Here is a 115,343-nt window from a genome sequence, read left to right on the forward strand (position 1 = left end):
GTATATTTCTCCAAACTTATTTTATCTTGTTGCAATAATACACGCCAAAATCCGCACTGATTTTCAATGATATTATGATCTAGCGCACCAGTTCGCTTATCCATATTCATTTTTTTAGCCGTCAATACTTTATTGTCTAGTGAATCATCATATTTGAAACTCTTAGGAATAATATGATCAATATCATACGAATGGAGCTCTGACAAGTTTATTTCCTTGCCAGTATACATATCCCTGCCGTTCTGTAAAAAATAAAGGTAAAGAGCATCATTTGCCAATGCTTTTTTATTTTTTTCGTATGTCTTCAACACTCTATATAAATCTTCTAGAGCAGCATCTTTTTTTAACATTTTCTCCAATTTCGAATATCTTGTATCTGCAATTTTTCCCTTTTCACCATCTTCCCTTGGCATTTCAATGACAATATTTTTAGGTAGATATCCCATTATCTCGACTAATTCATCAACTAATCTAATTGTCAAACGGATGCCACGTCTTATGCTCGGACTAACATATAAATCATCTAAGAATTCATCTAGTGATAGGTCTTCCAAATGTGTATTCTGTTCACGATCAATTTGCCCTTTAAATGCCAAACGTGAATCATTAACAAGTTGCATTAGATTACGATTGGGATTATTTCGACCGTAATAAGCTTCCTTATCATCTTCAATCAAATAATCCAAAATAGTCTTACAATTTTTATCACGAATACCGTTAATCAATTTAGCTGAAACATTACCAAAGCCTTTATAATGCTTAGTACTTAACACCTTAGCCAATTTCTCAGCAGAAAGTGAGAACTTATTTATCAAATCTTTGTTTTGACACAATAGTTCTTTTAATCGTACCAAGCGAATATCCTTATCTTCAAAAATTGTCAAAATGCTTATTATATCTTCACACAACGGTTTTCCTTCTTCGTCAGCAATTAATTGCTCCATGCCATTAATCTTTTTAAGATCATGATATGTTGAATATTTTGCATTAAATTTAGCTTTTATACCTATAATTTCAGTTTCTTTCACTTTCTCTTTTAATTTACATACATTATTTAGGCATTTACATAAATCTGTTTTCGTTACTTCTCTTTTGGTTTTAAACAGCTTTTCAAATATGTTTAACTTCTCTTCTGATGAAAAATTGTTTTTTTTACCTGTTGAATCTATATATGCAACTTTGGTCAGTTCGTTAAAAATACAATATTCTTGATACAATAAACTAGCTTTGGGTAGTACACGCTCATTGGGTAAGTAAACGTCCTTACCAATCAACCGTTCCATAAATTTTTCAGCTGTTTTATGTTTATCAACTACTCCGTCAAAATTGGTTGGCGTAATTTTTTGTACTTGACCTTCTTTTCGTACAAGCCATGCAAATCTACTGTACTTTTTATTAACAAGCGGTCCTACATAATAAGGTATACGGAAACTTAACAATTGCAGCAATTCATCTTTATGCTCATTAAGAAAAGGATAAAATTTAGCCTGTTTGTCCAAAATTGCTTCCATTTCTTGTCTCTGAATTTGATTAGGAATACTTGCATTATCAGTTGACCTTAAATTCTTAAGGAAGCAAGATTTATTCACTCTTTCTTCTATGGATGTTATCATTTTCAAAATATCGTTTATTTGCTTATCTTCAGCCTCTGTATTTTTATCCTCTAGAATCTTTTTCATGTCCTTTAGTTGCTTCTTCAAAGCTTGCTCATGCGTTATTTTTTTATTTATCCCATTCAACTTGCCTTCTTTTTTATCTACTTTCTTTCTAAAAGAATCAATATCATCCGCTGTAAGTATTATCATTTCTAAATCTTTACAACCATTAGAGCGCTTAAACTTATTGAACTCTTTAATCAATTTTTTATATGCTTTAAGATCTTTTTCGTGTTGATTGTACAAACTAACCATATTACTGGATAATTTTGCTGGACTATCTATATTAAGATCAACTAATCTATTAAACATGATATAGTCATATGCTTTACGACACGCAAGTAGCAAATTAGCAATATTTTCATTGCCAGACTGAATAACATCAATAACATCCACGTAATCATCACTCTTAAAGGAAATAAATAATTCAGAATCTAACTCCGAAGCAAATTTATTAGCTTTAACAGTATGTCCGCAAATTATCTTACAACAATTGCTGAACAAATCATTTTTCTTTTTATTTTGCTCTTTAAATATGACATGTTCATCGGCAAAGTTCTCTAGTCCTTGCTCAATTTCAGAAATATCTTCATTTTTTATAATGCTATTAAGACTTTGTTTGTCTACTTCTTCAAATTCCAAATCAACATCTTCAGCGTTAATAGTCATACATAATTCAACGACCTCTTCATAAATACCTGCAAAATCATTTTTTAGGTCATCAATATTGCCTTCAAATAAAAAGTTTCCTCTACTCTTTAATATGTGTGCTAATGCTAAATAAACTAAACGAATATCCTGTTTCTTTGATGATTCAATCAAATCTTTACGCAAATGATAAATAGTCGGATATCTACGATAATAATCTTTTTCTTCCTTCTCAGTATCGAATATCTGATATTTACCGTACTTCTTGTCCTTAGGGTTTAAAAAGCTCTCATTCAGCTTATCAAAGAAATTTGGTGCTTTATCATTAATTATTTCAGAAAAAATTTGCTTTAACCTATCTAGTCTATATTTTCTCCGTCTAAGTCTTCGTCTAAGTCCACGTTTACTTCTAGCATCGGCTGCTGATGTAGTCTTATCTGAGTTACCACTATACAATAAGCTACCCCAAAGATCACGTTTAACAGATTTCTTATCTGTATTTCCCTTAATTGTCATATTACGCTTTAATAATTTTAAATTATCATCAATTATCGCCCAGCCAACTGAATTCGTGCCGATATCTAAACCAATCGTGTAATCTTTTTTTGCCATACTCACAACTCCTAACTAGTAATAGTTATGATTATATGTTACACTATTGGTAACCTAAAGCAAATCAAAATACTTTAGTCCTATTCAAAACTATATACCGAATTAAAATAAGGTATATCCGTAAACAACTGGTTCATCCAGTGGGCGCTGGTTCGGCGCCATTTTTATTTTCTAATTTAATTAAATAAAACCAATTCAAACTATGTTTCTCTGCCTAAATACTTGAGGACTTACATTAAATGTTTGCTTAAAAACGCGCGAAAAATAAAGCGCATTTGCATAACCAACTTCCTTCGCAATATCTTTAATTAGCCAGTCAGTTCCCAATAACAACTCCCTAGCTTTTTCCATACGCAAATTAGTTATATATTCCATAGGATTTACATTTGTGTATTGTTTAAATAACTGACTGAAATAAGATCTACTCAAATTTGATGCCCCCTATCTGGCACAAAACTCATAATATATTCAGAAGCATGTTGTAAATGTTCCTTTACACGGCTATAAATCAAAGTATTATCACGGCTACGCATCGCACTTACAATCGCCTGATGCTCACGCACAGCTAATTCACGGCGCTCAGAATTTTGTTCAAAAGACATTGTTCTAAAATGTTGCAAGTATTCCTGAATCCCATCCTGTAGCAATCTAAGCCTCGGCATAGCGCAGAATTGATTAATTCTGGCATTAAATTTGCTTGATAATTTGTAAAGCTGATGATAATCATTCGGATTATTTTGAATAGCGGCCAAAGCATCAGAATTAATCTTATCCAATTCAGCAAAATCAGCTTCTGTCATTTTGGCTGCCGCCTCACAAGCAGCTAATGATTCCAAAGCAATTCTGATTTTGAAAATTTCTTGAATATCTTCTTTCGTCACAACCTTGATGAAATAGCCCCAATTTTTGCTATAGTCAAGCAAGCCTTCATCATAAATAGCTTGCAAGGCACGGTGAACTGGCGTGCGCGACACAAACAAGTCATCAGCAATCTTCTTTTCATTCAGCCGCATACCAATCGGCCAAGCACCGCTAATAATCTTGCTTCTGATTTGGACATATATACTATCTGACAACAAATCATTTTTTGTGTTGCTTTACGGTACATCGTGCCTTAACTCTTGAGGCCAACTCTTTAGCATCAAAAGGCTTTGTGACGTAATCATCTGCCCCTAATTCAATCCGCTTATTTTATTAAGACGTGTATCTAAAGCCGTCAAGATTATGACAGGCAAAGTTGGATTGATTGTTTTCAATTGCTCTAATACATCATATCCGCTCTTGTCAGGTAGCATAAGATCAAGCAGCACGATATCTACTGGATTGTTATTAAATTGCACTAACGCTTCTTCAGCAGTTTCTGCCCCGATCGTATCATATCCCTCATTTCGTAAGGCACGAAAAATAAGATGCAAAATATCACTTTCATCATCTACAACCAAAACTAGATTTTTTACCTCGTGTTGCTTTCTTTAAGATCAGAATATACATACTTATGTATAGCTATAACTCTTCGGTTAAGTATAATCTAAAAAAACATCTTCAGTAAGTATGATAACTAAGTTTTATCTCATAATCAAAAATTCGACATCGACGTACATCGCAAAAGATGTCAACAAAATTTCTAATCCGTATACGTCCATGGCCTATACACGCTAACTCTAATACACAAAGAACTCGTAATCGCAAAAAAGCCTCGCTCACGCTAGCAAGGCTTGGCATAAACGAGACCCAGAAAACAAGTTACCTAAATAGAAACAAATCACAAACATACCCATGAATTTACATCTGCTAAATTTGTATCCTTAAAAATTTTAATTGCTGTTTTTTTAATATGGAGCTTCACATTATCTCCTACTGGTAAATGACACAATAATAATTTTTTGGCATTTGTTTTTTTAGCCAAGGTGGCGGCATCCCCAGCTGTCGAATGTCCGCCATCAATAAGTTTTTCACGCTCGAGATCTGTCCCACCTGCTTCATGAATCAATACATCCGCATCCATAAAACTCTGAGGAGCATATGCAAATGGTCTTGTATCAGAAGTATATACTAGTTTCTTACCAGCATATCTAAAGACATAGGAACGCGAGTATTCAGTATGATTGCTCTTTACTGCTTCAACAAATATGTCTCCTATTTTTAATTCATCATCATTATTAATGGCAATTGGAAATATGTCTTTTTTACCTCTAATACCAAAAATATCAATCAAATTATTTACAATTTCATTCATGCCTATATGGCAATAAATATTCAACTGTCGCTTTCTCTTCATTAACCACATTTGATGTAATAAAGAAGGAAGAGCATAAAGATGATCAATATGTTCGTGCGTAAACAATACAGCATCCACATCAAAATCTACAGCTTCAGCTATATTTACAGATGTATCTATAAGCAAATGTGTTCCATCAGAACCGATTAGCAATGAGGTATTGCCGCTTTTTACTTCTTGAAGCGAATTATTAACACCTAGAAATTTATACTTCAGCATTTTTTAGCCTTTCTATTTTTTATGGCAGTTGAAACTATTACAAAAATAACAAGTGCTATAAAAAGCATACATATCGGTGAAGTATAAAATCTTTCAAATGTACCGCCGCCTAATTTAATACCTTTTCTAAATTGTTCTTCAAACATCTTTCCTAAAATCAAGCCTAAAACTATTGGTGCAATTGGATAGTCATTAATTTTCAAATAATAGCCAAAAATACCCATAACCAATGATGTTCCTAGGAAATAAACTCCTTTAGATACTGATGAACCAGCTAATGCATATGGTCCCACAAAAGAAAGAATCAATACAATTGGCATCAATACGCTCTGAGAAATCAATAATACCTTTGGATATATTCTTATTCCTGCAAATTGAAAAACGCCCATAAAAATATTAGATATTAACAAAGTAACAAAAATGGAATAAACAAGCGGCATATTTTGTGAAAACAAAGAGAAACCAGGGGTAACACCGTTTATTAACAAAGCACCAATAAGGACAGCTGTGGCAGAATCGCCTGGTATACCCAAGCTAAGAGCTGGTATTAGCGCACCACCTGTAACGGCGTTATTGGCAACTTCAGGTGCGAACACTCCCTCAAGACATCCTGTACCAGGCATATCTAATTTACCTTTGCTTTTTGCACAAATTCCCTGTGCAGCATTTCTACTCATAAATACAGCTATTGACGCACCTGTCCCAGGTACGGCACCAATCAATGTACCTATGCCCAATGAAGATAAAATTATTTTCCACATCGAAGTTATTTTCTTAAATGGAGGTATGACTTTACCTATGTCTGTACATACTTCTTTTTTCTCATTTTTAACTATATTTTTAATTTCAAAAAACACCTGGCTAACACCGTATAACCCAATCAATACAGAAGTCATATCCAAGCCACTAGCAAGAGGTGTTTTACTCAAAAGCGTAGTAAAAGGAATTCTTAAGGCTCCTGACATAGGATCAGGTCCTAAGAAAGCAAGCACAAACCCAACAGCACCCATAAGCAAACCTTTTAACAAACTCTTGCCTGAAACAGCTGCAATAATTATGATACCAACAAGTGACAAAGTACATTTTTCTGCAGGTCCAAAAGCAAGTGTCATTTTGGCAACTAATGGACTAAAGAAAATCAAGAAAATTTCGGAACCCAATCCACCTATAACCGAAGCAATAATTACTCCACCCAAAGCCTGTCCCGCAAGACCTTTTTTGGTCATTAGTAAACCATCCTCAACAGTAGCGATGGCATTAGGATTGCCAGGAATTCCTAACAATACAGCTGGTATTGAAGCGCCGCATACAGCGCCACAATAAACTGCCAATAACAATCCAATTCCTGTGGCTGTATCCAGCTGGTAAGAAATTGGAATGACCAATGCGATACCCATTGTTGCCGTCAACCCGGGAAGTGCGCCAAGAATAATCCCTAAAACAGATCCAAATGCACACCATAAAAATGTCGACAAATGTAAAACTAAGTTTAGTCCCTCTACAAATTCATTCATCGTTTAACTCCTAAAAGTTCAAAATCCCAACTGCTAAATTTACGTTAAAGAACTGTTTAAATACAACATAAATAACTAAAACACAAGTAAACGTAATCAATAATGATTTAGATACAACATAATAGCCACGATTATTAATCATTTTGCATATAGTAGCTTTTACAATTAAAGTAAATGCAAAAACAAATAGCAACGAAATAACAGCTTGTATCGAGCCATTAGCAAAAATGATAGGGATACAACCGACTCGTGTCAGTCTAAAAATCAGCCTAGTCAAACTTCTCATCAACACATAGACTACCGATGTACTTAATGTCGTTGCAACAATTCCGTATAAAAATTGCCTATAATTCGTTTGCTCTAATGTTGTATATAAATGTTCAAGAATATAAAGTAGCATGGCTGTACAAATAATAAAACCAATATACCTTAGGCTAAACACATATAGTACAGTTGATATAATCGTTATAGAAAAATACTTTCTAGTTAACGCATCATTCTGTATAGATGAAATGCGTTCCCGCCAAGCAACCCAGCCAAAGCCAAGACACATAAACATAGCCATAATCAGCGGCAAAATTTTCCCACCAGGATCTCCGCCTACAGCATCAGCAGCTAAAACCGTATCCTTACTGGTAATAACATATAGCAAATATGCAACAGACAGTAAGCAAGCAACTAAAGGAAAACTTAACTTTAATTTCACAATACACCTCTTAATATACACACATGATTAGCTCTCTATTTAGCGTACACACCTTTCGCTAATCCTGTTGATTTAATAATTGGCTTCAGTGATTCAACTAATTTATCATTAAACAACTTAAACTCATTTAATTTACTAAACTCATCAAGTAAACCTTGCTCAGACATGAACTTTTGAAATTTTTCAGTCTTATATGCTTTTTCGATAATATCTGCCAAATACTGTTTAACATTATCATTTACTCCTTGTGGTACACAAATACCTCTAAAGCAGCCACTCGGAATATCCAACTTTTCATAACCAGCCTCTGCCAAATTAGGTACATCTGATAATTCTTTAATTACAGAATGACCTTTGCCAAAAAATACTAATGGTCTCAATCCCTCAAGATTAGCTATAACCTCAGATTGTGAAAAAATACCAGCATCACAATGTCCACCCAATACAGCAGGTATAAGTTCCGCTCCGCCATTAAATGCTACAACATTAAATGGTGTATCTAACACATTATTAAGTCCATAAGCTACAATACCTGTCGTTGCTGTAGCGCCAGCATTTCCCAAAGTTAGTTGTCCTTTTTTCTCTTGAGCTGCTTTAATCAAATCCGCTAAGCTTCCATAATTTGATTGCTTATTCACAGCTAATACAAATGGTTCAACATTCAAGCCAGCAATATAATCTAACTTATTAAATCCTTCTGTATATCCTGTCATTGTTCCACACGCAACATATGTACCATACATAAGTAAAGTATATCCGTCAGCTTCCGAATCAATGACCTGATTGGTACCAGTTCCTGTTGAACCACCAGTCACATTTTCAACAATTATATTGCTTTTGCCAGATACTTCTTTCATAGCTTCTACTAAAGCTCTAGCCTGTGTATCAGTTCCGCCACCTGCAGACTGAGGAACTATCAATGTTATTGTTTTTTCCGGATCTGGAAACTCACTACTACTTGAACTTTTACTACATGCAGTTAAACTGCACAGTAAGCTAGCAGTTAAAATTAAAGATATAACTTTTTTCATAATTATTCTCCCTATAAGCAATAAATATAAATATTTTTACAAACTAATATCGTCCGATTTTGTCAGACTAAAGAACAATAAAATGGAAACAATCATTGTCACGGTCAAAATTGTTGAAAGAGCAGCCGCTGTACCATAACCACCTCTACTAATTTCTTGAAAAATAGTTACAGTCATGGTCTGTGTTTTACCCGTATACAACATCAAAGTTGACGACAATTCATTCAAAATAGTAATCCACGATAAGATCGCACCAGAAACTATGCCTGGAATCATTACCTGCATCGTAATATTAAAGAATGTGGACATAGGCCCATAGCCCAAACTTGCAGATGCCTCGTCAATATTAGGATTAATTTGTCTTAGTATAGCTGCACTTGATCGCACGGTATAAGGCATTCTTCTAATTATGTAAGAGATGATGATTATCGTTGCAGTTCCTGATAATACGATCGATCCCTTGTTATAACTCATAAGCAAAAGTAAACCAAAAATTGTACCCGGTATAACGTATGGAAACATGATAAACGTATCAAGTATCTTAGACAAAATTCCTGGTTTTCTTACAGTAAGATAAGCAAATAATGTTCCTAAAATTACTACAACAATGATAGCGATTATACCAAACTTGAATGTATTGGTAATAGAGAACAAGGATTTGGTAAAAACTGTTATATAACTATTCAAGCTATAACCTTCAGCCCACATAACACCCTTTGTGTTTCTAAACGAAATAAAAATAATATAGATCTGCGGTAAAATAGCAATAAACGCAACAGTATAAACATAAAGGTGAGCCAAAATATTTGCTATACCTTTCAATTGTTTTGGTTGAGGAGGATTAAGTGTACTCATAGTATAATTTTTTCGATTAGAGATATATTGCTGAATACCAAAAACAATCGCTGCTATGAAAATCATTACCATGGCTACAGCAGATGCGAAAAATGCATTAGCTCCTGTCTCACTAACATACTCTTGATAAACAATAACAGGTAACGTCATATATCCTTCACCGATTAAGCGTGGTGTACCATAGTCAGCAAAAGCACGTAAAAACACAATCGTTGCACCCGCTAAAATTGTTGGCATAACTAAAGGTAAATTAACTTTAAATACCTTATGTAAGCCATGGTAACCCAAACTCTCGGCAGCTTCTCCAAGTGAAGCATCAATTTTCTTTAAAGCTCCTTTTGTATACATATAGATATAAGGGAATAACTTCGTCACAAATACTAGTAAAATACCACCAAATCCATATATATTAGGCATACCAATGCCAAAGTTTCTTTCCAAGAATTGAGTAACTTCACCAGAACGGCCAAACATCAATATCCAGGAATAAGCGCCTAAGAAAGGAGGTGATAACATAGATATAATGACGATTATATTGACCAATTTATTCGCCTTAATTTTGAACATCGTAGTTATATAGGCTAATGGAACACCAACCAAAATAACTATTATCATAGCCGCTGTCACAACTTTAACACTATTTAATAAAGCTCCGACATAATACGGCTTCGTAATAAACCTAACAAAGTTATCTAGTGAAATAGAACCAGTTTCAGCTGAAGTTAACGCATAAATCATCATTCTAATGATAGGTATAACCAAAAACATTCCGAAGAAGATCAACGAAAACAATCCAACCAAGGTCCAGAAATCAATCCTAAGCTTGTTTTTCATTTGCTCCTCCTAAAATTAAAGTGGTTAGTGTCGATTGATCAAATAAATTAATCTTCGTTCGCTTCAAATCTAAATATATTTCCTCGCCCACATCATAAACATGCTCTAAGGAACTTATATCAATCGTCATCTCTATGTCATGAGAAATTCCTACATCTAAAACATACTGCATATACTTGCCTAAGAAGCGCTTAACAACAATTTTAGCATGCATACATTGATCTGAATTATTACGGATAATGAATTCTTCTGGACGTACATACACCAAAACTTTTTTGCCAACTTTGCATTGTACAACATTAGAAATCTCTGTCACTAAACCTGTTTCTAATTTAACAGTTGCAACATTATTATCGTAAGCAATAACCTCAGCATCAAAACTATTACTCTGACCAATAAAATTAGCAACAAAAGTGTTATATGGTCGTGTATATATCGTTGTTGGACTAGCAACTTGTTGAATCACACCTTTTTTCATTACAGCGATACGATCAGATACAGATAAAGCTTCCTCTTGATCATGTGTAACATAAACTGTAGTTATACCTATCTTCTTTTGTATATCAGAAATAGCCTCACGCATCTCTACTCTTAACTTAGCATCAAGATTTGATAATGGCTCATCCATAAGCAATACTTGTGGATTAACCACAATAGCTCTTGCTAATGCAACTCGTTGTTGCTGACCTCCAGACAATTTATTTGGGTAACGATCTTGATACTGTTCAATTTGCACGACCTTCATGATTTTTTGAACACGGCTTTTGATTTCTTCCTTACTTAAGTTCTTATTCTTTAAACCATACTCAATATTCTGATATACTGTCATATTTGGGAAGATAGCATAATTTTGAAAAACCATGCCAAAGTTACGCTTATAAACAGGCAAATCATTAATAACTTTATCATCAAACGAAATTGTTCCATCTTCTACTGTATTAAAGCCCGCTATCATTCTTAGCAAAGTCGTTTTGCCACAACCTGATGGTCCAAGTAAGGTAAACAATTCACCTGCTTTGATAGATAAAGACAAATTTGGTATTACCACATTGTCTTCATATTTTTTCATAACATCCTTAATCTGAATTGCAACAGCCATCTATTCATCTACCCTTTCTCTTAAACTAACAGCTTATTCCTATAAGGAATAAGCTGTTGAGTTATGCTAATCATTTAGCATCTACAACAATTGCTTGGAACTTAGCCTTAACTTCCTTTGATTTAACATTAGGATAAGCAACTGCTTTTAGCTCCTCTGTTTTTAGCCTTCCCTTAGTTGTCAATTCGACATCTTTTCTCACTGGACGTGTATTTACAACTTTTTCAGTAATTGATTGGCATTCTTTAGAAACAACAAAATCAATAAATTTCTTAGCATTTTCTGAATTTTTACCATTTTTAATCAAAGCAATATTACTTGTACGTAATGTAACACCTTCTTTAGGATAAACAGCATACACATCCGCTCCTTGATTCATGTAAGAAATAGTCTTATCCTCATTACAAATACCTACAGGATACTCCCCTTCTACAACAGACTTATATGCACCTGAAGATCCAGAAGAAAACTTATGATCCAAGTTAGCTACAAACTTGCTAACATAATCATATCCACTGTTCACATCATCACCTGTTTTCATTGCGGCTAACATATTAACAACAGCTTCTAAAGCAGACCCTGAATCAGCCGGATTAGCAAAAGCTATTTTTCCTTTTAACTTTTCGTCAAGTAATGAAGCCCAACCATCTACTTCAACACCTAAATCTTTTATCAACTTCTTATTAACAATAATTGAATTGACTGTAATATATGTAGGTGTGTATAAATTACCTTCTGGTATAAACTCGCTATGAATATTCTCAAGTTCGCTACTCTTATAGGGTTCTAAGCACTCTTTAATACTATTGTATATAGTGGCACCACCACCCATCATAACATCACCGTATGGAGCATCTTTTTCAGCCTTTATACGGCTTGCCATTTCACCAGTACCAGCACTAACAATTTCAACTTTTATATTAGGATATTTTTTATTAAACTCTCCAACAACACACTCATATTCTGCTGCACTTGTTGATGTGTACAAAACTAAACTATCCTTCGAACCATTAGCAGCTTCGGAACCTTTAGTTTGGCCTTTCTCATTCCCCTTATTAGTTGCAGTATTACATGCAACTAATGAAAAACTCATAAAAACAGCTAAGCCAGATGAAATGACTCGCTTTAAGTTCTTTTTCATAAAACCCTCCCTTTTATTTATTAACTAGACTTTCTGACTAATTAACAAAATTGCAAATTAATAGCTACTAAATCGTTGGCCATGGTAAAACATCAGGTAATGCATTTTCAAAATCAACTAATATATTCTGATAATAGCTATCTAGATATTTACCATTTAAGAAAACATTCAACGTTTCGTTATAAAAGCATTTCCACGAATCAACTTCTTTTCCTGGACAAATCGGATAAAAATTAGCTTTACTTGCCATTGCGGCAACTTTATCTCCCCATGCATCACCAATCATCAAAATATTTTCAGGATTATACACTTTGCTCAACTGGCTAATACACTCTTTCTTTGTACCTGCATCCTGCCCACATAACAAAGTAACATATTGCAACAAATTATGTTCTGTCCACTCTCTTTCCAATGCATCAGTTGCTGTAGCAGAAACAATCACAATATCTGCTTTTTGGCTTGCTTTAGCTAAAGACTCCCTCGCAAAAGGAAAAGGCGGGATATTGTAAACCATTTCTTTTATTCTTTGGTTACAATTAATTGACCACTCATAAGCTCTTTGCATAACCGGATCGCTCTTACCTAATTCTGCTAAAACACTGTTATTAACAGTCTTACCACTAGAAACCAAAGCCTCGAAGGAAGCAATATCTGGATACTGAAAGTCATATCCAATCAAATCAGCTCTATGCTTTAGCCAACAAAATGTTTTACATAATTCTATAAAGCGAGACTGTCCACGATATATAGAATATAAATTGCCGAATTCCCATACTTCACGTACGTACTTACTAATAGCCTGTAATCCCCATGTTTGGATTGTCGCCGGACAAAAGCATTCTTTATGCTTTATCTCCATCGTATCAAACATACAGCCATCGGAATCAACACAAATTAAAAAATTATGTTTTGCTTGGTAATCATCAAATGTCTTATACATATATTCGCCTCTAGTTAAGAATCAAATCCATTAACCTATCAATCTAAAATAAACTTTTCAATAGCCAAAGCTACTCCATTATCTTGATTACTTGCTGTAACATAATCAGATATTTTCTTAACCTCATCACTTGCATTTCCAACAGCTACACCTAGTTTAGATTTTCTGAGTAAATCACTATCTAACTCACTATCGCCAATGCTCATAACATCTGCAAAACTGATTCCCAATCTCTCGAATAGGACTTCAAGGGCCTGCGCTCTGTCCAATCTTGATGGAAAGCATTGAATATCTGGTGCTTTACTGCCAAAAATTCTTGCAAACCCTAAACCTTCTATTTGTTTTTTCAATGACATAAATCTATCTGGTTTAATATCGTAAAAATTCAGTTTCTCGATTCCATAACCATTTTTAGAAAAATATTCTGCTAAATTAGCTTGTGCAATTGGACGTTTAGCGCCGACGTACCATACATGATGCGGAGGTACCTTAAAATCATAAACATGACTTGCAACATCTGCCTCTAAAAATATTTTCCCTTCGGCCGCAATTTCGCAATAAATGCCTTCACCTTCAAATAGTTTCATAATTGTTGAAGACTCATCTGGTGTAAAAGTAAACTGATAAATAATTTCATCATTAAGTCGGTCAATTACGCGCGCACCATTAGATGTTACCCAATACCTAATATCCTTTATTTCATCAATTTGCGGAGGAAACATGTCAGCATTTCTTCCTGTAGATGGAATAATAATAATCCCACTATCTACGCAACGTTTTATTGCTTCGATATTTTTAAGTGAAATAAAAACCTGATCGTTTTGAAGTAAAGTTCCATCAAAATCAAGTAAAATAGCTTTAATCCCGTAACGATTCATTATAGACAGCTCCTCCGTAGCCAGCATTCGCATATGTTATTTATTTATAGATAAAGTGTTATGCTTTATGCACGTATCTTAGCAATTATTTTGGAACGTGTCAATAAATTGTTTATTATTTCTCACTTAATCGTCGATTAGCAGATTTTTCTTGTCATTATGCACAAAATTAATTCAATATAGATATTCTAAGTTCAATGTAAAATTCAATAAAGAAAAATAGCAATCTTACCAAATGATAAGATTGCTATGAAATTGACTATTCTAAATGCTTAATCTAAATTAAGCCAAGCCCTCGCGATATTTCATTGGACGTTCGTAAAAGTGACAACGCATAACGATGATACGCTTGCTCTGGCAAACGACTAGACAGAGAGGAAATGCTTATAGCCGCGCAAATATGTCGTTTGGCATCGTATATTGGTACCCCGATACAAGTTATTCCCGCTTCATTTTCTTCTATATCAAAAGCATATCCTCTTTTACGGCTAAGATCTATTTCAGTTAAAAAATCATCAAGTGTTAAAATTGTATTCTTTGTCCTCGCAACAATATTCATTGTGCTCCACAACGCTTTAATCTCCTTATCGCTGGTATTAAACAATATCGCCTTGCCAACGGCAGTACAATAAAGAGGTGCTGTACTACCGATTTTAGAGCCCATTAAAGCCGTATTTGAGTCAGAATTTTTCTTATCAACATATACTATCTCATTGCCATTCCTAATTACTAAATGTACAACTTCACCTATCTTTTCGGCTAGTTGTGCTAAAAAAGGATGTGCAACATCTTCTAATCTTGTATTCGCAAAATACTTCGCTCCTAACGCGTAAAGCTTAACTCCAAGATGATATCTTCCATCTTCTAACTGCTCTACATAATTATTCTCAACTAAAGAACTCGTAAGACGATATACTGTGCTTTTATGCAAATTAGTAATTTTACCAATTTCAGAAATTCCAATGCCCTTCTCATGCACTGCTATAGTCTCTAAAATAGATAATGCACGATCAAGGGACTGCACGTTACTCATTTAGACTCACCTTTTCGTCAAACATAATAATTATCACCACATACTATAGTCCTACATTTAAAATAAAATTTCAATTAACTAATTAACTTTTAATCTTTCGTCTTTAGTCTTATATAGAGCTTCGCGTAATCCATCCAAATATACAAGCCCCAAAGCTCTGTCATACAAGCCATACCCTGCACGACCCTTTTCTCCCCAAATCATCCTGCCATGATCTGGTCTAATATATCCGTCAAAATTATTATCCACCAACACCTTCATAATAGAATATATATCTAACGAACCAGCATCTGTACTATGTGCAGATTCGTAAAATTTATGCTCACCCTCAAATTTTATGTTTCTAACATGAAGTGCACTTATTCTGTTTCTCTTAACAAAATATTCCACTATTTCAGGCACATTATTTTTAGGATCTGATCCAATGGATCCCGTACATAAGCATAAAGTATTACTTGGCGAATCTACCATATTTACTATTCTTGATAATTGCTCAAAATTATGAGTTATACGAGGTATTCCAAAAATAGGCCAAGCTGGATCATCCGGATGGACTGCTAGACGAATTCCAACTTCTTCACATGTTGGAATAACTGCCTCAAGAAAATATTTGTAATTAGCAAACAGTTGTTCTTCTGTTACATTGCGATATTGCTCAATAACATCGTTAAGTTTAGAAAGTCTATCTGGCTCCCACCCAGGCAAAGTCAAGTCACCAGCCCCTGATAAAATTTTCTGAGCAAAGTCACTTGGGCTCACACCTATCAAATCCTTCTCGTCATAAGATAATGTATTTGAACCATCCGGTAATTCATAAGCTAAATCAGTTTTAACCCAATCAAACACAGGCATAAAATTGTAAATAACAACTTTAACCCCGCATTCTGCAACATTACGTATAGATTGTTTGAAATTTTCTATATATTTATCTCTTGTCGGAAGACCTAATTTAATGTCTTCATGAACATTAATTGACTCAATAACCTCATATTCAAGTCCAACGTTATGAACTTTATCAACCATTTTCTTAAAAAAGTCTTTATCCCACACCTCACCAGCGGCAAATTCATCATGCATTCCCATTATACCTGAGCACCCAGGTATCTGTTTTATAAATGGCAAAGTAATTGGATCATTATTTCCATACCATCTTATTGTAAATTTCATAAAATCTCCTTTCAATTAATAAAACGTAAACATCTATTTTGTATACTTTTCCAATGTGCGACGTACAGAACCTTTTCCCTGACACATCTCACTAAAATAGCGCAAAACATTTTCAGCTAAACCTATTGAATTAAGATTCACACCAAAATATTTCTCATTTGAAAGTAAATCGATTATTTTATCATCAACAATGGCTCGTTCATAACTTTGCTCCGATAGACTTTCTTGCAATTCTTCAATGCAAGGATCAGGACTTGGCGTAAATTCACATCCATTATCATCGACAGCTAAAAGATACCTTAACCAACCAGCTAATACAATAGGTATATATCGTAATTTAGTCACGTCTTTTCCCAGCGCGATATAAGTATTGATAGTTTTCCCGAATCTAATACTTATCTTCATAGAGGTATCTGTCGCTATACGTTGCGGACTATCTGGTAAATAAGGATTAGCAAATCGCTTATTAATTACTTCATCAACAAATTTTACAGGATCAATTACAATAGGATCTTCTACTACCGGTAACGCTTCATCATATGCAAGCCTTTTTATTAGCTTTACCAACACAGGATCGTTCATTTCCTGCCATATTTTATCATAGCCCAATAAAGAGCCATAGACAGCTAATGTAGTGTGTAACGGATTTAGGCAAGCTGTAACTTTCATAGTTTCAATCTTCTCTACGGTTGCCCTATCAACTAAAAACACTCCTGCCTTGCTGAAATCTGGTCGTCCGTTTGCAAACTTATCTTCTATTGCTAAATATTCAGCCTCTTCAGAATTTACGAATTTTGAGCAAATAGCTCCATTACATAATTTAAAAGGTCCAACATCTTCAAAACCAATCGTTTGTAAATAATTAGCAACATTAGGATCTGGCCCTGGCGTAATTTTATCAATCATTGTCCATGGATACGTAACCCATTTATCATCATTAAGATAATCTAAGAATTCTCTTTCTAATTTTCCTCTAGCTACGTACTCTTCGGCGATACGCAAAATAGCTTTTTTTAGAATTGATCCATTTTTTGAAAGATTATCTAAGCTAAGCAAAGTAACAGGTAACTTAGCCAAATAGCGTTCGTATAAAAATCCCACACTTGCAACCATAACATGACTAGAGATACAAGGATCATTATCGAGCGCAGATTTTACAACATCCGATAATTCTCCCTTTGAATTGTAAATGTCATACCCCTTTTCAGTAATTGTATAGCTTATTATTTGCAAACTAGGCTTCCTGAAAATTTCCTTTACTCGTTCTGGGCGCAAAGTCATTTTAACTACTTCAGCAATATTCGCTATAATCTCACTACTGAAATTACCATCGTTTGCTAATGTAACTGACACAGCTAAATTGTCATTAGGTTCATATACTGTATCTAACATCTCATAATCACGGCCCTGTATGACATTAACGCCACGATCAAAAGCTGAACAATTCACCAAATCCTGCGCAATACGTGCAATATATCCTCGAAATATATTACCAGCACCAAACGCTACCCATTTAGGATCTTTTATTGTCTCAGCACGTAATTTTCTAACATCAAACTTTGGAGAACGATCAACAATATTCAAAATTTGTTCTAAAAGATCTAACTTTAGTTGCATTCATTTTCCTCCCCGCAAAAATAAGCTTTTGCATTGTTATAACAGACATTTTTTATCATTTTAGCTAGTAATTGCTCATCATTAGGTATTTCCTTAGTTTCTACCAAAATGCCTAGCCAATTACATAAAACTCGCCTGAAGTACTCATGACGAGTATATGACATAAAGCTCCTAGAATCTGTTACCATTCCTACGAAACGTCCTAATAAGCCTAAGTTCGCCATTGATTTAATCTGCTGTACAATGCCATCTTTTTGGTCATAGAACCACCATGCTGCCCCTGTTATAACACGAACTGGAACACCCTCTTTAGGGAAATTACCCATAAGGCTTGCCATCACGTCATTATTGTTAGAATTAAGATTATACACAATAGTTTTAGGCAAACAATCTTGACTATTTAGCTCATCCATAAACCTATTCAAGTTAACAGCACAGGCAAAATCCCCCATTGAATCAAAGCCACTGTCTGGTCCAAGTCGTTTATACATAACACTATTATTATTTCGCAAGGCACCGACATGCATTTGCATTGTCCAATTATATTTTGTATATAACTTAGCTAATTCACAATTTATAAAGCTCTTAAAACAGATTAATTCCTCCCTGCTAAGCTGCTCACCGCGTATACACTTAGCAAAAATATTCTGCGCTTTTTCACTATCACATGGCGAATAAGTAAACTCCTCAAATCCGTGATCTGCTAAATTTGATCCATGTTTTGAAAAATAAATAATCCTCTGTTCAAGCGCACTCATATAAGTGTTAATATTATCTATCTTTAAACCTGTAACTCCTTCAAGCTTAGAAAGCCAATTCAAATAATTTTTTGCTTCAGGCTTAAAAGACAGGTCCGCACGAAAGCAAGGAAAAACCTTTACCCCAAAGCTTTTATCATCTTTCAAAAGATTGTGATATCTCAAATCAGAAGTAGGATCATCTGTTGTGCCAATATGTGTAACATTAGCTTTTCTTATAAAATCTCGTGAGCCAAAATTTTCTAGTGCTTTATTAGCTACTTCCCATACCATTGGAGCTGTTTCAGATGTTAGAAGGCAGTCTATGTTAAAATATCTTTTTAGTTCCAAATGAGCCCATTGATAAAGTGGATTGGCAACCGCATATTGCAACGTATCTACAAAGGCTAAAAATTTTTCGTAATCAGAAGCATCTCCTGTAATATAGCGTTCCTCTACTCCATTTATCCTCATAGCACGCCATTTATAATGGTCGCCTCCAAGCCAAATTTCAGTTAGATTAGCGTACTTATGATTTTCATATATCTCTTTCGGATCCAAATGGCAATGGAAATCAAATATTGGCATATTCTTTGCATAACTCTCATAAAGTTTCTGACCAAACTTGTTAGGTATTAAAAAATCATCTGATATATAACTCATAATCAGCTCCCGAACTAAATTTATAACAAACAAAGTTTTGATGTTATCACATCTTCAGTCAAAAAGCTGAATTTATGACTCAACAACAAACTACAAGTATGTATCAGCAATCTGCTTTTAAATTAAATGTAAAAGCAATAACATCGAGCATCGCACACTACGTTTCACATTCCAAAACCAAGTTTCATATTTGCTGATTATACTCAAACAAACGATATTATTCAAGTATAATTTGGTTATTTTTCATTAAAAGAATCTGTTTTCTACTTAATCTGGACGCATTTGTTTCATCATATAAAACCTTGTTTCATTTCCATTGCGTAAACTCATCACCAAGTATATACTTGCATTATTCTATTTTGCATAAAGTATAGGAGTGTATTATGTCTGTTCTTCAACAGTTAAATAATGTCGGTATAGTTCCAGTAGTTGTATTAGATTCTGCAGAGTCTGCTCTTCCCCTTGCTAGAGCACTACTAGCTGGCGGAATTAACGTAATGGAAATTACATGTCGCTCAAATGCAGCTTATGATTCAATTAAATCAGTCTCTAATAATTGTCCCGAAATGATTGTTGGTGCTGGAACGATTATAAATTCAGAACAATGTATGTCAGTAATTGCAGCTGGTGCTAAGTTCATCGTTTCTCCAGGACTTAATAAAGATATCGTAAAGTGCGCACAAGAATTATCTGTTGACGTAATTCCTGGTGCCGTTACGCCTACTGAAATTATGCAAGCTTTAAATCTCGGTTTAAAAACAGTTAAATTTTTTCCAGCAGAAACTTTTGGTGGCGTAACAGCAATCAAATCACTAGCAGCACCATTTGCTAATGTCAGTTTCATGCCCACAGGCGGAATAAACGAATCTAATTTACAAAATTACCTTTCTTGTAAGAATATAATAGCAGTTGGCGGCTCATGGATATGTGACAAAAAACTATTAGCAAAAACAGATTTCTCAACCATTACAAGCTTGGCTCAAAAAGCCGTAAATGTATGTAGTAAATTTAGATCTATTTAACCTAAAATAGGCAATAATATCCCAAAGATTTTATTGCCTATTAAACGATTTTAGATACAAATCTTGCAAATCCAACTGAGTTAATTTAAGTGCCTCTTCAGGAGTTTCCTGTAGTTTTTTCACTCGCATTAAATGGCTACCTAAAATTGTTTCAAAATCAGCCTCACTAATCATTTGTGGTTTCTTACAGGCGATTGTTGGTCTTATTCCCAACTTAAAATTATTACGCATATAAATAAGCCATGGATAGCAATCCAGTATTTCTCGCTGTTCATAAACAATTTTACAAGCTGAACTAGATCCTAACTCAACAAGCTCGCTTGCTATGCTTGGAGAACAAGCCCAATCTATAAATTTGTAAGCTGCTGCTTTGTTAGAAGAAAACCTGTTTATAGCTAACGAACCACCTCCCAAAAGCGGTTTAGCACCTGGAATAGTTGCAGCAGCTATTTCTAAATTGATTTTACTCTGAGCCTTTCTAATAAAGTTTGATGCATGATTACTAAAAACAATAGTTGTAGCTGTTTGCCCTTGCATGAAATTCTCTGTTATTTCCGACCAGTTTTGCACAGATTCATTTCCACTATAAGCATCAAAAGCTATAAAATCTTTAAGGCACTTCAAAACATCAGTATTTTGCAAATTCAAAAGGCCTCTAGCATCGTAATTTAAATTACAATCAGACAATAAACGTGGCAAAAAATAAGTTGTAATCGATGACTCCTGTTTAGGCGACAACGTTGTACCAAATTTAACTGGCGAATGTGCTCTTTCCTTATGCGAAAAAAATCTACATATTTCTGTAAATTCAGAAAAATTTTTAGGTATTTGTAAAGGATGACCAGTAGTTTCTAAAAATGCTCTTTGTTCACGCATATCAGCAAATAAATCGCTTTGAAAAAAAAGCATTTGAACAGCAATATCAAAAGGTAGCCCATAAATGCTGCCGCTTACATTATAGTAAGCTTCTGGTAAATCAATATAATCTGCAAACCTTTTGCTACAACAAGCTTCTATCTCTGTCAAGCAGGCAAAATATTTTGGTGCTAAATAAGAAAATTCAGATGGATCTACTCTACATATATCCCATGCATTTTTCTCAATTATATATTTGCGAATATCCTTTGCACTTAAAAGATTAATCTCAACATCAATATTATATTTCTGTTTAAATTTTGGCAAAAGATGTCCAAGAGCTCTTACGCCTGGTGTACTGTGCGCAATAAGTTGTAATTTCGTACTCTCGTGTTGCACAATTGTTGCCGACTGCATGTAGTTATAATAACTACTTTCCAAATAATTAACATTGGATGATAGCAACGAGCCTCCAGTAATTTTACTAGCAGCAACATATCCTAGCTTGCAATAATTGAGGCAAGCACAATTGTAATATGGATTTTGGCATGGTCTTAAACTGCTTATAGTATATATTTCAGGAATATTTTTTGTAGCTACATATATATCCCTTATTTTATCGGCCAAAAATTCACTACTTGTTATTATCGCTTTGTAGTTGATTGGACTATTAAATATTTCATAGCAAGCTGACGATAAATTACCTTGTTTATTTTCATAAATATTAGATTCTGAAATATTTAATTCTTCTTTCAACGCCTGACAGTATATTTTTTGCTCAGGTATATCACTGCTTTCAGTAATAACAGCAATTTCAGGATCTGAAAATCTCTTCAATTTTATATACTTTGCAAAGTTCCGTGCTATATCAGCGAAATCAAAGCTTAATGAACAACTATTGGGCAAATTACTACTTCTCTCCAAAAAAATAGTAGAAATATTATTTTTTTCCAGATCACCATATAAACTTAAATCAGGATTCAATGAAGTCACGGCTAAAAGCCACTCAGCACGTAACGAAATTATCTTTTTCAACGCAGCTCTCTCAATATATAGCATCTCGTTAGTTAAAAATAATCTCACTTTATAATTATTTTCTTCGGCAAATGCATTTATTCCAGAATACAGATCTGCATACTTTGCCTCTGAAATATTAGGCAAAATTACTGCAAGTATTTTAGTTTTTCCTTCTCTCAAAGAACTTGCTTTCTCATTAATAACATAACCCATTTGCGAAGCTATTTCTTCTACTAATTTAATTTTCGCATAACTGACGTTCCCACGTTTATTAAGAACATTAGAAACAGTACCATGAGAAACACCTGCAGCTTCAGCTATATCTTTGATTGTCGCCATTAGTTTAATCCTTAAAATTCATTGAACCACTGTGTATGATATCATGCATTGTTTATATCTGCAATATTTCGCCATACATCGCAAAAGATGTCCACAAAATTTCTAGTCCGTATACGTCCATGGCCTATACACGCTAACTCTAATATACAAAGAACTCGTAATCGCTAAAAAGCCTCGCTCACGCTAGCAAGGCTTAGCATAAACGAGACCCAGAAAACAAGTTAACTTATTAAATTTAATGTGTCATATAGTACTCATAAGCGGCTTCATCTGTGTAACCCTCATGTACTATCAATCCTATTGCTTTAGCCATTGTACGTGGTTTCTCGCTTTGGAAAATATTACGTCCCATATCAAGGCCATGTGCACCCTCAGATATAGCCTTATAAGCTAATATCAAAGCTTCCTTCTCAGGCAATTTTTTACCTCCAGCTACTACAATCGGCACAGGGCAAGCTGCTACAACTTCATCAAAATTGTCACAATAATATGTCTTAATAATATTTGCGCCTAATTCAGCTAGCATACGTGTTGCTAATTTAAAGAAACGTGATGTTCTTTCCATCTGCTTACCAACCGCTACAACGCCCATAACAGGAATTGAGTAACGTTGGCCCAAATTTACGCACTTAGATAAATTATCTAGGCTACTTAATTGACCATCAGCTCCAATAAAAGTTTGAACAGCTAGGCAATCAGCATTCATTCGTATAGCATCTTCAATATCTACTGCTACCACTTCATGTGAAAGGTCATCGTTTAAGATTGAAGAGCCAGAAGTAACACGTAAGGCAATTGAATTAGTGAAAGCTGGCGAAACACAAGAACGTAAAGCCCCACGTGTGCCCATGAAAACATCAACTGCATCTTGTAACTCTGGAATTAATAAATCTAAGCGTTCCAAGCCTGATGTTGAGCCCATGAAATAGCCATGATCAAAAGCAAACATCACTGTATTTTTGCTCTTAGGATTGAAAATACGAGCAAGATGCTTTTGCATACCCCAATCTAACGCATTTGCACCCTTCACAAAGAAAGGTTTGTTATTAGCAAAAGCCTGATCAAGATGATAATTTTTTGCAACTTTTAGTCCTTCTGTATCTGCCATTTTTCCTCCTTGTTAAAAAGCCCACCCACGTAAGATGGGCCTATTTTTTTACTTAACTAATCAGATAGCACAACAATTAGAAATTGTACTTATCTACATTCTCCTTATTAAACACAGCACGTTCAGGCAAAAGAACGACACCATTATTCTTATCAGCTGTCTTGTCATCTGGTACTAAACAATTGTTTGGCATAACCTCGACTTCGCCGATGCCTGGAACATTAATCTTGTCACCTACTTTTACTTCGTTGCCAGCTGACAAATAAGCAGCCATGTAACAACCTAAAGCACCTTGAATTTCACAATCCCAAAGTCCCCATTGCTCAATGACATCAGCCTTGCAATAGTCACGAATTGAATTTGGAGAAGCAAAGCCTGTGATAGTAATATCTTTTTTAGTCTTCTTAGCATTTTGTGCAGCTTTACATTGACCTGGCAAAGCAGTTGAATCGTTACAGATAATTAGGTCGACATCAGGATGAGCTTCCAAGATAGATGCACCAATACTTACGGCCTTTTCAGCATCTTGCTCAGAATAATAGTTGTCTGGAGCAATATTTTCCCAATTTGGGAAATTCTTCTTAATATAAGCTTCGCCAGCTACCTGCCATGAGTTTTGGTCAGAAACTGTTGCTTGTGAATAATGCCAACAATACTTAATTTTATCTTTCTTAGGATCCTTACCACGCTTTTGCAAAGAATCAGCACCCATATCAGCTAACATCTTGCCAAGCAATTCAGGCGTACCTTGTGAAACCATCAACGTACGAGCAGAGGACGAAACATCTGAGTCCCATGTAACTACTGTTAAACCTTTTGATGTAGCCTCTTTCAGAGCAGCATCCAAACCAGTCGAGTCAACAGATGATACGCAAATAGCATCCGCACCTGTTGCAATCGCATTGTTAATGACCTGAACCTGGTCAGCAACACTTGCATTTGAACTTCCTTGATAATCAACAGTAAATCCCCATTCTTTTGAGAATCGTTGAGCACCATTGTTAGCTGATTCAAAGAATGCATTACCCGTCAATTTAGGTACGAATACAACCGTCTTCCCCTTAATATCTTTGACGTCTTTTTGACCACCTGCAGCCTTCTCTGCATTCTCCGTCTTCTCTGCCTTTGTCTCAGCAGCTTCTGAATTCTTTTTTTCCGACTGCTTAGGTTGATTTTGTTGCTTCGAACATCCAACGAATGACAAAGCCAAGACCAAACTTAACCCAACTGACAACAGCTTTTTCATATAAAACCTCCTCTAATTATTAGCTTTCCTAGCTAAATAATTTCCCAACTTAAATTTAGTTCTGTTACTAAAAACAGAACGTCCAACAATGATTACCAATAGAAGTAAACCTAGTGGTATATCCAAATATTGGCTATTAACCTTAAAACATAGCGGTAATCCAAACCGCATCAAGCCGATAATCACAGACGCTAAAGCTGTACCTATTACGCTACCTTTACCACCACTACTTAAAGTTCCGCCTAACACAACAGAAGTAATAATTGGCAGAGTAAATGTAGCACCAATATCACTCTTACTTGTACCGATATAAGAAGTTAAAATAATGCCAGCAATTGCCGCACTAACAGCTGATAAAACGTATGTCAGCAAAATAATCCGATTTGTATTTATACCTGATAACCTAGCGGCATTCTCATTAACACCAACCAAAAACACCTTTCGGCCAAATTTTGTTTTTTCCAAAAGCACATATAAAATTGCCGTCAAGAAAGCAAATATTATCAATTGACTAGGGATTACACCAAACAGCCTAAACTTACTCAACATTAGAAACGACTCTGGGAAGCCACTAATGCCTTTGTAGCTAGCCGTCTTAGATAAATTGGAAATAGAAAGTGCTACGCCTGAATAAAGGAAGCTACCTCCTAAAGTTATAATCATTGCCTGAACTTTGACATATCCGATAAAAAAGCCAGAAATAGCGCCACAGATAGCTGAAAATGCAACGGCAAACAAGCAAGCAACCCAAATGTTAAAGCCAAAATCTTGCCAGAATACGCCAATCGTAATTGAAGCCAAGCCAACTAATGATCCAACTTGAATATCAATGCCACCCGTAATCATAACCAGTGTTACGAATAAAGAAATAATGCAAATTGAAATAATATCATTGACACTGCTCAACAGTATACGAGGCATCAAAAACTTTGGATTAGCCATACCGAATATCACAAATTCAGCTGCTATAATCACTAGTAAAAATAATTCCCAACGTTTAAATTTACTATTCATTAATGCTTAACCTCCGATTGACTTTTTTCTGCATGTTCTACAAGAATTTTCTGCTTATAGCATTTCAATAAATGTGCAGAACGTTTTTGCAACAAAGCATCTGCTACGACTAGGGTAATCAATAAAATACCAGTTATTGTATTATCGTAATTGGATGACAAACCAATAAATACCAATATTCTGTTGATAGACGACATGATAACAGCACCAATGGCCACACCCAAAAGCGTTCCCTGGCCACCTACAAGACTTGCACCACCAATCACACAAGCTGCAATAGCTTTCATTTCATAACCATTTCCTGCTAATGGTGTGATAAAACCAATACGGGACGAATAGCATACGCCTGCAATTGCAGCCAAGACTCCACAAAGAACATATGAAATTAATTTGACTCTTTTTGCTTTTATACCGACTAACATAGCGCCGTTATAATTATCTCCAACAGCAATGAAGCTCCTACCTTTTTCGGTCTTTTTGACATAAAAATCTAAAATTAAGACAATTAACAACGTTACTGTATAAAATGCGGTTAACTCAGATATAAGTTTAAATTGTGAGAGGCCTGTGAAATATGCTGGTAAATTTTCAACCCATGAACCATGCGTATATACATAGATCAAGCCACGACAAATACCATTAGTTGCTAACGTTAAAATTAGCGAAGGTATCTTTAAATAAGAAACGCAATAACCATTAATGTAGCCAACAATTATACCTATCAGCACAGCACTCAATAACGCTATAATCAGATTATAACCATCTCTTAGCAAGCTGCTACTCACAGCCGCTGCTAGGCCCAAAACCGCACCAATAGATACATCAATCTCACCTGTAAAAATAACAAAAGCAATACCAACTGCTAAAAGTGTAAATACAACACTATCATTGAAGCAATTAAGCAAACTAGTCGTAGCTAAAAAGTCTGGATTAACCATACCAACGACTGCAAACAGCAAAATCAAACAAGCTAAGCTACGAATTTCTTTGAAAGATTTGATTTTCTTTAACACAGCTACGCCCTCCCTAATCAACACCAAATGAGGCAATCATCAATTTTTCTTGACCAATTTCATCACGTTGATACTCAGAATGTAATTGGCCTTGACAAATAACAACCGCTCTTGTAGACAGTGAAACTATTTCTTCCATATCTGAAGAAATTAAGATAATAGCTACACCTGATTTTTTAAGTTCACTTATAATTCGATAAATATCAGCACGTGCAGCAGCATCAATACCTCTAGTAGGCTCATCAAGAATGATAACTTTCGGCTTTGTAGACAAAGCACGAGCCAGCATTATCTTTTGCTGATTACCACCTGATAAATTGCCTACTTCTTGCTCGATACTATCGGTCTTGATTCTAAATTTTTCAACATATTCCTCCGTCGTTTGCTTCTCAGATTTCTTATCAATAAAGTAATTATTTTTTTGTGTACGGCAAATCAAAAGTGCAGAACACAAATTATTTACTACTGAGCGAATTTTAAATAGTCCATGCACGCTTCTATCCTCAGTTACATAATTAATGCCCGAACGAACTATTTCTTTAGTTGGTAAATTGGTAATATCTTTACCAGCCAAAATAGCCTTTCCACCAAGAGCTTTTTGCAAGCCGAAAATAGTGGTAGCCAATTCTGTTCGACCAGCACCAACAACGCCAGCGATTCCCAATATTTCGCCCTCATATATATCTAAATTAATTTTATAAAATCCATACCCACTGTAATCTATAAGTCTGAGCACCGGCTCACCTTTTCGCTCAGGATTGCCTCCTGTACCCACTAACTTACCATCTTTTTCCTCCGCCTTAGCTTCATCATCTCTAGTAGCATTATCTGGTAACAATCCCCTAATTAAATCTTGCTCCGTAAATTCAGTTACTTTACCAGAAATCGTAATTATGCCATCACGCATAATTGCAATATTGTCAGCAACTCGAAAAATCTCACCCATACGGTGTGTAATATAAATTAACGCTTTGCCTTCTTTTTTTAATTCATCAATAATTTTATAAAGCGTTTCCACTTCATCAAATGTCAAAGCACCTGTCGGTTCATCTAAAATCAAAACACCAGCATTACGCAACAGCGCCCTTAAAAGTTCAACAATTTGTTGTTGCGCCACAGATATGCCTTGAGCCAAGCTCTTCATATCTAAGTCCCATTTATATTTTTTCAACAAATCATTCAACTTTTTGCTAAGCTCAGCACGGTCGCCTGGAATACCAATCAATACATTCTCTTCAATCGTCATGTGTGGAAAAAGTAATGGCTCCTGTGGAACCATATAAATGCCTGAATTTAACGACTCACTCACCGAATTCAAACGCATATCCTTACCATCAACCTGCACTGAGCCTTGATCAGCCTTATATAAGCCCATAATAATTTTTACAAGTGTAGATTTTCCCGCTCCATTACCGCCTATTAGAGCCAATGCCTCGCCAGCTTTAACGCTCAGTCCAATGCCTTTTAAGACTTTATTAGTGCCAAACGACTTGTAAATGCCTTCTACCTTTAGCATCACTTTAGAATCACTATTCTCTTCCATCTTTTCCGTCCCTAAATGCGATATTTGTTTAGTGCCTTAACATTTGTTAATAGAATAATATATCTCAGCGTTCAAATTGTCAAGGATATTAATTGTTATTCCACAACTTTTTTGACACATTAGACTAATTTTCATATTTTTTTATGCATAATCGAAACTGCTTTAATTACATTTGTTTGCATACTCAACATTTGACACAACTTTCAATATTAATTATAATTAACTCATCTTAAGTAACGGCGGTCTACATATGGAAGAAAATAAATTCATGTCCTTTGACGAAATAATCATGACAAAAGTAGCTTGGTATTACTATATTGAAGGATTAACTCAGCAAGTAATTGCTGAAAGATTAGGCATTCCAAGAGTAAAGGTCGTTAAAATTTTGGAACAAGCCCGAAATTACGGTATTGTGCAATTCAGTTTTTGGCCTAATAATACTAAACGTATGCAATTGGAACAAGATATCATTAACCAATATGGTTTAGATGATATTTTAATCATCCCAACACCTTATAAGCCCAATCAAATTAATGAAAGTATTGCTCGTGCAGCTTCAATGTATATTTTTAATCGTTTACCTAGTGACGGTTATATCAACATAGGTTACGGTGACACTCCTAGTAAGGTACTAAATAATTTAGCAAGTATGAGTGAAAAGGCTTTAACTTGTATATCGTTAACAGGTGGCGTGAATTACTATTTACCAGATATTCGCTCCACAATTTTCAATGCAAAATTGCATTTGATTCCAGCACCACTTGTAATTTCTACCGAAGAGATGGCACATGCAATTAAACAAGAGAATTCAATTCAAACTATCAATCGAATGATTAAATTTTCAGGTTTATCTGTCGTCGGTATAGGCGCAATGAATGCCGAAGCAACTATCCTAAAATCAAATATTTTAAATAGAGATGACTTTACCATGTTAGAAAGACAAGGAGCCGTAGGCGATTTGCTCTGTCACTTTATTGATTCAGAAGGTAAAACCGTTGATTCAACTATTGACAAGCGATTGATTTCAACACCTTTATCTGAATTAAAATCTCTTAGCAACGTAATAGGTGTAGCTGGAGGTACGGAAAAAGTTGAAGCAATTAAAGCCGTTTTAAAAGGCCACTACATCAACGTTCTGATAACAGATGATGAAACAGCACAACAATTAGTTTAGGAGGCAAAATAATGAAATATTTAATGGCGCTCGATGCCGGTACTGGCAGCATTCGTTCTGTCATTTTTGATGAAAACGGGCAACAAATAGCAGTAGCCCAAACAGAATGGACTCATCTAGAGGATCCTAGATTTCCGAACAGCATGAACTTCGATTATCATAAGAATTGGGATTTATGCAGAAACTGCATTCGGCAAGCTTTGCAAAAATCAAATATTGATCCAGCAGATTTATGCGCCATTTCGACTACTTGCATGCGTGAAGGCATAATAATTTACAACAAGAATGGCGAAGAAATTTGGGCTTGTGCAAATGTCGATGCTAGAAGCGAAGAAGTGGCTGCTAAATTAGTATTAGATAATCCAGAGCTACAAAAAGCCGTGTATAAATCAAGTGGACAAACTTATGCCCTATCAGCCATTCCTCGCCTACTTTTTATAAAAGAAAAGCAACCAGAAATTTATCAACAGATGGCCAAAATCGGTATGTTCAACGATTGGATGATTTACAAATTAACAGGTCAATTAATCATCGAACCCAGCAACGGTTCCACTCTTGGTTTAATAAATTTGCAAACTCGTCAATGGGACTACGATATCATCAAAAAATTTGGTATTCCAACTAATTGTTTACCTGAAATTAAAGAACCAGGCACAGTTGTAGGTAATATTAAAGCTGATTTAGCTCACGATTTAGGTTTAGATGTTAACACCAAAGTTATAATCGGTGGAGGTGATGCACAATTAGGATGTTTAGGTGTGGGCGCTTGTAAGGTCGGTTCTGCCATCGTGTTAGGTGGTAGTTTCTGGCAATACGAATATAATACTAATTCAGCTCATACTGATTCAGATGCTAAAATACGCATGAATTGCTATATAACACCTAACTTGTGGCAATATGAAGCAATTGCTTTTCAGCCAGGTATGATCCTTAAGTGGTTTAAGAACGCCTTTGCTTTTCCTTTTGAAGCATTAGCCAAGCAAAATAATGAATCTATTTATTCTTACTTAGAAAATGGTGCCGTTAAGGTTCCTGCTGGTTCAAACGGTATGTTAGGCATTTTCTCCGACGAAATGAATTTCATCGCTTGGCGCCATGCTGCTTGTTCATTCATCGATTTTAAAGCTGATGCTGCAAAATATAATATATTTACATTCTATCGTGCTTTGCTCGAGAATGCTTGCATGGTTACACGAGGACATATCAACGCTGTTGCTTCTTTAACTGGGCAAAAGCCAAATGAACTTATTTTTGCTAATGGCGCAAGTCAAAGTGATCTTTGTTGTCAAATTTTGGCAGATGTTACCAATCTACCTGTAAAAAGGCCAATTGTTAAAGAAGCTACCGCACTCGGTGCCGCAATCTTAGCTTGCTATGGTTGTGGCTTATACAACGATCTCAATGCTTGTTGTGAGCACTTAGTACAATTTGAAAAAACATTCTATCCGCAAACAGAAAACATCAAAACATATGACAAGTTATATTCAAAGTGGCGTAAAGTCTACGCTACAGAGTTAGATTTAAGTGACAAAGGAATAACAAATTATATGTGGTGTGCCCCTGGCGCCAATCAGGCTATTAATCAAAATTCATAAAAATAAAGCAACGAGGAGATAAAAATGTTTAAACTAAATGAAACCGAAAAAGAATATCGCTTCAACAATGAAGGAGGCCCAAAATATTTAATGAAAGGGCCTAGAATGAAATTTGCAATTGTGCGGTTTCGTCCTGGAGAAGACTTTCCTGCTCATTATCATGAGCAAATGGAGGAAAATTTTTATATTATGGAAGGAGAAATTGACATCTACATCAATGGCCATCTAAACCACCTGACTAAAGGTGACTTTATCCATGTCGAACCAGGCGAAGTACATTATTGTATCAATCGCAGTTCCAGCCCAATGCGTATGGTTTCAACGCTAGCTCCATACAAGGAAGTAGATAAAGTTGAAGTGCCAGATTATCCCACCTACGACTAAGATTTTTGCATAAGGTCCATGCGGAGTATATCAGAACAGGCTACCTCTAAGCGAGATCTAGCCATACTGATTGCCCCGCGTTTTTTGCACTTGAATATAAGCGCCGCCTAGCTTTGCTTTTCCAAGCTTCTCGTTTTTCTACTAACCAAAACACAATTATGCAAGGCTCTATCCTTTTAATCATGCCAAATGTAGCTAAGCGCCTAAATAATCTCCAACTTTCTTAAAGCATTGAAGATGCCATCTTCGCGCGGTGATGAAGTTACTAAATCAGCTGCCTCTTTCACAATCTCTGGCGCGCCAGCCATCGCTACGCCGATTTTGGCAGTCTTCAGCATGCCCATATCGTTGTTACCATCGCCAAAGGCAATACAGTTATCCGAGCTGATGTTTAAATGCGCACAAACTTGTTGCATCGCCCTTTCTTTGCCACTATTTTTGGCAATAATATCGATACCTGTTTGGTGCCAGCGCAAACTCTTAGATTTGGTCAATTCCTGCATCAGTCTTTTTTCTTGCGCTGCATCGACAAAAACTATTGCTTGCAGAATTTTCCGCCTCGCAATGTCATAGAAAAGCTGAATTTTCGGAACAGAAGCGCCGATATACGACTGACCAGCAACCATTGCTTCGTCAACAAAGTTGCATGTATAATCCTTCTCTTCCAACAAAATGCAACTAGCTGGCTCATTTTTGCAAAACATCTCCAGCTTTGAGAGATCTTGAGGATCTATCGCGTTTTCAATAATTTTCTTGCCATCCATGAAGCCCAATTGACCATTTAGATACACATAGCCATCAAAGCTAAGTCCGTTCAACATGCCTTCTTTGGCAATCTCATCAGGATGGCGACCTGTACAAACCACCGTCTTTATTCCTTTAGCTTGCAAAGATTGAAGCGCTTCTTTCGTACTCTCTGCGTAATAATGCGTGCCTTTCTCGATTAAAGTTCCATCGATGTCAAAAAAGGCTGCTTTAATTTCACTCATATTTTCTCCCATCACCTAATCTGCTTAACTCTAAAATAAAGTTCAGCCCACCACTTAAAGGCAGGCTGTTGCAAGACGTCTATTATAACACGTTCCATAATGGCACTTAAAATTTCGCTCATGTCAAAAATGGCACTAATTAACTCAGCTAAAACGCTTGCTAAAGTCAAAGCAGACACTAAGCCAAAAGCGAGTACAATTGTGCAAAACAAACGTAACGCAAGGTATCCAGGCCCAAAATTGCTTAATTTCCCGACATTCGCAGCCATATCGACCGCTTACACTAACAAATTGTATTTGCTTTTGCTACCATTTTGCGTCCATTTTTCGTTCGCGCGCGAACGTAAATGCGGACGATTAGCTTTTCGTTCATAAAAGCATGCGTACGATTATTCGTTAAGTTGTCTTAAGAATTGGCTGTTATTCTCTAAAGCTGCACAGCTTATATAGCTTTCTAATTTAAAAGCACTATGTTTAGCAGCATAAAAAACTAGCTCAGACTAATCTGAGCTAGCTTTAATCGCCTTATATTAGTAAGCAAATTAATGTTTGCGCTTATTAGCTATCATACCAGCAACTAGTAATACGACTAAACCTAATTCACTAGAAACACCTGCAAGTTCACCTGTCTTAGCAACTTTACCTACCTTAGGTTCTTCTACTTCAGTTACAACTGGCTCAGTCGGATCACTTGCTACATATGGAATCACATCTGGCTTAGCTGGTTCTGGCTCTGGGCATGGTTTTGGACATGGGCGACTTACACTGTAATCTACTTCTGGTGATTTAAACACAAACTGTCCATGAGGTTTATTATTTCCGTCTACAGCCTTTAAAACAGCGCTCTCATTTGTAGCTAGCTTATGTGTACCTGCTTCTGTCGGCAAATTGCTATCCTTATCTAACTTAACGCTGTATTTCAATGAAGCATATGTTTGAGGTGTAAGCGCAGTGTTCAATGTCAAGGTAATGGATTCATTATCTCCTGGCATATATTTCAATGTCGCTTTATCGCCAAATTTGTACTCGTTTTCTTTGCCATCGATTTTTTCGGCGTTAAAAGTATCTTGACCAATCTGTAAACTAATATTCTTAGGATTATTTACAAAGTTAAAGTGCTTGCCAATTGTATCAACTAAAGTTGAGCCTTTGTCGACAATTTGAAGAACAGATCTTTGGAGATAGTCAGGGTCAAAAGTCTGTATATCACTATTATCAGAGCGATTTAAATACTGTAAGAAGCACTTGCCTATGCCTGTTGCATTCGCATTATCAGCGAAAACGTGAAGATTATAATCTTCATTTTTCATATCTTGCCAAGTTTCATCGGCGCGTTTGAATGCTACCCATAAATTGCTTGGCATTTTCATAACATCTTCACTAGGTGCTATATTCGGATCATTAGAATGTGGCATTTCTGGTGTATCGGGGTCAATATTTATATTAGCTTCATCCTTGTGGAATACTCCGTCATATTTACTATATTCAACATCATCCTTGTAATGATTCATATACTTAGCAAAATTAGTCGCATTCTCTTGAATTGAGTTATACGTATATTCTTTTCCATCATCCTTAAAAAGGACTTTTGTCATTGCCTGATCGTTCTGCCCAATTCCGAAACGCGCGGACCAATCGTAAAGAGTTCCTGCATTTGTACCAAACGTTCTAGTATACCCCACACTTGGGTCATCATTTTTGCAATACAAATACGTTAAGCCATCGCTAATCAACACAACATGCTTATTCTGCGGCAAAACGCCCTGATCCTCATCAAGCAGCCGTTTTGCTTCTAGAAGACCAGCATGAATATTAGTTCCTCCACTTTTCTTCTCATTTAAATATTCTATCAATGTATCATAATTTTCGCTTATATCTAACAGCTTTGACTTCTCAGCTATCCGATTAAACTTAACAACGCCAACTTTTACCTTTAAGCCTTTTTTTGTAACTTGATCCCTAACATTATTTAAAAACTCTATAGATTTTTCAACTGAAACACCTGAAGAAGATTTATCAATGACAAAAACTACATCGCTAGCCATCACATCTTCTTTGCCTGGGAATTTAAGTTCAATCTGAACTTCATCGTTCTTATCAAGCTGTGTAGCTACTGTTGTTTTGGACATTTTCTCAAGATACTCTGCATCAGAACTTGCCCCAGCAGAATCTTCAGCATAAGCGAGCGTACTTCCGAACAAGCTTAACGCTGTCAGCAAAACAGTCAGCTTAGCTGCATACTTACCAACTATTTTTTTCATTTTAGTTACCCCTTACAGTTAGCCTCAGGCTAACTCAATTTTTCCTAAGATTAGTTGATAAATAATATACGTATTGCGCTGACTAATATTAATTCACACTTTTCTCACTACCCCCTCTTGTTTGTCACAATTGCATCACATTTATCAAATTTTGCTCACGTTAAAAACGTTAGCGCACCAATTCTCAAGCTTTTACACGCTATAAGTAGTCAATCAAATAAACTCTATAAGTTCTAAATAAGCTGCTTCCAGCAAAAAGGAAGGTGCATAGAAAAAGGGGGTATAGCACCTTCCTCGCAAATAAAGAAGCTAACAGTAATAAATTACTGCGCTGATATAAGCTTATAATAGTATAGATTCACTAATTTTGCACGCTTTTATCCATATTTAAGCATCAAATTAAATTATTTAATCCTTTTTGATTGATTAGTCGTCAAAAATCCACATCGTTATCGCTATTACATAAGCTACCGTACCAACGCATCTAGCGCCCAATCATCAAATTTCTAACTTTCGAAGCTCACCACCAACCAAAAAAGCTGCCTACAGCAATGTAGACAGCCTTTAGTAACTCACTAACTTATTAAGTGAATCGAAGCCAAATTACAAGCCAGCCTGCTTCTTCATCTCAGCTTTTTCAGCCTCAGAGCATTTGCCACGAAAGTGTACCTGATAGCGCTCAATGCTTTCTAAAATGATTTGCTTAGCAACATCTACGCCCATCGCCTCACTCGTCGTAGTAGATTTATGCTCTAGATTCTTATAAACTTCGAAGAAATGAATAATCTCACTTGCCACGTGACTTGGCACTTCACTAATATCCCGATACTGCGAATAGTTCGGATCATGATCTGGCACTGCAATGATTTTATCATCCACTTCGTCCTGATCAATCATGCGAATCACACCAATTGGATGGCAATCAACCATGATCATTGGGTGTAACTTGACCTGGCTCAAGATTAACACGTCCAACGGATCGCCATCATTAGCATAAGTCAAAGGAATAAAGCCATAATTAGCTGGATAGTGCGTAGAGGTGAAAAGAACACGATCCAAGCGCAACAAGCCTGTTTTCTTATCCAATTCGTACTTATTCTTGGAACCATAAGGAATCTCAACAATTGCCACAAACGCATTAGGTTTAACCTTGCTTGCTTCAATGTCATGCCAAATATTCATATAAGCTACTCCTTCTCAGGCTTTGCTAACTTGGCACACGCCAAGTCAACAACTCGCCTTGTGCTTTGCCCTCATTTTAGCACATCTCAGGCACAGCATAATGTAAACAAAGCTTAATTTATTAGCGTCGCACCCGCTCATAGCGCACATAACGATACTGTAAATTAGTTTCCGTATCAAGCATGTAATCTGTACACTCTGTCTTTATGAAACTTAACCTAAAGTCTGGGAAATAAGTATCAGCCTCTTGGAAAGCATGATCAATCTCAGTTAATTCCAAAGCCGTTGCAAAAGGTAAAAGCTGAGCATACACAGATGCACCGCCGATGCCAAAGTTCACCAGTTTATCATCGCAACTAGCTAAATACGTTTCTAACTCAGCCAAAGAATGACAAACCTGACAAGGCCGTTCAGCCTCACTAGCTACAACAAAATCAGCTGGGGCCAAAATCACGTTTTCCCGCCCTTTTAGCGGCTTTGCGTTAGGAAAAGTCAATAACGTATTTTTGCCATATATCACGCGCTGGCCCAGTGTAAGCTCCTTAAAATGCTTTAAGTCGGACTTAATCCTCACCAAAAGTTCGCCCTTGTAACCGATAGCCAAATTCTTATCAATCGCTGCCACCAATGTCAAATTTTCCATTTCACACCTCAAACAGCAACCGGAATACCCTTAATTTGTGGGTTATGCTGATAATCCTCTAATTGAAAGCTACTGACTTGAAAGTCATCAAACGACTTAACATCAGGATCAATTAAAAGCTTAGGCGCTTTGAAGGTTGGACGTTTGATCAATTCATCCACAATCGGGATATGGCGATCGTAAATATGCGCATCAGCAATCACGTGTACAAGCTCGCCTACTTCCAAATTGGCATCGATAGCTAACATGTGCAACAAAATTGCATACTGTACAACATTCCAGTTGTTAGCCACCAAGACATCGTTCGAGCGTTGATGCAAAATACCACAGAGCTTATTTCCTACCACGTTGAAAGTCATAGAATAAGCGCATGGATATAGATGCATCTCGTTAAGGTCGTTAAAGTCATAGATGCTCGTCAAAATACGGCGTGATTGAGGATTGTGCTTCAAATCGTAACGCACTTTCTCTACCTGCGTCATTCTGCCTTCTGGCCAATCGTATTTCTTCGCTAATTGATAGCCGTAAGCTTTACCGATGCTACCTGTTTCATCAGCCCAAGCATCCCAAATGTGTGAATGTAAGTCATGCACATTGTTCGAGCAGCGTTGCCAAATCCACAATAATTCGTCAATGCAATTTTTGAAAGGAATTGGGCGCAATGTTAAAGCAGGAAATTCTTTACTGAGATCGTAACGATTGACAACGGCAAACGCCTTTTTGGTGTAAGCGCTGCTACCATCATCAGCCCATTTAGGTCTAACCTTGGCATTAAGATCCATATGGCCTTCGTCCAAAATCTTTTTACATGTTTCAATAAACAAGTCATCTGCATGTGCCATGCACGCCACCTTCTTTCATATCTAATCTACTTCTATCTTTTTATAATACCATGCAATTTAAGCCTAAAATATAATCTAGCGATAAAATAAACATTAAAAAAGCTAGCCTCTTGGCTAGCTTCTTATCAGTGATATAACTTCTTCGTTCTGAACTTCGGTTCATTCGTCACATTCAAGCCCAATTTATGCAAAACATTCTGATCCATATTGCCTAGAATAACGGTGGAATGTGCTTCGCAATTTTTCAAATTAGCTAATTGCTGTAAAGCGACATGGCTCAAAGGGTTAGTTGTGGCTGAAATTGCTAAAGCAATCAGAACCTCGTCCAAATGCAACATCGGATTGTTATTACCTAAGCTCTTAATCTTGAGCTCTGTTACTGGCGCAATGATATGTGGCGAAATTAACGGAATGTTATCGTCAATCTTACCTAAGACTTTCAAGGCATTAAGTAAGCAAGCAGCTGGTGCATCCAACAAGCTCGTTCTACGGCCTGTTACAATCGTACCATCTTGTAATTCAATTGCCATAGCATTGGTATTGGCGCTGGCAGCCTTATCATTGGCCACTTTCACAACTTTACGTGTTTCCAAGCTTGTATCAGCTTGAGAAATCAGTAACTCAATCTTGTCCAAAGCGCTAGGTGGCAAAGAGCCTGCTTTGACTAATTGCAAGGTTTTGTAGTAACGGCGCACGATTTCTTCACGGCCAGCTTCTTTACACAACTCATCATTGATGATGCAATTACCTACTTGGTTTACACCCATGTCAGTTGGTGAGTTGTAAGGGCAGTTACCAGAAATACGCTCCATCATAGCTTTTAGGACAGGGAAAATCTCAACATCACGATTGTAATTGATGGTTGTCACGCCATAAGCTTCTAGGTGGAATGGGTCGATCATGTTGACATCGTTCAAGTCAACTGTGGCTGCCTCATAAGCCAAATTAACAGGATGCTTCAAAGGCAAATTCCAAACAGGGAATGTCTCAAACTTCGCATAACCTGCTTTGACGCCGTGCTTAAACTCTTGATAAAGCTGAGACAAACAAGTTGCCATCTTGCCTGAACCTGGGCCAGGAGCTGTAACAACAACTAATGGACGGCTTGTTTCAATGTACTCATTTCTGCCATAGCCATCTTCGCTGACGATGTGTTTAAGGTTGTTAGGATAACCTTCAATTTTGTAATGGACATAAGATTTCACGCCCAACTTGTTCAATTGTTCGCGGAACTTAACGCTAGCTGGATGGTTCTCAAATTGCGTAATAACGACAGAACCAACATAAAGGCCAACAGCTCGATAAGCATCGATCAAGCGCAAAACTTCCAAATCATAAGTTATGCCCAAATCGCCACGAATCTTTTTCTTCTCAATATCTGCTGCGTTGATAGCAACGATGACCTCAGCTTGATCTTTCAATTTCAGTAACATCTGCAACTTACTATCTGGTTGAAAGCCTGGTAAAACGCGAGCTGCATGTTCGTCGTCGAACAATTTACCACCAAATTCCAAATACAACTTGTTGTCGAATTTGCTAATTCTTTCGCGAATATAAGCAGATTGTAACTCTAAGTATTTCTGATTATCAAAAGCTATGCCGTGCATCTTTTTTCATCCCCTTGCTAATATTTATTTAAGATTATCTCTTACAAACACAAGTAGCTATCTTAACAAAAATCAGCGGCCATTACAATTTAGCAAGCGACAAAATAGCCCTAATTCTAGGGATATTCAGCAAATTTTTGTAATTTCTCCTTATTCACGCGTGTTCAAGCGTTCTGACCAACAAATTCTTTAATAAGCGCAAACGCTCTCTTTCGCTAAGTTGCTTCGCAACCACAATTTCAAGCATCGGTGGCTCACTAGCTAAAAAATGCAAATCCCGTTTCAGTTTGTCATCATTTAGCAACTTGCTGAGCTTCTGCATATCTAACGGGCGATTAGCTTTGAATTTAAGCTCCAGACGCCTCGGCAGACTGTTTAATTCGCTCACGCCTAATTTAGTAAGCGCACTTCTAACATAAGCTATATCAAGCAAGTTCTCGATATTCGGGCTCAAATTACCGAAACGGTCAATAATTTCATCACTTAAATCGACATAGTCAAAGTAACTTTTGAGTTGGCTGATACGGCGATAAAGCTCGATGCGCTCACTCTCCAAGCTGACTAATTCACGTTCGATATAAGCATTCAATTTCAAGTTGATTTGACACTTATGACTGTTTAGGTATGCCTGATTAGCTTCGTCTAACTCATTCTTCGCATCTAACAATTTGCGCTGACTTTGAGTTTGTTCGGAAGAAGTATCAGTAACTTGCAAGTCACGAATCTTTTCCGCCTGTCTCTGCTTAGCTAGCTGTAACTCCTCATCTAGCATTCTGCAATACATATCATAGCCAACAGCTGCAATCTGCCCGTGCTGTTCCGCACCGATCAAATTGCCAGCACCACGAACTTCCAAGTCTTGCAAGGCAATTTTCAAGCCAGAACCTAATTCTGTAAATTCAGCAATTGCTTTGATTCTTTTTCTCGCTTCTTCTGTCAAAATACGATCTGGTTGGTAAGTGATATAGGCATAGGCTTGGCGATTAGAGCGTCCGACACGGCCTTTCAGCTGATACAATTGCGCTAAGCCTAGTTGATCAGCATTCGTGATAATCAAGGTATTCACATTTGGCATATCAATGCCCGATTCAATAATGGTCGTGCAGAGCAAAACATCGCTCTCCTGATTCACAAAATTAAATATTTCTGTTTCTAGCTCTGTTTCATTCAGTTTGCCATGTGCAACGGCTATCTTAAGCTGAGGTAACATAGCTTGTAATTCAGCTTGCTTTTTGTAGATAGTCTTAATGTTGTTATGGAGATAAAAGACCTGACCGCCTCTTGCTTTTTCTCTTAAAATAGCAGCTTTAATAAGTTCCGCATCATACTCCAAAACATAAGTTTTGACCGGTTTTCGATCAAGCGGCGCTTCTTGCAAAGTTGAAATTGACCGAATGCCAGATAAGGCCATATGCAAAGTGCGTGGAATTGGTGTAGCTGACAAAGTTAGAACATCAACGGATGGATAGCGTTCTTTTAATTGCTCTTTATGATCCACGCCGAAGCGCTGCTCTTCATCCACAACCAGTAAGCCTATGTCATGAAACTTTACATCTTTGCTAAGCAAGCGGTGCGTACCAAAGACAATTTGGCAATCGCCACTTGTAAGTTCTTTTAAGACCCGTTTTTCTTGCAAAGGCGGACTGAATCGGCTCAACAAGCCGACATTAATCGGCCACTCTTTGACTCTCTCTAAAAAATTCTCATAATGCTGTTCAACTAGCACTGTCGTAGGTGCAATGAAAGCCACCTGTTTGCCAGCTAAAATTGCTTTGAAGCAAGCTCTAAAGGCAACTTCCGTTTTGCCAAAGCCAACATCGCCACAGATGATTCTATCCATAACTATCGAACTTGCCATATCTTGTTCAACATCAGCCCAAGCTTGTAGTTGGTCGTTCGTTTCGACATAGGGGAAACTAGCGCTAAAAGCTTGCTCGGCACTCTCGAATTTAGGGAAACTGAAGCCTTTGATCTGGCGTCTTTTAGCGTAAAGGTCCAATAAATTGGTAGCAAGCTCCCTTATTTTAGCGCGTGAACGTTCCTTCAGCTTTTCCCAATCATGGCCCCCGAAATGCGACAATCTCGGTGCTGTGTCTTTGCTGCCTATATATTTTTGCAGCTGATCGACAGCTGACATTGGTAGATAAAGAACGTCTGATCCAGCGTATTCTATGTACAAATAGTCTGACTTAACACCAGCTGTTTCAACCGTCTTTATGCCTCGATACAGGCCAATACCGTGTATTTCATGCACGACGCAATCGCCCTCATGCAAATCATTGAAAAAATCAATCATCTGCGTACGGTTTTTCTTCGTTAAATGGCCCTGTTTTTTGATTTGCCACTTCTGTAATAGCTCGTTCTGGCCAAAGAGCATAATTCTAGCTGCTGGATAGTTAAAGCCTTGTTTTAGCTCAGCTACTTTGACAATCCACGTAATTTCCGCACTTTCAGACAGATATGTTTGCAAGTCTTTGGCTTGTGCTTCAGTTGGCGCAAAGGCATAAAATTGATACTGCTCGGCACGATAGCTCTCCAAATTTGCAATTTTATCAATTAGCGTCTTGTTTTTCTCACCAATTTTCAAGCTTTCAGCTTCTCGCCCACTTATACTCAACGTCTCAGCTTCAGCAAAGCCATTGTTCGCTGTCTGGAAGCATGCCAAATTCACAAGCTGAGTTTGCTTGTTCAGCAGAGCCAATATCTCATCACTGCTATGCATCTGCTCAATTTTTAGAGGAATACTTTTGCCCTGTTCCAACCAGATAGCACTATCCAAAGCTAACTGTTTGCCATAAGCAGCCATACTTTTCGTAACGCTAATTAATTCGTCGACCAGTAAAACAGCTTTAAGTTGTTCAAGGTAGGCAAAGAAGTTATTATCCTCTTTGTAAATAAGCGGTAGATAAGCTTCCAGGCTCGGGAAATAAACACGCTCGCTGATTTTGGCTATATCGCTATTTAGAAGTTCAATTTGTTTCTCTAATTGCTGAATGCTAGTAGCTTTGGCCTTTTCAAGCTTGCGCAAAATTTGCACTTTTCGTTTGTAACTAGCAAGTTCCGTTTCCAGGCGCTTGTATAATGACTGCCAATCTGTTTCTTGTAGGCACAAGCTTTTTACAGGCAAGATTTGGCAACTATTCAGCTGTTCACAGGCTCTAGCATTGGCTAATTGGTAATACTTGATCTGGTCAATCTCAATGTCAAAGAATGAAAGACGCAAGCCCAAATCTCGGCTATATGTGTCAGTTGTAATTAAATCGATAATATCGCCACGCTTAGCAAACTCGCCTGCCACACTTGGCAAACTAACTTGTTTGAAGCCTAATTTGACTAATTCTTTCGCCAAATCAGTCGGACTAATAGTTTGGCCAACTTCCAAATTTAACGCTAAATCCTTTAAGGCGCTAGGTGGCAAAATCGGGTCAAATAAAGCTTGTCCGTTTACAAGTATAATAACTTGCTCTTTTTTAGCTTTCACTTGCAATAAAGCATTCAAGCTTGCAATCTGTTGCCAGCTATCTTCCTGACTTACGCTATCTACTGTGCCATAATTAATTGTGCGTGGCTGAAAGGTAATAAGTTTGTCAGCTGGCCAATATGTAGCTAAGCCCGCCTGCCAAGTTTGCACGGCAAATTCGCTATCCAACAAGATAGCCAATGTCCGTTTGCCTTGCTTGGCAAGTGCAGCTACGAGATAATATTTTTGCGTTTCAAACAAACCATTTAGGTTGAAACGAGCTGCTTTATCTGTCTTGCAAGCATTTAACAATTTGACAAAATTAGAGTCATTGCCCGCCTGGGCTAATAATTCTTGCATTTCATCCATAATCTACTCTGACTTAATACCTTCTTCGCCTTAATGCCTTCTTCTGAAAATTGGCCCTTAACCTAATCTTCATCTGTCTAACTTAATTGTTTAACTAATCCTGTCTGCTATTTTTCTACTTCCATTTACAGCTTGATTGCTTTTGTCTGCTATTTGGCTTCTTCAGTTTGCTGTATGGAAGCTTCAATTTGCTGCTTGGTTGCTTTGGCCTGCAATTTGGCTTGGCGTTCAGCTAACTTTGCTAAAGTGCTGGCATTTTGGCTATGCAAAACATTGACCGCCTGTTTGGCATTGCTCTTGCCCATAGCCTGCACAAATGTCTGTATGCGTTTCGCTAAAGCCGGCAAAGCCTGTTGTTTTTGGCTTGGAATTTTGCTCAAAACGAAGTCAACTATGCTGTATTGTTCAGGAATAGGACCAGCTCCGATTCGTAAGCGCGGGAAATTAGTCGACTTCACGTGTTGAACAATCGACTTCATACCGTTATGTGTGCCAGCGCCACCTTTGTCTCGATAACGCAAGTCGCCAAACGGTAGTTCAAAATCATCATACAAAACTAAAAGCTGTTCTGGCTCTAGCTTGAAATAATCTAGGCAAGCTTTGACCGCTTCACCTGAATTGTTCATGTATGTAACTGGCTTTAACAAATAAAACTGTTCATCGCCCAGCCTGAATTTCTGAAAATAGCCTTTGAATTTGATAGTGCTAAAGCTTAGCTTATATTCCTCAGCCAAGCTATCTAACATAATAAAGCCCAAGTTGTGCCATGTAAGTTCATATTCACGCCCTACATTGCCTAACCCGACGATTAAATGTTCTGTCATTTCTGTTTATTCCTAATATTCTCTTTCTCGCGCCGTTCTTCCTGTTTTTGGCTCAAATGATTTCTTAAAACGGTGCCACTTTTATATTCTTGCATTTTTTCCGACTTAATGTAAGTCAATGATACATGGTCGTTAACTAGATTTTGCGCTTGCAGCTCTGAATTTTGCACAAGTGAGAAGCTGTCAACCTGGCAATCATCGCCAAGTACCGACTGTCTAATTTCTGTAAAAGCGCCAATTCTGTTGTCCTGACCTAGTTTGCACTCAGTTAGAACTGCTCGTTCAACTTTGGTATTAGCTCCAATTATAGCTGATTTCAATGTACTAAACGGTCCTATTTCACAGTTCGTGCTAATCTGACAGCCATCCAAAAGCACAACGTTAGGCCCAACGACTGTATCAGCGCCAATTCTAACATCATAGTCAATTTGGCAGGTATCTGGATCAACGATTGTCACACCTCTCAGCATGTGATAATCACAGATACGCTGGTTCATAATATAGATTACATCATCCAACTCCGCTCTAGTTTTAACACCTAAAACTTCCAGCGAATAAGCTTCAACTGTTTCAACTTTTTGGCCATCAGCTAATAACAATTTGATAATATCGCTCAATTCATAAGGTCGATCATTGCCGAGTTTAGCGCCAATTTTGCCTAATGCGGACAACAATAAGCTTGTGTCAAAGCAATAAATGCCGCTTGAAACTTCAACTAAGTCGTTACGCATTCTAGGTGTCAAATTACGGCTACGACTAAAGAAGCCACCACTTTCAGTGAAGAAATCAACTGATTGATTAAATTTCGGGGCTGATTTCAAATCGCAAACTTCGCCGTTACTATCACGGCAAACTTCTTCATATGTCAAATTGAGTTCTTTGGCTATATGAGCTGTTAGAAAAGCGCAAGCACATTTCGTTTCTTCAAAGCGTCTGACAAGCTTAACTAATGTCTGTGGACGAATCAATGGTATATCAGCTGGACAAACTAAAATTGCGCCATCAACGCCCTCCAAGAAACTTGCTGCTTTGGCCGTGGCATGACCTGTGCCAAGTGGGCGTTCCTGCAACATGTAAATCATGTTCTCGCCAACAGTTTTGCGAATTTCAGCTTGTTGATAACCAACGACATAAACCTGTTCGCTTGCGCCGGCTTGTTTCAACGCTTCTTTCACCCACAAAATCATCGGTCGACCAGCTACTTTTTGCAACAACTTGCTCGTCCTAGATTCCATACGGCTACTAGTACCAGCTGCCAACACGAAGGCTCCATTTAACATCGCTTGCACCTCTTTCATGAGCTCTAGTTCAATGATAGGCGTATCAGCGCACTTTACGATTAAGATATTGTAAAAGTCTCTAAAACATTTAGGCCGTTAAAAGGCCAACTTAATAAGCTAAGTCTAAGCCCTTAATTTCAGGCACAGCTTAGCCTACTTCTTATATTTTTCAATGTCTAAGCTTCAGCCTGAACACCTTAATTTCAGCATAAATACCTTACAATCTAAGTTAATTATCCACATTACATTTTCTAAATTTAGTAATCTAAGCTTATGCCTGTATTTCGTCCAAAAAAGCCTATTAAAGCACGAAAATTGTCCACAATTCCACATCTTTTCGCTGTAAATGCAGTTTTAGGCGGCTGATTCATGACAATCATGTTACTTTCCCGAGAGAATAAGCTAATTAAATTACAGCTTCATTACGTAAGCCTGCAGCAGATTGCGTTTTGTTACACACTTATCCACCTGATTGGATCTGTTTCAGCTCAGCTAAAAGCTTATGCAGATTCTTTCCAGTTTAAATAAGTTGCCAAATATTTTATATAAACTTGTTTTGCCAAAATAACCATTTGCCATGGCTTCTATATGCCAATTCCTAGGCATTATTCGCAATTTAAGCTACTAATTTGAGTTTGCCTAATAAGTAGAGTACAATAAGGTGATTTTTCTAAAATAAGGAAGTTAGGAAATGAAAAAGACAACTTTTTTTAAGCAAATTTTACGCTATCTAGGCCTGATTATTTATTTGGGCATTCTAGTTTTAGGCTGTACGCCAATTTATATGGCTATGGTCTTTGGTAAAGTGGCCCCTGACGCACTGCTTATGCAATTTTTGTCGCCACAATCTGGCACACCTTTCGCCTATTATCTTAAATATCTCTGTTTCAGTTTTTTACCGGCTTTAATCATTTGGCTGGCTACAATTTACGCTTGGAAAAAGGCTAAGCAACTCACAGCAAACAAGCAAAGAAAGGCGCATATCGCTATTTCTTGTGTAGCTGTTATATTGTGTGTGCTTTCTTGTTACAGCTTTGAAAGCTATACAGGTATCAGCCACTATGTCTACAGCCGTATGCACGAAAACACTTTGATTGCTGATTACTACGTACCAACTAAAGAGGTTAAATTAAAATTCCCCGAAAAGAAACATAACCTCATCTATATCTGGTCTGAATCGATGGAAGCTTCTTACCAAGATCCAGCTAACGGCGGTTGTATGAAAGAGAACTTAATTCCTGAGTTGACGAAATTAGCCAACGAAAATTACTCTTTCTCCCTAAACAACAAAGCTGGCGGCTTTATTCCAGTCCAAACAGCTACCTATACTTTAGGTTCAATGGTGGCTCAGATGAGCGGTTTACCTTGGATTACACCATTTAGAGAGCCAAATGACACTCCTCCTGGTGCCTTTTTACCTGGTGCATGGAATTTGGGCGATATTTTAGAAAAAGTTGGTTACAAGAACGTCTTCTTGTCTGGCGCTTCTGCTAAATTTGGCCGTCAGGAAAACTGGTTCCTCCAACATGGTAATTATGAAGTTATTGACTTAAACACACTCCGCGAAACTGGTAAGGTGCCTAAAGATTACCTCAAGTTCTGGGGCGTAGAAGATCAGAAACTCTTTGGTTTTGCCAAAGAAAAGTTGACTGAGTTAGCTAAATCAGACCAACCATTCAATTTGCAATTGGAACTCATGGATACACACGGTCCAGAAGGCTGGCCAACACCTGGTTACACTAGCGATAAGTATCCAGATGATAAATATGCCGAAGTGCTAGTCGGCGCTTCCAAGATGATCAACGAATTCATCGACTGGGTAAAAGAGCAGCCATTCTACAAAGACACAACCATCATCATTGTGGGTGACCACTTCACAATGGCGCCTGATTATCACAAGCGTTATCTGCCAAATGAAAAGCCATCTGTCTACAACTGTATCATCAACCCGCTTTTAGCTGATATGGACAAGAGTAAGCTCAAATTGAAAAACCGTACAGCAGTTACGATGGATATGTTCCCAACTACCCTCGCTGCTTTGGGCGTTGAAATTGATGGTAACAAGTTGGCTCTCGGCACGAACTTATTCAGTCAGGAAGATACTTTGGCTGAGCAAATTGGCTTAGATAAGCTCAATGACGCCTTTAGACAAAATTCTAATTTCTATAATAAGAATTTCTTGCATCCAGATTGGTTGAAAAAGCCAGAGCAATAACAGTTTGCTAATTAGCCTTATAACTGTAAAAATTAATTAGCCCGTACAATTGTACGGGCTTTGTTTTGCTTTTCGCTTAATTTCCTCGCTTTTCGCCTAATTATGCCATGTTTTTAGGCGATTATTCAAGAATTAGGCGATTAATGTTTTACGTTGATTAAGCCCTCTGGCCGGCCTGTTTCGACCTTTTTCGCCATCAAATAAAGATAATCTGCATCATCCTCATGGCTGACTTGTAATTTACCCTCGACGTACAGCCAATCCTTGTCTTTGTATTGGCTCACATTAAAGTGTTCAGGAAATCTAACTTCAAAGCCAGGCATACCATCATAGGCGCAGCAACCTGGACCATAGCGAATGACGAAATAACGTGTTATTTGCTTAGCTTTGTCATATAGGCTAACAAATACACCCTCGTAGGCAATGGTCTGATTCAAATAATTTTTGTAATTTGCATAAATTTCATTGGTTAAGAGCACAAATTGCTTCTCATAAATTGGCAAATAGTCGCTGCCATCTTCGGCCTTGCCCGTTGGCAGATGCTCAGTTCGAATACTATTTTGTTTGTCTGCCCCTAATTTACGTTCAAAATCTAATTCACCCTTAGCCGTATAAAATGGCGATTTAGCATTTTTGAACACATCAGCTAAGGCCTCTGTCTGCTTGGCCTTTTGGCAAGCGCTTAACAAACTTAAGCTAAAAAAAACAAGCCCAATAAAGATAGCTAAATGTTTATTAAACTTAACTTTTTTAGTAGCTAACTTTTGTTTAATGACTATAACTAGTTTAACCAAAGCAAAAATTAAAGCATGCACCGTCACAATCGCTGCCCCTGATGGCAAATACAGCTGATACGAAATGAACAAGCCGAGATAAAAGCCCAATAATGCAACGAAAAGGCTGTAAATTTGCGCCTGTCTCTCTGTTTTGGCTAACTGTCTAGCGGTAAGTGGTGGTAAGAGTAAAAGCGCCGATAGAAGCAATGTTCCCATGATTTTTAAGCCAGCGGCTAATAAGAAACTTAACAGCATAGCAATTGCTAGATTTAACTTAACTGGTAATAATTTGGCTGCTAAATAGAACTCAGCGTCCAGCTGCCAAGCAAAGAGATATGGCTTTAGCCAAAAATAAGCTGCTATAACGACCAAACACAAAGCAATTATCACGAACATTTCGCCCTGTTCAATCACTAGCACTGAGCCAAACATAAAATTGCAAATATCTAACGTCATGCCCTGAGTGTAGGCAATCAAACAAATACCTAAGGCTAGAGCGACATTACTTAAAAGTGCCAATAAGCTATCTGTCAGCAATTTTGTTCTTTCCCGCCGCTGAAAAACTTCATAGCTAGTTGCAGTAACTAAGCCCAAACTAACTAAAATACTTGGTAACTGTGTAAGCGTGCCTAGCGCTACACCTAAAAAAGCTACATTCGCCAAACTTTGAGTAAGCAAAGCAAGCCGTTTGCTTAGCAAAATAGAGCCAACTAGCGCACAAGCAATGACAAGCAGGCTACCTGTTATAATGGCTCTTTTTACAAAGGGATACGCTAAAATTTGTAGAAAATCTATCATTTCTTAACCTCGGTCAAAAGAGGAAAATGCAAGCAGGTGTAATCAGACCAAAGATTTTCTGGATCATGACTGATTTGAATTAGGCAACTATTAGCGACAATATATTTGGCAAAAATGGCTGGTAATTTCTGAATCGTGGCTTGATCTAAGCTACTCCACGCTTCATCCATTAAATATAAATCAGCCTGGCCTAACAAAGCACGCACCAATAACAGCTTCTGTTTTTGGCCGAAAGATAAGGCGCTAACTGGCAGCTCCAAGCTTGTCTCTAACTTAAAATCATTAACTAAGCTTGTGTAACGTTTAGCTAAATTAGCAAGCATGTTTGGTGCATTTAGCTTTAACTTGCTTTTATGTTTCTGCTGGCGCTTAATAAGTTCAATTGCGTTATTTAAAAATTCTTTGGCCGTATAAATGAAGCCGTCAGCTAACTGTAATTGCTGAGGGAGGTAGATCACGCTTTTAGCTTCCGAAATAAGTCTACCGCTTGTCAAAGTGCGCCTATTTGCAAGAATCTGTATCAATGTACTTTTGCCACTACCATTTTTGCCCCGCAAAATATAACGCCCACCTGCAACAAACTCATAGTTAAGTTCAGTAAAAATTGCCTTATGATTGTCGTTATATGTATAGCTCGCAGCTTCCAATTTAAGCATCCAAGGCTCCCCTTTCCAAAACATAATCGTGTGTCGCTAAGTCCAATAAAGCCAAATTACTTTTTAAAAGTTCGAACAGCGTAAATGAGTTCTCTAACTCAACTTGGCTAACTGTGTGGCCTGTTCTAAACAAAGCTATGTAGCGTTTGGCTAACTTTTTAGGCTCAGTTGAAGCTGCTGGCACTTCGTCTCTTTTCTCCTCCACTGACGTCTCAGGCTCTGACTCTACTGTTCCTGTCTCAGTTGACGCCTTTGACTCTCTTCCTAGCTCAATTGATGACTCTCGCGCTAGCTCTGTTTGGGAACGTTGAACGTTATGTTTGGACAAAGTCTTAAGATAAGCTTCAGCTTGTGTGGCTGTAATTTCAACTGTACTGTCTGTCAAAACCTGGGCTAATTTAGCTTGGCCAAATTCTGTGTAAAAAACTAGACGAATGTCATTTTGAGAAACAAAGTCATGCAAATTCGTCAATGTCTGCAAATTAGGATCTAGCTGATGGCTGCAACTGTTAAAAGCCGCTTTGGCCTCCAAATTGTAGTCATGGCAGAGATAGCGCAAAGGAAAGCGATCAGCAAAAACTAAAGTTCGCTTGCTAGCTGTCTGAAAACAGTCTGTATACGCTTGATCTAGCGCTTGCCAATGCTGAAGCCAAGCCTCTAGCTGTTTGGTGAGATAGGTCTTAAAAGCAGGCAAATAATCTGGATAAATTTGCTGAACCTTGGCTATAAGCTGTTGGCCCAAAGCCTTTAATAAAGTAATTTGACGTTTGGTTGAAAGCCAAATATGAACATCCTTTATCGGAGCTTGGACAGCTTGTGCTTCTATACTTGTGGCTGTATCCTGGTCCAATAAATCCACATGTTCACTCAAAGTAAAAACGGTCAAATGTGCTTTGGCTGTCTCACTTAGGCTCTTTAATAGACGTGCAAATTGCAAATCCAACTCTCCACCTACCATAAGTAACATGTCAGCTTGTTCTAAGCTTAAACTCGTTTGCACTGACGGTTCAAATGTGTGCGGATCTGAGCCAGCTTTGCTAAGTAATTCCAAGCTGAGCTTAAAGGGTAAATTGGGTTGTCCATGCTCAAGCTTTGAATCAGCTTTAATTTGCGTGAACAATAAAGTATTGGCTAAGTCATAAGCTGGGAAAGCAGTTGCAACTAGCTTTAGTTCTGGTTGTTTATCAGAGTGAGCTGAATTGTTCGCCAATTTGGGCGCATGATTCTCAGCTTTGCAAGCTGTAAGCAGCATAATTAAAGTTAAAAAGATAGCAAAAAATTGCTTGACAGCTTTGTGGCTAGCTACGGCCATGTGCTTAAATTGAGATATGGCTTGTTTAATCAAGTGCTTTGCACCTCATTAATGTTTAGCTTTGGCAAAATTTGCAGAGGCCATAGATGAAAGTCATCTCAAAATCGATCTGAAAGCCGTGTTCTTTGAAGATGTGTTGCATGATCTCTACTGTTTGGTCGCAGGTCATATGATCCAAGCGTCCGCAATTAATGCATTTCAGATGGAAATGGACGTCTTTCTCATCCTCCTCAAATACAAAGCGATAATAGGCTGATTTCTCGTTAGGCAAAAAGTATTTCTCAACTCTGCCCTCACGATACAAAGCTTCCAAATGGCGATAACAAGTTGTCAGGCTAGCTACATAGCCCTTTTTCTGTAAAACAGCAGCTAATTGGGAGCTTGTTAATGGCTCTGTGTTCTTGCGTAAATAATTCAGGATTGCCTCACGCTGTTTGGTTTTGTACTTAAAAACAGTCACGTCGATGCCTTCTTTTCTAGGCATAAAATATGTCAGTTATTAAGAAATGATCATTCATTCTTGCCACCAATTATAGCATCAATTGCATTGCAATTTCAAATTTAGAATAATTTGTAAATATGTATTCAAGTGCTGCTGAATGTAACAAGAGCAGCCATATACGGCTGCTCGGCTAGATTAAATTTAGTCACGAATTAATGTTTACGCTTATAACTCAATGCACCTATTGCAAGGAAAGCCAAGCCTAATTGGCTAAGCACTGCTGTAGTTTCACCTGTTTTAGCTACCCGACCAGGTTTGACTGGTTCAGATGGTATATAAGGTACAGGTGGAATTGATGGTGCTGGCGGAGTTGGTGGAGTTGGTGGGGTTGGCGGTGTTGGTACTGGCGGCTTGTCAGTTTTGCTATTTACTACTTCAATTTTGAACAATCTATTACCCTTTAGCACTTCTACTTTAATATTTTTCACCTGTATCACTTGCTGATTATCTGCGCTAGCCAAATTAGCATCTTTACCAGTAAGCAACAATAAATTAGGTACCTTAATGTGGGTTGTATCACCCTTAACTTCAAGGATAATATCATAATTTAATCGCCAAGGCTCTAAGCCTTTTGCGTTCTCTCCTTCATTGGCGTCATAATAGCTTACTTCAGCCTTAGCAGTATATATTGGTATGTTTTCAAATTTTGCTGTTCCTGACCATTGGGTAGCATTTTCAGTCATAGTCATTGTACTGCTTGCTAACTTGGTTCCATTATTGTCTTTCAAAATGTAATTAACCTTGAAATCCTGCCACTTGCCTGTATTTGCATCAAACACTTTATATTCTGGATGTTCTTTATAATATTTTTCTGCGCTACCCTTACTTTCATCTGTAAAAAATTGTGGGCGGCTAAGTTCAAATGCTAATAATTTAACTTCGTTTGTCTTGCTAATCTTTATTTTATACTTTTCAGAATTAAGTTCTTTTACATAGACCAATTTTTCAATATCTTGTCCATCAACCTGAGCTGGCAGATCTTCAAAGGTATGACTAAAATCATGCGCTTTGTCTAAAATTGCTTTTTCAACCAACCAATCAAGCTCACCGTACTTTGCTCTTAACTCAATTTCTACATCTTCACTCTTTAAGCCATCTGCCCATATTTTGACAACTTTAATATTCTTACGTGGTTCATCTACACCCATATAAATCGTGCCATTAGAGCCAATTCCACCGCCACGGGTAGCTGATTTGTTACCGCTGATGATGACTTTAGCTAATTTTTTGACTTTCTCACTTACGACAGCATGCGAATTGAGTGCGATACTTTTGCCACTCGGCAACGTGCCTTTTAATTTATCATCGGGAAAAGGATTACCGTCGGTATCATGCCAATCATATGGCGTACCACCCAACATACGCTTAGCTATGTCATATTTAGCTTCGCCGCTATGCAGACCATAATTTCTGGAAGAGAGCATATAGATGTCTTTAGCTTGCTTACCTTGAGCCTGATTGCCCGCTATGATACAGCCGTCCTTAATATACATATAGGGTTTGGAAACAGGGCAGGCTGCTAAACCAGAGCCTGTATCTGAAGCATGGTTATCAGTGATCAAAGCATTAGTTAAATGCAACTCGCCATTTTTGTTATAGTAGTCCTGGCCCTGAATTTTCATTACATCAGGTCCACCGTTCACATAAATACCGCCGCCACCAAACTCTTTCTGCGTTACACCTTTACCATCCATGCTGTTATTGATAATCATGCCGGCACTGATGTTGGCTTTTGCCATTTTACAGTTAACCATACCTGCCTGCACAAAGATACCGCCACCAGAAGCTCCAGCTGTATTGGCCTCGATCACACCACCGGTCATGGTCAAAGTATCATAACCGTCGCTCCATTGGTTTGAGCCAACACTGATGCCACCGCCAACTTCATCGGCGCGATTTTCTTTAATGACAGCATTAGCACCAAATTGCAGCTTAGAACCATTATAAAGTAACACACCGCCACCAGCGGAATAATACTGACCGTATGCTCTATCACGCACTAATTTGGCAAGATTATTCTTAATAACGCCACCTGTCATTTGCATATTGGCTGTACCTAAATAAATGCCGCCGCCATAGGTAGCTTCATTATTTTGGATAGTACCGCCTGTCATGTTAACTGTACCTTTGTAAGCATATATAGCGCCGCCTGAACTTGCATTATTAGGATCTTTATCTTTAACTTGATTGTTCTGCAAAACACAGCCATCAACTATATTGAGCGTACCACAAACACATACTAAGGATTTTTCAGCTACTACATTTTCACGATTGCCGTCAATAATAATATCTTTTAAGCTCGCTTCCGTGTTTGTTTCTACTTTGAATAAGTAGCCTTTATAATCAGGGGCACGATAAATTTGCGCCTTGCTACCGCTTAGGTTAATTTCGCCGCTGATTACAGTTTCGCTGTTTACATAGATTTTCGTTATATTCGGATTTGCTACTGCTAGCTCCCTAGCTTTTGAAAATGTTTTTACTTGTGTAGCCGAGCTTAATCCGTCATTATCATCGTCACCATCTTTGCCACTCAAATAAATCGCCCTTAATGTAGTAACAGGTTTTACTTCCCTTAACTCGCTAACATTAGCTCTTGCTTCTAATGAAGCTTCAGTTTGCAGTTTTTCGGAGCTAGGTGTACTAGTCGTTGCAAGTTTAGCTTCTGTTTCTGGTGCTGTGGATTGCTCTCTATCCTCCACTGGCTTATCTGATTCAGCAAGTTCTTTCTCGCTAGCATTTTCCTGACTTATAGCCACTTTATCAGGTTCAGATTTACTTGCAACTCCCCTATTTACGTCATCTACAAGCTTTTCGTTAGCTTCTCCCCCCACTGAATTAGGGATAGAATCGTTCGTAGCTAATGCTTTAGGACTTAATAAACTACTCATACCTAAAGCTGAAACCATTAAAAGCGCTAAACAGTTACGTTTCAAATTTTTCATTTCCAGCTCCTTTGCTTTATATCAGGTGTTTACACCTAGATACAAACGTATCCTATCCTACGTACGCAAAGCAAGCACAACAATATTAAGTATACAAGTCATTAAGCTAGAAATAAGCTAAAACACTCAGCAATTAGCTAAATAGCCCGGATCAAGGCCATCAGATACACAACGACAATTAAAAGTGGCAAAACAAATTTGAAATAATATTCGCTCGCTTTAGGTATTTTTAGGCCACTACCCTGATTCACCTCAGCTCTGAAAGCAGCAAAGCCCATACCTAATTTGCTACAGCAAAAAGTCACATATAGAAGCGAACCTAAAGGCAAAATATTGGCGCTTACAATATAGTCCGTTGAGTCCATGACGTTATCGAATATGGCAAACGGCTTAAAGCCCTTCAAGACATTAAAGCCAAGAATATTTGGCACATTAAGTAACAAAAGCACGGCCAATGTCAATGCAATGCTTGTCCTCCTAGAACAATTCCATATATCTTTCACACAAGAAATAATGTTCTCAAATACAGCTAAAACCGTTGAAAGGGCAGCAAAAGTCATGAATAAGAAGAACAAAACGGCAAAATAGTTGCCATAAGGCATGGCCTGAAAAATTCTAGGCAAAGTAACGAAGACCAAATTCGGCCCTGCATCAGCACTAATATTAAACGTGAAAGCGGCTGGGAAAATTATTACACCAGCTAATAAAGCCACTATTGTATCTAAAATTCCAATTTGCATAGCCTCATGTAAGAGACTTTTTTCTTTGCCAATCCGACTAGCAAAAATAGCCATGGCAGATACACCCAAACTTAGGGTAAAAAAGGCCTGGTTCAAAGCAGCAAAGATCACTTTTACTAAGCCAACTTTATGTAATTGCTCAAAATTTGGTAAGAGATAAAATTGCATAGCTTGTTTGGCTCCAGGCAAATTAAGACTAACTAGAGCTAACAGCAACAAAATCACGAACAACATGCTCATCATGACTTTGTTCAGCTTTTCTACACCTTTGTTGAAACCGAGGCTACAAATTAAAGCGCAAACAAACAGTATGATTGTGGTCCAGGTAAACATCTGAATTGGATCAGCTAACAGATTAGTGAAAGCTTGCGTTGGATCAAGTGCTGACGTATTTAACTGTAGAATTGGTCGAACAACGTCTTTACTATAATTAGCAACATAATCCAGCATCCAGCCAGCAATCATGGCGTAATAGCTCAACAAAAGTACACAACCAGTCAAAGCTAAATAGCCAACCCAAGGCCATTTATAAGTTGGTTTAGCTTGTAAGACTGTAAATGATTTTATACAAGTGCTTTGGCTCTTACGCCCAACGGCAAATTCGCACAACATCACAGGTAACCCGATAAGCACTAAGCAAAGTAAGTAAATGGCAACAAATATAGCTCCACCATTTTGATAAACCATGTATGGAAATCGCCAAATATTGCCCAAGCCAATTGCGCAACCTACGGCTAATAAAATAAATCCCAAACGTGATTGAAAATGTAAATGCTGTGTCTGCTTTTGCTCCTCGTTCACTCTTTTACCTACTTTCATCCAAGATATTAACTAGCATCAGCCAATAGTTCGCTATTGTAAGCGTAAGTGCAAGTTTTGTAAACTTCGTTTTACTTAAGGTGTAATTAATCAGTCTACTTACATATAATTAATCTACTTGCTCACATGTAGTTAATCAGTGACTTTTTCTAACGATTTCTGAAGCGTTTCATTTAGCTTTTAGCTATTTTGACGTTAACTTGTAGCGTCTATTCTTACCTCTACCAACTTGCTCAATTACCCCTTTAGCTTGCATTGTTTTAAGTATGCGGCTAGAAGCAGATTGACTTATAGAAAGTGCATTATCTACATCACTTCGCTTAATTTCACCATACTTACTAAGTAACTCACATACAGATAGCTCTTGCTTATCTAATTGATTCTGTGCATAAGTAGGTGTTTTAGCATAAGTAGATGTTCTAGCATAGCTAACTTGCAATTTGGGTAGAACAAGCTTAAAAGAATTAGGCCCTGCTATAATCTCTGGCTGCTTGGTTTGTCCTTTGTAAAGCTGCAAAATCTTACTTAAACCTGTACCGTAAGCCTCGATCAATTTCAAGCAGTAAAAAACATCTGCCAGTAATTTGTTGCGACAAATTGACATTCCAAGTAGCACATCTTCCATATGTATACCTGGCAAAAGTCCACCAATCGACACAAATTCAATCCAATTAGCATATATGCTGATCAACGTACTAGCACTATAAGCATAGTCACGATGAACAATAACATTAAGCAAAGCTTCTCGAACAGCCTGTTCTGGGAAATCTCTATTGTCTTTTCGATATAAGCCAGAAAAAGAAGCTGCATTTCGGTTATTCAAATCAATGAACTCATAGCAATCTTTCAGTTGCTTAAGCAAAGAACCGCCAAAGTTACGCCGATTTTGAAAGTTTCTTTGATCATTGCCACCAAAAACAGCACATTTCAACGTATACGGACATTGATCTGAAAGTAACAAGGCTAAATTCGTATACATACCGTCTATATCTATCAAGCCTAAGCTATACATTTTCGCTTCCGTTATGGCTATTTGCTGCTTGAAAAATGTCGCTTCTAAGAATTGAAAACTAAGTTTTTGCTCTAAAGAACGAGAAGACTCAAACTTATCCCCATCTGAAATTTTTATCATCTGCCTAATTTCTGCATATGATGCTTGAGCCGCTTCATTGCCCTGCCGCACATAAGCTCCAGCAGGCTTCAAGCCATATTTTGCCAAATAATAAGGTTTATTGCTCCCTCTTGAATTCCAATTTTTAGAACGTCTTTCGTTTGAATATTTAATTTCGTAAAGAAAACGAAACGCATAATATCTGGCTTAATTGCATCACTCAACATTGCCGAAATACGATTAGAAATTTCATCATAATTATCTATGCCACAAACCTCGCCTGAATCTGTCACACCAATATAAATTGTTCCACCTTTATAATTGGAAAAAGCTATTACTTCTTTCTTTATAGCTTCTACATACTGTGCTTTGAGTTCAACGTCAGGGCTTTCAGCAAAATTCATATTCCTTCCTCATCGCTTTCTAGTCGTTTATAGTCATTTTAGTCTTTATAGATAGTCATAATAGTCAATTTTGCTTGACTAGCTAACTACACAAATACGAAAATTGTCATCACATATGAAACATATTTTTGTATTTGCACGTCTATTGCATTTACTGGACATAATAATTTTGCTAGCTTTTAATTAAAGATACAAAGGAGTTAAATCTAATGGCAAACACAACTACTTTTAGTTTACGCATAGATCAAAATTTGAAGAAACAATCTGAGGCACTATATGGCGAATTAGGACTGAATTTGACTGCTGCTATCAATGTCTTTTTGCGCCAATCTCTCCGCACTGGTGGTTTTCCCTTCCCAGTATGTCTTGAACAGCCTAATAAAACAACAATCGCTGCCCTTCAAGAAGCGGAACAAATTGTTAATGACCCTAATTACAAATACTACACAGATGTTGAATCTGCCCTACGAGATTTGAAAGCATGAAAATGCCCTCTTTACTCTGTAGTAAAGAGGGCGCATACAAATTTCTCTGTATCTATGAATTAACCAATCAGCCCTTAACCGCACCAGACAAGACACCTTTGATGATGTACTTCTGACCTAAGAGGTATAACACGATAACTGGAATAATTGTCAACACGATGCTTGCCATCATTGGGCCAAGCTCAACTTTACCATAGCTGCCTCTGAAATATTGCACGAGCATCGGAATGGTTCGATACTTACGAATATCCAAGACCAGGTTCGGCAAGAGATAGTCGTTCCAAATCCACATAGTTTCGAGAATGCCGACTGAAATCATGGTTGGCTTCAAAATTGGCAAAACCACTTTGAAATATGTTTGGCAAGGATTACAGCCATCAATCATCGCCGCTTCCTCAATCTCAATTGGCACTGATTTCATAAAACCAGCAAAGAGGAAAACGGCTAAACCAGCACCAAAGCCCAAATAAATGAAGCAAATAGTCCACGGCGTATTAAAGCGTAAGCCAAAGATGCTCAACTTATCTGCCGTCTGTGACAAGGTGAACATAACCATTTGGAATGGTACAACCATTGAAAAAGCGCACAAAAGATAAATCAATTGTGAGATAAAGCCTTTGACGCGAGTGATATACCAAGCGCACATTGAGCAACAGATCAAAATTAAGGCAACAGATGAAATTGTGATAAAGGTACTATAACCTAAGCTCTCCAAAAAGCCCTGCGAATAAACTGCTTTGATGTAGTTGCTGATGCCAGCAAAAGTAGCAGCTTGTGGCAATTCAAAAGTCGTAGCAGTTGAAATAGCAGTCTCTTTCTTTAATGAATTTAAGATGACCAACACAATTGGATAAATATAGACGATACTCAAAAGTGAAAAGAAAACCGTAGCTAAATTCAGCCAAATTTTTGCTCTTGTCTCTCTCATTGTTGTACCTCCTTATTACGAGTGAAGTAAAGCTGTGACAAAGCCATCAACACAACGACGAAGAAGAAAATAACAGCTTTGGCCTGACCGATACCCTTCCACTGGGCACCTGCACGCGCATAGAAAGTATTAACAATATTCAAAGCCAACATTTCTGTCTGTTTCATCGGCTCACCTGCTGTCAATGCAATGTTCTGATCAAAGAGCTTGAATGAGTTAGTGATACTCAAGAATAAGCAGATCGTAATTGATGACATGACCATCGGCAATTTCACCTTAATAAGCGTCTGCCACCAGTTAGCGCCGTCAATCTGAGCAGCCTCCAACAAAGTTAATGGCACATTTTGCAAACCAGCGATATAGATGATCATCATGTAACCAATCTGCTGCCAGCACATCAAAATAATTAAACCCCAATAACCAGCTGTCGGATTCAAGTTCATAAGCGGCTTACCTAATTGCAGCAAGAAACCGTTTATAAGAATATTCCAAATATAGCCTAAGACAATTCCACCAATCAGATTGGGCATGAAAAATACGGTTCTAAAGATGTTTGTCCCGCGCATTTTTTTCGTCAAAGCTAAAGCTAAAACAAAAGCTAACGCATTGATTAACACAGTTGCTACGATCGCAAACATAAATGTAAATGTGAACGCTTGCAAAAAAGTTGGGTCACTAAAAGCACGTTGATAGTTCTTGATGCCATTCCAGGTAAAATTGCTGACTGTCGTAAACTTAGTAAAAGACAGAAACAAACCAAACAAAAACGGCCAAATGAAACCCACAACAAAGGCCAACAATGTTGGTAAGACAAAGAGTGGAAACCACTTCTTGAGAGCCTTTTCCATATAATCCCCTCTCTTTTATTACTATAAATTAGGCGTAATCAAACACTTATGATTACGCCTGCCATGTTTTAGTCTTAACTTAAGACTTATTTATCGGCGCTTAACTTAGCTTCTTTAGCCCAGCCTTCAACGAAAGCCTGTTGAACTAAGTTCCAATTAGCATCTGTCTGATCAGCTGCATAAGCTGTCAAAGCACTACCAACACCATTCTTCCATTCTTCAGATGGCATTGTGGAGAATGTCCAAGCAACTGGATTCAAACCAGCCTTGGTGTATGTAGCATCAGCTTGGACGAAAACATTCTTAGAAGGAATAGCCTTTTTGAAAGGAATAACGAAGCCCATACCGTCCTTACCTGAAGGCATTGCCTTTTCAGTACCGCACATAGCCTTTGTACCAACTTCAGAAGTTACACACCAGTTGATGAAATCTAATGTAGCTTGAATGTCTTCTGGCTTAGCATTCTTATTAACACACCAGAAGTTCTCTGTACCTGTGCATAAGCCTTGCTTAGCTTCATCGCCAACACCAATGTAAATTGGCAACATTGTCAAATCTTCATCCTTGAATTTGCCTTCGCCAACCAAGTTAGCATATTCCCATGAACCATTTTGGAAGAAGACAGCATTACCAGCTAAGAACTCATTACGGGAGTCATCGCCTGTCTTAGCAGACAATTGCTTAGGATCTACTGTTGAATTGTTGATGTAAAGATTCCAAATGTCACGATAGTTCTTCAAGTATGTACCCTTGATAGCATCTGTGTTATCAATCTTGTCAGTTTGGTATTCATGATAGATTGGTAAGTTAGCCAAATGGGTCTTGAAACGCCAGTCAGAGGATTTATCCATACCAGCTGATGTAAAGGCTGCAAAGCCCAAATCTGCCTTCTTAGAAGTGATAGTTTCAGCTACCTTCTTCAAATCAGCAAATGACTTAATATCATCAGTCTTGAAGCCAGCTTTTTCCAACAAAGTCTTGTTTGTAATCAAACCGTAGCTCTCAACAACATAAGCAATACCATATGGCTTGCCGTCTGTACCTTTGAGCAAATAACCCTCGTTAGTTAATTGTTCAGCAATCTTGCTGCCTGTCAAATCCAAGCATGTATCCTGCCAGTTCTTCAAACCAACTGGGCCGTTAACTTGGAACAAAGTAGGAGCTTCACTCTTACTCATTTCAGCTTGTAAGTTTGTCTCATATTGGCCAGAAGCAGCTGTAACAACCTTTACAGGTACGCCTGTCTCTTTTGTATAAACTTGAGCCAATTCTTGCCATTGCTCATCTTGTTCAGGTTTGAAGTTAAGATAATAAACTTGTCCTTTAGCTGCTGGCTTCTCTGATTCAGCTGATTTGCTCTCTGTCTGAGCCTTGCTTTCAGCTACTTTCTCAGCTGGCTTATTTTCTTTTGTCTCTGGCTTCTTGGAGCAAGCTGTCAAAAGAACAGCACTCATACTCAATGCTAAAACTGAAGCTAATACTTTCTTCATGAAACACTCACCTTTCTTTTTTGTGCTTATGCACAAAGTTACTTGTTTTCACAGAGCAATTATAAACATTAAGCCAACAAATTGCTAGTGGTAAAATTTAATCATTATATAAAATGCCCTATCAAAGCTTTTGCCTCTATAAACAATATTTTGCCTAAATCATTGGACATTAAGCTTGACAGTTCGTAGAAATATTCTCTTTTTTCATTTAAATCTGATGTTTCAAAGCTTGACACCATCTAAATTATTTTATAAGTTGGTTCGTTGTTATCTAAGCTTTACAGATATAATTTCATTGTCAAACCTTGTAATTTTTTCTTCGATCAAGTACTGATTTTTGTACAATTTGTATGCTTTTGGTCCATACAGACAGACGTACGCAGCATAATTGGCGGTTTATTGTTGCAAATGAGCAAAAAAGGTCTTTTCAAACGTAAATTAAAGCCTATAATTAACTAGCAAAAAAAATTTGAAAGGGGGATCGTCCTAAGCCAATGAAAGACGAAAACCAACAACAAAAAGCTGAACAAGCAGCTTTACGATCACCTCTCTTGATGCATTTGCGAAACGGTAAGCATCGCGAACGCATTTCTTTTTCTCTGCCTGGTAATGCCAACGGCTTGCTCTATCCGCAGTTTTTGAAAGATGACTATTTAGCCTACGATCTGACAGAACTCTCTATCACAGAGGATTTGAACGATCCTGGACCGGCTATTCAAGCTGCTGAAGCTAACGCAGCTAAAGCTTGCGGTGCCAGCCAAGCCATCTTTATCACACTCGGTTCATCAGTCGCTATCAAAGCTATGATTGGTGGTGCATGTGGTCGTAAAGGTACTCTACTTACAGCATTAGACGTACACAAATCAGCCTTACAAGCAGCAGAATTGCTTGATTTAGGTTTACTTTTTCTCAATCTCGATACTATCGAAAATCCAAGCAAATTACCTAATCTTCTCAAAGAACACCCAGGAATTAGCGCCGTTTATTTAACAACGCCTGATTTCTATGGTCATTGCTATGATATTTCGAAAATTGCAGCTGCGTTGGCTGACACTAACGTGCTTCTTATCGTAGATAGCGCCCACGGTGCGCACTTCCCATTTGGCAAGCATTTATTGCCTAAATTCGCAATTGACCAAGGAGCTGATTTGGTTGTCTGTTCAGCTCACAAGACTTTGCCAGCCCCAACTCCTACCTCGCTTATTTTGATTGGCCGTAGGATGATGGAGAAGCGCCCAGATTTGGATAGTCGTAAGATTCGTAACTTGGCTGCTACTTTCACTTCAACTAGCCCACCGCTTATGTTAGGTGTCGGTTTGGACTATGCAGTTTCTTATATGGATATGTATGGCGTTGAAGAAACAGCCAAACTCTTAGAGCATGTCAATGAATTCATCGCTAAGTTGCCTGAGGGCTTACACCGTGTTGATCTTGGTATAAGTAGCGACAGTAAGGTATTAGCAAGTAATCCAGCTAGTTCAACTGATCACCCTACCCATGATCCACTCAGAATGGTCATTGATTGTGCTAATCTCTGCCCAGGCCCTCGTCTAGCTCATGATCTCATGGCTAACAAAATCAATCCTGAAATGGCTGATCTCTGCCGTGTCGTTTTAATTCCACACTTTGGTCAACCTAAAGCTGAATTTGATCGCACCTTGGAAGTTATCAACAAGCTTGTAGCGGAATATCGTAAAATAAAATGGCCAAGTGATTTGCAAACAGCTAACTTACGTCGCCTCGATGCTTATTATCGCAAGCGTTTGCAAGTACCGGCTTTCAGCAATAAGCCCTATCATCCAGCTGCTTGTCTCAATTTGGATTGGCGTCAAGATACTATCTGGGTCAATATTGACGAGGCAAAAGACAAATTTGTCGCCGAGGCTCTGATCCCTTATCCACCAGGAATTCCGCTCTTGTGGCCTGGCGATAAGTTGAATCAAGATGATATTGAGCTGTTCAAGTCCTTGATTCATCATGAAATTAATGTACATGGTACAAGGTTAATTGGTGACGAAATTAAAGTGCCGATTTTGAAATCAGCAACTGAAAATTTCAGCAGCACCTTAGAATACTAATGTAAATTAAAACTAACAAGGCATGGTTATTAATACTGTGCCTTGTTTTTTAGTATTCAGCTTAACATTTATTACCTAACGTAAAACTAATTGTGCCATTTTAAAGAAATTATTTCATACTCTCTCAACACTATCTAATCTGGATCAATTTGTTAGTTTCATGGTACTGAAAATAACATTTATTTACAAGGAACTTCAATTATTTTGTAACAAAGTTTCACGCTTTGTAATTCATCAAATATTTTCGTCTTCTTTATCTTCTTTCTTTAGTAAATATCTTGTTTGAATGATTCTATCAGCATACTTAATTTTCATTTTCTCAATATAAGTATTATAAATGACATCTATCAATGCCATCTGACTAATCCTACTAGATCCGGCACTAATTCTTTTAATACCCTCAATACTTGGGACAAACATTTTATAATCTGCTAGGCTCATAACTTGATTACTATCATATCTCGTAATTGAAATCAATTTTGCTCCATTATTTTTAATCATATTAGCCATATTAACTATCTCTTGTGTAATACCCGAATATGAAATCACAAAGGCTAATTCATCCTCTTTAATATTCGAAGCACTTATAAGCTGCATATGGATATCTTCGTAAAGAATACAATGTTTATTTATTCTTTCGAGTTTTTGCTGTAAATCTTTGCAAACTAAATAGCTAGCCCCTATACCATAAAGTCTTATAAGACTTACACTTATCAAGTTCTTCAATTATCTTGCCTAATTTTTCAAAGTCAATCGAATTATAAGTATTTGCAATAGCATTTACACTTTGGTTTAAAACCTCTTGCGTAGTTTTATGTAAATCATCACCTTCAAAATCTGCAAATTTATTTCTTAAACTTTCTTCGTTGAACGTTAACTCGTTTAATATCGCAAGCTTGACATCTCTAAAGCCCTTAAATCCGTTCTTTTTACATATCCTAACTATAGTAGGCGCACTACAATATCCTATTTTGGCTAAGGTATGTATATCCACAGATGTTACTTTTCTTGGATTTTCTAAAATATATCTTATGAATGGTTTTTCAATATCCGTAGCCTGGTATTTATAATAGCTTTGCAACCTAAACAATATTTTTTTCACAAGCTTCACCTAATTATTTATCATATTTACTAGTTTAAATATTTAACTATCCCTCAGAATCCATTTTAGGCTGTTAACCATATCTCACGTAGATAATAATAGAAAAATCGGCACAAAGGCTATTTCTAGCTATCATGCCGATAATATTTAGAAAACAGTTGCTAAGCTTAAACTAGCAATTTTGGCTTTTAGCAGGTTAATTACTTAACTTGCTTGTTTTTCTTGATTTGGCCATAACGATAGAGAGCAACCATCGCATTGACAGCCTGTTCAGCTGTTGGATAAGCTGGAATACCATGATCACGCAATTTCATGATTGCACGCTGGCATTCTTCACCGCCCTGGCACTCCATAACAAATGGCTTGTGCAAATGCTTGAAAGCTTCATGGATTTCAATTACGACATCTGTAACAGCTTCAACATCTGTAACAGCAGTTGGGCAGATTGAACCCAAAATACCGTTGACATTTGGATCGCGCATAGCTTGACGGAAAGCACCCTTGTAGTGAATTGGTGATGCTGTACCAGAAATATCAACTGGGTTCAAAGGTGAACCGAACATTGGCATATAAGCTCTAATGCGCTCAGCCAAACTTGGTGAAATTTCTTTCAATTCATGAAGTGGTAAGCCACAACGCTCAAAATGGTCACAGCTCAACAAACCAGAACCACCGCCATTAGTGATCATGACGATCTTGTCATCATACAGAGGTGGCTGCATACCTAAAGCAAGTGATACATCCAAGAATTGCTGCCAAGTAGTAGCACGAATTGCGCCAGCTTTTTGGAAAATCTCGTCATAATAAGCATCATTTGTGCCTTCATTCTCTGAAGCTGTATGCGCAAATGCAGCCTTAACACCAATCTTAGAGCCACCGACTTTAATCGTGACAATTGGTTTATCAACCTTTTGACAAGCTTTAACGAAAGCCTCTTCGCTATCCAAGCCTTCAATATAGATAGCTAAGCACTTTGTATTATCATCAATACCTGCATAAGCAACAAATTCACTGAAATCAACGTCAGCTTTATTGCCTAAGCCAACGAAGAAGCTCATGCCGAAGTGATCTTTTTGAGAAGTGCCGAGGGCTGCTAACAAGTTAGCGCCTGATTGGGAAATCATTGCTACAGGTCCCTTAATTGGCAGATAAGGAATAAAGCCACAGTTGAAATTGAGATATGGGCTACCCATACCAACCAAGTTAGGTCCAATCAAAGGCAACTTATTGTCACGGCAATATTGAGTTAATTCATTCTGCAACTGGCCACGGCCAATTTCTTTGAAAGCACTGGTTGCAATAACAACAATCTTGACTTGCTTAGCAACGCAATCTTCCAAAACAGATTTAACGATATGAGCTGGAACGGCGATGAAAACTAGATCAATTTCAGCTGGAATATCTTTGACTGTCGGATAAGCCTTAAGCCCATGGACTTCATCAGCACGTGGGTTGACTGGATAAATTTCGCCCTTGTAGCCCCAAGCTCTTAACTCTTCAATTACTTTATAACCAAACTTCGTGTTATAACGGCTAGCACCAACTACTGCAATTGACTTAGGATTCAAAGCATATTGTAACTTATCGACAACGTAATCACGGACATTAAGAACTTTCATCTTATTTCACCTCTTTCTTTCCAGAAAAGCAGCATTTCACATCGTTCACTGCCGTCCGATCCTGCAGGAAATCATCGGTAAAGACGCACTCTTCCCAGTAACCGTTTTGATCATCTAAGCGGCAAACCCAACGCCGGAACTGTTTAGGTGATGTGGAAACTTTGACTTCTTCAATTTCGCCATAGTTTTCAATTTTAGCTCTCAAAGCTTCCCAATCGGTCAACTCATCAAAAGAGCTCAACATAATGTCATAGAATGAATCGGTAAATTCCCAAATATTATTAAACTCAGGCATAGCTGACAATTCATCGGTAATTTGTGATTTACGATAGCTTGGAACATTTTGGAACATGCGAACTAGATACATCTTCATGTGTAAACCGAGCTTCATGTGATTCAAATAAATCATTGGTACAGCATAACGGCCTACATCACAAATTTTGACGAAATCTTTCTTCATCTGTTCGCCATCTAAGCCTGAAAGTTGAGCTAAGACATTGTAATCGAACATATCAGCGATGGATTTGGTGTTGTTGATGGCATCAATAATTGCAAAGTCAACTTTGTCTAATTTGTCTTGCATCTTTAACAGTTTATCAACTTGAGCCTTACCCCAAACGAATTTGCGATAGCCATCACCTGGAGCGTCCCACATATTAACATTGGACTCACGCACATCGCGACGAATTGGGCAAAGATGCACATATTCAACTTCCGGACGATCTTTCCATGGTGCAATGACATCTGCCAATAAGTTATCCAAAACGCGCATATGATTACCGTTAAAGAAATCAAAATCACCCTCTGTTTCATAACCTGTGCAAATATCATCTTTATTTTGGAACCAGTTGGATAATTCTTGCTTAAGCTCAGCTGGTGTATTGTCTTTTAGTTTAACTACCCAGTAATAAAGCCCCCAACCATATACTGCTACTGCTGGATTATAAACTAGCATGATCAAACGCTCGTCATACATTCTCTTCAATCTGGTACGAATTTCAGCCTTGTCTACCTTAATTTTCGAGGCAATGTAATCCAAATTAAATACCTCTGGATAATTTTGATAAAAAGATTTGGCAATATTATAAGCGCTAAATTCAGCACTATCTGTGGCCACTGTTCCAGGTTCTGTGAACCCAATTCCCCTTGGAGCAAAGAAATAATTGCGCATCCATTCCTGTTGCTCGCTCGTTCCTAATAGATACTTTTTGTCTTCCATTAGAATTCTCTCCTCTCATTAAAGCAAATGTAACAAATTGATAAATTTACCCCTAATATTTATATTATAAATCGCTTCATTTTAAGTCGCAAGCGAAAAGTCACAAAATGAAATAAAAAGGACAACTTTGGTTAGTTGCCCTTTTAAAAATGAATATTTTCTCTAAATTTGAAATTTATCGTTCACATGCTGATGAACATGCTTCTTGTTGCTTAGCCAAATTGTAGAATGTCTTAACTATCGTGCCTGTTGCAAAAATTGGTAGATAACCGCTTGCTTCATGCAAATAAGCTGTCCCAGCAATATCCAAGTGCAACCACGGCATATCTTTGGCCAAAAATTCACGGACAAACAAGCCTGCTGTAACTGTACCACCTAAGCGCCCAGCTACGTTCTTGATGTCGGCCCGTTTGCTCTTGTTCATGGCTTTGAAGCGCTCAGAAACTGGCAAACGCCAAATCTTCTCGTCGGCCTTGGAGCTTGCATTTTCCAAATCCTTGTAGAAATCGTCACTATCTGTAACAACGCCTGTAAACTCTTCGCCCAAAGCTACCAAGCAAGCACCTGTCAAAGTAGCAATATCAACAATCTTAGTTACATTGCAACGGCTTGTGACATAGTAAACAGCGTCAGCCAATGTTACACGGCCCTCTGCGTCAGTATTGGCAATTTCAATAGTTTTGCCTGCCATGGAGCGAACAATATCACCAGGCTTATAGGAACTACCAGACAACATATTCTCGCAAAGTGCTGTTGCAGCTACCACGTTGACCTTGGCTTTACGTTTGGCCAAAGCATAGATAGCGCCGATAACTGTGGCACCGCCTGTCATATCATCAAACATGGTGGACATACCCTCTGTTGATTTGATGGAGTAACCACCAGCATCATAGCAGATGCCTTTACCAACCAAGCCTAAACGCTCATTACTTGCAGGATTTCCTTCGTAGGTCATAACTAAGAATCTCGGTTCACGATCTGAGCCAGAAGCTACAGCCAAGAAAGCATGCATGCCTAATTGTTCGCAAGCTGCTTTATCAAAGATCTCAATTTTAACGCCAAGTGGGGCTAATTTTTCTTTTGCAATCTCACATACGCGTTCTGGATACATCACGATAGCTGGCTGATTGGCTAATTCTTGAGTCAATTCAATGCCTTCCATGACGTCATGCATCTCAGCCAAATTAGCCTCGACACGTTCAAGCTTGTCGCTAGGAACTTGCAAGTTGACAGTCAATTCAGGATCGACCTCTTTGTCTGTAAAATATTCATCAAAAGCATGGTCAGCCCGCCAGAAGCCTTCTGCAACTGCTTGCGTAATTCTACCTAAGCAAAGGTGCTTGGGTTTGTCTAACTTTAAGCTAATTTCTGTCAATTTGTGTTGATGGGCGCATTTGCCGATATTGAAAGCCAACAAACGATAATCGTCAATTGTAAGTTTCTCAGGTTCGCCAAAGCCTGCTAATAGTTTTTGTTTAGAGCCTGAAAATTCAGGTATAAAGTATGTTTCAGCTAATTTGCCAGAGAAGCAGCCTCTTGCTTTGAGTTTGGCACATTCTGAACAAGCTTGTACCTGTTCGGTTGATAGTAAGCTAACTTCTAAGCCACCTGTTTGATTTACGTTAAATTTAGTTTTCATGTGGTCTTCCTTTCTTAGAGAGGTATGTGTTAATTGTAAGCGATGGCGATGTTTTTGGGAAGTTGAGAATTTTTTAAGAACATAATGGAGTAGTTAATTAGTGATAATTCTCATATGAATAACCACTTTAAAGGTTGTGTCAAGAAAGTTGGTGTAAATTCCTTTCAGTTAATAAGGGAGTGTGTGAATAAATCTCTGTAAATAAGATTTCCTGTGATATAATTTCCTGCTTATTAGCCCAGATGCTTGCTATTCCAACTACTTAGCAGTTATTCATTATATAATTCATGTGAAATTGCATGTCAAGAGCAGGCAGGTGTTTCCTGTCTGCTCTTTTGCTTGGTATTTTCAAGTTATTCAGGTAGCCTATCCTCATACATGAGCGTCAATTCGCCATAAACTTGGCCCCAGTTTCTAAGTGGCATAGTCCATTTTTTCGTAGCTTCAAAAGTAGATAGATACAAAGCCTTCAATAACGCTTGTGAGCTTGAAAAAACGCTCCTTTGGCGATTTAATTTGCGATAAGTTGCATTAAGGCTTTCAATTGCTTTCTTCGTATAGATAACCTTACGAACATCAGCTGAAAACTTAAAGATAGGTGTTATAACATCCCAATCTCTTTCCCAGCGTTTCATGGCATTGGGATATTTAGTCGACCACTTTTCTGTCACATAATCTCGATTTTTGCGCCCCTGTTCTTCGTTTGTCGCATTGTAGATTGTCTTTAGATCTTTAGAAAATTCTTTTCTGTCCTTATCTGCCACATATTTTAGAGTGTTTCGGTCTTGATGAACTATACAACGTTGGTATTCAGTGTTAGGAAAAGCTGTAGATATAGCTTCACGAATGCTGGCCAGTCCGTCAGCACATATGATCATCACGTCTTTTACGCCCCGATTTTTTAGGCTTTCAAGACCGATAACCAGTACTTTGCACTCTCATTTTCACCAACTTCTATGCTTAAAACATCTTTCTTGCCGTTACAGCCGATGTCTAAAATGACGTAGGCTGCAAGTTTGCGTATTATTCCGTTTTCTCATACAGAATAGTGAATTGCATCAATAAAAAATACCGGATAAATCTCATCTAATGGTCGATTTTGCCATTCTTCTATTTGTGGTAGCAGCTTGTCCGTTACGTCAGATATGAAACCTTCTGATACTTCAAATCCATAAATATCCATCAATGTATCTGAAATTTGCCTTGTTGTCATCCCTTTGGCGTACATTGAGATGATTTTTTGATCAATTTCTGAGATGTCTTTTCTCATAGTTCTTTTTATTATCTTCAACAGTTTCTCTTATTTATTTAATTCAAAAAGTTGAATGGAAATATCAAAAATTCGCTGACTGTACGGTACGAATTATCTCTTGCCACGCGATAGGTCGTATAGGAATACAGTACCGCTCTATAGGAAGAGACAACTCCTTCTCTTGAGTCGAATGGATTTGAAATTAATAGTAGCAGGATCAATAAAATTATCTTCTTTTTACTTAATTTTCCTCTCTTCAAAAATTATCCTGCTCCTTTCGACCATTCGACTAGTAAATTAACCCTTGCCCATTATGGACATGATTCTTTCAAACATCATTTGTGAATAGTTTTCTTTGTTAATCAAACTATTCCAATCGAGGACATCTTCTCCGTCAACAACTTCTTCCGGAAGCACAAGACTTCCGTCCTTAAGACTGATTGAAGGCGAAAACTCGAAACTGTCGTCTCTGTACCTGATGGTGATCTTGCCATTTGGAGCGATGTCGCTTATATTTTGGAAGATAAATGTGGTGCCACTACTAGAAATAGCGTCTAAATAAATATTATCAACCTCTTTTAATTTTCCATCTTCAGAAAATTCCAGTTCTTTTAGAGAAACTGAAGCGTTTTTGTACTTAGGAATTACTAAGTAGCACTCCTCTCCGTTTAAATATGGTCTGTCGCCAACTTCGCCATCTTTCATAGAGATGATCATTCGCGGATCTTCAAAATCAGAAAAAATACTTGTCCAAGCAAATAGTTTTTCAAGAGGAGCTTTCAAAGTAGCTTCATCGTAGGCAGAGCCCAGATAGATTACAAAGGCTTTGTGATTTTTATCCTTTAGATCGACGCCGAGTTTTCTCGCCATTCTTAGATATTCATCTGAAATCTCACTTCTATCGAATTTATCTATCTTTAGTTTTAGAGCCGTTGGGATTAGTCCCATGTCCATACTGGAATACTCAAAAAAAACAAAGTTAGGTGTGCCCATTTCGTCTATAAAGATTTGACTATTTTTGTAATTGTAACTATCCCATATATCGTTTAAAAGCTTTCCTGTGCAGTTAGAAGGATTGTAGATATAGGTAGAATCCGTTACATCTCTATAATATAGATTCGTTTTACGAGTTTGTTCCTCGCTAAGACTATTTTCAATCATCCCAAGGATTTCTTCCTTATCTGTGCCAAAATTTTTCATAAGTTCTTCGTCATTTATAAATTTTCCATCAGGAAGAGAGAAGTTACACACTTCGTACATCGGAACCTCTCCCTCCCATATATTAGAAACTTCAACCACGACACTTAGCACATTTTCATCTTGATAAACGGAAAAATAAGAGTAGATCCCAATTTCGAAATCTCCCATATCCTTTTTATGAGTAGTATATAGATCTTTTATATATTTTACCAAACCATCGATCTTATCATTTGCCGCCTTTGCGTCCTTGGAATCCAAAAGAATCCTAGGAACGTGGATGCCATAATCATCCCTCTTTGCAAAACCTATGTATTTTTCATCGACGAAGTCCTTCCAAACTTCTCTGTCCTCTACATATGAAGACATGGAACCGATAACAGCCCCGTCAACAGGCTTTAGATTTTCCTTGGCTTTTGAAGCATTTTCTTTAGAGTTTTCCACCGCAGAATTTGCATTTGCCTTTTTATGTTCTACCTTAGGCGAATTTCCGTCCTTCTTGCAACCAGTAAGGAGGACCATCGCCACCATAAAAACAATTAAAAATTTAAAATTTCTTTTCATAATATCCCTTCATTTCAACTTTACTCTATTTAGTACAGAATTAAAATCTACATATAAACTTTTTCGACTTATGTAAATAAAAACGGTCTTGATAACTAAACTGTTTTTACTTTTCTTATCTAGTTTTAAAGAGTGAATTCTATTTTACTACGATAGATCTGTTAACTGTTGTTGGTGTACCGTTAATTGTTACTGTATCAATTTCATAACCAGTATTTGCTGTGAATGTTAAAGTAACATCTGTATTTTCATCTACTGTCTTTGTTGTTGGATCAACTGTTCCGTAGCCGCCGTCTACTCTTGCTGTAACTGTGTATTGTGTTGGTGTTGGTGGTGCTACAGGCTTCTTTGTCCATTTAGCATAAAGTGTTATATCTCCATTAACAGGTTTTGAGAAATCATATTCATTATCACATGTCGCTTCTGTATATCAACCGCCGAAGTCAAAATCAGTGTCTATTGGGTCACTTGGTGCTTTAGCTTGTTTTCCATCCCTAACTGTTTGCTCCTTAGGTTTTATTCCGTGACCATTAGCATTGAAACTTACCACGAACTCTTTATAAGGATACAGCATTGCTTGTCCTGTTCTTTGATTCAAATTCTTGTTATTCGGTTTAAATATCCATTTATATAGTTGTTTATAAGGATATCTGCTAAAGTGCTACCGTCTCTATGAACAGCTGAGTAAGTAATGAAGCCCTCTATGTTAGCTTTCTTTATTTTCCAATCAATTGCCAAGCTTCCTGTTGAGCCATCAGACTTCTGGTTCGAGCCTGCCTGCAAGGATTATAAGCTTACCTTCGTTTTCGATTTTTATTTTCCCATCATCTATGTATACCGCTTCTTGCAGTGTCTTTTGTATTCCTGGTTGTTCTACCAAGATAAGTATTCCAAGTCCGAGTATTAATGCTCCGGCGATGATTAGTATTATGATTTTTTCATATTTTCCCTCCTTAATCCTTTTCGTATGGAAACATATGCTTTATATCGTTATCTTATAAAAATATTTTGCTTCCCACATCACCCGAAAGTATGAGACGAGAAAATTTTATAAACCCACCGGTATAACCAATGGGTTTAAAATGTAATATTTTACTTTTGAATTAGACTTCCTTCACTTACTCCTTCTGTAAGATCCAAGATGATCCATGCACTTGTTCCTGCTCCTACCTTATGCTTGCCCGTATTGGCTGCAAGCATCGTCTCAAATGTTGAGCTACTAGAACATTCAATGACATCTAGAATAGTCGTTGTGATATCATTGCCATTTGTAGTAATTGTAACCTTATCGTCTTTAGCCAATTCACCGGTTATAATCTCTGAGGTAGCCACAATTCTGTTCTTGTATGCCTTCGCACGTTTCATTCCAACATCTAATGCCTTCGGTGCAATGGAGAAGCATTTGTCGGCTTTGGCAACATTGGCATAATCGGAACCGACATTCTCTATAATCTCTCTTTGATCTTCTTTCATTGATTTTATCATTTTTTCAATTTCTGCTATTGTCATGACCTTTAGAGGATCTCTGTTTTTTATTACATAATCTGCTCTATTAAAGCCATCTTTGCCCCATCTTTTTTTCCAATATTCAGTGATATCGAACTTACCGCGGAGCATCTTTTCACAATCACTGCAGATTCGTCCATCTTCAACTGTCAAGCCGCTTAAGAATTTCATTTCATTGCCGCATATTGGACATAATTTCTTTTCTTTTTTACCGAATAATCCCATTATTTTCTCCTCGTATTATTAGATTTGTAGTTTTTATAGACCCTCAGCAAGGTCTTATAATCTCTAACAGACGCTGTGAATTAGTATTTACCTCCTAACGCATAGACGTTTTAAGAAAGGCAATAACCACAGCCGTTTGTTTAAGCGGTAATTAGTTAGATAACGCATGACGTTTTATGTAGCACGAGGTTACGTGAGAACAAACAAGTCTGTGAGGCAATACAGTGCCTAATTTTTACTGGAGGTCTGCTATGTTTTACTCAGGAATTGATGTAGCCATGGATAAACACGACTGTGTTATCCTAGATGCTAATGGCAAGTGTTTCATTGAAGTATTTACCTTCAAGAACAGTCGTGACGGGTTGCCTTTATTCCTCTGGCTTAAGCCGCTACCTTATACGACTTATTTGCCAAGCACCTCGTGGTGCTTATTTCGTTATGCAATTATCAAGGTTCTTTTTATCCGATTTGCATTTCTGCATTTTCATGCTTTTTCTTCTTGACTTTTAATAGTTAGTCTTTCATTTTCTAATCATGTTAATTTATGACTGCTTGTCAAAAGTCTCGTTAAGTCTCTTTTTATTTTCTTCGACCTCATCCAGGATTCCTTTTTCTTTTGCTTTTTTGAGGTGTTTGTCCTTGGTTAGATCGAGCCTGTTACCTTTTAGTTCACTTGAGTTTTCGCCTTCGATATAACATTCTGCAAGTCCTTTTAGATTTTTTACAAATTTGTCTTTGCAAATTAGGTTACTTATTTCGTGCTTGGTTTCTAGTTCGTAGTGGTGCCTTTCGTCTGAGTTTCTGTACCTTGCATACATTGTGAAGTAAAAGACGAATCCTGATAGTAATAGGATCCAGAAGAGCTGCCTTGAATCTTGGAATTTTGTGTCGTCAAAAATGCTCATAGCAGCCACAAGATTTAATACAAATGCTGCTAATCCTCCTAAGATCTCAACAAGGACTGAACAGATAAACAGCTTCGTAAAGTTTATAGGCACGCTACCCATGGTTTCCTTGGTTCTTGCGTTTACCGCCACATAGTGAAGTAGATTCTTGCCGTTTTTCTTTTGCATATAGCTGTAGAGCCACACTGGTAGGTAGGCTGCCTTCCATGAATCGCCTTTTACTTTGTAGTCTTCGTCCTCCCATCTTACACCTCTGTCATATTCTTCCACAGTATCCTTTGCTGCAAGTCTTGCCACGTCGGAGCTTTGTGCAAAGACTGCTTCTCTTAGAAAGTCGATATTACTATCTCTCTTCTCTGATGTGTAGCCTTTCATGTAGTTTGCGTTAAACTTGACAGAGTTTTCTGTGTCAAAGGGCATGATGGCGTTTATGATGTTGGTAGTTTTTTCCTTGGCTGTGTAATCCAGTTTGTCGGTTGAAGATTCTATGGATAAATCATCCATAAATATATCAAAGTCCCTTTCGATTTCGTAGCAATCTGCGTCGTACTTTGTATGTTTGTCGTCCCCTGTGCCAACTTCGTAGCTATTCGTTTTGATTTCTCCTTCGCCCCATAGGTGCATGTGGGCGTTGACATCCACAAGCATGTACGGAAGGTAGACTCCGCAGATATTCTCTGTGGTAAACTCCCTTGTAAATTTTGGATGGGCGAAAAATTTTCTCTGTTTGACGAATTTTTCTATCTCTTCTTGGGCGTCACTCCTTGTCACGCTAAATGGAAGTATGACGTCTGGCACTGCTCCATTCGGCACTATATTGTTGATGGAGAGTGTGTTGCGACACCAGTGACACCTCGCCTGGGTGGTGGTGTTGGTATCGATTACTACTTCGGCGCCACAGCTTTCACATTTAACTGTGATTATGCTTTCCGCAGCTTCGTCTATGTCTGCTGCTCCACTTCCCATGGTGGTTCCTTCTAATGTGCTTATGTCTTGGTCTTCTGGTGCTAGTTCTGGCTCGAATTCAGTTCTACAGAAATTACATCTGAGCTTGCCAGTCTTGGTGTTGGTCTGTATGTCTGTTGAGCCACACTTAGGACACTTGATCTGACCATCCTTTAAGCCGCTTGACATATCTATTATTTTTATATCGTCTTCCATAAAATCACCTATAGACCTAGTAATTCTCTCTTCATCTTGTCAAATTCTTCTTGGGTTATGACTTCTGCATCGAGAAGTTTCTTCATCTTAATTAATTTTTCTGTTGGATCTTCTGGTGGTTGGTTTTGGTTTTGTGGTTGTCCTTGATTTTGTTGTTGATTTTGTCCTTGGCCATAGTTTCCTTGGTTTTGATTTAACTGACCTCCACCGAAATTAGGTTGGTAGTAGTTTCCTACGTTTGGTTGTTGAACTCCTCCCATCATATTTCCTGCAGCGTTCATGCCCATTCCCATAAATGCCATGTTTGCTCCGCCACCATTTTCTCCTGCAGCTTGCATGCCTCTAGCCACAGATTGTTGCATAAATGAATTGCCACGGGAGCCTGAAAGTGCATCGGCTCTCTTGACATCCTTCATCATTTCCTTGGTATCTTCGTCATATTCGATTGCCAAGATTGCTGTCTTCACAATTTCAAGACCACGGGTGGAACTCCATTCGTAATTGTCTTCTACTGCAGCTGAAAGAGATTTTGCAAATCCTATTTGATCTCCTTGGATCTTGCTAATCCTATTGCCCCTAGTTGGATCGTTGGTATAGTTTGAAAATGCCGCTGATAGACTGCCAACTACTTCGTTGAAGAGTTGTTCTGCTGCATCATTATCCATATCTCCTAAATCAAATGCTGGTGCTCCAGAACTTAGATATTTAACTGGAACGAAATTTTTTAAAAATGAGATTGGATCTACGATCTTTACTGTATACGTTCCTCTTATAACTGCTCCTACTTGGGTGCCGAAGAAGGCATCGTCCCAATAGATTTCACTTTGAGTGCCGAATCTATTGTTTGGTATTTCTTTCAGGTTTACATAGAAGAGAAGTTGGTTTGTGGCTGGTATGCCTCCAAACTTAAATTTTTCCCAGGATGTTTTGACTATGGATTCCATAAGTCCGTCCCCTGAAAATATGGATTTTGAATTCGGATCGTCTGAGCTATAAATATATCCACCTATTTCTGTAATTATGCTGGTGATTGCTCCGTCTTGGATGGTTACAAGGGCGGTTCCTTCTGGAACGATGACCTTGGTTCCATTGGTAATTACATTTTCATTTCCTTTGTAATTTGCTCCTCTACCGTTGTTTGTTCCCATTGGTACTCCTGGGAACAATGCCGCCGTTTCTGGCACTCCTTCCATCGGCCCATAAAAATCTTTCCATTGATCTGCGAGAGTTCCTCCTAGTGAACCTCTAAATGCTTGAATAAATCCCATTTTTTTACCTCCTATTTTGTTTAATTACTAATAAATTCTTTCAAATATGTCCTTGACCACATCATATTTAAGGACCATGGTTCCAGTTTTGTTTATGAAGTAGTATCCCACTAGCTCTGTCAGTTCTTTGTCCTTTGGATTGTCTTTTCTAATGGTTACAAAATAACCTTCGTCTTTTGTTCCATCTCGATCGACTTTGTAATCGCTAACGTCCATGTAGAATAGACCATCGCCGATGATCGAAAGTTTTTTAATCTTTCTAGAACTTCGTCCCCTGCGTTATTCTCATCTATATCATCTGAAATAGTTTTGTCGTTTATGTAGATTGATCTCTTCTTGGCGTTCCATTTCACATCCATATCAAATAGTTCTGAAACGGATCTAAGTGGAATATAGGTTCTGTTGTTTCTTATAAACACCGACTCATCTAGAAGCACAGGTCCAGCTTTTACCTCATCTGAATACCAAGCCGTGTCATCTCCTATGGCTAGAAGAATATTTGTGTGATCTTTTTCTATGGTCACAGTCATATCTTCTCTATTATATTCAACCTTTGCTCCTAGATTTTCTGCAATAATGCTAACCGGCACAAAGGTTCTGTTTCCAAATATAAGTGGCGGTTGATCTGATTTTACAAGTTTTCCGTTTACATATATCTTTACATCGTTTTGTGCTCTAAATCCTGTGAGAAAAACTGCTGTTAATATTAACAAAACAGTGCCTATCCTCTTTAAACTCTTTGACATAGCGTCCTCCAATTTATTTGTAATGCAAGCAACGAAAACTTTATAAATTTATAATGCTAAATTTATAATACTAAATTTAAAATATCTCCACATCACCCGAAAGAATGACTTTTATAAAATTTTTAGATTTTATTTTACAGTGTCGGTCAATAGATTATAGATAATATATTTGATATAATTAAAAAAAGATTTTATTTATTTTATTGATTTAACAGCTTAATAAATTTTATTTCTTTTATTTCGTAGAATATTATTGAAGGGAGGTTACTATGTATCGCAAAGAAATTATAAGTTATATCGTTTCTATTTGTTTGGTCTTAATCGCTTGTTTGCTACATGCTTTGGATTTTTATCACTATATAGATTTCCCTATACATACCATTGTGCTTATTCTATATACGTTTGTAATTTTTATATGGATGCACAATATGATGAATAGAGTAATTAGAAGTTCTATAGTCACTAGATTTAGAATCATCGGCATACTCCTTATCTGTTATCTCACGATAAGGACTGTGAAGTACGAATTTTTGATCGAAAATGAAGACGCAGTAAGACTTATAAGAAATTTTTACTTTGTCTTTCCACTTGTTTTAACTCATCTCGTGTTCCTCACTTCTCTTCACGTCGGTAAATCAGAGAGAGAAAATATAAGCCATCATTGGAATCTTCTTTGGATACCTACTTGTGTAACTGCCCTTCTAATCTTGACCAATGACTACCACGAGCTTGTCTTCTCCGTTGACCCAAATGTTAGAGGTCTAAATATGTATGGTCCCGTATTTTATTTTGTAATTATCTACATAGGACTTCTTTCTCTATGCACTTTAGTATTTACAATGCTTCCTTCCTTTAAAAATAGAAATTTAGCTTCTGTAGATCTGCCTATCTTTATACTTATCATCTGGGGTCTATATACTTTTCTATACATGATTGGTTGGAAAAATTTCGAATACTTTAAAATTATTTTCAAAAGTGCAGAATTCAATATCTTGATAGTTGTGCTTTTTATAGAATCCTTGGTGTTTATGAGACTTCTGCCTTCCAACAGAGGATATGAATCATTCTTGCAGATTTCTTCTTTAAATATTGGGATTATGGACTTAAATGGCAAGATGATATTCAGTCCAAAAATGTATAGAGATATCGAGCCATCTCTCATTGAAGATGCGCTATTAAATCCAATTTTTATCGATGAAGATACTATGCTTGAAAGTGCAAAGATCAAGGGCGGTAAATCTTTTTGGTTTGTAGATTTTACCGATTTCAACAATCTAAAGAGAAAGCTAATCAGTATCAGCGAAGATATGCTAAGCGAAAACGAACTTCTAAAGGCAAATAGCATCTTGCAGAAAAATATGGTTAAACTGGAAGAACAAAGAGAGATTAGAGAACATATTCACATGAAGCTAAAGCCTCAGTTCGGTCAACTTAAATACATCTTGATGAACCTGCCGGATGATGAAAATTTGTTTGAGATAAAACTAAAACACGCATGTTTTCTCGATGTATATATAAAGAGGTACGCCAACTTATTTTTGATTACTAAAAATAGCATAAAAATCTAGTTATCCGCATAAAAACTGGACTTATCACACTTTATCAAGGTCAAAACCACTCAATTTACTACTAATTTACTACTTATGAATGAGCTTTGATACGACGATTTATCCTTGAAAAGTGAAGATATAAAGATACTTCCAATAAAATTTGAATATTTAATAGGTAGACACTTCAAAAAATGAGGTGTCTATTTTTTTACCCGATTTTGAAAGGAAGTGAACTTATGAAAACAAAAAATCAAGAATCAAAAGGTCGTTCCCCACTCTTTAAGACCATCAAACATTCATTCAGCCAATAAAAAAGAAAGGATAGGTAAAAATATGGAACTTAAATTTGTGATTCCCAACATGGAAAAAACATTCGGCAATTTAGAATTTGCTGGCGAGGATAAAGTCGTTCAGCGAAGAATCAACGGACGGCTAACTGTCTTATCAAGAAGCTATAATCTCTATTCTGATGTTCAAAGAGCAGATGATATTGTGGTGGTGCTTCCTGCTGAAGCTGGCGAAAAACATTTCGGCTTTGAGGAACGTGTGAAGTTAGTCAATCCACGTATTACCGCAGAGGGCTACAAAATCGGCACTCGTGGTTTTACAAATTACCTTTTACATGCTGACGACATGATAAAAGAATAAAGAAAGAGAGGAAAAATGATGAGATTAGCAAATGGCATTGTATTAGATAAAGACACGACTTTTGGAGAATTGAAATTCTCTGCTCTACGTCGTGAAGTGAGAATCCAAAATGAAGACGGGTCGGTTTCAGATGAAATCAAGGAACGTACCTATGACTTAAAATCCAAAGGACAAGGACGCATGATTCAAGTAAGTATTCCTGCCAGCGTGCCTTTGAAAGAGTTTGATTATAACGCACGGGTGGAACTTATCAATCCCATTGCGGACACCGTTGCTACTGCCACCTATCAAGGAGCAGATGTTGACTGGTATATCAAGGCAGACGATATTGTGCTGACAAAGGATTCTAGTTCATTCAAAGCTCAACCACAAGCAAAGAAAGAACCGACACAAGACAAATAGTCGCTAGGTAGAAAGGAGACTTTTTCGCATGAAACAGCGTGGTAAAAGGATTCGCCCATCTGGTAAAGATTTAGTCTTTCATTTTACGATAGCGTCACTCCTGCCTGTTTTCCTGCTGGTTGTCGGACTGTTTCATGTGAAGACAATCCAGCAGATCAACTGGCAGGATTTTAACCTATCACAAGCAGATAAGATTGACATTCCCTATTTAATTATCAGTTTCAGTGTCGCAATTCTTATCTGCTTGCTGGTAGCGTTTGTATTCAAACGGGTTCGCTATGATACGGTTAAACAACTTTACCACCGTCAAAAACTGGCAAAGATGATACTTGAAAACAAGTGGTATGAATCTGAACAGGTCAAAACAGAGGGTTTCTTTAAAGATAGTGCTGGTCGTACAAAGGAAAAGATAACCTACTTCCCTAAAATGTATTATCGACTTAAAAATGGCTTGATACAGATACGGGTGGAAATCACGCTGGGAAAATATCAAGACCAACTCTTACACTTGGAAAAGAAATTAGAGAGTGGCTTGTACTGTGAGCTGACGGATAAAGAGTTAAAGGATTCCTATGTGGAATATACTTTGCTCTATGACACCATAGCCAGTCGTATTTCTATTGATGAAGTAGAAGCTAAAGATGGTAAACTTCGCTTAATGAAAAACGTATGGTGGGAATATGATAAGCTCCCTCATATGTTGATTGCTGGTGGTACAGGTGGCGGTAAAACTTACTTTATACTGACACTGATTGAAGCCTTGCTTCATACAGATTCAAAACTGTATATTCTTGACCCGAAAAATGCTGATCTTGCGGACTTAGGTTCTGTGATGGCAAATGTCTACTATAGAAAAGAAGACTTGCTTTCTTGCATTGAAACATTCTATGAAGAAATGATGAAACGTAGTGAGGAAATGAAGCAGATGAAGAACTATAAGACTGGCAAAAATTATGCTTACTTAGGTCTCCCGGCACACTTCTTAATCTTTGATGAATACGTCGCTTTCATGGAAATGCTGGGAACAAAAGAAAACACCGCAGTTATGAATAAGCTGAAACAGATTGTCATGTTAGGTCGTCAAGCTGGCTTCTTTCTAATACTGGCTTGTCAACGTCCAGACGCAAAATATTTAGGCGACGGAATCCGTGATCAGTTTAATTTCAGAGTGGCTTTAGGTCGTATGTCTGAAATGGGCTATGGCATGATGTTTGGCAGTGACGTACAAAAGGATTTCTTCTTAAAGCGAATCAAAGGTCGTGGCTATGTTGATGTAGGAACAAGTGTCATATCAGAGTTTTATACTCCCCTTGTACCAAAAGGATATGATTTCTTGGAGGAAATTAAAAAGTTATCCAACAGCAGACAGTCCACGCAGGCGACGTGCGAAGCGGAAGTCGCAGGTGTGGACTGATCTTGCTGGCTGGTGTGGCAATAGCCACGCCAGCACTTAACCCCCCGTATCTAACAGGGGGGTACAAATCGACAGGAAACAGTCAAAAAAACATTAGAAAATCCTTTGGTTACAAGGGATTTACAAAATTTCAGCGTATGTCAAATGGGCTTTAAAAGTTGACATACGCCTTTTTGATTGGAGGGATTTTTACTGAATGAACAAACTTGGTTACAGCATTTAAAAGAAAAACGCTTGGCTTATGGACTATCTCAAAACCGTTTAGCTGTTGCGACTGGTATTACAAGGCAGTATCTAAGCGATATTGAAACAGGAAAAGTCAAGCCATCAGAGGATTTACAGCAGTCCCTTTGGGAAGCTCTGGAACGCTTCAATCCCGACGCTCCCCTTGAAATGCTGTTTGATTATGTAAGAATTCGCTTTCCGACAACAGACGTACAGCAGGTGGTCGAAAACATCTTACAACTGAAACTGTCCTATTTTCTTCATGAGGACTATGGTTTCTATTCTTATTCAGAGCATTATGCTTTAGGCGACATATTCGTCCTTTGCTCCCATGAACTGGACAAAGGAGTTCTGGTGGAATTGAAAGGTCGTGGGTGCAGACAATTTGAAAGCTATCTTCTGGCACAACAAAGAAGCTGGTATGAGTTCTTTATGGACGTTTTGGTGGCTGGCGGTGTGATGAAACGCCTTGACCTTGCCATTAACGATAAGACAGGGATTTTAAATATCCCTGTACTCACTGAAAAGTGCCAACAGGAAGAATGTATCTCCGTCTTCCGCAGTTTTAAAAGCTATCGCAGTGGCGAACTGGTACGCAAAGAGGAAAAGGAATGTATGGGAAACACCCTCTATATCGGTTCATTACAAAGTGAAGTTTATTTCTGTATCTATGAAAAGGACTACGAGCAGTACAAGAAAAATGATATTCCCATTGAAGACGCAGAAGTAAAAAACCGTTTTGAGATTCGATTGAAAAATGAGCGTGCCTATTATGCAGTCCGTGATTTACTCGTCTATGACAATCCAGAGCATACCGCCTTTAAAATTATCAATCGGTATATCCGTTTTGTAGATAAAGACGATTCCAAACCTCGTTCTGATTGGAAACTGAATGAAGAATGGGCTTGGTTTATTGGGAACAATCGTGAACGATTAAAACTAACCACAAAACCAGAGCCTTACTCCTTCCAAAGGACGCTGAACTGGCTATCTCATCAAGTTGCCCCGACCTTAAAGGTTGCGATTAAACTTGATGAAATCAACCAGACGCAGGTTGTAAAAGACATTCTCGACCATGCGAAACTGACAGACCGACACAAGCAGATTTTGAAGCAACAGTCAGTAAAAGAACAGGACGTGATAACAACAAAAAAATAACTCAAATACAAATTCATTGAATATAGAGAGGAGAACATTTTTATGAATTTTGGACAAAACCTTTATAACTGGTTTCTATCAAACGCTCAATCACTGGTGCTTTTAGCAATCGTTGTGATTGGCTTGTATCTTGGCTTCAAGCGTGAGTTTAGCAAACTGATTGGCTTTTTAATTATTGCGATTATTGCGGTTGGCTTAGTCTTCAACGCTGCTGGAGTAAAAGACATTTTACTAGAGCTATTCAATCGCATTATTGGTGCTTAAATAAAACCGTTCTTTTGTGGAATATAAGTGGTTTTCTTATGTTCCGCAAAGGAATGGTACACCAAACGAAGTGCGGTAGGGATTTTTGAATCTCTACAAAGAAAGGACGTGAATATATGGACGATATGCAAGTCTATATTGCGAATTTAGGCAAATACAATGAGGGCGAATTGGTCGGTGCGTGGTTTACCTTTCCCATTGACTTTGAGGAAGTCAAAGAGAAAATCGGCTTGAATGATGAATATGAGGAATACGCCATTCATGACTACGAGTTACCCTTTACGGTTGACGAATACACTTCCATTGGCGAACTCAATCGACTATGGGAAATGGTATCGGAATTACCCGAAGAATTACAATCGGAGCTATCTGCTCTGCTCACTCATTTTTCAAGCATTGAAGAACTAAGCGAACATCAAGAGGATATTATCATTCATTCCGATTGTGATGATATGTATGACGTGGCACGCTACTACATTGAAGAAACGGGTGCTTTAGGCGAAGTACCAGCTAGTCAAAACTATATTGATTATCAAGCCTATGGTCGGGATTTAGACCTTTCAGGAACGTTTATCTCAACCAATCATGGGATTTTTGAAATCGTCTATTAAATCTGTCGGTACATTACTACTGGCAGATTTTCTATTTTACGGGGTGGCTCAATCAGCTACCCCTATTTTTTATGAAAGGATTGATTACATGAAGAAAATACGAAGCTATACCAGTATCTGGTCTGTGGAAAAGGTACTGTATTCTATCAATGATTTTAGACTTCCGTTTCCCATAACCTTTACGCAAATGACATGGTTTGTCGTGTCACTCTTTGCAGTGATGATACTTGGCAACTTGCCCCCTCTTTCCATGATAGAGGGAGCATTTCTCAAATACTTTGGGATTCCTGTGGCTTTCACATGGTTTATGTCTACAAAAACTTTTGATGGTAAAAAGCCTTATGGATTTTTGAAGTCTGTCATTGCTTATGCACTGCGACCAAAGCTGACCTATGCAGGAAAAAAAGTAACGCTTGGCAGAAACCAGCCACAAGAAGCCATTACAGCAGTTAGGAGTGAATTTTATGGCATATCCAATTAAATACATTGAAAACAATCTCGTCTGGAATAAAGACGGGGAATGTTATGCTTACTATGAGCTTGTTCCTTACAATTACTCATTTCTAAGTCCAGAACAGAAAATACAAGTGCATGATTCTTTCAGACAGCTTATCGCACAAAATCGTGATGGCAAAATTCATGCTTTACAAATCAGTACAGAATCCAGCATACGTTCTGCACAAGAGCGTTCCAAAAATGAAGTCACTGGCAAGCTCAAAGCGGTTGCCTATGACAAAATCGACCAACAGACAGACGCTTTAATATCCATGATTGGCGAAAATCAAGTGAACTACCGTTTCTTTATCGGCTTTAAGTTGCTTCTCAACGATCAGGAGTTTTCTATGAAAAGTCTTACCGTTGAAGCAAAAAATGCTTTGTCTGATTTTGTCTATGATGTGAACCATAAGCTGATGGGCGATTTTGTTAGTATGAGTAATGATGAAATCCTGCGTTTTCAGAAGATGGAAAAGCTCTTAGAAAATAAAATCTCTCGTCGTTTCAAAATCCGCAGGTTAGATAAGGACGACTTCGGCTATCTGATTGAACACCTTTACGGACAGACAGGCACTGCCTATGAAGAGTATGAGTACCATCTATCAAAGAAAAAGCTGGATAATGAAACGCTGATTAAATACTATGACTTGATTAAGCCTACTCGCTGTTTGGTGGAAGAAAAACAGCGATATTTGAAAATCCAGCAGGAAGATGAAACCGTCTATGTAGCTTACTTTACCATTAACAGCATTGTCGGAGAACTGGACTTCCCGTCCTCTGAAATCTTCTACTACCAGCAACAGCAATTTACATTCCCGATTGATACGTCAATGAATGTGGAAATTGTAGCGAATCGTAAAGCCCTATCTACTGTCCGCAATAAAAAGAAAGAACTGAAAGACTTGGATAACCACGCTTGGCAAAGTGATAATGAAACCAGCTCCAATGTGGCGGAAGCTCTGGAAAGTGTGAATGAGCTGGAAACCAATTTAGACCAAAGCAAGGAATCTATGTACAAGCTGTCTTATGTGGTAAGGGTATCAGCAAATGATCTTGACGAACTCAAACGTCGTTGTAATGAAGTGAAAGATTTTTATGACGATTTAAGCGTAAAACTGGTACGACCATTTGGGGATATGCTCGGCTTACATGAAGAATTTTTACCTGCCAGCAAGCGTTATATGAATGATTATATTCAATACGTGACCTCTGATTTCCTCGCTGGTTTAGGTTTTGGTGCTACTCAAATGCTGGGGGAAAATGAGGGGATTTATGTTGGCTACAGCTTAGATACTGGACGCAATGTCTATCTGAAACCTGCTCTTGCCAGTCAAGGGGTTAAGGGTTCAGTAACCAATGCGTTAGCGTCGGCTTTTGTTGGTTCGCTGGGTGGTGGTAAATCCTTTGCGAATAACCTTATCGTCTATTATGCGGTGCTTTATGGGGCACAAGCAGTGATTGTAGACCCAAAAGCAGAACGTGGCAGATGGAAAGAAACCTTGCCAGAGATTTCCCATGAAATCAATATCGTCACTCTGACTTCTGATGAGAAAAACAAAGGCTTACTTGACCCTTATGTGATTATGAAAAATCCCAAAGATTCTGAATCACTGGCTATTGATATTCTGACATTCCTTACGGGGATTTCCTCTCGTGATGGGGAACGCTTCCCAATCCTTAGAAAAGCCATTCGTGCAGTAACCAATAGTGAAGTACGAGGGTTGATGAAAGTGATTGAGGAATTACGGGTTGAGAATACGCCACTAAGTACCAGTATAGCCGACCATATCGAAAGTTTTACAGACTATGACTTTGCACATTTATTATTCAGTAATGGTTATGTGGAGCAGTCTATCAGCTTAGAAAAACAACTGAACATTATACAGGTTGCGGACTTGGTACTTCCCGACAAGGAAACTTCCTTTGAGGAATATACCACTATGGAGCTTTTATCCGTTGCTATGCTGATTGTCATTAGTACCTTTGCTTTAGACTTTATCCATACAGACCGAAGCATTTTCAAGATTGTAGATTTAGACGAAGCATGGAGCTTTTTACAGGTAGCACAAGGAAAAACACTATCTATGAAGCTGGTTCGGGCTGGTCGTGCTATGAACGCTGGGGTATATTTCGTGACCCAAAATACAGACGACCTCTTAGATGAAAAACTGAAAAATAACCTCGGCTTAAAATTTGCATTTCGTTCCACTGACCTTAACGAGATTAAAAAGACCTTAGCCTTTTTTGGTGTAGACCCAGAGGACGAAAACAATCAGAAGCGATTGCGTGATTTGGAAAACGGGCAATGCCTTATCAGTGATTTATATGGTCGTGTCGGTGTGATACAGTTCCACCCTGTATTTGAAGAACTGCTCCATGCCTTTGATACCAGACCACCTGTGCGAAAAGAGGTGTAAATGTGAAACCATCAATAGTAAACAGAATAAAATCAAACTGGACGCTGAAACGTCTAGGTAAAGTGGCAATGACAGTGGCTTTCACACTTGTGATTGCCATTTTTCTTTTAGCCATGCTGGGAACGGTGGTTCAAGCTGCGGGCTTGGTAGATGATACGGTCAATGTGGCAAATGAATACAGCCGATACCCACTTGAAAACTATCAACTGGATTTTTATGTGGATAATAGCTGGGGCTGGCTTCCGTGGAACTGGTCGGACGGGATTGGAAAACAGGTCATGTATGGACTATATGCCATTACCAATTTTATTTGGACAATCAGTTTGTATGTTTCCAATGCGACAGGTTACTTAGTACAGGAAGCCTATTCCTTAGACTTCATTTCCGCTACAGCAGATTCCATTGGTAAGAATATGCAGACCTTAGCTGGTGTGAGTGCAAACGGATTTTCAACAGAGGGTTTCTATGTTGGATTCCTCTTACTCTTGATTTTGGTTCTTGGGGTTTATGTTGCCTATACGGGACTGATAAAGAGAGAAACCACAAAGGCAATTCATGCCATTATGAATTTTGTGCTGGTGTTTATCCTATCGGCTTCCTTTATTGCCTACGCTCCCGACTACATTAAAAAAATCAATGACTTTTCATCAGACATCAGTAATGCCAGTTTATCACTTGGCACGAAGATTGTCATGCCCCATTCCGATAGTCAAGGCAAGGACAGCGTGGACTTAATCAGAGATAGCCTGTTTTCCATACAGGTTCAGCAACCGTGGCTACTGCTTCAATACAACAGTTCAGACATTGAAAGTATCGGTATTGACCGTGTGGAAAGCCTGCTCTCCACCAGCCCAGATTCCAACAATGGCGAAGACAGAGAAAAAATTGTTGCGGAAGAAATTGAAGACAGAAGCAATACCAATCTAACCATTACAAAGACCATTAACCGTTTAGGTACAGTCTTCTTCCTATTTGTCTTCAATATTGGGATTTCCATATTTGTATTCCTATTAACAGGAATCATGATTTTCTCGCAGGTACTTTTTATCATCTATGCTATGTTTCTGCCTGTGAGCTTTATTTTAAGCATGATTCCATCATTTGATGGTATGTCAAAACGAGCCATAACAAAGCTCTTTAATACCATTTTGACACGAGCTGGAATCACATTGATTATTACGACAGCATTTAGTATTTCAACCATGCTCTATACCTTATCGGCTGGTTATCCGTTCTTTTTGATTGCTTTTCTACAGATTGTGACCTTTGCAGGAATCTACTTCAAGCTGGGCGATTTAATGAGTATGTTTTCTCTACAGAGTAACGATTCTCAAAGTGTGGGAAGTCGTGTGATGAGAAAACCTCGTATGCTTATGCACGCTCACATGCACCGTCTACAGCGGAAACTTGGACGTTCCATGACTACTCTAGGGGCTGGGTCTGCCATTGTTACAGGTAAAAAAGGACAGTCGGGTTCGGGGAGTTCTGCAAGGACACAAGCAGATCACTCCCGACCAGACGGAAAGGAAAAATCAACACTTGGAAAACGTATCGGTCAAACCATCGGTACAGTAGCTGATACCAAAGACAGAATGGTAGACACTGCTAGTGGTTTGAAAGAACAGGTTAAAGATTTGCCGACCAATGCAAGATATGCAGTATATCAAGGAAAATCCAAAGTAAAAGAGAATGTCCGTGATTTAACCAGTAGTATTTCTCAAACCAAAGCGGACAGAGCCAGTGGACGCAAGGAACAGCAGGAACAAAGGCGAAAAACCATTGCGAAGCGTCGCTCTGAAATGGAACAGGTCAAACAGAAAAAACAGCCTGCTTCTTCTGTTCATGAAAGACCGACTACAAGACAAGAACAATATCATGATGAACAGACCTCAAAACAGTCTAATATTCAGACTTCATATAAGGAATCTCAACAAGCCAAACAAGAGCGTCCAGCAGTTAAGTCCGATTTTTCAAGTCCAAAAGTGGAACGCCAAGGCAATACCGTTCAAGAAAAAACCGTTCAAAAGCCAGCAACTTCAACCACTACAGCAGATAGAACTTCACAACGTCCAATCACAAAAGAACGTCCGTCTACTGTTCAAAGAGTACCACTACAAAATACAAGAAGTAGACCACCAATCAAAACCGCCACCATTAAGAAAGTCGGTAAGAAACCATGAAGTTGAAAACTTTAGTGATTGGTGGTTCTGGATTATTCTTGATGGTCTTCTCACTGCTTCTGTTTGTTGCCATTTTATTTTCAGATGAACAGGACAGCGGAATTTCCAATATTCATTATGGAGGTGTGAATGTTTCCGCAGAAGTGCTGGCTCATAAGCCTATGGTAGAAAAATATGCCAAAGAATATGGCGTTGAAGAATATGTCAACATACTTCTTGCGATTATACAGGTGGAATCGGGCGGTACTGCGGAAGATGTTATGCAGTCCTCGGAATCCCTCGGTCTTCCACCTAATTCATTGAGTACAGAAGAATCCATTAAGCAAGGTGTGAAGTATTTCAGTGAATTATTAGCCAGTAGCGAAAGGCTCAGTGTAGATTTAGAATCGGTTATCCAGTCCTACAATTATGGTGGTGGTTTCTTAGGGTATGTGGCTAATCGTGGAAATAAATATACCTTTGAACTGGCTCAAAGTTTCTCAAAAGAGTATTCAGGTGGCGAAAAAGTGTCTTACCCCAATCCCATAGCCATACCTATCAATGGGGGCTGGCGATACAACTATGGCAATATGTTTTATGTGCAACTGGTAACGCAGTATCTTGTCACAACAGAGTTTGATGATGATACGGTACAAGCCATCATGGACGAAGCACTGAAATATGAGGGCTGGCGATACGTTTACGGTGGAGCTTCCCCGACTACTTCTTTTGATTGTAGCGGACTGACACAATGGACGTATGGAAAAGCTGGAATTAACTTACCACGAACCGCACAACAGCAATATGATGTGACCCAGCATATCCCACTATCGGAAGCACAAGCTGGCGATTTGGTTTTCTTTCATTCTACCTATAACGCTGGCTCTTATATTACTCATGTTGGGATATACCTTGGCAATAACCGTATGTTTCATGCAGGCGACCCAATCGGTTATGCCGACTTAACAAGCCCCTACTGGCAACAGCATTTAGTGGGAGCAGGACGAATCAAACAATGAGAAAGGAAGATTTAATGATGAAATTTAGAAAAAATCAGAATAAAGAAAAACAGATACCAAAGGAAAAGAAACCTCGTGTCTATAAGGTCAATCCTCATAAAAAGGTTGTGATTGCCTTGTGGGTACTTTTAGGGCTTAGTTTCAGCTTTGCGATATTCAAGCACTTTACAGCTATAGATACTCATACTATTCACGAAACAACTATCATAGAAAAGGAATACGTTGATACTCATCATGTAGAAAATTTTGTAGAGAACTTTGCGAAAGTCTACTATTCATGGGAGCAATCCGATAAGTCCATTGATAATCGAATGGAAAGTCTAAAAGGCTATCTGACAGATGAACTTCAAGCTCTCAATGTTGATACAGTACGCAAAGATATTCCTGTATCGTCTTCTGTAAGAGGATTTCAGATATGGACGGTAGAGCCAACTGGCGACAATGAGTTTAATGTAACCTACAGTGTAGACCAGCTCATTACAGAGGGAGAAAATACAAAGACCGTCCACTCTGCTTATATAGTGAGTGTCTATGTAGATGGTTCTGGAAATATGGTACTGGTTAAGAATCCGACCATTACCAACATACCTAAGAAATCAAGTTATAAACCAAAAGCCATTGAAAGTGAGGGGACGGTTGATTCCATTACAACCAATGAAATCAATGAGTTCTTAACGACGTTCTTCAAGCTCTATCCTACAGCGACAGCCAGTGAACTTTCCTACTATGTGAATGACGGGATATTAAAACCAATCGGAAAAGAGTACATCTTTCAAGAACTGGTAAATCCTATTCACAATCGTAAGGATAATCAAGTCACGGTATCGCTGACAGTGGAGTATATCGACCAGCAGACCAAAGCAACGCAGGTATCTCAATTTGATTTGGTACTTGAAAAGAACGGGAGTAATTGGAAGATTGTAAAATAACAAATATTGGTACATGATTACAGATACTTTGTAATCATGTACTCTTTTTGATAAAAAATTGGAGATTCCTTTACAAATATGCTCTTACGTGCTATTATTTAAGTGACTATTTAAAAGGAGTTAATAAATATGCGGCAAGGTATTCTTAAATAAACTGTCAATTTGATAGCGGGAACAAATAATTAGATGTCCTTTTTTAGGAGGGCTTAGTTTTTTGTACCCAGTTTAAGAATACCTTTATCATGTGATTCTAAAGTATCCAGAGAATATCTGTATGCTTTGTATACCTATGGTTATGCATAAAAATCCCAGTGATAAAAGTATTTATCACTGGGATTTTTATGCCCTTTTGGGTTTTTGAATGGAGGAAAATCACATGAAAATTATTAATATTGGAGTTTTAGCTCATGTTGATGCAGGAAAAACTACCTTAACAGAAAGCTTATTATATAACAGTGGAGCGATTACAGAATTAGGAAGCGTGGACAAAGGTACAACGAGGACGGATAATACGCTTTTAGAACGTCAGAGAGGAATTACAATTCAGACAGGAATAACCTCTTTTCAGTGGGAAAATACGAAGGTGAACATCATAGACACGCCAGGACATATGGATTTCTTAGCAGAAGTATATCGTTCATTATCAGTTTTAGATGGGGCAATTCTACTGATTTCTGCAAAAGATGGCGTACAAGCACAAACTCGTATATTATTTCATGCACTTAGGAAAATGGGGATTCCCACAATCTTTTTTATCAATAAGATTGACCAAAATGGAATTGATTTATCAACGGTTTATCAGGATATTAAAGAGAAACTTTCTGCCGAAATTGTAATCAAACAGAAGGTAGAACTGTATCCTAATATGTGTGTGACGAACTTTACCGAATCTGAACAATGGGATACGGTAATAGAGGGAAACGATGACCTTTTAGAGAAATATATGTCCGGTAAATCATTAGAAGCATTGGAACTCGAACAAGAGGAAAGCATAAGATTTCATAATTGTTCCCTGTTCCCTGTTTATCACGGAAGTGCAAAAAACAATATAGGGATTGATAACCTTATAGAAGTGATTACGAATAAATTTTATTCATCAACACATCGAGGTCCGTCTGAACTTTGCGGAAATGTTTTCAAAATTGAATATACAAAAAAAAGACAACGTCTTGCATATATACGCCTTTATAGTGGAGTACTACATTTACGAGATTCGGTTAGAGTATCAGAAAAAGAAAAAATAAAAGTTACAGAAATGTATACTTCAATAAATGGTGAATTATGTAAGATTGATAGAGCTTATTCTGGAGAAATTGTTATTTTGCAAAATGAGTTTTTGAAGTTAAATAGTGTTCTTGGAGATACAAAACTATTGCCACAGAGAAAAAAGATTGAAAATCCGCACCCTCTACTACAAACAACTGTTGAACCGAGTAAACCTGAACAGAGAGAAATGTTGCTTGATGCCCTTTTGGAAATCTCAGATAGTGATCCGCTTCTACGATATTACGTGGATTCTACGACACATGAAATTATACTTTCTTTCTTAGGGAAAGTACAAATGGAAGTGATTAGTGCACTGTTGCAAGAAAAGTATCATGTGGAGATAGAACTAAAAGAGCCTACAGTCATTTATATGGAGAGACCGTTAAAAAATGCAGAATATACCATTCACATCGAAGTGCCGCCAAATCCTTTCTGGGCTTCCATTGGTTTATCTGTATCACCGCTTCCGTTGGGAAGTGGAATGCAGTATGAGAGCTCGGTTTCTCTTGGATACTTAAATCAATCATTTCAAAATGCAGTTATGGAAGGGATACGCTATGGTTGCGAACAAGGATTATATGGTTGGAATGTGACGGATTGTAAAATCTGTTTTAAGTATGGCTTATACTATAGCCCTGTTAGTACCCCAGCAGATTTTCGGATGCTTGCTCCTATTGTATTGGAACAAGTCTTAAAAAAAGCTGGAACAGAATTGTTAGAGCCATATCTTAGTTTTAAAATTTATGCGCCACAGGAATATCTTTCACGAGCATACAACGATGCTCCTAAATATTGTGCGAACATCGTAGACACTCAATTGAAAAATAATGAGGTCATTCTTAGTGGAGAAATCCCTGCTCGGTGTATTCAAGAATATCGTAGTGATTTAACTTTCTTTACAAATGGACGTAGTGTTTGTTTAACAGAGTTAAAAGGGTACCATGTTACTACCGGTGAACCTGTTTGCCAGCCCCGTCGTCCAAATAGTCGGATAGATAAAGTACGATATATGTTCAATAAAATAACTTAGTGTATTTTATGTTGTTATATAAATATGGTTTCTTGTTAAATAAGATGAAATATTTTTTAATAAAGATTTGAATTAAAGTGTAAAGGAGGAGATAGTTATTATAAACTACAAGTGGATATTGTGTCCTGTATGTGGAAATAAAACACGATTAAAGATAAGGGAAGATACTGAATTAAAAAAATTCCCCCTCTATTGTCCGAAATGCAGACAAGAAAATTTAATTGAAATAAAGCAGTTCAAAGTAACTGTGATTACAGAGCCAGACGCAAAGACGCAGAGCCGATAAAATGAGATTAATACAATCTCATTTTATCGGCTCTTTCCGTTATGTATGGATTCTTTTAATTAGTCTTCGATGTTTCTTGCTTCGTTGATACCGCTGGCTAAAGATTCCATTAAGGATAGTTCTTTGTCTGTAAAGCTATCCATGTATTTCTCTATCTGTAATCGTCGGGTGCTTTTTACCAAGTTATTAGCAGGTAAGAAAAATTCATCAACGGAAACATGAAGTAACGATACAAGGTCATAAAGAACTTGTATGCTGGGGTGTTGCCCTTTATTTTCAATATTAGTTAAGTACCGTGGGTCAATTTCAATCAATGCTCCCACTTGTTCACGAGTTAAACCTCGTTTCAATCGAGCTTCTTTAATGGCTAAACCAAAGGCTCTAAAATCATATTTATCTTCTTTTTTACGCATAGTAGACCACCTCTATACATTTTATTGTTCCTACTGAATTAAAAACAGGTATAGAAAAACGTGTTATATGGTTTATAGGTTTATATTTAATAAAAAGCACTACTAAACGCCAATAAAAAAAACCGTTATATGGTAGTGCTATTTACGCTGTTAAAATATTGTATATTACTTCCAAATGGCGGTTTGTTGGAGGTCAACGTCGCCATGAAGTACATCATATACAATAAATTTCCTTACATTGGGTTCTTGTCAAAAAAAGTCGTCTATCTGCAATAGATAAGTACGTCCACCAATGTGGTTTTATAAATCATATAGATAGAATAACAGAAGCATGTAAACAGAGAAATAAATCTGTTTATATGCTTTTTTGGCTATTCAGAACTTTTTTACAAAGTTTATTTATCAGTAATGCAACAAATCCCCCTTTCACATTGGGACTAAGAGTGAAAGGAGATAAACGAGCAAGGCTCACTTCCTTTCCTAGACAGAAAGGGGGTGAGAAACATGAAACCATCTTCTTTTCAGACCACAATAGAAAATCAGTTTGACTATATCTGTAAACGTGCTATGGAAGACGAGCGAAAGAATTATATGCTTTATCTTTCAAGGATTGCAAAGCGTGAGGTGTCCTTTTCGGATGTTGGCGATTATCTTGTTAGCCAGTTTGCGACAACAGATAACTATTCAACTGACTTTCAGATTTTTACACTCAATGGGTTATCAGTAGGCGTTGAAAATGATTTGTTGAGTGAAGCATTACGTGAGTTGCCAGACAAGAAACGTGAAATTCTACTGCTGTTTTACTTTATGGACATGAGCGATTCAGAAATTGCAGACCTGTTGAAATTGAACCGTTCTACTGTCTATCGGCATAGAACCAGTGGACTAGCCTTAATTAAAAAGTTTATGGAGGAATTTGAAGAATGAAAACACAATATCCTATGATTCCCTTTCCTCTCATTGTAAAGGCAACAGATGGCGATACCGAAGCGATTAACCAGATTCTACATCATTACAGAGGGTACATAACGAAGCGTTCCCTACGACTTATGAAAGATGAATATGGCAATCAAAGTATGGTCGTTGATGAAGTCTTACGTGGAAGAATGGAAACCAGACTGATTACAAAGATTTTGTCATTTGAAATTAAGTAATATCCTCTCTCCTTTCGTGGAAGCGTGCTAAACCATTCCACGCTTCCCGAACAGGGAGGTTTGTTATTCCACCAAAGCATATTGAGCTTTCAATGTGTTTTGATAGGCTAACGAGCCATTGTTCTTTGAAAACTGAATAAAAGTAATCGAATACGTTTCGATAAGAAAAGAGCCAACGGAACTAACCGCCATGACCTATCTTATAAAGATAGCGAGCGATTCATGTTAGTGATCCGAGAAGCAATCTTTAGCAGGATTGCCTGCAACGACATTCTTATCGTGATAATGATACTCCCATACAGTCAATAGTCCGAGCGTGATAAAACCGTCGCAGGCAATGAGTATGGCTACATGAGAACCATGCAGGGGTGGAACTCCCGTGAGCTTTGCTAAAGCTGTTCGATTGCTGGTAAAACAACTTTTATGAAATCCAAATAAGTGATTTGGAAAGGAGGATTTTATGAAGCAGACTGACATTCCTATTTGGGAACGTTATACCCTAACCATTGAAGAAGCGTCAAAATATTTTCGTATTGGCGAAAACAAGCTACGACGCTTGGCAGAGGAAAATAAAAATGCAAATTGGCTGATTATGAATGGCAATCGTATTCAGATTAAACGAAAACAATTTGAAAAAATTATAGATACATTGGACGCAATCTAGCGTCGCCAAAGGGTCTTGTATATGATAAAATAGTATTAAGTCGTATCAAGGCTCTTTCCATAAAGGAAAGGAGCAAATGCCATGTCAGAAAAAAGACGTGACAATAAAGGTCGAATCTTAAAGACTGGAGAGAGCCAACGAAAAGACGGAAGATACTTATACAAATATATAGATTCATTTGGAGAACCGCAATTTGTTTACTCGTGGAAACTTGTGGCTACAGACCGAGTACCAGCAGGAAAGCGTGATTGTATCTCACTTAGAGAGAAAATCGCAGAGTTACAGAAAGACATTCATGATGGTATTGATGTTGTAGGAAAGAAAATGACACTCTGCCAGCTTTACGCAAAACAGAACGCTCAAAGACCAAAGGTTAGAAAAAACACTGAAACTGGACGCAAATATCTTATGGATATTTTGAAGAAAGACAAGTTAGGTGTAAGAAGTATTGACAGTATTAAGCCATCAGACGCTAAAGAATGGGCTATTAGAATGAGTGAAAATGGTTATGCTTATCAAACCATCAATAACTACAAACGTTCTTTAAAGGCTTCATTCTATATTGCTATACAAGATGATTGTGTTCGGAAGAATCCATTTGACTTTCAACTGAAAGCAGTTCTTGATGATGATACTGTCCCTAAGACCGTACTAACAGAAGAACAGGAAGAAAAACTGTTAGCCTTTGCAAAAGCTGATAAAACCTACAGCAAAAATTATGATGAAATTCTGATACTCTTAAAAACAGGTCTTCGTATTTCAGAGTTTGGTGGTTTGACACTTCCAGATTTAGATTTTGAGAATCGTCTTGTCAATATAGACCATCAGCTATTGAGAGATACTGAAATTGGGTACTACATTGAAACACCAAAGACCAAAAGTGGCGAACGTCAAGTTCCTATGGTTGAAGAAGCCTATCAAGCATTTAAGCGAGTGTTAGCGAATCGAAAGAATGATAAGCGTGTTGAGATTGATGGATATAGTGATTTCCTCTTTCTTAATAGAAAGAACTATCCAAAAGTGGCAAGTGATTACAACGGCATGATGAAAGGTCTTGTTAAGAAATACAATAAGTATAACGAGGATAAATTGCCACACATCACTCCACATAGTTTGCGACATACATTCTGTACCAACTATGCAAATGCAGGAATGAATCCAAAGGCATTACAGTACATTATGGGACATGCTAATATAGCCATGACGCTGAACTATTACGCACATGCAACATTCGATTCTGCAATGGCAGAAATGAAACGCTTGAATAAAGAGAAGCAACAGGAGCGTCTTGTTGCTTAGTAGTACAAATGAATTTACTACTTATTTACCACTTCTGACAGCTAAGACATGAGGAAATATGCAAAGAAACGTGAAGTATCTTCCTACAGTAAAAATACTCGAAAGCACATAGAATAAGGCTTTACGAGCATTTAAGAAAATATAAAAAGATAATTAGAAATTTATACTTTGTTTAATTTAAAAATAAAAATACTTTGGATCTATCTGAGCTTAGGCTTGCGTTCTCCGAATCCCTCGACTATTTAAAGTTAAGCGATGTAAGTACCCATATAGATTGGGAAATGAGTGGAAAGTTTGATGCCAAGTACTGTCTTAATCTCTATGAAATTTTTCAATATGCTTTAGAATTTTATATGCCTGGTATTGACTCTCTTTATATAAAGCTTTATATGGATGAGAATGCTCCAGTGTTAAGTATAAAAATTAAAGGAGCAAAGCCTAAATCTTTTTTAGATAAGTACAAAGATACTTACTCAAAAGACGATATTTTAATTGACGAAGATATAGTAGATGATGAAATTAATCTATGTATATCTCTTGGAAGGAGGTAGCTATGACGCTTATAAATCTAAGCAGCTACAACCTTGTCCTTCTATTTATCTTTAACACCGCCATCTTAGTTGCAAGTGTAAAGATTGTTGTCGATACAGCAAATAGCAAATTACACGCCAAGTACTTTGTGCATAGTATATTCATCTTTTCATTGAGTTTTTTCTCTATGCAAATTTTGGCAGAGATTGGAACTGGCAGACTCTACATCGCAAAACCTATGGTGGACCTTCCCGTTTACTTATTTATAGTCTACGATTTGTGCCTCTGCATATTCGAAATTATCTTTGCCATAAGTTTTATAAAGAACAAGAACAGAGTCATAGGCAAGAACTCCATAAAGGAAAGTATGGATAACCTCCCTGACGGTATATGTTTTTCAAAATTAGATGGAACACCTCTTTTGGTAAATAGAGTAATGCAGGATATTAGCTACGCAGTATTCGGAAACATGTTAGTTAACGATGTGGTCTGTGCAGAAGATATAAGAAATAATAAAATAAAAAAGGAAGCTCGCATCTTGCAAAAGGATCCCCTCATAGTAGAAGCTCTGGGAGATATTTGGCATATAAAGATAATCCTCCACGAAAATGTGAGAGAAACCTTGGCTTACAAAATCACCCTTGAGTGGGGTCTGTACCAAGAGATTGAAGAAAAGAATAGGCAGATTGAAAAGATTAACCAAAGTCTCAAAGAATATCATAAGAATGTGGGAGAATACACTCGACAAAAGGAAATCTTACAGGCTAAGGTCAAGATTCACGACAAAATTGGTCAATCACTAATCTATTTTAAAAGATACTTGGATATGGACAAAAAGACTAAGGAAGATCGGGATAAGCTCATAAATTTATGGATGGCGAGCCTTGTAATGCTAAACGAAAAAGAAGATTTCTTAAGTGAAAAGGATGATTCTTCGAAGAATGAAGCAAAATTTGAAAAACTCATATTCACCGCAAAAGATATCGGAGTTGCGGTCCATTTAGATGGTGAAACTCCAAAGGATGAAGGTGACCTAAATCTCTTAATCGATATAGTTCACGAGGCGCTTAACAATGCCATTCGCCACGGTCAAGCTAAAAATATATGGATTAAATTAGATGAAGGAGATTTAAATATCCATTGCAAGATAAGAAACGACGGAATATTATCCAAAGAGCCGATAAAAGAAAAGGGCGGTCTCAAAAATATCCATCAAAGGATAAAAAGTTTTGGCGGTAAGATGAATATAGAACTTAATCCACAATTCACCTTGGACCTATCCTGGCCAAAAGGAGGAAACTATGACCTATAAAATAATGATTGTAGACGATCAGTTCGTCTCCAGAGAAATGTTTAAGCTATACATCAGCCAATGCGCGGACTACGAAGTTGTCTACTGCGTCGACACCGCCATGTTTGCAGATACCTATGTGCTAAATACTAAACTCGACCTGGTGATTATGGACATACTGATGCAGGACGGATCCAATGGACTCGATGCAGCGGCTAAAATAAAGAAATTAAAACCAGAACTAAAAATAATCGCCGTTACGAGCATGCCAGAAGTATCCTGGATGGATAGAGCAAAAGAGATTGGCATAGAAAGTTTTTGGTACAAAGAAGTATCAGAAGAGACAATTTTAGAAATAATCGAAAGGACATTAAATGGGGAGTCCATCTATCCAATTAAAACTCCAGAGGTTAAATTGGGGATGACTAAATCCACCGACCTAACTCCGAGGGAGATTCAAGTCTTAAGGCTACTTACCACAGGTGTTGGAAACGACGAAATCGCCGACAGCTTAGGCATCTCACTAAACACGGTGAAGACCCACATAAAACATCTCATAGAAAAGACAGGATTTTCAAGTAGAACGCAACTTGCAATTCAAGCACGGATTACTGGATTTGTCATAGAAGACGATTAAAAAATTAAAAGATATTAAAAAAGGGCTAAACGATAAGCCCTAATTTTTTACAACATTTTTATTTTATCTTTTTCATAGGAAATCCCTCATAACCCCATATCTTATTTCCGATTAACTATTTTCAGTAAATCACTCAAAAAATAAAGCTGATAATTAACTCTGTCTAACTCCCTAGCTGAGCCAATTCCTGCCACTTGAAAGCCACCTCGAATTGCAGCCTCTACGCCAGCTTCCGCATCTTCTACCACTAAGCAATCTGCTGGCTGCATCTCTAATTTTTGCGCTGCCAACAGAAATACTTCTGGATCTGGCTTAGAGTGTTTGATCTGATTACCATCAATGATGGCTGTGAAAAAGTCGGCAATCTGCAATTTGTCCACAATGAGCTGCGTGTTTTTACTTGATGAACCAATTGCCAATTGCAAGCCCTTTTCACTTAATTCAGTAAGTACAGCTTTAGCGCCGCTTGCTAAATCTTTTTCCGTCATCTTATCTAAGTATTTGCGATATATCGTGTTCTTGCACTCAGCTAAAGCAACTTTTTCAGAATCAGTGAATGTTCTGTTCGCCTTTTGCAAAATTATCTCTAAGCTAGCCATTCTCGAAACGCCACGCAATTTTTCATTGATTTTATGATTGAACGGGATTTTTAGTTCATCTGCTATAGCTTTCCAAGCTAAATAATGAAATTCATCTGTCTGGCACAAAACGCCGTCTAAATCAAAGATAATTGCTTTCATTATCTTCCTCCCTGCTCATTCAGTCGATATATCTCAACCGGCATATCAGTAGAATTTTCCAACTGAACACTATTAGCTTCCCAATTACAATTTAGTACTGTCCTATCAACTGAAAATGTTTGTTTCCCTGAATTTCCTGCTAATAGCAACAACATTTTGTGAGAGTCTACAATGGGTTGACCTAATTCACTAAAGCTACTTGCATTTAGTAGTACGCCATAGCCACCTCTAACAAAAACAGGAAATTTCATCTGAGGTGTAGTCAAAATTGTTTGTTCTCCACTGTAATGTTCACCTGTAAACAAGGCATACCACTCACCAGCAGGTAAATAGACATGTCTAATTACCTGATTCTCCTCAAGTAATGGAGCAACAAGCAACGCCTCACCAAATAAATATTCATCTTCAATATCATAAACTCGCTCATCATGCGGCCAATCATATACGAGCATACGCATCATTGGTTGATTAGCTTTAGCACACTTTGCAGCTGTATCCAGTATATAAGGCTGTAAATTCATGCGTAGCCAATGCCAAAAACGCATTTCAGTGACAAATCCAGGCGCATTATACACGGCAGCCATATTCCATGGGCTACGTTCATTATTTCCTTTAGCACCTGGCATAATTTCCTTAAACTGGCCGCCATCAGGTTCCGAATGCCACTGCATAATTGGCGTGAAAGAAGCGAACATCGTAGCTCTCCGATACAAATCAAGTGTTGGCAATGGCCCAGCAAAACCAGCTATGTCAAATCCCCAATATATAATTCCACTCATACCAGCACTTAAACCAGCCGCAAGTACATGTTGTAGCTCTGCATTGGTCGACTGTTGATCTCCAGCCCAATGACATGGTGTAGTATGTTGACCCATAAATCCAGCACGGCTAAACAACACTCGTTTATCGCCTAAAAATTTTGTATATGCCTGTGTATATTGCTGTGGATAGTAATTACGACTTTTATCTCCTGTACTGCCATCATAAAAGCACACATCATCACCGCAAATAAATTCTCCTCCGTCCGCCTTAAATCCATCAACACCCATATCAAGTAAATATTGTCGTTTACCAAACCAAGCTTTACATGTTTCAGGATTGGTAAAATCTGGAATTAACGACCCTGAAAACCAGTGGCCTTCTGGTATTTCGTATGGTGAACCATCTGCATTTTGTACACAAAGTCTTCGTTTAACAGCATCTAAGCGGTCTAAATCATTTTGCAGATTTCTTACTTCATCATCGCCTTGCAATTTATAAACAGGCACCTGCCACAAGAGTAAATGCAAACCAGCAGCATGCAATTTGTCGATCATTGCTTTAGGAGCAGGCCAATAAGCACTAGTTGAATAATCGAAATCAGAGCTTACAAAAGCAGCTCCGTCGGTTTTAACCTGGTACTTAGCTCCATTAAAGATGTAGAATGTTGCCTCATCGCTCCAAGCTTCTAGAACTAAAACACTGGCGGGAAATTTATATTTATGTAAAAGTTCGACTTGTTTTTCCGTTACTGCTTGTGTATTCCAATGATTAGCAGAAATCCACGGTCCAAATACCCATGCTGGTGGTAGAACCGCTTGACCAGATAAAGCCATATAGTCCGCAATCAACTTGGCTGGTAAGCCAAAATTAAACGCAAACTCACAATCACGTGGAACCTTAATCTTTATAATGTTATCTTCCGTAAAATCGAATTGTAATTTGCTACCTGTAAAGGCACAAACAGAAAATCCAGTATCTGTAAAAAAGAAAGGAGCAGGGCAATAGCTCTGATTGCCCTGATTGCAAAATTTTTCTTCAACCAAAATAGTCAAAACACGCCCATTTTGATTCACTCCATCATAGCGCTCGCCCAAGCCGTAAATGTAAGCGTAATTTACATTGATTATCAATTCTTCTGAGCTATCATTCCAACAAAGTTGTATTTTTTGCTTTGAATTTGGCAATGTAAAAACTGTTTCAGGCACGCTTGCTTTCCATCGAATCATAAATTACCCCTTTACACCGCCAAGGTTCAAACCCTCTTTGAAATATTTCTGAGCTAAAATATACACAACTAATATAGGTATGATTGAAATCAATGCACCTGCCATCGTTAAATTATATTGATTCTTGTATTGTCCAGATAACGTACTAAGTAATAGTGGCAAAGTGAATTTGCTTCGGTCACTCAATAATACTAACGGCAACAAATAATCATTCCACATATCCATAAATGACAAAATAGCCAATGTAGCTAAGGTGCTTCCGCTCATAGGTAAAACAATTTTGAAAAAGATTTTCCACATACTTGCACCATCAATTACAGCCGCTTCAATATACGCATCATTAATAGTCATCATTCGCTGCCGCAACATAAATATCGCAAAAGCATTAAATAACTGCAAAAACAAAAAGCTATTCAAACTATTTGTTAAATTCAATTTCGTCATAATAATGAACAATGGTATAAAAGTTATTTGCGCTGGAATCATTAATGCCGTAACGTAAATCCCAAACACAGTGTTCCTACCTCTGAATGGAATTTTCGTAAGAGCAAAAGCTGCCATAGCTGCACATAACAATCTTAAAGCCGTGCATGCTACGGATATATAAAAGCTATTCATAATAGAGCTCATAAACTCTGGCATGGCAAGCAACTTTTTATAAGCTGTCAATGTCGGATTTTTAGGTATCCACTGTACAGGAATACTCATAATAGCCCCTTTACCTTTTAAGCTAGTTATAATCATCCAATAAAATGGTATACAGACGATTACTGCAACTAAAAGACCTAGGATATAAAAAATAACTTTACTCAACCTTTTTTTCTGTTTTAGCCCTATTTTAATCATCATAATTCACCCATTTTTTCTGAAGTTTCATTTGCACCATAGTCAAAATCAACAATATTGCGAACAAAATCCAACTATATGCCGCAGCTGTTCCCATTTGATAATAGCGGAAGCCGTATTTATATATGCGTTCCACCATAACAATCGTAGAATTTAGAGGCCCACCCTCTGGTGTCATAATCACAATTTGCGTAAAAAGTTGGAAAGAATTGATTAAGCTAATTATTATCACAAAAAATATTGTCGGCGTTAATAGCGGCAACGTAACTTTAGTAAATTGCTTAATCTTACCAGCGCCATCTACAGAAGCAGCTTCATAATATTCCTGATTAATCCCTTGTAGACCCGACATTAGCATCAAACCAAAATAGCCCATATCTTTCCAAACGGAAGCTAAAACAATAGCTGGCATCGCCCATTTGGAGCTTTGCAACCATGCTGGACCCTCTATTCCAAATATAGCCAGGATATTATTAATGGCACCATAATCAGGACTTAAAACCCATTTCCAAATTAAAGCTCCTGCTACCCATGATGTAATTACAGGTATGTAGTAAAGTACTCGAAATAGGCCTAGTCCCTTAACATGACTATTTAAAATCAAAGCCACTATCATCGAACAAACTAACATCAACGGAATATACAGCACCACAAATTCTAATGTATTTCCTATAACTTGTAAAAACTCTTTTGATGTCAGAATAAATTTGTAATTTTGCAACCCAACATAAAATTCTTGCATAAAGCCGCTAAAATTACTAAACAAAACCAATTCGCTCAATCCATCCCAATTGGTCAAGCTGACAAAAATCTGCATTATCATTGGGATAATACTGAATATAAGGAACCCTATTAAGCTTGGTAATAAAAATAGCAATGCAGTTTTCCAGCTTGCTAATCGATAATTCTTCATCTTATCCCCCAAACATCGGGATAGGCCTTCGCCTATCCCGAACAACAAGCTTACTTACTTAAATCAATTTGTTTCTCGCACTCTGCTTGCATATCTTTTAATGCTTGTTCAGGTGTTACAGCGCCGCTAGCAGCTGCATTCAAATGTTTACCGACTATATCTTGTAACTCAGCATATTGTGTAATTACTGGTGGCGTTACAAGGCTATCCAAGCTCTTAAATACTGCTTCTCTGTTAGTTGGCGGTGTTTTAGCTTTGTATTGTTTAAGAATTTCTTCATCTTGCACTGGCGGCAATTCCCAACCTGCATCAATTCTGATTTGAGTTGCAGCTCGATTAGAAGAAATATATGTTATAAATTTAACCGCTTCCTCAGCAACCTTAGAATCCTTAGAAATCACATAACCGTTAGAGAAGAAATGTGTAGCCTTTTTAACATGACCAGGTTCTACAACTATATCCCAATCAAAATCACAATTCTTGGTAAACTCTGGGAAAGCCCAAATACCGGTAACAAGCATACCTAAACGCCCAGATTCAAACAAGTCCCAATCGCCCATACCAGCCAATTGTTCTTGAGTTGGCATAACATTGCTTGCTCGTTGCATATCAACCATGTATTTTAGGGTTTCAACATTTTCCTTTGTATCCATCGTGAATTTACTAAAATCTTCATTGAATAGGCTGCCATTATTTTGTTTTACTGTTTTATAAAATTCATTAAAGGAAATAGGATGATAGTAGCCATAAATATCTTTACCAAGGGCGCGAATCTTCTTAGCCGCTTCCATAGCATCTTCCCATTTCCAATCATCAGTTGGATAAGCTACTTTAGCTTGATCAAACAATTTCTTGTTATAGATCAAAACAACGTTTGAGAAGCTGTTAGGTACACCATACTGTTGATTATCAGCGCTAAAAGCATTTAAAGCCATTTTGTTATAAATTGATGTGTCGATATTAGATTTTTTCAAAAGTTCTTGTAGAGGCAACAATGCGCCTTTTTTAGCATAAGATACAAAGTTTTCATAATTTAGCTCAAAAACATCTGGAGCCTGACCACCAGATACCTTAGCTGTCATTTGTGTAAAATAATCATCATAACCATAAGTTTGCATATCGACTTTTACATGTGGGTTTTCTTTCATGTAATTGTCAACCATTTTCTTCAGATACTGTTCATTGTCACCAGATCCTGAATACTGTGCAAATGTAATGGTAACAGCATCTTTCTTTTTGGTATCAGAAGTTTCTTTCTTGCTTTCCGAACTTGCTGTATTAACAGTCGTAGTTTCAACCTTATTAGTTTTTGGTACGCTGCAAGCACTTAGTGCAAGTATCGCAGCGAGAGAGCCTGCTACGTATGATAGTGTCTTTTTCATTATTTTTCCTCCCTTAAATGACCTAAGACGTGATTTTTTGCTCTTCTTCGCTTAAACTAATAGCCAGAAGAGTAATTTCTTATTCTTTGTTTGTGGCTGCACGGACTTTTGCCAGTAGTGCAGTCTTTTTTATACCCCCTCTCCTATCTTTTTTACAGATTCACGTTCAACCAAACTAACTGGGATAATAATCTCGCGCTTTGTCATATCTGGATCGTGAATATTTTCTAGAAGCAATTTAACTGCCTCTTTACCTTTTTTAGTGATTCCTTGACGAACGGTAGTTAAACCGGGTGTCAAATAACGAGATATTTCCAAATCATCAAAGCCAATAACTGACATATCGTGCGGTACGCTTATGCCCAATTCGTACAAGCCTTTCATTGCCCCAACTGCTAATATATCAGCACTAGTAACAATAGCCGTTACGCCTTTTTGGTCAGTACAGACTCTTTTCGCTAACGCAATACCGCTATCATAATCAACATTTCCTTCATACACTAATGCCTTATCAAATTCAATTTCCGCTTCTGCTAAAGCCTGTTGATACCCCATAAGACGCTTTTTAATTACACCGTTTTCTTTAATTTGGCCACAAAGAAAAGCCACTTGTTTATGTCCTTGTTTAAGTACATAATTAGTCGCCAAATAACTACCATAAGCGTCATCAATACGCACGCTATGATAATAGTGATCGTTGCAATAGCTATCGACTAAAACGATTGGGATTTGTGTCTTTTTCATCTGTTGATAAAACTCGTCCGGATACATTCCAATGACTATAATTCCATCTAAATTTCGTTCGCGTGTCAACGTCAAGTAGCTTTCATCAACATCAGAAGCTGAAATCAGCACATGATAACCCTCTCTGCGTGCATAATATTCAATGCTGCCAATTATCTCACCATAAAAATCATTCTGTAGCATCAACTTACTGCCTGGCTCAGTTTGTGGAATAACAACTCCTATTAACTTCGACTTATTGCTGGAGAGGCTCCTTGCATTAAGATCAGGTACATAATTAAGTTCTTCTATGGCTGAATACACTTTCGACTTTGTAGATAGCGAAACAGTTTTCTTATTATTAAGAACGTAAGATACTGTTGCTATACTTACACCAGCTCGCTCTGCCACATCTTTTAGCGTTGCACGTTTGCCCATACATTATCCTCTCCTAATAGATAAGCTTATTTAAGCGTTTAACCTATTTATAGCCGTAATAATACAATTTCATAGTTAATTTGTCAACATTATTCACTTTTTTTCCGTTTTATTTGTTGACTATACAGCTTTTTGTTGCTATATTAGTTAGCAATCAAGGTTAAGCGATTAACCACCAAAACAACTTACGGAGGCCAATTATACATATGAAATATCTGCCTGTCGGCAATGACTTTATTTCTCTCCCCAGAATTAACGAACAATCAGGCGCCATAGAAGACATCACTTTTCTATATATGGCAGCTAAAGGGCTGATAGATATACGTGGCAACTCCCAAATGCCATTGATTCAGCCTTTTGTTCATCTTGAACAAAACAATACAGAATCTCCACTTCCAGAAGTTTTGAATTGGTCACGGCTTGCCAATTGGTTACCTAATTTAATTTGCGAACGCGATAAGTTACAAATAAGTATTACCTACTTACCACCAATAGATGAACGTGGTTTCGCTGTTCAAATAAACGTAAACAACACAGCTTCTTTAGAGCAAAGTGTCGAGCTTGGTTTAGAGGGATGCTGGGCATCGTCTTGGCACTGCGTAAATGAAGATAAGCCACTATCTGGCATTGCTAAGTGTTTCCAAAGTAATTGGAATAACAGCCTAGTTTTTGAATACACCAATGGATTTCCAATGTTTGCCTTTGCACCAATGGCAAATGTCACAACTTTAAATACTTTTAAGCAAGATAATAACGGCAGCATCAGCTACCGTTTATGTCATAGCACTTGTATAGCTCCTAAATCTGAAAAATCAATTGTATTTTATTGGGGCTTGGGCTTTGAAGAAGTTTCGGCCGCCACAAGCGCCAAGGAAATGCTAAGACAAGCATATGCTGTTGAATTAACTAAAACCATAAAATGGTTGCAAAAACGAAGCGTTCATTTCGCTAATTCCAAGCTGACACAACTGTATAATACGAACTTATTCTTCTGCTATTTCTTTTCTGCTGGTATAACACTAGATACAGAGGAACTTGTTTTGGTCACAAGCAGAAGTCCCCGTTACTATGTCAGTGCTGCTTATTGGGATCGTGATAGTTTGTTATGGAGTTTTCCTGCTATATTGGATATTGACCCTGTAAGAGCCAAGCAAATGCTTAATTATGTTTACACTAAACAACAAAGAAACTTTGGTATTCATTCACGTTATATAGATGGTACAGTTCTTGAACCAGGATTTGAGTTGGATGAATTAGTAGCCCCACTGCTTGCTTTAACTCGTTATGTTAAGCAAACAAAGGATTACGCATTTTTAGGCGAAAGCCACATACAGCAGGGTATTGACCATATTCTCAATAAATTAGCACAGCACAAAGCTAATAAATATTATCTCTATGATACTTTTTTGCAGCCAACAGATGATGAACGCGTTTACCCATTCATCACTTATGACAACGTGCTAGTGTGGAAAGCGCTAAAAGATTTGTCCTCCCTTTCAGACAAATATAAAGGCCTTAACACACTAGCTACCAAAATTAAGAATGATATTGTAAACAATTGCATAAAGCAATCAGAAAATGGTCAACCCTATTTCTGTTGGTCAACTGATTTAAACGGTAAACATGATATTTACGATGAGCCGCCTGGTAGTTTGCAGCTACTTCCGTTGTTAGGTTTTTGCAAAGCAGACGACGCTGTATATGTAAATACAGTTAATCTGATTCGTTCGCCTGAATATAAATATAGCTTTGCTAACAATCCAATTAATGAAATAGGCTGTCCACATGCTCCCCATCCTTGGATTTTGAGTTTAGCAAATAGCATATTATGTGGGCGTTTAGAGCACAGTTTATCCATCCTTGAAAAATTACACATGGATAACGGTATTGCCTGCGAAAGTGTAGATGAAATAACTGGATATTGTACAACAGGTGAAGCGTTTGCCACATGTGCTGGTTTTCTCTGTCACGCTATATACAGCATGTTCAAGTAGAAAGTGTATTCTTCATGCAACAAAATTTAAGTTTAGAGCCGTGGTCTATCTCAACAAGTTCAAACACAGAAGATTCTTTCGCAGAAAGTATCTTTTTTACTGGTAATGGTCGTATGGGTGCAAGAGCTTATATGCCATTTTTCCAAGAGAAACGCTCGGCTGAAATTGGTCTATTCGTTGCAGGTATATTTGGCGAAATCAAGCCTGGCATTACTGATTTTGTAAACCTACCCACACCAATCTGGGCTGATATTGAGTGTAACAAGCAACATATGATATTTAATTCGCCTATTCAAACACAGCTTGATTTTAAAACAGGCTTACGAACACAAACATATACTGCCAGAAATAATGGCATAAGTTTATCTATTGAACATCAGATGTTCTTCAGTATGGCAGATCCGTCCTTGCTCGTCCAAAGATACAACATCACAGCTTCAAATTCAGCTAAAATTTCACTCAGTTTAGGTCTCAATACAGCTTGCTGTAACTGTCCTGTTCCTGACGATCAACTCAAGGAAAATCACGAAACTGTCCAACTATCTATATTAAAAGCAACTAGTACAAATGAAAATAATATTAATTGCTGTTTTACTATCCAAGGCACTAATCTAAAAGTCAATGAAGAAATAGTTTTTCATGCCCCAATTGCTAGTTCAAATTCACATACAGATAGTAACGTTATTGCTAAGAACTGGAATTTCTCTATTTCAAGCGGACAACAAGTCGTTTTTGAAGCTTGTACACGTGTCAGCACCAGTAGAGATATTGATACTAGAATAGGCAGCAATAAAATTAATGATTCTTTTTCTAATCTCTTGGCAAATTCAGCAAAAGTCTGGTCTGATTTATGGAAAAGATCCGATATAGAAATTACTGGTAGTTCTAATGACCAATCAGCTCTTCGCTACAATATTTTTCAATCAATAGCTAACTGTTCGGCCAATGATAGCACTGTCAGTATAGGAGCACGCGGTCTAACTCATACTCGTTATAAAGGCTGTTATTTTTGGGATACCGATTTCTTCATGTTACCATTCTATATATTCACACAGCCTAAAGCGGCAAAAAGTTTAATGGAATATAGAGTAAACACATTATCTCAGGCTAAAGATCATGCTAAGAAGATGAATAGTGCTGGTGCAAGGTATCCTTGGATGACTTCTTTTGATGGTACGGAACAATGCGAAACTTGGGATATTGGTGCTAGCGAATTACACGTTACAGCTGATATTGTTTTCGCAATGCAACAGTATATCGCCTATTCTGGCGACATGAATTTTTACAAAGAAGCAACAGAAGTCTTCATCGAGACAGCACGTTTTTGGGCAAGTCGCTGTACAAAGCAAGCTGATGGTAGCGCTGATATTTTGTTCTGCAAAGGCCCAGATGAATATTGTGGAATTACGAACAATAATCTTTTTACAAATTACATGGTAAAAAACAACCTAGAATTAGCTTGTAAAGTAGCTAATGAACTTAAAGTCACAAGAAAAGAAGCTTATCAAGCTTTAAATCTATCCGATACAGAAATTGAAAACTGGCTACAATTAAGTAAGAACTTACGTGTATGTAGGGATTCTCAAACAGGTCATTTGTTGCCAGATGAAACCTTTGCCCGTTTAGAACCAATCGATCTTGGAAAGCTTAAGTTTGGTGATGAAGCAAGCTACCACAATGTTTCATTTGATCGTCTACAACGATACAAAGTTATTAAGCAAGCAGATACTTTATTGTTAATGTCACGCATGCCGCAAAAATTCACTAAAGAAGAACGCTTACAAGCTTGGCTAGACTTTGAGCCATTGTGTTTACATGATTCCACTTTAAGTTTTGCCAGTCATGCACTATTTGCAGCTCAGAACAATCTCTCTGATGCAGCCAATAACTATTGGCAAAAGGCCCTATATTTAGACTTACACGATATAATGCACAACACTGGTAAGGAGGGCCTGCACTTAGCTTGTATAGGAGAAACCTGGTCAACTCTGTTCTTTGGATTTTTAGGTGCTAAATTTGATGGTGATAAAATTTCCTTCTCGCCAAATCTACCTAGGAATTGGGAAAATGTAAAACTCAATTTCAACTTTCACAACAAAAGATACTCTCTCCTAGCTTCAAATAAGCAATGGGAACTACGTGAAATTTAAGCTATCAATTTTAAAAGTTCAGCACAACACCAAATTAAAAAGCTGGGAAAATTCCCAGCTTTTAATCGTTCTAAAAGTATGGATCTACATTTTCAGCATTAGCCTCTAAAGGTGGATATTTGCAAATAGACTCAGGCTTGCTGCGTCCTTCTTCTTTCTCACCATCACGCCACAACACCTCTAGGCGCATTTTGTGATAGTCATGCGTACGGAGCTTCTCTTTGGACGGACGATAAAGCTGGTAAATATAGCGATACTCAAATTGTGGATCGTCTTTGTAATAGACCTTCAGATAAACTTCACCTGTTTTGAAATTCTTCTCTGGATTTTTAGATTGAATGTTTGCATAATCAATCCCCTGTAATTGACGATACTCTTCATATTTAATCGTTGCCAAAATTGAGCGTAACGGCGTATTAAAATAAACGTAAACAGCTGTTACAATAATAAAAAGCAAAAGCACAATTAGCAGCATGAACTTAAAAAATAGCTTAGGTGTCACAAAATACTTTTTTAAGATCGCAAACTGGCTCTCACTTCTACTTAACGCTTTCTGTTCTATTGGCTCGGAATCTTGCATATGTGCTTAGCTCCTCTTTTACACGTAATTGTTGTAAATATCCAAAGGCTTATATTTGGGCTGACTGTTTAACGCTTTCTCATTTAATTCAGCTGTGGCTTTGGGGCTTGTAGATACTACTAAACGCATTTTATGGAAGCTATGTTTCTGATAAGGATGTTTAAGGTTAGCTATATACAGGGCGTAATGATATTCATACACATGATCTGGATCGTCTTTGTAGAGGACTTTAACAAAGGCAGTTCCTGACTTATAATCAACCAAAACCTTTTTGCTTTGAATCAAGCGCGCATCTATGCCTTGTGCCTGCCGATATTCCTCATATTTAATCGCTGCCAAAATTGAACGTAAAGGAGCATTAAAGAAAAGATACCTAGCAAATTGAAATAGCACAAATAAACCAAGTGCTAAGCTCAAGAAAATAATTGCTTTTTTCACAGTCTGATGCTCCGTTCATGTTTATTGCCATAATGCCTAACGAAAAGCTAATTTATAATGGTTTATCACAAAAATAATATTGTAGGTAAAGCCATACAGCTACATTCTTAGAAGCTATTAACATCTTAAAGCTGTTAATTTCCTGGGCTTCTTATGCTTTTTTCTTCCCTTAACTGTCAAAGTTAAATTTTCTTTCACAGATTGCTTTCACTCAAAAACATGCTAATATATGTTCCAAACACAAATCTAGTCACGACTTTGAAAGGAAGCTAACTATGCCAAACCGGCACGGAACTAAAGCTATTAAAACTGAACGCTTATTATTGCGTCCTTTCCGCCTGACAGATAGCAAAGCTATGTATACTAACTGGGCAAGTGATGACAAAGTAACTAAATATGTGACCTGGCCAACTTATAAGTCTGTAGCTGATGCAGATACATATTTGCAATGTATTGTCAGCCATTACAGCGAAGCTGATTTCTACAACTGGGGTATTTGTTTGAAAGAAGAACCTGATCTAGTTATCGGCAATATCAGCGTAAATAAGCAATTTTACGAAATAAAAGCAGCTGATATTGGTTATGTCTTAAGCCGTAAATATTGGAATCAAGGTTACATGACCGAAGCTGTTAAAGCTGTAATAAATTATTTGTTCACTAGCGAAAATTTCAATCGTATTCAAGCCTCCCATGCTGCTAATAACCCAGGCTCTGGAAAAGTCATGCAAAAAAGCAGTATGCAATATGAAGGTTGCTTGCGCCAGGCTGTCAAAAACAATACAGGTATCTGCGATAAAAAAGTTTATGCCATCTTAGCTGACGAATATAAACAAAATAAATAAGGCTGTTAAATCTTTCAACAAAAGCAACTATTAAGAAGCAAAAACAAGCGACATTAAAGACATCAGTTTTAGAAAGACGAATAGAAGTATTCGCAGCAAAAGTATCTGCTTCATCAAGTTTTCTTTCTATATCATCAGTAAGAGCAGAGTATTGCTCAAGGATAATAAGAGCCATTGTTCCATAAGATCTTTTAGCAAGAAATACTGGTGGATTAGAGTTAATAACAGCTTCTTCTATCTAGGGAAATTTAGTCCTGAAATCAGAAACAGGTCGAATATTAATCATATGTTTAGTCTCCTTTGTCATAATTACATCATAATTCCATCAGCATTAGGATATAGTGAATTACAAGAAGAATCAGTTATCTGAAAATTGCGGATAACTGATTCCTATGGAGCATATAAAACAAATAATTATTCATCTCAATTGTGCTCAATATAGCAAACAAATGCCGCCTAGATAAAGCATAGCTAGACGGCAAAATTACATACTGAAATACAAATTAAAGCAAATGAACAAGCACATCCAATCCTAGTGGCTTATCAGCTCTTAGGTGATACTTTGAATGAACAGGTGAACACCAAGAATCATCGCCACCAACGCCCATTTGAGCAGCCAACAAGCGCAAACACATTTTGCTCGGCTGAGAAAGTTCATACTGATGCTTTGCAGCCTCAATCTCAGCACTTGTATGTCCTAACAAGCTACAAGCAAAGTTAGCATTACTTGCATAGCGACTTATTCTAAGTCCATGCCCACTAGCATCTGTAATTTCTGCCCATCGAACTTCCTCATGATTACCTGTTTCTTGTGGCACTAAATAAGGTGTAGAATCAGCATAAGCATTTGTCTTAAAGATGCCCAAGCGTGCGTGCATCCTATCAACATAAGTTTCATGTGGGCCAAGGCCATAGAAGCGCAAATTGCTATATTCTAAGGGCAAGAGCCACTCTAAGCCAAAAGCTGGCAAAGTTGGCAATTTAGCGGCATTTTCGCCATGATATGTTACCTTTATCCGTAAACTAGCATTTGGATAAGCTGTATAAGCCACCGTTACGGGCGTAGCTAAATTATTGGCCAAAAGATATTTGTAAGTCACTTGTAATATTGAATTGTCTAATTGCTGAACTTGGCAATCGACACACTTTGCGCACTTACCAGCAACTTCCCACATAGCTCTTTCATAAGCATGATTAGCACCTCTGTCATTGTCTGTCAAAGCGCGGAAAGTCGTTAAATTCGGCCGACTTAACACTAATTCTTTCTCACCGTTTCTAAGCGAAACGAGGCCACCTTTAGCATACGCGAAAAGAAATTCGGCATTAGCAGTTTTTAGGCCAGCATTGAAGCGCCCAATGGTAACTCTAGCTAACGAATTTGAGCTAGCTTCTCTAAGCGCGTAATTAGAAATAGCTATATCCGTTGTTGCTCCAACTAATTTACCTAAGCTAGCTGTTTCTAACGTTAACTGACCAAAACTTAATTCATAGCCTTCCTCAGCCCACAAGGTAGGCTCAGATAGAGTCTGTACAACTTCTAGCGTCAATTCTTCAGCTGTTTTGGCATACAAATCTAACGGCCAAGCAATTTTGCAATCTTTTGTCGTTTGAGCTTCGACTACAAACTGTCTACACTCACGCCAAACTTCCTCTCCGTCTGCTAAGAGCCTTAACACAAACAAATCATGCTCCGTTGAGGTGAAAAGATTGTTGTTGCTAATGCGCACTCCATTTTCATGTGGTTGCAAGCGCAAATTTGCATAAAGCTGTTTCACTTCTTTGGCTTTGGGACTAACTTTGCGATCTGCAAATAATAAGCCATTACCGCAGAATTCATAATCAGTCGGTCGATCGTTAAAATCACCACCATAGGCTAAATATTTCGTGCCGTCTGCTCTTGTTTGTACAAGTGCTTGGTCAATGAAATCCCAGATAAAGCCACCTTGATAGTGCGAATATTTTTCTAAGGCAATATATTCATCCAAATTGCCAACTGAATTTCCCATCGCATGCATGTATTCGCAAGAAATATAAGGCTTTTTAGGATTTGCCTGCAAATATTTTTCTATCTCATCAGCATGGGCATACATCCTCGACTCAATATCTGTAACATCTTCCCACTCTCTAGCGTTAAATTGGCCCTCATAATGTACTGGCCGCTTACCATCTAACTCATAGACACGCTTATACATAGCCCTAAATACATCACCGCCGAATGATTCATTGCCCAAAGACCAAACTAGGACACTTGGGTGGTTGTAATCTCGCTTGACCATTGACTCAACACGATCAACGCATGCTCCTTGCCACTCTGCCCTACTATCTGGCAACGCTGTATCAGGTGTAAATTCATTATGGGCATTGACCCAGGTGCCATGTGTTTCCAAATTAGTTTCATCAATTAGATAAAGACCATATTCATCGCAAAGCTCATACCAAGCAGCTTGATTTGGATAATGAGATGTGCGTACAGCATTAATATTATGTTGTTTACAAAATTTAACATCGCTGAGCATATCGTCATAAGTAATTGCTCGTCCACGTTC

Annotated in this window: 97 protein-coding genes and 2 pseudogenes (2 of these 99 running past the window's edge); 33 read left to right on the forward strand and 66 right to left on the reverse strand. The window is 37.7% G+C overall.

What is annotated here, in order from left to right; genetic code table 11:
* The 17 genes from cas9 to uxaC form a co-directional block, all read right to left on the reverse strand.
* A protein-coding gene (gene cas9 / locus PYS62_RS05905; RefSeq protein ID WP_066713970.1) for a type II CRISPR RNA-guided endonuclease Cas9 crosses the window boundary here: on the reverse strand, positions 1 to 2,915 show its 5' portion. It extends 1,294 nt beyond the left edge of the window; 2,915 of the gene's 4,209 nt are visible here — the first part of the coding sequence; its start codon is at positions 2,913 to 2,915; its stop codon lies off the left edge, out of view.
* A 195-nt stretch (positions 2,916 to 3,110) separates the two neighbouring features.
* Entirely contained in the window at positions 3,111 to 3,344 is a 234-nt protein-coding gene (locus PYS62_RS05910) for a helix-turn-helix transcriptional regulator (protein ID WP_066713973.1), read from the reverse strand.
* Positions 3,341 to 3,991, reverse strand: coding sequence for a GntR family transcriptional regulator (locus tag PYS62_RS05915; RefSeq protein ID WP_315574173.1), 651 nt, complete (start codon positions 3,989 to 3,991; stop codon positions 3,341 to 3,343). Before PYS62_RS05915 ends, PYS62_RS05910 begins: the two co-directional genes overlap by 4 nt.
* Positions 3,992 to 4,087: 96 nt before the next feature.
* The gene (locus PYS62_RS05920; RefSeq protein WP_066712234.1) at positions 4,088 to 4,357 is read right to left on the reverse strand and encodes a response regulator; all 270 of its coding nucleotides are present in this window, start codon (positions 4,355 to 4,357) and stop codon (positions 4,088 to 4,090) included.
* 320 nt (positions 4,358 to 4,677) lie between these two features.
* Positions 4,678 to 5,412, reverse strand: coding sequence for an MBL fold metallo-hydrolase (locus PYS62_RS05925; RefSeq protein ID WP_066712232.1), 735 nt, complete (start codon positions 5,410 to 5,412; stop codon positions 4,678 to 4,680).
* A complete protein-coding gene (locus tag PYS62_RS05930; RefSeq protein ID WP_066712230.1) occupies positions 5,406 to 6,926 on the reverse strand; it encodes a tripartite tricarboxylate transporter permease in 1,521 nt (506 codons plus the stop codon). Before PYS62_RS05930 ends, PYS62_RS05925 begins: the two co-directional genes overlap by 7 nt.
* Before the next feature lie 10 nt (positions 6,927 to 6,936).
* Positions 6,937 to 7,632 (reverse strand): tripartite tricarboxylate transporter TctB family protein, encoded by a 696-nt coding sequence (locus PYS62_RS05935; protein ID WP_066712228.1) that lies wholly within the window; start codon positions 7,630 to 7,632, stop codon positions 6,937 to 6,939.
* A gap of 35 nt (positions 7,633 to 7,667) precedes the next feature.
* Positions 7,668 to 8,663, reverse strand: coding sequence for a Bug family tripartite tricarboxylate transporter substrate binding protein (locus PYS62_RS05940; RefSeq protein ID WP_066712225.1), 996 nt, complete (start codon positions 8,661 to 8,663; stop codon positions 7,668 to 7,670).
* A gap of 36 nt (positions 8,664 to 8,699) precedes the next feature.
* Positions 8,700 to 10,352 (reverse strand): ABC transporter permease, encoded by a 1,653-nt coding sequence (locus PYS62_RS05945; protein ID WP_066712221.1) that lies wholly within the window; start codon positions 10,350 to 10,352, stop codon positions 8,700 to 8,702.
* A complete protein-coding gene (locus PYS62_RS05950; RefSeq protein WP_066712218.1) occupies positions 10,336 to 11,451 on the reverse strand; it encodes an ABC transporter ATP-binding protein in 1,116 nt (371 codons plus the stop codon). The genes PYS62_RS05945 and PYS62_RS05950 overlap by 17 nt, the downstream gene beginning before the upstream one ends.
* A gap of 70 nt (positions 11,452 to 11,521) precedes the next feature.
* Positions 11,522 to 12,592, reverse strand: coding sequence for an extracellular solute-binding protein (locus PYS62_RS05955; protein WP_066712215.1), 1,071 nt, complete (start codon positions 12,590 to 12,592; stop codon positions 11,522 to 11,524).
* Positions 12,593 to 12,659: 67 nt separating this feature from the next.
* Positions 12,660 to 13,532 carry an HAD family hydrolase gene (locus PYS62_RS05960; protein ID WP_066712212.1) on the reverse strand — a complete coding sequence of 291 codons (873 nt, stop codon included), beginning with the start codon at positions 13,530 to 13,532 and terminating at the stop codon, positions 12,660 to 12,662.
* Between the two features lie 38 nt (positions 13,533 to 13,570).
* Entirely contained in the window at positions 13,571 to 14,410 is an 840-nt protein-coding gene (locus PYS62_RS05965) for an HAD family hydrolase (protein ID WP_066712209.1), read from the reverse strand.
* Between the two features lie 277 nt (positions 14,411 to 14,687).
* A complete protein-coding gene (locus PYS62_RS05970; protein WP_066712207.1) occupies positions 14,688 to 15,443 on the reverse strand; it encodes an IclR family transcriptional regulator in 756 nt (251 codons plus the stop codon).
* A 78-nt stretch (positions 15,444 to 15,521) separates the two neighbouring features.
* On the reverse strand, positions 15,522 to 16,610 hold the full coding sequence (locus PYS62_RS05975) for a mannonate dehydratase (protein ID WP_066712205.1): 1,089 nt from the start codon (positions 16,608 to 16,610) through the stop codon (positions 15,522 to 15,524).
* A 33-nt stretch (positions 16,611 to 16,643) separates the two neighbouring features.
* Positions 16,644 to 18,227, reverse strand: coding sequence for a mannitol dehydrogenase family protein (locus tag PYS62_RS05980; protein WP_066712203.1), 1,584 nt, complete (start codon positions 18,225 to 18,227; stop codon positions 16,644 to 16,646).
* On the reverse strand, positions 18,218 to 19,627 hold the full coding sequence (uxaC, locus tag PYS62_RS05985) for a glucuronate isomerase (protein ID WP_066712201.1): 1,410 nt from the start codon (positions 19,625 to 19,627) through the stop codon (positions 18,218 to 18,220). Before uxaC ends, PYS62_RS05980 begins: the two co-directional genes overlap by 10 nt.
* 383 nt (positions 19,628 to 20,010) lie before the next feature.
* Here uxaC and eda point away from each other — a divergent pair, with 383 nt between their 5' ends.
* Positions 20,011 to 20,649, forward strand: a complete 639-nt coding sequence (gene eda, locus PYS62_RS05990) for a bifunctional 4-hydroxy-2-oxoglutarate aldolase/2-dehydro-3-deoxy-phosphogluconate aldolase (RefSeq protein ID WP_082714240.1) — start codon at positions 20,011 to 20,013, stop codon at positions 20,647 to 20,649.
* A gap of 30 nt (positions 20,650 to 20,679) precedes the next feature.
* Here the strand turns inward: eda and PYS62_RS05995 are convergent, their stop codons facing one another.
* From PYS62_RS05995 to PYS62_RS06020, 6 genes are all read right to left on the reverse strand, one after another.
* Complete coding sequence (locus PYS62_RS05995) at positions 20,680 to 22,860, reverse strand: extracellular solute-binding protein (protein WP_066712197.1); 2,181 nt, start codon at positions 22,858 to 22,860, stop codon at positions 20,680 to 20,682.
* Positions 22,861 to 23,095: 235 nt separating this feature from the next.
* Positions 23,096 to 23,968, reverse strand: a complete 873-nt coding sequence (gene lsrF, locus PYS62_RS06000) for a 3-hydroxy-5-phosphonooxypentane-2,4-dione thiolase (protein WP_066712196.1) — start codon at positions 23,966 to 23,968, stop codon at positions 23,096 to 23,098.
* A gap of 76 nt (positions 23,969 to 24,044) precedes the next feature.
* A complete protein-coding gene (locus PYS62_RS06005; protein WP_066712194.1) occupies positions 24,045 to 25,214 on the reverse strand; it encodes a substrate-binding domain-containing protein in 1,170 nt (389 codons plus the stop codon).
* Positions 25,215 to 25,226: 12 nt separating this feature from the next.
* A complete protein-coding gene (locus tag PYS62_RS06010; RefSeq protein ID WP_066712192.1) occupies positions 25,227 to 26,228 on the reverse strand; it encodes an ABC transporter permease in 1,002 nt (333 codons plus the stop codon).
* Positions 26,228 to 27,241 carry an ABC transporter permease gene (locus PYS62_RS06015; protein ID WP_315573706.1) on the reverse strand — a complete coding sequence of 338 codons (1,014 nt, stop codon included), beginning with the start codon at positions 27,239 to 27,241 and terminating at the stop codon, positions 26,228 to 26,230. The genes PYS62_RS06010 and PYS62_RS06015 overlap by 1 nt, the downstream gene beginning before the upstream one ends.
* Positions 27,242 to 27,254: 13 nt before the next feature.
* The gene (locus PYS62_RS06020) at positions 27,255 to 28,784 is read right to left on the reverse strand and encodes a sugar ABC transporter ATP-binding protein (protein ID WP_066712189.1); all 1,530 of its coding nucleotides are present in this window, start codon (positions 28,782 to 28,784) and stop codon (positions 27,255 to 27,257) included.
* A 250-nt stretch (positions 28,785 to 29,034) separates the two neighbouring features.
* Here PYS62_RS06020 and PYS62_RS06025 point away from each other — a divergent pair, with 250 nt between their 5' ends.
* From PYS62_RS06025 to PYS62_RS06035, 3 genes are read left to right on the forward strand one after another with little or no spacing between them, the layout of a single operon-like run.
* Positions 29,035 to 29,958, forward strand: coding sequence for a sugar-binding transcriptional regulator (locus PYS62_RS06025; protein WP_315573702.1), 924 nt, complete (start codon positions 29,035 to 29,037; stop codon positions 29,956 to 29,958).
* 11 nt (positions 29,959 to 29,969) lie between these two features.
* Positions 29,970 to 31,553 carry an autoinducer-2 kinase gene (gene lsrK, locus PYS62_RS06030; RefSeq protein ID WP_066712185.1) on the forward strand — a complete coding sequence of 528 codons (1,584 nt, stop codon included), beginning with the start codon at positions 29,970 to 29,972 and terminating at the stop codon, positions 31,551 to 31,553.
* A gap of 24 nt (positions 31,554 to 31,577) precedes the next feature.
* Positions 31,578 to 31,937: a cupin domain-containing protein gene (locus PYS62_RS06035; RefSeq protein WP_066712182.1), complete on the forward strand. Its 360-nt coding sequence runs from the start codon at positions 31,578 to 31,580 to the stop codon at positions 31,935 to 31,937.
* A 203-nt stretch (positions 31,938 to 32,140) separates the two neighbouring features.
* Here PYS62_RS06035 and PYS62_RS06040 read toward each other — a convergent pair whose 3' ends face one another.
* The 10 genes from PYS62_RS06040 to PYS62_RS06085 all read right to left on the reverse strand — a co-directional run bounded on the left by PYS62_RS06040 (position 32,141) and on the right by PYS62_RS06085 (position 45,394).
* The gene (locus PYS62_RS06040) at positions 32,141 to 32,926 is read right to left on the reverse strand and encodes an HAD family hydrolase (RefSeq protein WP_066712179.1); all 786 of its coding nucleotides are present in this window, start codon (positions 32,924 to 32,926) and stop codon (positions 32,141 to 32,143) included.
* An 11-nt stretch (positions 32,927 to 32,937) separates the two neighbouring features.
* Entirely contained in the window at positions 32,938 to 33,195 is a 258-nt protein-coding gene (locus PYS62_RS06045; protein WP_066712176.1) for a hypothetical protein, read from the reverse strand.
* 273 nt (positions 33,196 to 33,468) lie between these two features.
* Positions 33,469 to 35,187, reverse strand: coding sequence for a vWA domain-containing protein (locus PYS62_RS06050; RefSeq protein WP_066712173.1), 1,719 nt, complete (start codon positions 35,185 to 35,187; stop codon positions 33,469 to 33,471).
* A gap of 603 nt (positions 35,188 to 35,790) precedes the next feature.
* Complete coding sequence (locus PYS62_RS06055) at positions 35,791 to 36,369, reverse strand: inorganic diphosphatase (protein WP_066712171.1); 579 nt, start codon at positions 36,367 to 36,369, stop codon at positions 35,791 to 35,793.
* Between the two features lie 121 nt (positions 36,370 to 36,490).
* Positions 36,491 to 37,012 (reverse strand): dihydrofolate reductase, encoded by a 522-nt coding sequence (locus tag PYS62_RS06060; protein ID WP_066712169.1) that lies wholly within the window; start codon positions 37,010 to 37,012, stop codon positions 36,491 to 36,493.
* 8 nt (positions 37,013 to 37,020) lie between these two features.
* Positions 37,021 to 37,854: a thymidylate synthase gene (gene thyA, locus PYS62_RS06065; RefSeq protein ID WP_066712167.1), complete on the reverse strand. Its 834-nt coding sequence runs from the start codon at positions 37,852 to 37,854 to the stop codon at positions 37,021 to 37,023.
* Positions 37,855 to 37,979: 125 nt separating this feature from the next.
* Complete coding sequence (locus PYS62_RS06070; RefSeq protein WP_066712164.1) at positions 37,980 to 39,461, reverse strand: DUF1846 domain-containing protein; 1,482 nt, start codon at positions 39,459 to 39,461, stop codon at positions 37,980 to 37,982.
* Positions 39,462 to 39,615: 154 nt separating this feature from the next.
* Positions 39,616 to 43,290, reverse strand: a complete 3,675-nt coding sequence (mfd, locus tag PYS62_RS06075; protein WP_066712162.1) for a transcription-repair coupling factor — start codon at positions 43,288 to 43,290, stop codon at positions 39,616 to 39,618.
* A gap of 149 nt (positions 43,291 to 43,439) precedes the next feature.
* Complete coding sequence (gene pth / locus PYS62_RS06080) at positions 43,440 to 44,114, reverse strand: aminoacyl-tRNA hydrolase (protein WP_066712160.1); 675 nt, start codon at positions 44,112 to 44,114, stop codon at positions 43,440 to 43,442.
* A complete protein-coding gene (locus tag PYS62_RS06085; protein WP_066712157.1) occupies positions 44,111 to 45,394 on the reverse strand; it encodes an NTP transferase domain-containing protein in 1,284 nt (427 codons plus the stop codon). Before PYS62_RS06085 ends, pth begins: the two co-directional genes overlap by 4 nt.
* Positions 45,395 to 46,085: 691 nt before the next feature.
* On the opposite strand from PYS62_RS06085, the gene PYS62_RS06090 reads away from it, so the two are divergent.
* Positions 46,086 to 47,609: an LTA synthase family protein gene (locus PYS62_RS06090; RefSeq protein ID WP_066712154.1), complete on the forward strand. Its 1,524-nt coding sequence runs from the start codon at positions 46,086 to 46,088 to the stop codon at positions 47,607 to 47,609.
* Positions 47,610 to 47,749: 140 nt separating this feature from the next.
* On the opposite strand, the gene PYS62_RS06095 is transcribed toward PYS62_RS06090, so the two are convergent.
* The 8 genes from PYS62_RS06095 to PYS62_RS06130 form a co-directional block, all read right to left on the reverse strand.
* Positions 47,750 to 49,183, reverse strand: coding sequence for a metal ABC transporter permease (locus PYS62_RS06095; protein WP_066712146.1), 1,434 nt, complete (start codon positions 49,181 to 49,183; stop codon positions 47,750 to 47,752).
* Complete coding sequence (locus tag PYS62_RS06100; RefSeq protein ID WP_066712143.1) at positions 49,180 to 49,839, reverse strand: ABC transporter ATP-binding protein; 660 nt, start codon at positions 49,837 to 49,839, stop codon at positions 49,180 to 49,182. Before PYS62_RS06100 ends, PYS62_RS06095 begins: the two co-directional genes overlap by 4 nt.
* Positions 49,832 to 51,184, reverse strand: coding sequence for a metal ABC transporter substrate-binding protein (locus tag PYS62_RS06105; protein ID WP_066712140.1), 1,353 nt, complete (start codon positions 51,182 to 51,184; stop codon positions 49,832 to 49,834). The genes PYS62_RS06100 and PYS62_RS06105 overlap by 8 nt, the downstream gene beginning before the upstream one ends.
* 22 nt (positions 51,185 to 51,206) lie before the next feature.
* Positions 51,207 to 51,611 carry a Fur family transcriptional regulator gene (locus PYS62_RS06110; protein ID WP_066712137.1) on the reverse strand — a complete coding sequence of 135 codons (405 nt, stop codon included), beginning with the start codon at positions 51,609 to 51,611 and terminating at the stop codon, positions 51,207 to 51,209.
* A gap of 194 nt (positions 51,612 to 51,805) precedes the next feature.
* On the reverse strand, positions 51,806 to 54,595 hold the full coding sequence (locus tag PYS62_RS06115) for a hypothetical protein (RefSeq protein ID WP_066712135.1): 2,790 nt from the start codon (positions 54,593 to 54,595) through the stop codon (positions 51,806 to 51,808).
* 137 nt (positions 54,596 to 54,732) lie between these two features.
* A complete protein-coding gene (locus PYS62_RS06120; RefSeq protein WP_066712133.1) occupies positions 54,733 to 56,136 on the reverse strand; it encodes a sodium-dependent transporter in 1,404 nt (467 codons plus the stop codon).
* Positions 56,137 to 56,338: 202 nt separating this feature from the next.
* Positions 56,339 to 57,337 carry an ATP-binding protein gene (locus tag PYS62_RS06125; protein ID WP_315574174.1) on the reverse strand — a complete coding sequence of 333 codons (999 nt, stop codon included), beginning with the start codon at positions 57,335 to 57,337 and terminating at the stop codon, positions 56,339 to 56,341.
* 17 nt (positions 57,338 to 57,354) lie between these two features.
* The gene (locus PYS62_RS06130) at positions 57,355 to 57,669 is read right to left on the reverse strand and encodes an AlbA family DNA-binding domain-containing protein (protein ID WP_066712129.1); all 315 of its coding nucleotides are present in this window, start codon (positions 57,667 to 57,669) and stop codon (positions 57,355 to 57,357) included.
* Positions 57,670 to 57,878: 209 nt separating this feature from the next.
* Between PYS62_RS06130 and PYS62_RS06135 the strand changes: the two genes are divergently transcribed.
* Positions 57,879 to 58,154 carry a type II toxin-antitoxin system RelB/DinJ family antitoxin gene (locus PYS62_RS06135; protein WP_066712126.1) on the forward strand — a complete coding sequence of 92 codons (276 nt, stop codon included), beginning with the start codon at positions 57,879 to 57,881 and terminating at the stop codon, positions 58,152 to 58,154.
* 67 nt (positions 58,155 to 58,221) lie between these two features.
* Here the strand turns inward: PYS62_RS06135 and PYS62_RS06140 are convergent, their stop codons facing one another.
* The 3 genes from PYS62_RS06140 to PYS62_RS06150 all read right to left on the reverse strand — a co-directional run bounded on the left by PYS62_RS06140 (position 58,222) and on the right by PYS62_RS06150 (position 61,420).
* A complete protein-coding gene (locus PYS62_RS06140) occupies positions 58,222 to 59,082 on the reverse strand; it encodes a carbohydrate ABC transporter permease (protein WP_066712123.1) in 861 nt (286 codons plus the stop codon).
* Entirely contained in the window at positions 59,079 to 59,930 is an 852-nt protein-coding gene (locus PYS62_RS06145) for a carbohydrate ABC transporter permease (protein WP_066712120.1), read from the reverse strand. Before PYS62_RS06145 ends, PYS62_RS06140 begins: the two co-directional genes overlap by 4 nt.
* An 86-nt stretch (positions 59,931 to 60,016) precedes the next feature.
* Positions 60,017 to 61,420: an ABC transporter substrate-binding protein gene (locus PYS62_RS06150; RefSeq protein WP_066712117.1), complete on the reverse strand. Its 1,404-nt coding sequence runs from the start codon at positions 61,418 to 61,420 to the stop codon at positions 60,017 to 60,019.
* A 494-nt stretch (positions 61,421 to 61,914) separates the two neighbouring features.
* Here PYS62_RS06150 and PYS62_RS06155 point away from each other — a divergent pair, with 494 nt between their 5' ends.
* Entirely contained in the window at positions 61,915 to 63,498 is a 1,584-nt protein-coding gene (locus PYS62_RS06155; protein WP_066712115.1) for an aminotransferase class V-fold PLP-dependent enzyme, read from the forward strand.
* A 234-nt stretch (positions 63,499 to 63,732) separates the two neighbouring features.
* Here PYS62_RS06155 and PYS62_RS06160 read toward each other — a convergent pair whose 3' ends face one another.
* From PYS62_RS06160 to PYS62_RS06200, 9 genes and pseudogenes are all read right to left on the reverse strand, one after another.
* Positions 63,733 to 64,224, reverse strand: coding sequence for a MurR/RpiR family transcriptional regulator (locus PYS62_RS06160; protein WP_082714234.1), 492 nt, complete (start codon positions 64,222 to 64,224; stop codon positions 63,733 to 63,735).
* On the reverse strand, positions 64,172 to 64,600 hold the full coding sequence (locus tag PYS62_RS06165) for a MurR/RpiR family transcriptional regulator (RefSeq protein ID WP_066712109.1): 429 nt from the start codon (positions 64,598 to 64,600) through the stop codon (positions 64,172 to 64,174). Before PYS62_RS06165 ends, PYS62_RS06160 begins: the two co-directional genes overlap by 53 nt.
* Before the next feature lie 200 nt (positions 64,601 to 64,800).
* Positions 64,801 to 66,219 (reverse strand): acetate--CoA ligase family protein, encoded by a 1,419-nt coding sequence (locus tag PYS62_RS06170; RefSeq protein WP_066712106.1) that lies wholly within the window; start codon positions 66,217 to 66,219, stop codon positions 64,801 to 64,803.
* Position 66,220: 1 nt separating this feature from the next.
* Positions 66,221 to 67,438, reverse strand: coding sequence for an AsnC family transcriptional regulator (locus PYS62_RS06175; protein ID WP_066712104.1), 1,218 nt, complete (start codon positions 67,436 to 67,438; stop codon positions 66,221 to 66,223).
* A gap of 175 nt (positions 67,439 to 67,613) precedes the next feature.
* The gene (locus PYS62_RS06180; protein WP_066712101.1) at positions 67,614 to 69,077 is read right to left on the reverse strand and encodes a leucyl aminopeptidase; all 1,464 of its coding nucleotides are present in this window, start codon (positions 69,075 to 69,077) and stop codon (positions 67,614 to 67,616) included.
* 353 nt (positions 69,078 to 69,430) lie between these two features.
* Positions 69,431 to 70,344: pseudogene (locus tag PYS62_RS06185) on the reverse strand (IS256 family transposase); the annotation flags it as partial.
* Positions 70,345 to 70,626: 282 nt separating this feature from the next.
* Positions 70,627 to 72,090: a hypothetical protein gene (locus tag PYS62_RS06190; protein ID WP_066714209.1), complete on the reverse strand. Its 1,464-nt coding sequence runs from the start codon at positions 72,088 to 72,090 to the stop codon at positions 70,627 to 70,629.
* A gap of 430 nt (positions 72,091 to 72,520) precedes the next feature.
* On the reverse strand, positions 72,521 to 72,664 hold the full coding sequence (locus PYS62_RS06195) for a hypothetical protein (protein ID WP_315574175.1): 144 nt from the start codon (positions 72,662 to 72,664) through the stop codon (positions 72,521 to 72,523).
* Positions 72,665 to 73,182: 518 nt separating this feature from the next.
* Positions 73,183 to 73,821 (reverse strand): hypothetical protein, encoded by a 639-nt coding sequence (locus PYS62_RS06200; protein WP_066714202.1) that lies wholly within the window; start codon positions 73,819 to 73,821, stop codon positions 73,183 to 73,185.
* A gap of 251 nt (positions 73,822 to 74,072) precedes the next feature.
* On the opposite strand from PYS62_RS06200, the gene PYS62_RS06205 reads away from it, so the two are divergent.
* A complete protein-coding gene (locus PYS62_RS06205; protein ID WP_315574176.1) occupies positions 74,073 to 74,324 on the forward strand; it encodes a hypothetical protein in 252 nt (83 codons plus the stop codon).
* A 39-nt stretch (positions 74,325 to 74,363) separates the two neighbouring features.
* On the opposite strand, the gene PYS62_RS06210 is transcribed toward PYS62_RS06205, so the two are convergent.
* The 3 genes from PYS62_RS06210 to PYS62_RS06220 form a co-directional block, all read right to left on the reverse strand.
* On the reverse strand, positions 74,364 to 75,887 hold the full coding sequence (locus PYS62_RS06210; RefSeq protein ID WP_066713627.1) for a TFIIB-type zinc ribbon-containing protein: 1,524 nt from the start codon (positions 75,885 to 75,887) through the stop codon (positions 74,364 to 74,366).
* A gap of 8 nt (positions 75,888 to 75,895) precedes the next feature.
* On the reverse strand, positions 75,896 to 77,155 hold the full coding sequence (locus PYS62_RS06215; protein ID WP_066713629.1) for an SPFH domain-containing protein: 1,260 nt from the start codon (positions 77,153 to 77,155) through the stop codon (positions 75,896 to 75,898).
* A 155-nt stretch (positions 77,156 to 77,310) separates the two neighbouring features.
* On the reverse strand, positions 77,311 to 77,901 hold the full coding sequence (locus PYS62_RS06220; protein ID WP_066713631.1) for a copper amine oxidase N-terminal domain-containing protein: 591 nt from the start codon (positions 77,899 to 77,901) through the stop codon (positions 77,311 to 77,313).
* Between the two features lie 269 nt (positions 77,902 to 78,170).
* On the opposite strand from PYS62_RS06220, the gene PYS62_RS06225 reads away from it, so the two are divergent.
* The 15 genes and pseudogenes from PYS62_RS06225 (at position 78,171) to PYS62_RS06300 (ending at position 93,774) form a co-directional block, all read left to right on the forward strand.
* Positions 78,171 to 79,469 carry a hypothetical protein gene (locus PYS62_RS06225; RefSeq protein ID WP_315574177.1) on the forward strand — a complete coding sequence of 433 codons (1,299 nt, stop codon included), beginning with the start codon at positions 78,171 to 78,173 and terminating at the stop codon, positions 79,467 to 79,469.
* Between the two features lie 315 nt (positions 79,470 to 79,784).
* Entirely contained in the window at positions 79,785 to 80,099 is a 315-nt protein-coding gene (locus tag PYS62_RS06230) for a YdcP family protein (protein WP_000420682.1), read from the forward strand.
* 18 nt (positions 80,100 to 80,117) lie between these two features.
* Complete coding sequence (locus tag PYS62_RS06235; protein WP_001234286.1) at positions 80,118 to 80,501, forward strand: YdcP family protein; 384 nt, start codon at positions 80,118 to 80,120, stop codon at positions 80,499 to 80,501.
* Positions 80,502 to 80,529: 28 nt separating this feature from the next.
* Positions 80,530 to 81,915 carry an FtsK/SpoIIIE domain-containing protein gene (locus tag PYS62_RS06240; protein WP_000813488.1) on the forward strand — a complete coding sequence of 462 codons (1,386 nt, stop codon included), beginning with the start codon at positions 80,530 to 80,532 and terminating at the stop codon, positions 81,913 to 81,915.
* Positions 81,916 to 82,107: 192 nt separating this feature from the next.
* Positions 82,108 to 83,298: a MobT family relaxase gene (gene mobT, locus PYS62_RS06250; protein WP_191619837.1), complete on the forward strand. Its 1,191-nt coding sequence runs from the start codon at positions 82,108 to 82,110 to the stop codon at positions 83,296 to 83,298.
* Between the two features lie 42 nt (positions 83,299 to 83,340).
* Positions 83,341 to 83,562: a hypothetical protein gene (locus PYS62_RS06255; protein ID WP_001009056.1), complete on the forward strand. Its 222-nt coding sequence runs from the start codon at positions 83,341 to 83,343 to the stop codon at positions 83,560 to 83,562.
* A 116-nt stretch (positions 83,563 to 83,678) separates the two neighbouring features.
* Positions 83,679 to 84,173 (forward strand): antirestriction protein ArdA, encoded by a 495-nt coding sequence (locus PYS62_RS06260; protein ID WP_066713634.1) that lies wholly within the window; start codon positions 83,679 to 83,681, stop codon positions 84,171 to 84,173.
* Positions 84,174 to 84,261: 88 nt separating this feature from the next.
* Positions 84,262 to 84,654, forward strand: coding sequence for a conjugal transfer protein (locus PYS62_RS06265; RefSeq protein WP_000723888.1), 393 nt, complete (start codon positions 84,262 to 84,264; stop codon positions 84,652 to 84,654).
* Positions 84,638 to 87,085 (forward strand): conjugal transfer ATPase TcpF, encoded by a 2,448-nt coding sequence (gene tcpF / locus PYS62_RS06270; protein ID WP_000331160.1) that lies wholly within the window; start codon positions 84,638 to 84,640, stop codon positions 87,083 to 87,085. Before PYS62_RS06265 ends, tcpF begins: the two co-directional genes overlap by 17 nt.
* A 14-nt stretch (positions 87,086 to 87,099) precedes the next feature.
* Entirely contained in the window at positions 87,100 to 89,265 is a 2,166-nt protein-coding gene (locus PYS62_RS06275) for a CD3337/EF1877 family mobilome membrane protein (RefSeq protein ID WP_430516984.1), read from the forward strand.
* The gene (locus PYS62_RS06280; protein WP_000769868.1) at positions 89,262 to 90,263 is read left to right on the forward strand and encodes a bifunctional lytic transglycosylase/C40 family peptidase; all 1,002 of its coding nucleotides are present in this window, start codon (positions 89,262 to 89,264) and stop codon (positions 90,261 to 90,263) included. The genes PYS62_RS06275 and PYS62_RS06280 overlap by 4 nt, the downstream gene beginning before the upstream one ends.
* Positions 90,264 to 90,280: 17 nt before the next feature.
* Positions 90,281 to 91,192 (forward strand): conjugal transfer protein, encoded by a 912-nt coding sequence (locus PYS62_RS06285; RefSeq protein WP_434780973.1) that lies wholly within the window; start codon positions 90,281 to 90,283, stop codon positions 91,190 to 91,192.
* Positions 91,193 to 91,505: 313 nt separating this feature from the next.
* Positions 91,506 to 91,553, forward strand: a pseudogene (locus PYS62_RS07540) (hypothetical protein); the annotation flags it as partial.
* A 15-nt stretch (positions 91,554 to 91,568) separates the two neighbouring features.
* Positions 91,569 to 93,488 (forward strand): tetracycline resistance ribosomal protection protein Tet(M), encoded by a 1,920-nt coding sequence (gene tet(M) / locus PYS62_RS06295; protein WP_000691727.1) that lies wholly within the window; start codon positions 91,569 to 91,571, stop codon positions 93,486 to 93,488.
* A gap of 97 nt (positions 93,489 to 93,585) precedes the next feature.
* A complete protein-coding gene (locus tag PYS62_RS06300) occupies positions 93,586 to 93,774 on the forward strand; it encodes a cysteine-rich KTR domain-containing protein (RefSeq protein WP_012962334.1) in 189 nt (62 codons plus the stop codon).
* Positions 93,775 to 93,833: 59 nt separating this feature from the next.
* Here PYS62_RS06300 and PYS62_RS06305 read toward each other — a convergent pair whose 3' ends face one another.
* A complete protein-coding gene (locus PYS62_RS06305) occupies positions 93,834 to 94,187 on the reverse strand; it encodes a helix-turn-helix transcriptional regulator (RefSeq protein WP_001227347.1) in 354 nt (117 codons plus the stop codon).
* 504 nt (positions 94,188 to 94,691) lie between these two features.
* Between PYS62_RS06305 and PYS62_RS06310 the strand changes: the two genes are divergently transcribed.
* From PYS62_RS06310 to PYS62_RS06345, 7 genes are all read left to right on the forward strand, one after another.
* Positions 94,692 to 95,114 (forward strand): sigma-70 family RNA polymerase sigma factor, encoded by a 423-nt coding sequence (locus PYS62_RS06310; RefSeq protein ID WP_000804885.1) that lies wholly within the window; start codon positions 94,692 to 94,694, stop codon positions 95,112 to 95,114.
* Positions 95,111 to 95,341 (forward strand): helix-turn-helix domain-containing protein, encoded by a 231-nt coding sequence (locus PYS62_RS06315; protein ID WP_000857133.1) that lies wholly within the window; start codon positions 95,111 to 95,113, stop codon positions 95,339 to 95,341. Before PYS62_RS06310 ends, PYS62_RS06315 begins: the two co-directional genes overlap by 4 nt.
* A 460-nt stretch (positions 95,342 to 95,801) precedes the next feature.
* Entirely contained in the window at positions 95,802 to 96,005 is a 204-nt protein-coding gene (locus tag PYS62_RS06325) for an excisionase (RefSeq protein ID WP_000814511.1), read from the forward strand.
* An 81-nt stretch (positions 96,006 to 96,086) separates the two neighbouring features.
* Complete coding sequence (locus PYS62_RS06330) at positions 96,087 to 97,304, forward strand: tyrosine-type recombinase/integrase (protein WP_001291561.1); 1,218 nt, start codon at positions 96,087 to 96,089, stop codon at positions 97,302 to 97,304.
* A 281-nt stretch (positions 97,305 to 97,585) separates the two neighbouring features.
* Positions 97,586 to 97,855: a hypothetical protein gene (locus PYS62_RS06335; protein ID WP_066713637.1), complete on the forward strand. Its 270-nt coding sequence runs from the start codon at positions 97,586 to 97,588 to the stop codon at positions 97,853 to 97,855.
* 2 nt (positions 97,856 to 97,857) lie between these two features.
* Positions 97,858 to 99,147 carry a sensor histidine kinase gene (locus PYS62_RS06340; RefSeq protein ID WP_066713639.1) on the forward strand — a complete coding sequence of 430 codons (1,290 nt, stop codon included), beginning with the start codon at positions 97,858 to 97,860 and terminating at the stop codon, positions 99,145 to 99,147.
* Positions 99,137 to 99,763, forward strand: a complete 627-nt coding sequence (locus PYS62_RS06345; protein ID WP_066713641.1) for a response regulator transcription factor — start codon at positions 99,137 to 99,139, stop codon at positions 99,761 to 99,763. Before PYS62_RS06340 ends, PYS62_RS06345 begins: the two co-directional genes overlap by 11 nt.
* A gap of 101 nt (positions 99,764 to 99,864) precedes the next feature.
* Here the strand turns inward: PYS62_RS06345 and pgmB are convergent, their stop codons facing one another.
* The 6 genes from pgmB to PYS62_RS06375 form a co-directional block, all read right to left on the reverse strand.
* Positions 99,865 to 100,503 (reverse strand): beta-phosphoglucomutase, encoded by a 639-nt coding sequence (gene pgmB, locus PYS62_RS06350; RefSeq protein WP_315574178.1) that lies wholly within the window; start codon positions 100,501 to 100,503, stop codon positions 99,865 to 99,867.
* A complete protein-coding gene (locus PYS62_RS06355) occupies positions 100,503 to 102,491 on the reverse strand; it encodes a glycoside hydrolase family 31 protein (protein WP_066713645.1) in 1,989 nt (662 codons plus the stop codon). Before PYS62_RS06355 ends, pgmB begins: the two co-directional genes overlap by 1 nt.
* A 3-nt stretch (positions 102,492 to 102,494) precedes the next feature.
* Positions 102,495 to 103,199, reverse strand: coding sequence for a carbohydrate ABC transporter permease (locus tag PYS62_RS06360; protein WP_315573655.1), 705 nt, complete (start codon positions 103,197 to 103,199; stop codon positions 102,495 to 102,497).
* 130 nt (positions 103,200 to 103,329) lie between these two features.
* Positions 103,330 to 104,250, reverse strand: a complete 921-nt coding sequence (locus tag PYS62_RS06365) for a carbohydrate ABC transporter permease (protein ID WP_066713647.1) — start codon at positions 104,248 to 104,250, stop codon at positions 103,330 to 103,332.
* A gap of 50 nt (positions 104,251 to 104,300) precedes the next feature.
* Positions 104,301 to 105,632 (reverse strand): ABC transporter substrate-binding protein, encoded by a 1,332-nt coding sequence (locus PYS62_RS06370; protein ID WP_082714296.1) that lies wholly within the window; start codon positions 105,630 to 105,632, stop codon positions 104,301 to 104,303.
* A 129-nt stretch (positions 105,633 to 105,761) separates the two neighbouring features.
* Entirely contained in the window at positions 105,762 to 106,793 is a 1,032-nt protein-coding gene (locus PYS62_RS06375) for a LacI family DNA-binding transcriptional regulator (protein ID WP_066713653.1), read from the reverse strand.
* A gap of 206 nt (positions 106,794 to 106,999) precedes the next feature.
* On the opposite strand from PYS62_RS06375, the gene PYS62_RS06380 reads away from it, so the two are divergent.
* Positions 107,000 to 108,787 carry a glycoside hydrolase family 125 protein gene (locus PYS62_RS06380; protein ID WP_066713656.1) on the forward strand — a complete coding sequence of 596 codons (1,788 nt, stop codon included), beginning with the start codon at positions 107,000 to 107,002 and terminating at the stop codon, positions 108,785 to 108,787.
* Between the two features lie 14 nt (positions 108,788 to 108,801).
* Positions 108,802 to 110,937, forward strand: a complete 2,136-nt coding sequence (locus PYS62_RS06385; protein WP_066713659.1) for a glycosyl hydrolase family 65 protein — start codon at positions 108,802 to 108,804, stop codon at positions 110,935 to 110,937.
* 70 nt (positions 110,938 to 111,007) lie between these two features.
* Here PYS62_RS06385 and PYS62_RS06390 read toward each other — a convergent pair whose 3' ends face one another.
* Both PYS62_RS06390 and PYS62_RS06395 read right to left on the reverse strand, forming a co-directional pair.
* A complete protein-coding gene (locus PYS62_RS06390; RefSeq protein ID WP_066713668.1) occupies positions 111,008 to 111,517 on the reverse strand; it encodes a DUF3139 domain-containing protein in 510 nt (169 codons plus the stop codon).
* 18 nt (positions 111,518 to 111,535) lie between these two features.
* Positions 111,536 to 111,955 (reverse strand): DUF3139 domain-containing protein, encoded by a 420-nt coding sequence (locus PYS62_RS06395; RefSeq protein WP_066713671.1) that lies wholly within the window; start codon positions 111,953 to 111,955, stop codon positions 111,536 to 111,538.
* Between the two features lie 275 nt (positions 111,956 to 112,230).
* Between PYS62_RS06395 and PYS62_RS06400 the strand changes: the two genes are divergently transcribed.
* On the forward strand, positions 112,231 to 112,797 hold the full coding sequence (locus PYS62_RS06400; protein ID WP_066713675.1) for a GNAT family N-acetyltransferase: 567 nt from the start codon (positions 112,231 to 112,233) through the stop codon (positions 112,795 to 112,797).
* A gap of 503 nt (positions 112,798 to 113,300) precedes the next feature.
* Here PYS62_RS06400 and PYS62_RS06410 read toward each other — a convergent pair.
* Positions 113,301 to 115,343, reverse strand: the 3' portion of a protein-coding gene (locus PYS62_RS06410; RefSeq protein WP_066713678.1) for a glycoside hydrolase family 2 TIM barrel-domain containing protein. The gene runs 1,116 nt beyond the window's last position; only the last 2,043 of its 3,159 coding nucleotides appear in the window; its start codon lies beyond the right edge, outside the window; it ends in the stop codon at positions 113,301 to 113,303.

Origin of the sequence: Amygdalobacter nucleatus (assembly GCF_029167365.1) — a bacterium.
In the GTDB taxonomy this organism is placed as follows: Bacteria; Bacillota; Clostridia; order Saccharofermentanales; family Fastidiosipilaceae; genus Amygdalobacter; species Amygdalobacter nucleatus.

Bases quoted from the DNA above. Each gene is read 5' to 3' on its own strand.
- PYS62_RS06355 (WP_066713645.1), bottom strand. From the start codon at position 102,491: ATGATTCGATGGAAAGCAAGCGTGCCTGAAACAGTTTTTACATTGCCA.
- PYS62_RS06130 (WP_066712129.1), bottom strand. From the start codon at position 57,669: ATGAATTTTGCTGAAAGCCCTGACGTTGAACTCAAAGCACAGTATGTA.
- PYS62_RS06070 (WP_066712164.1), bottom strand. From the start codon at position 39,461: ATGCACGGCATAGCTTTTGATAATCAGAAATACTTAGAGTTACAATCT.
- PYS62_RS06280 (WP_000769868.1), top strand. From the start codon at position 89,262: ATGAAGTTGAAAACTTTAGTGATTGGTGGTTCTGGATTATTCTTGATG.
- PYS62_RS06335 (WP_066713637.1), top strand. From the start codon at position 97,586: ATGAGTGGAAAGTTTGATGCCAAGTACTGTCTTAATCTCTATGAAATT.
- PYS62_RS06135 (WP_066712126.1), top strand. From the start codon at position 57,879: ATGGCAAACACAACTACTTTTAGTTTACGCATAGATCAAAATTTGAAG.
- PYS62_RS06315 (WP_000857133.1), top strand. From the start codon at position 95,111: ATGAAAACACAATATCCTATGATTCCCTTTCCTCTCATTGTAAAGGCA.
- PYS62_RS06345 (WP_066713641.1), top strand. From the start codon at position 99,137: ATGACCTATAAAATAATGATTGTAGACGATCAGTTCGTCTCCAGAGAA.
- lsrK (WP_066712185.1), top strand. From the start codon at position 29,970: ATGAAATATTTAATGGCGCTCGATGCCGGTACTGGCAGCATTCGTTCT.
- PYS62_RS05945 (WP_066712221.1), bottom strand. From the start codon at position 10,352: ATGAAAAACAAGCTTAGGATTGATTTCTGGACCTTGGTTGGATTGTTT.
- PYS62_RS06005 (WP_066712194.1), bottom strand. From the start codon at position 25,214: ATGAAAAAGCTGTTGTCAGTTGGGTTAAGTTTGGTCTTGGCTTTGTCA.
- thyA (WP_066712167.1), bottom strand. From the start codon at position 37,854: ATGGCACATGCAGATGACTTGTTTATTGAAACATGTAAAAAGATTTTG.
- PYS62_RS06205 (WP_315574176.1), top strand. From the start codon at position 74,073: ATGTTTTACTCAGGAATTGATGTAGCCATGGATAAACACGACTGTGTT.
- PYS62_RS06200 (WP_066714202.1), bottom strand. From the start codon at position 73,821: ATGGGATTATTCGGTAAAAAAGAAAAGAAATTATGTCCAATATGCGGC.
- PYS62_RS06095 (WP_066712146.1), bottom strand. From the start codon at position 49,183: ATGATAGATTTTCTACAAATTTTAGCGTATCCCTTTGTAAAAAGAGCC.
- PYS62_RS06190 (WP_066714209.1), bottom strand. From the start codon at position 72,090: ATGAAAAGAAATTTTAAATTTTTAATTGTTTTTATGGTGGCGATGGTC.
- PYS62_RS06365 (WP_066713647.1), bottom strand. From the start codon at position 104,250: ATGAAGAATTATCGATTAGCAAGCTGGAAAACTGCATTGCTATTTTTA.
- PYS62_RS06210 (WP_066713627.1), bottom strand. From the start codon at position 75,887: ATGGAAGACGATATAAAAATAATAGATATGTCAAGCGGCTTAAAGGAT.
- PYS62_RS06260 (WP_066713634.1), top strand. From the start codon at position 83,679: ATGGACGATATGCAAGTCTATATTGCGAATTTAGGCAAATACAATGAG.
- PYS62_RS06045 (WP_066712176.1), bottom strand. From the start codon at position 33,195: ATGGCTGCGAATGTCGGGAAATTAAGCAATTTTGGGCCTGGATACCTT.
- PYS62_RS06060 (WP_066712169.1), bottom strand. From the start codon at position 37,012: ATGGAAAATTTGACATTGGTGGCAGCGATTGATAAGAATTTGGCTATC.
- PYS62_RS06040 (WP_066712179.1), bottom strand. From the start codon at position 32,926: ATGAGTGAAATTAAAGCAGCCTTTTTTGACATCGATGGAACTTTAATC.
- PYS62_RS06140 (WP_066712123.1), bottom strand. From the start codon at position 59,082: ATGAGAGAGACAAGAGCAAAAATTTGGCTGAATTTAGCTACGGTTTTC.
- PYS62_RS06180 (WP_066712101.1), bottom strand. From the start codon at position 69,077: ATGAAAACTAAATTTAACGTAAATCAAACAGGTGGCTTAGAAGTTAGC.
- PYS62_RS05975 (WP_066712205.1), bottom strand. From the start codon at position 16,610: ATGAAATTTACAATAAGATGGTATGGAAATAATGATCCAATTACTTTG.
- lsrF (WP_066712196.1), bottom strand. From the start codon at position 23,968: ATGGCAGATACAGAAGGACTAAAAGTTGCAAAAAATTATCATCTTGAT.
- tcpF (WP_000331160.1), top strand. From the start codon at position 84,638: ATGGCATATCCAATTAAATACATTGAAAACAATCTCGTCTGGAATAAA.
- PYS62_RS06235 (WP_001234286.1), top strand. From the start codon at position 80,118: ATGAGATTAGCAAATGGCATTGTATTAGATAAAGACACGACTTTTGGA.
- PYS62_RS05925 (WP_066712232.1), bottom strand. From the start codon at position 5,412: ATGCTGAAGTATAAATTTCTAGGTGTTAATAATTCGCTTCAAGAAGTA.
- PYS62_RS06380 (WP_066713656.1), top strand. From the start codon at position 107,000: ATGAAATATCTGCCTGTCGGCAATGACTTTATTTCTCTCCCCAGAATT.
- PYS62_RS05965 (WP_066712209.1), bottom strand. From the start codon at position 14,410: ATGAATCGTTACGGGATTAAAGCTATTTTACTTGATTTTGATGGAACT.
- PYS62_RS06090 (WP_066712154.1), top strand. From the start codon at position 46,086: ATGAAAAAGACAACTTTTTTTAAGCAAATTTTACGCTATCTAGGCCTG.
- PYS62_RS05950 (WP_066712218.1), bottom strand. From the start codon at position 11,451: ATGGCTGTTGCAATTCAGATTAAGGATGTTATGAAAAAATATGAAGAC.
- PYS62_RS06400 (WP_066713675.1), top strand. From the start codon at position 112,231: ATGCCAAACCGGCACGGAACTAAAGCTATTAAAACTGAACGCTTATTA.
- PYS62_RS05995 (WP_066712197.1), bottom strand. From the start codon at position 22,860: ATGGCGACAATCAAAGATATAGCTGAAGCTGCAGGTGTTTCTCATGGT.
- PYS62_RS06145 (WP_066712120.1), bottom strand. From the start codon at position 59,930: ATGGAAAAGGCTCTCAAGAAGTGGTTTCCACTCTTTGTCTTACCAACA.
- PYS62_RS06150 (WP_066712117.1), bottom strand. From the start codon at position 61,420: ATGAAGAAAGTATTAGCTTCAGTTTTAGCATTGAGTATGAGTGCTGTT.
- PYS62_RS06385 (WP_066713659.1), top strand. From the start codon at position 108,802: ATGCAACAAAATTTAAGTTTAGAGCCGTGGTCTATCTCAACAAGTTCA.
- PYS62_RS06175 (WP_066712104.1), bottom strand. From the start codon at position 67,438: ATGGAAGACAAAAAGTATCTATTAGGAACGAGCGAGCAACAGGAATGG.
- PYS62_RS06255 (WP_001009056.1), top strand. From the start codon at position 83,341: ATGAATTTTGGACAAAACCTTTATAACTGGTTTCTATCAAACGCTCAA.
- PYS62_RS05930 (WP_066712230.1), bottom strand. From the start codon at position 6,926: ATGAATGAATTTGTAGAGGGACTAAACTTAGTTTTACATTTGTCGACA.
- PYS62_RS06330 (WP_001291561.1), top strand. From the start codon at position 96,087: ATGTCAGAAAAAAGACGTGACAATAAAGGTCGAATCTTAAAGACTGGA.
- PYS62_RS05970 (WP_066712207.1), bottom strand. From the start codon at position 15,443: ATGAGTAACGTGCAGTCCCTTGATCGTGCATTATCTATTTTAGAGACT.
- PYS62_RS06025 (WP_315573702.1), top strand. From the start codon at position 29,035: ATGGAAGAAAATAAATTCATGTCCTTTGACGAAATAATCATGACAAAA.
- PYS62_RS06215 (WP_066713629.1), bottom strand. From the start codon at position 77,155: ATGGGATTTATTCAAGCATTTAGAGGTTCACTAGGAGGAACTCTCGCA.
- PYS62_RS06100 (WP_066712143.1), bottom strand. From the start codon at position 49,839: ATGCTTAAATTGGAAGCTGCGAGCTATACATATAACGACAATCATAAG.
- PYS62_RS06325 (WP_000814511.1), top strand. From the start codon at position 95,802: ATGAAGCAGACTGACATTCCTATTTGGGAACGTTATACCCTAACCATT.
- eda (WP_082714240.1), top strand. From the start codon at position 20,011: ATGTCTGTTCTTCAACAGTTAAATAATGTCGGTATAGTTCCAGTAGTT.
- PYS62_RS06115 (WP_066712135.1), bottom strand. From the start codon at position 54,595: ATGAAAAATTTGAAACGTAACTGTTTAGCGCTTTTAATGGTTTCAGCT.
- PYS62_RS06370 (WP_082714296.1), bottom strand. From the start codon at position 105,632: ATGAAAAAGACACTATCATACGTAGCAGGCTCTCTCGCTGCGATACTT.
- PYS62_RS06055 (WP_066712171.1), bottom strand. From the start codon at position 36,369: ATGAATATTTGGCATGACATTGAAGCAAGCAAGGTTAAACCTAATGCG.
- PYS62_RS06155 (WP_066712115.1), top strand. From the start codon at position 61,915: ATGAAAGACGAAAACCAACAACAAAAAGCTGAACAAGCAGCTTTACGA.
- mfd (WP_066712162.1), bottom strand. From the start codon at position 43,290: ATGGATGAAATGCAAGAATTATTAGCCCAGGCGGGCAATGACTCTAAT.
- PYS62_RS06240 (WP_000813488.1), top strand. From the start codon at position 80,530: ATGAAACAGCGTGGTAAAAGGATTCGCCCATCTGGTAAAGATTTAGTC.
- PYS62_RS06230 (WP_000420682.1), top strand. From the start codon at position 79,785: ATGGAACTTAAATTTGTGATTCCCAACATGGAAAAAACATTCGGCAAT.
- PYS62_RS06035 (WP_066712182.1), top strand. From the start codon at position 31,578: ATGTTTAAACTAAATGAAACCGAAAAAGAATATCGCTTCAACAATGAA.
- PYS62_RS06375 (WP_066713653.1), bottom strand. From the start codon at position 106,793: ATGGGCAAACGTGCAACGCTAAAAGATGTGGCAGAGCGAGCTGGTGTA.
- PYS62_RS06340 (WP_066713639.1), top strand. From the start codon at position 97,858: ATGACGCTTATAAATCTAAGCAGCTACAACCTTGTCCTTCTATTTATC.
- PYS62_RS06010 (WP_066712192.1), bottom strand. From the start codon at position 26,228: ATGAATAGTAAATTTAAACGTTGGGAATTATTTTTACTAGTGATTATA.
- PYS62_RS06305 (WP_001227347.1), bottom strand. From the start codon at position 94,187: ATGCGTAAAAAAGAAGATAAATATGATTTTAGAGCCTTTGGTTTAGCC.
- PYS62_RS06285 (WP_434780973.1), top strand. From the start codon at position 90,281: ATGAAATTTAGAAAAAATCAGAATAAAGAAAAACAGATACCAAAGGAA.
- PYS62_RS06225 (WP_315574177.1), top strand. From the start codon at position 78,171: ATGTATCGCAAAGAAATTATAAGTTATATCGTTTCTATTTGTTTGGTC.
- PYS62_RS05955 (WP_066712215.1), bottom strand. From the start codon at position 12,592: ATGAAAAAGAACTTAAAGCGAGTCATTTCATCTGGCTTAGCTGTTTTT.
- PYS62_RS06050 (WP_066712173.1), bottom strand. From the start codon at position 35,187: ATGAAAAAAATAGTTGGTAAGTATGCAGCTAAGCTGACTGTTTTGCTG.
- PYS62_RS05940 (WP_066712225.1), bottom strand. From the start codon at position 8,663: ATGAAAAAAGTTATATCTTTAATTTTAACTGCTAGCTTACTGTGCAGT.
- PYS62_RS06265 (WP_000723888.1), top strand. From the start codon at position 84,262: ATGAAGAAAATACGAAGCTATACCAGTATCTGGTCTGTGGAAAAGGTA.
- PYS62_RS05960 (WP_066712212.1), bottom strand. From the start codon at position 13,532: ATGTATAAGACATTTGATGATTACCAAGCAAAACATAATTTTTTAATT.
- PYS62_RS06310 (WP_000804885.1), top strand. From the start codon at position 94,692: ATGAAACCATCTTCTTTTCAGACCACAATAGAAAATCAGTTTGACTAT.
- pgmB (WP_315574178.1), bottom strand. From the start codon at position 100,503: ATGAAAGCAATTATCTTTGATTTAGACGGCGTTTTGTGCCAGACAGAT.
- PYS62_RS06220 (WP_066713631.1), bottom strand. From the start codon at position 77,901: ATGTCAAAGAGTTTAAAGAGGATAGGCACTGTTTTGTTAATATTAACA.
- PYS62_RS06195 (WP_315574175.1), bottom strand. From the start codon at position 72,664: ATGCTGTATCCTTATAAAGAGTTCGTGGTAAGTTTCAATGCTAATGGT.
- PYS62_RS06020 (WP_066712189.1), bottom strand. From the start codon at position 28,784: ATGGAAGAGAATAGTGATTCTAAAGTGATGCTAAAGGTAGAAGGCATT.
- PYS62_RS06360 (WP_315573655.1), bottom strand. From the start codon at position 103,199: ATGAGTATTCCTGTACAGTGGATACCTAAAAATCCGACATTGACAGCT.
- PYS62_RS06170 (WP_066712106.1), bottom strand. From the start codon at position 66,219: ATGAAAGTTCTTAATGTCCGTGATTACGTTGTCGATAAGTTACAATAT.
- PYS62_RS06390 (WP_066713668.1), bottom strand. From the start codon at position 111,517: ATGCAAGATTCCGAGCCAATAGAACAGAAAGCGTTAAGTAGAAGTGAG.
- PYS62_RS05980 (WP_066712203.1), bottom strand. From the start codon at position 18,227: ATGCAACTAAAGTTAGATCTTTTAGAACAAATTTTGAATATTGTTGAT.
- pth (WP_066712160.1), bottom strand. From the start codon at position 44,114: ATGACAGAACATTTAATCGTCGGGTTAGGCAATGTAGGGCGTGAATAT.
- uxaC (WP_066712201.1), bottom strand. From the start codon at position 19,627: ATGAGTTATATATCAGATGATTTTTTAATACCTAACAAGTTTGGTCAG.
- PYS62_RS06085 (WP_066712157.1), bottom strand. From the start codon at position 45,394: ATGTTAAATGGAGCCTTCGTGTTGGCAGCTGGTACTAGTAGCCGTATG.